This window comes from Youngimonas ophiurae (nom. illeg.) (assembly GCF_049803795.1).
In the GTDB taxonomy this organism is placed as follows: Bacteria; Pseudomonadota; Alphaproteobacteria; order Rhodobacterales; family Rhodobacteraceae; genus Thalassobius.
On the sequence record NZ_JBNAGJ010000002.1, the window covers coordinates 64,656 to 177,233 of the forward strand.

Here is a 112,578-nt window from a genome sequence, read left to right on the forward strand (position 1 = left end):
ATTATGCGTGTACGGATCGCAGCGCGTCCCGATCACATCATGGACCGAGCCTCCGAATGCGTCGATCCCGTACCAGCCCAGCGTGTCCTCGGTGATCGTTGCCATCGGGCGCAAGCTGGGAAAGCTGGACCACATCCGCATCCCCGTGGTCAGATGCGTGCCATGCAGCGCGCGGCTTTTGCCTGAGTAGAAACGCTCGGACAGGTCATCGGCATTCCATAGGTTCAGATCGCCCACCTGCGGGCCTTCGATGCTGGAAATCCGGAAAAAATGCCCCGCCGGAACACGGAAATGGGCTGCATCACGCGGGGGCGCGATCACTTCGTCCACTTTCTGCGCCCCGGCCCGCGCCGCGCGGTACAGATCCAGCGGCGGCTTGGGCAGGGTCTCGTTCGGGTAGCAGATAACCGGGGGCACGGCCCGGCGGGCGGCAGCATCAGGGGGCGTCGTCATAAAAACCTCAGAGCGATGGCGGAGGCGTCTCCGCGTGGCATTGACGCGGCGGATGCCCATCGGCGGTAAAAGCGTGGGCGCCGCAGGTGACACAGGTATAAGCAGCCTGCCCCGGCTGATCCGCGCGCCGGTTGGCCCGCCATCGGCAATGCCGGGTGGCCCGGTTGGAAAACACCATCACCAGAATAAAGACGATAATCAGGCCCAGCAGAAACGGCATGTGCAAGTTGTGATGAGAATGCGCAGGCTTGTCAAATGGCCGCCCTGCGCAAAAGAAAAGCCGCCCCAAGAGCGGCTATTCTACACCGGCCAGCGCGAGATCAGGCCGCGGCGGCGTATTCGTAATACTCGACCGGCTCGGATTTCTGAGCGGCGACATAGGGGGCGGGGGTATAATAGGCATAAGCCTGATTCAGGGCGTCCAATGCGGCCTGAGCGGATGCGATTTGTCCGGCCTGAGCGGATGCGGTTTGGTTCTGGGACATCAGAGTGCCTTTCAGCTGTGTAACGTCCTCCCGTGCTCGTCAATCTATGCAAAATTTCGGCGCTGACATCCCCCAATGCAGAAATGCTGCTATGCAGCATTTGCAGGTTTTCGCAACGTAAACAGCAAAAAGGGCCCGCCACAGGCGAGCCCCTTTGATGATTTCCACCTCAGATCAAACGGTGCGGTTGATCATCATGCGCTTGATTTCCGCGATTGCCTTGGCCGGGTTCAGGCCTTTGGGGCAGGTCTTGGCGCAGTTCATGATGGTGTGGCACCGATACAGTTTGAACGGATCCTCAAGGTTGTTCAGACGCTCACCCGTGGCTTCATCGCGGCTGTCGATGATCCAGCGGTAGGCGTGCAGCAGCGCGGCTGGGCCCAGATACCGATCACCATTCCACCAGTAGCTGGGGCACGAGGTCGAGCACGAGGCGCACATCACACATTCATACAGACCGTCCAGTTTCTTGCGATCCTCAATCGACTGTTTCCACTCTTTCGCGGGGCGGTTCGTCTTGGTTTCCAGCCAGGGCATGATGCTGGCGTGCTGGGCGTAGAAATGGGTCAGATCCGGGATCAGATCCTTGACCACCGGCATGTGGGGCAGCGGGTAGATTTTCACGTCGCCCTTGATTTCATCCATGCCGTAAATACAGGCCAGGGTGTTGATCCCGTCGATGTTCATCGCGCAGGATCCGCAGATGCCTTCGCGGCAGGACCGGCGGAAAGTCAGGGTGGGGTCGATCTCGTTCTTGATCTTGATCAGCGCGTCCAGAACCATCGGGCCGCATTTGTCCATGTCTACGAAATAGGTATCTACACGAGGGTTTTCGTTTTCGTCCGGGCTCCAGCGATAGATCTGGAACTTGCGCAGGTTGGTCGCGCCCTCGGGCTTTGGCCAGGTCTTGCCGGTTTTGATCTTCGAGTTCTTAGGAAGCGTGAATTGAGCCATTGTCCTGTCTCCTTTATTCGCGGCCCGCGGCCAGAGGCGCTGTGCGGGTCTTTTGTGCTGGCCCTTGAGGCAGGGACCGATTGTTGCGGGGCGCATATTGCGCGGTGTTCATTGCGGCCATCATTGCAGGGCCTCGGGGGTCATCGGGCTGCCACCCGCGATTTTCTGCAAAATCGCCGCGTCCTCGGGGAACAGCGATTCGATCCGCGCCAGCAGTTTGGGGTCACGGGCAGAGATTTGCAGGATATGCTGATACAGAGGATCGCCCAGCATCTGCCGCCAGCGCTGATCGGTGGTCAGCTGGGCGCTGTCATCCGTGTCCTTCTGAAACGAAGAGCCCCCCCCAAAGCTGGGAATATCCCCCAGGCTGTTGTCGCGTTGTTCGAGCCCCAGTTTTTGCAGGGTATCGGCGCGGTAATCGGGGTTGGCGGCCCAATCGTCATAGCAAATCGGCTGCGTATCCTGATCCTTGCGTACACAAGACAGCAGGTCTCCGTATAGATCGACACTACGCAGCAGCACCGACATCCGGCGCACGATGCTGAAGGTTTTATTCGTCTCCAGCTTCTTTGTCATCGAAGCCGCCCAATTCAGAAAGCTACGGTAAATCAAGATATTACGCGAAATCAGAGATTGGTTGAAATCTCCGGAAATCGGTTTGCCGGGCAGATTATGCAGCGGCGAGACATCTTCATAAGAGATCAGCAGCAGCGCGCCGTCCCCCAGCTCGCGTCCGATTTTGGGCAGGTTTCCCCGCGCCCGGCGGCGCGAAACCTTCTGACCGTTTGCCTGAACCGAGGCAAAAGCCTCCATCGGGTGCTGGCGGCGGCGGCAATCGTTCAAGAACAGCGCGCGGCCCTGGGGGGCGTTCCGTTGCAGCCAGCCGATGATCGCGTGATTGCCCGAACGGCGCATTCCGAACGCGCGCAGCGTCAGGCCAGGCACGAAGCCCAGCCGCTGCCATTCGGGCACCTGCGCGTTATATGCGGGGCTGGCCAGCATCAGAGAGCCTCCAGCCATTTGGTGTCTTTTTCGTAGCCCAGCGTGATCAGATCCGCGCCAAAGCGTTCGGCATAGGCCTGCGCCACACGCCGGGACATGCGATCCGGCCATTGCCGCGCCGCGCCCGAGCTGACATGCCCCGCCACCACCGCTTTGCGCTGTGCAGGGTCGGCCATGCCGCCGAACAGGCTGTTATCCCAGAAGGCACGCACGCCGGTTTCAACCTGATCGGGCGAAAGACCCAGACGGGTCAGCGCCGCGCGGAACAGGGCACAGTCCGTATCTGCGATCAGATCCTCATAGCGCCATTCGATACTGTTGGGATTCGCATAATCCCAGTCCAGCATCTGTTGCAGAGTTTCGGCGTGTTTGTGCTCCATCTCAAAGAGGATACGCTCTTCGGGGTCGGCAATGCTCAGCAGTTTTTGCTGATAGGTCAGCCCGTCAAAATCGGCGCGCGGCTCGTGCAGCCAGTCCTCTTTTGTGGCGGGGGCCGTTTCGTGATAGCGCGCGCCGGACAGCAGCACATCGCGCGGATCACGGATGATGTGCAGGAACAGAACGTCATCGCGGGCCATCAGATCGGCCGGAAAGGCCGAATCCCAATTCGTGCCCAGCACAAAGCCCTGATCCGGGATGCGTTTCAGCGCCCGTTTCCACATGGAAAACTTCGGCAGGTCCAGCGCTGCGGCCAGCGCCTTGAACACCTGCTGCATCCAGATGGTCCCCGTTTTGTGATGCGTCCCGACGCACAGGATACGCGGAGCCACGGGAACGATCCCCTGCCCTGCCTGGTCCTGTGTCTGCGCAATCGGAGTCATGCCTTGGATACCCTGGGTGAAAACGACAGGGACAGCCCCCGCAGGGGCCATCCCGATTGGTTTAGAACGTCCGCGCTTTGGGCGCGATTTTCTTTAGGCTGATACCGCCTTCTTCTTCGGTGCTCAGCGGGTCTTTGATGACCGGGCGATAGCTCAGATCCACCTTGTTGCCGTCGACGCGGCTGACGGTGTGCACCCGCCAGTTTTCGTCGTCACGCGCGGTGAAATCCTCGTGCGCGTGGGCACCGCGGGATTCCTTGCGCGCCTCGGCGCCAACGATCGTGGCCAGCGCGTTCGGCATCAGGTTGGTCAGCTCCAGCGTCTCCATCAGGTCACTGTTCCACACCAAAGAGGTGTCGGTGACATGCAGATCGTCCAGCTTGGCGGCGATGGCGGTCATTTTCTCGACGCCTTCGGCCATGGTTTTCGAGGTCCGGAACACGGCCGCATCCGCCTGCATGGTACGCTGCATTTCCAGGCGCAGTTCTGCGGTCGGGATGCCACCCTGAGCGTAGCGCAGACCGTCGAAACGATCGAACGCCTTATCCACCGACGCCTGGTTCAGCACCGGGTTGGCAGCGTCCGCGTCCACGACCTTGCCGGCGCGGATGGCGGCGGCGCGGCCAAAGACCACCAGGTCGATCAGCGAGTTCGAGCCCAGACGGTTCGCACCGTGCACCGAGGCACAGCCGGCCTCGCCCACGGCCATCAGGCCCGGCACAACGGCGGTCGGGTCTTCAGCGGTCGGGTTCAGCACTTCGCCCCAATAGTTGGTGGGGATACCGCCCATGTTGTAGTGCACGGTCGGCAGAACCGGGATCGGTTCCTTGGTCACGTCCACACCGGCGAAAATTTTGGCGCTTTCCGAGATGCCGGGCAGGCGTTCGGCCAGCGCTTCGGCGGGCAGGTGGTTCAGGTTCAGGTGGATGTGGTCACCATGTTCGCCCACACCGCGGCCTTCGCGGATTTCCATGGTCATCGAACGAGACACATAGTCACGCGGGGCCAGATCTTTGTACTGGGGCGCGTAACGCTCCATGAAACGCTCGCCTTCCGAGTTGGTCAGGTATCCGCCCTCGCCGCGCGCCCCTTCGGTGATCAGACAGCCCGAGCCATAGATGCCGGTGGGGTGGAACTGCACGAATTCCATGTCTTGCAGCGCCAGACCGGCGCGCGCGACCATACCGCCACCGTCGCCGGTGCAGGTATGCGCCGAAGTGGCCGAGAAATAGGCACGGCCATAGCCGCCCGTGGCCAGAACCACCATTTTGGCGTTGAAGACGTGCATGGTGCCGTCATCCAGCTTCCAGCAGACAACGCCCTGGCATTCACCGTCATCGGACATGATCAGGTCAATCGCGAAATATTCGACAAAGAATTCCGCGTTGTTCTTGACTGACTGACCATAGAGCGTGTGCAGGATCGCGTGGCCGGTCCGGTCGGCGGCGGCACAGGTGCGCTGCACGGCGGGGCCTTCGCCGAATTCAGTGGTGTGGCCACCGAACGGACGCTGGTAGATCTTGCCCTCTTCGGTCCGGCTGAAAGGCACACCGTAGTGTTCCAGCTCGTACACAGCCTTGGGGGCCTCGCGCGCCAGGTATTCCATCGCGTCGGTGTCGCCCAGCCAGTCCGAGCCCTTGACGGTGTCATACATGTGCCACTGCCAGTGGTCGGGGCCCATGTTGGACAGCGAGGCGGCGATGCCACCCTGCGCGGCCACGGTATGCGAACGGGTCGGGAAAACCTTGGTCACACAGGCGGTGCGCAGGCCTTGCTCGGCCATGCCCAGGGTCGCGCGCAGACCAGCGCCACCGGCGCCAACCACAACGACGTCATATTCGTGGGTTTCGTATTCGTAGGTTGCCATTTTTCTTGCTTCCTTACAGCGCGATCTTGGCCAGGGCGAACAGGCCCACGGCGATCAGGACATAGGACAGGCCGATCACGAACATGATGGCCAGCTTGCGGGCGGTCCCTTGCGCGTAGTCTTCGATCATCATCGTCGCGCCCTTGGCAAAGTGGCGCATGGCGACGAACAGGGTCAGGCCAGCGATCACGGCAGGGATAGGACGCGAGAATGTCTCAAGCACCTCGGCATGGCTGCTGCCCAGGGCGCGGCCAAAGACGAACACGAAGAGCGGCACCAGGAAGGCCAGGCCAACGGCGCTGACGGTCATGTACCAGTGATGCTCGGTTCCGGTATGCGAGGCGCCTTTGCCCTCGGCGCGTTTGCGTGCGGTCAGGTAACGCATGTGGGCCTCCTTACACGATCACGATGGTCAGAACGGTCAGGACGACCGAACCGATGATGCAGGCCCAGCCGAGCTTCTCGGCGGTGGGGATGTCCAGCCCCTTGCCCGCGTCGAAATACAGATGACGCAGACCGGCCAGATAGTGATACCACACACCCAGGGCCGAAAGCGTCAGCACGATATCGCCAAACCACGAGGTCAGAACCCCGTTCGCAATGTCGTAATACGCCTCAGACGTTGCAGCCGCCAACAGCCACCACACAACCAGAAGCGCGGAAACGATCAGGGCGTTTCCGGTAATCCGCGTCAGAATGGAGGAGATCGAGGTCAGCTGGGGGCGGTAGATTTGAAGATGCGGCGAAAGAGGGCGCTCGACCCGTTTCACATCGGCCATATCAGATCCTTTCAGGGTTCCCTTGCTTGGAGGCGTTATGGGACTTTTTTTCGCTTTTGTCACGCAGAACGGCGCGCATAGATGCATCAAAATTCACGGAAACGTCAAAAAAGCCGGGCTTTGTGATCACACTTTTCCCGAGCGTGATCACAAATATCTATATGAGTAATTTTGTCGGGATTACAGCCGATTCCGTCACGAATGCTGCATCTGCATCGCAAAGATTTCGCGCCTGGAATACGGTGCCGCGCGGTTTGGCGCCGCCCCGCATATCGGAGGCGGCGCGCAAACTGTCTTTCCAAAGAGGGCGCGATTCAGACGGGCATCAGCGCCCAGTAATCCAGATCCAGCAGGACGTCGGGCAGGTATTTGCCATCCTCGCCCTTCAGCTGGCCCGGCTCGCCCCCCGCCTTGACGGCCACCAGACGCAGGCGGATCGCGCCAACGCCCGGCGCGTCGGTTTCGGCCTTGTCCAGAACCTCGGTCCAGGCTTTGACGGTCAGCCCGCTGAAACAGGGGTTCGCGTGCGCCCCGCCATTCAGCCCCACGATCATCTGCGCGTTGGCCAGCCCGTTGAACGACAGCGCCCGCGCCATGCTGATGACGTGACCGCCATAAATCAGCCGCTGCCCATCGGGGCGGAAAGTGGCGTCGAAATGCACCTTGGCGGTGTTCTGCCACAGGCGGGTGGCCAGCATGTGCTCGGCCTCTTCGATGGTCACGCCGTCCACGTGGTCGATGATCTCGCCGATCTCATAATCGCCCCAGCGATGCGGCTCGCCGGCCTGGACGAAATCGTAATTGGTGAAATCCAGACCCTCGGGGATCACCAGATCCTCGGCCGGGATGACCTTTTTCAGATCGGGGATGACAGTTTCAGGCGCGGGCGCGTCCAGATCGCGTTTGCGCACCATCACCCAGCGGATGTATTCCAGCACCACCTCGCCCAGCTGATTCAGCCCGCGGGTGCGCACGTAAACCACCCCGGATTTCCCGTTCGAGTTCTGCTTGAGCCCGATCACCTCGGAGACCGAGCGCAGCGTGTCCCCGGCAAAAATCGGCTTCAGCCAGCGGCCCTCGGCATAGCCCAGGTTGGCCACCGCATTCAGCGACACATCCGGCACGGTTTTGCCGAACACCACATGAAAGGCCGCCAGATCGTCCAGCGGGCTTTCGGGCAGGCCGCTGTCACGGGCAAATTCATCCGAGGAATACAGCGCATGGCGCGCCGGATACAGGGCATGGTACAGCGCGCGCTCGCCCTCTCCGACGGTGCGGGGGACAGCGTGGCTGATCACGTCGCCAATTTTATAGTCTTCGAAAAAGCGACCCGGATTGGTTTTCGCCATCAGTGTTCTCCAAGCTTCGTATCTGGGGTGTAGGTGCCGTCCACCTGTTTCACGACGGCCTGACCGCAGCGCATGACGCCATTGGCAGCGTCAAAGGCATAGGTCGGCTGACCGTGTAATTCCCAGCCCTTGTTCAGGGCGGCGGTGACTTTGTGGCAAAAGGCCGAGGTATCGTCCTCGGTTAGAAAGCGGTATAGTTTCATGGTCTTATCCGTATGGAGTATAGCCAAGCCCCTTGTGGATCAGGATCATCCCGACAAAGAGCGCAACCGTGCCAAGCACAGCGCGGATTTCGTTTTTCACCGGAGCAGGCGCAGGTTTGGTCCACTCAGTCTGGCGATTGATCACGATGACCTCGGCCACGGCCCAGGCCAGAATGCCACCGAACAGAATAAAGCTGGGCGCATCCCCGTTCACCAGCAGATGCGCAACGGCCCACAGCTTGACCCCGGTCAGCTGAGGATGCCGGACATATTGCGCCAGACGGGTTTTCAGGCCCGACACCGCAAACATATAGACCGCCAGCAGCATCAGCAGGTTGTTGATCCCCACCAACGCGGGTGAACGACCGTAGAAAAACGCGCCCTCGGCCCCGCGATAGCCGATCACCATCAGCACGACCGAGCCCAGCAGCACCAGCGCCACCGGGCCTTTGGCCTTATCCCCCAGCGCGGCACGCGCAGCCGGGGCGATGCGTTTGAAAAGATGCGCGCCCGACCACAACAGCACGCCCAGAATGAGCCAGATCATCGGATACCTCTTCCTTTTGGATTGGGTGTCTAGACCGTATTGTGACCTATCCCGCCAGTTCGGCAATAGCGGCGGCCTTGGCCAGGGTCTTTTTCGCGGTTTCGACGTGCAGGTTTTCCACGATTTTCCCGTCTACGACGGCCACGCCCTGACCGGCTGCCTCGGTTTCCTCGAAGGCGGCGATCTGACGTTTGGCCAGGTCGATCTCGGCCTCGGAGGGGGCGAAGGCTTCGTTCGTGACATCCACCTGAGCGGGGTGAATCAGGGTTTTGCCGTCAAAGCCCATATCCCGGCCCTGATCGCATTCGATTTTCAGCCCGTCGTTATCCTTGAACTGGTTATAGACCCCATCCACCGCGATCACGCCATGGGCGCGGGCGGCCAGCAGCATCATTTGCAGCGACGCCAGCATCGGCAGACGGTCCGCACGGAAACGGCTGTTCAGCTCCTTGGCCAGATCGTTGGTGCCGGCAACAAAGCCGGTCAATTGCGGGTGGGCGGCGATTTCCAGCGCGTTCAGAACGCCCAGCGGGGTTTCGATCATCGCCCAGATCGGCTTGCCGTTGCCCAGCAGATCAGCCAGAGCCTGCACATCCGCGGCCGAGTTCACCTTGGGCAGCAGGAAGGCATCGCAATCGGCGTCTTTCAGAGCCTCGACATCGCCGGCACCCCATTCGGTGTCCAGCGCGTTGATGCGGATGATCTTGGCGCGGGTGCCATAGCCCCCCTCGGCCAGCGCGGTTTTCAGCGTGTCGCGGGCACCGACCTTGGCATCGGGGGACACGGCGTCCTCCAGATCGAAAATGATGGCGTCAACAGGCAGGGTCCGGGCCTTGTCCAGGGCGCGATCCTTGGAGCCGGGGATATACAGAACCGAGCGATACGGGCGGGCAGTCATGTCCATGAGTCTTGTCCTCGTAATAATCTTGCGCGGACAAGGCCAAATTCCGGCGAAAATTTCAAGCAGAATCACGCCGCAGCGCAGAATTGAGTGCAATTCAGGTCAAACCATCCCAGATCAGCTTGGATCCGGTCAGGCTTAGCAGCACATAGGTCAGCGTGAAAAAGGCCCGTTCGGGCACCATATGATGCGCTTTGACCCCCAGCCACGCCCCCAGCAGCGCAAAAGGCGCCAGCAGCAGATCGGCCCACAGAGTCTGCACCGTGAAAATTCCCAAGAACGCGTAAGGCACGAATTTCGCGACATTGATCGCCCAGAAAATCAGAACCGTGCTGGCCTGAAACGGCGTCTTGCCCAAGCCGCGCGACAGCAGGTAAACGGCAGCGGGCGGCCCGCCCGCATGGCTGACGAAACTGGTGAACCCGGCCAAAGCCCCTGCCAGAGCCCCGGCCCAAAGCGGCATTGCACGGGCCGGCGGGCGGATCAGACGCAGCCTTTGCCCCAGTTGCCAGGCAACAAAGGCCAGGGAAATCCCGCCGATCAGCAGCCGGAACACATCCGCCTCCGCGATCTGGTACAGCCACGCCCCGACGGCGACGCCAGGCAGCGCCCCCAGGATCAGCAGCCGCGCGTCGGGCCAGCTCCATTTGCGCCAATAGGGCCGCAAAGTGGCCATATCCACCAGCATCAGCAACGGCAACATGATCCCCAGCGCCTGGCCCGGCTCCAGTACCAGCGCAAGAATCGAGGCCGCGGCAAACGCCGCCCCGGACCCGAAACCGCCCTTGGAAATCCCCGCAAATGTCACTGCGGGTGCCGCAACAGCAAAAAAAGCCCAGTCCATCTGCATACCGTTGTATTCCGTAAAACCCCGTTCAATCACAGCTTTAGACGCGCTTTGCGTCACATCACAGTCATAAATTGCCCCCCGCCGCAGCGCAGCAGACTTGAAACGACGCCCCGAAAGGATTACCCCATGCGCGATTTCAATCCGGACCGGAGATACATTCCATGGCCAGACCCAAGATTGCCCTCATCGGCGCAGGCAACATCGGTGGCACCCTCGCACACCTTGCAGCTCTGAAAGAACTCGGCGACGTCGTTCTGTTCGACATCGCAGAAGGTCTTCCCGAAGGGAAAGCCCTCGACATCGCGGAATCGGGCCCCTCGGAAGGGTTTGACGCTGCCATGTCCGGCACCCAGTCCTACGAGGACATCGCAGGCGCAGACGTCTGCATCGTGACCGCTGGTGTGGCTCGTAAACCGGGCATGTCGCGCGACGACCTGCTGGGCATCAACCTGAAAGTGATGAAGTCGGTCGGCGAAGGCATCGCCAAACACGCGCCCGACGCGTTCGTGATCTGCATCACCAACCCGCTGGACGCGATGGTCTGGGCTTTGCAGAAATTCTCGGGCCTGCCCACCAACAAGGTCTGCGGCATGGCTGGCGTGCTGGATTCGGCGCGTTTCCGTCACTTCCTGGCAGAAGAGTTCAACGTCTCCATGCGTGACGTCACCGCCTTCGTTCTGGGCGGCCACGGCGACACCATGGTGCCGTCGGTGCGCTATTCCACCGTTGCCGGTATCCCCCTGCCCGACCTGATCGAAATGGGCTGGACCACCCAAGAAAAACTGGACGCCATGGTGCAGCGCACCCGTGACGGCGGTGCCGAAATCGTTGGCCTGCTGAAAACCGGCTCGGCTTTCTACGCGCCCGCCACCTCGGCGATCGAAATGGCCGAGGCCTACCTGAAAGACCAGAAGCGCGTTCTGCCCTGCGCCGCCTACTGTGACGGTGAAATCGGCGTCAAAGACATGTATGTGGGCGTTCCCACCGTGATCGGCGCCGGCGGCATCGAGAAAGTCGTGGACATCAAGCTGACCAAAGACGAGCAAGCCATGTTCGACAAATCGGTTGATGCCGTCAAAGGCCTGGTTGCAGCCTGTCAGGAAATCGACCCCTCGCTGGCTTGATCTTTGATCCCAGAGAGTATCGCACTCAGGCGCGAACCATCACACGATGGTTCGCGTTTTTCGTTCCGGGTGATGTCCTGTGCGGCCTTCGCTCGAGGCTTTTCGAGCGGGCCCGTCATGCCCGGCAAACGGACCAAAAGCCGCTGAACGAATCGAAAAAATGCAATTTGTGATCACACCCTCAAAACCTGTGATCACAAATGCCCGGAAAACGGCGAAATTCGGCTGCCGATTAAGAATTTGCTTAGGTTCATCTGCAACTTGTGGGTATAAATCCGCCCAATCGTAGCAAGACGGGACAGTTTTCATGAACATCCATGAATATCAAGCGAAAGCACTTCTTCGCGAATACGGCGCCCCGGTTTCTGAAGGACGTGCCGTCCTGAAGGCCGAAGACGCCAAAACCGCCGCAGGCGAGCTGGACGGCCCCCTGTGGGTTGTCAAAGCGCAGATCCACGCAGGTGGTCGCGGCAAGGGCTCTTTCAAAGAGGCAGAAGCCGGTGAAAAAGGCGGTGTGCGCCTGGCCAAGTCGGTGGAAGAAGCCGCCGAAGAAGCCAAAAAGATGCTGGGCAAGACCCTGGTCACCCACCAGACCGGCCCCGCCGGCAAACAGGTGAACCGCATCTACATCGAAGCGGGCTCGGACATTGACCGCGAACTGTACCTGGCCTTCCTGGTGGATCGTCAGTCCTCGCGCGTGTCGATCGTTGCCTCGACCGAGGGCGGCATGGACATCGAAGAGGTTGCCGCCTCGACCCCCGAAAAGATCCTGTCCTTCGACATCGATCCGGCCACCGGCTACATGCCCTACCACGGCCGCCGCGTTGCCTTCTCGCTGGGTCTGACCGGCGGTCAGGTGAAACAGTGCGTTGCCCTGCTGGCAAACCTGTACCGTGCCTTCATCGAGAAGGACATGGAGATGCTGGAGATCAACCCGCTGATCGTCATGCCCGATGGCAACCTGAAGCTGCTGGACGCCAAGCTGGGCTTTGACGGCAACGCGGTTTACCGTCACCCCGATGTCGCCAACCTGCGCGATGAAACCGAAGAAGACCCCAAAGAGCTGGCAGCGTCGAAATACGACCTGAACTACATCGCTCTGGACGGTGAAATCGGCTGCATGGTGAACGGTGCGGGCCTGGCGATGGCCACCATGGACATCATCAAACTGTACGGCGCTGAACCGGCCAACTTCCTGGACGTTGGCGGCGGCGCCACCAAGGAAAAAGTGACCGAAGCGTTCAAGATCATCACCTCGGACCCGAACGTCAAAGGCATCCTGGTGAACATCTTCGGCGGCATCATGCGTTGTGACGTGATCGCCGAGGGCGTTGTCGCCGCGGTGAAAGAGGTCGGTCTGCAAGTTCCGCTGGTTGTGCGCCTGGAAGGCACCAACGTCGAAGCGGGCAAAGAGATCATCAACACCTCGGGCCTGAACGTCATCGCCGCCGACAACCTGTCGGACGGTGCCGAGAAGATCGTGAAAGCGGTGAAAGGCTAACGGATGCGCCTGGTTCCGGGCCTGCCCCTGATCCTGACCATGCTGGTCGCGGGATGTGTGGAGCCGGATCTGGGACCGGACGCCGCCGAACTGGCGAATATAAGAAAGAGCAACATCGTGCCGAAATCCAGCGCCTCAGCCTTTGTCAAAACCTTTGACAAATTCTGCGTCACCGGGCCCGCAGCCCCGGCGGCGAAAGAGGCGTTGCTGCGCGATGCAGGCTATGTGCCGCTGCGGGCGCCCATCAACGGGGCGCGGGCCTTCGTGTCGGATGATCGCCGCCCGGCGGTCGCCTTCTCGGATCGCTCGTGCATGGTTTATGCCCGGTCCCGCACCGGCCAGACCAACCGGGTGAACCGCTATATGCGCGCCACCTTCCCGCAGGCCGTGGCCCTGGACCCCGCCACCGCTGGCCGCTCGTTCGAGCAGGTCTGGCAGGTGTCGGACAGTCCGGCGGCCCTGGTGGGCAGCTCTCGTCACAATGACGGGGGCAACCGCACGCGCTTCGCTCTGAGTTATTTTCGCCCCGGCAGCCGACCGTAAACGTAAAACCATTCGCCGCCTCCGCGCGGCAACAGCAAGGAGACTCGTCAACATGGCAGTCCTCATCGACGAAAACACCAAAGTCATCTGTCAGGGCTTCACCGGCTCGCAGGGTACTTTCCACTCGGAACAGGCCATCGCATACGGCACCAAAATGGTGGGCGGCGTGACCCCCGGCAAGGGCGGCACCGATCACCTGGGTCTGCCCGTGTTCAACTCGGTCCACGAAGCCAAGCACGTGACCGAAGCCAACGCCACCGTGATCTACGTTCCCCCGCCCTTCGCGGCTGACTCGATCCTCGAAGCGATCGACGCGGAAATGGAGCTGATCGTCTGCATCACCGAAGGCATCCCGGTTCTGGACATGATGAAAGTCAAGCGCGCGCTGATGGACAGCTCGTCCCGTCTGATCGGCCCGAACTGCCCCGGCGTGATCACCCCTGACGCCTGCAAAATCGGCATCATGCCCGGCCACATCCATCAGCGTGGCTCGGTTGGCGTTGTGTCGCGCTCGGGTACTCTGACCTATGAGGCGGTGAAGCAGACCTCGGACATCGGCCTGGGCCAGTCCACCGCCGTCGGCATCGGTGGCGACCCGATCAAAGGCACCGAGCATATCGACGTGCTGGACATGTTCCTGGACGACGACGAAACCACCTCGATCATCATGATCGGTGAAATCGGTGGCTCGGCCGAAGAAGAGGCCGCCGAATTCCTGGCCGAACAGCGCAAGAAAGGCCGCTGGAAACCCACCGCTGGCTTTATCGCTGGCCGCACCGCGCCTCCGGGCCGCCGCATGGGTCACGCCGGTGCCATCGTGGCCGGCGGCAAGGGCGACGCGGAATCCAAGATCGAGGCCATGAAATCGGCCGGTATCGTGGTTGCCGACAGCCCCGCCACCCTGGGCGAGGCCGTTCAGGAAGCGATTGCCAAGGGCTAATCGCCCGACGTTACACGGCAGCTCTGGCTGTCACCGGGCATGGCGTTCTCACAGCGCCATGCCCCCATCCAAATAAACTGTGCCAGCCCTCAGAAGGTGCAAATATGACCGATCAATCCCCCAACGATCTTTTCCATGCGTCCAGCTTCATGCAGGGCCATAACGCGGAATATCTGGAGCAACTGCACGCCCGCTGGGCCAATGACCCGAACGCGGTCGATGCCGCCTGGGCCGAGTTCTTCAGTCAGTTGGGTGATAGCGAGCTGGAGGCCAAGGCCGAGGCCGCCGGCCCGTCCTGGGCGCGCGCCGACTGGCCGCCGGCCCCCAATGACGACCTGACCGCCGCGCTGGACGGTCAATGGCCCGCCGCCCCGGCCGAAGCCAAGGGCGCCGGCAAGAAAATCGCCGCCAAGGCCGCCGAAAAAGGCATCGAGGTCAGCGACGAACAGATCAAACGCGCGGTTCTGGATTCGGTCCGGGCGCTGATGATCATCCGCGCCTATCGGATCCGGGGGCACCTGGTGGCAGACATTGATCCGCTGAACATGCGCGATAAGACTCCGCACCCCGAGCTGGACCCCAAATCCTACGGCTTTACCGAGGCCGACATGGATCGTCCGATCTTTATCGACAATGTGCTGGGGCTTCAGGTTGCCTCGATGCGGCAGATCATCGACATCGTGAAACGCACCTATGCGGGCACTTTTGCGCTGCAATACATGCATATTTCGGATCCCGAACAGGCTGGCTGGCTGAAGGAACGGATCGAAGGTTTCGATAAGGAAATCAAGTTCACCCGCGAGGGCCGCAAGGCCATCCTGAACAAGCTGGTCGAGGCCGAAGGCTTTGAAAAGTTCCTGCATGTCAAGTACATGGGCACCAAGCGTTTCGGCCTGGACGGCGGCGAAAGCCTGATCCCCGCGATGGAGCAGATCATCAAACGCGGCGGCAATCTGGGCGCTCAGGACATTGTGATCGGGATGCCGCACCGCGGCCGCCTGTCCGTGCTGGCCAACGTCATGAGCAAACCCTACCGCGCGATTTTCAACGAATTCCAGGGCGGCTCGTTCAAACCCGAGGAAGTGGATGGTTCGGGCGATGTGAAATATCACCTGGGGGCCTCCTCGGATCGTGAATTCGATGGCAACAAGGTGCACCTGTCGCTGACCGCCAACCCCTCGCACCTGGAGGCGGTGAACCCGGTCGTTCTGGGAAAATGCCGCGCCAAGACCGATCAGTTGAACGACCCAGAGCATCACTCGGTCATTCCGGTGCTGCTGCACGGGGATGCGGCCTTTGCCGGTCAGGGTGTTGTGGCCGAATGTTTCGCCCTGTCGGGCCTGCGCGGGCATAAAACCGGCGGCACGATCCATATCGTTGTGAACAACCAGATCGGCTTTACCACGGCGCCGCATTTCTCGCGCAGCTCGCCCTATCCGACGGATAACGCCCTGGTGGTCGAAGCGCCGATTTTCCACGTCAACGGCGATGACCCCGAGGCTGTGGTCCACGCCGCCAAGGTTGCCACCGAATTCCGGATGAAATTCCACAAGGACGTGGTCATCGACATCTTCTGTTATCGCCGCTTCGGCCATAACGAAGGCGACGAGCCCATGTTCACCAACCCGATCATGTACAAGAACATCAAGAAGCACAAAACCACGCTTCAGCTGTACACAGAACGTCTGGTCAAGGACGGCCTGATCCCCGAGGGCGAGATCGAGGACATGAAAGCCGCCTTCCAGTCTCATCTGAACGAAGAGTTCGAGGCCGGCAAGGAATACAAACCCAACAAGGCCGACTGGCTGGATGGACGCTGGTCCCATCTGGACCGCGAGGACGAGGACGATTATCAGCGCGGCCAGACGGCCATTTCCGAGGACACGCTCAAAGAGGTCGGCACCGCGCTGTCCCGTGTCCCCGATGGCTTTCCGCTGCACAAAACGGTCTCGCGCCTGCTGGATGCCAAATCCAAGATGGTCGAAACCGGCAAGGGCTATGACTGGGCCACAGCCGAGGCGCTGGCCTTTGGCTCGCTGCTGACCGAGGGCTACCCGGTGCGCCTGGCCGGCCAGGACTGTACACGCGGCACGTTCAGCCAGCGCCATTCGGGCCTGATCAACCAGGAAACCGAGGAACGCTACTATCCGCTGAACAACATCCGCGAAGGCCAGTCGCGCTATGAGGTGATCGACAGCGCCCTGTCCGAATACGCGGTTCTGGGATTTGAATACGGCTATTCGCTGGCCGAACCCAACGCGCTGACCATGTGGGAGGCCCAGTTCGGCGATTTCGCCAACGGCGCGCAGATCATGTTCGACCAGTTCATCAGCTCGGGCGAAAGCAAATGGCTGCGGATGTCGGGCCTGACCGTCCTGCTGCCCCACGGCTACGAAGGCCAGGGGCCGGAACACAGCTCGGCCCGTCTGGAACGCTTCCTGACGATGTGCGGCGGGGATAACTGGATCGTGGCGAACTGTACGACGCCCGCGAACTATTTCCACATCCTGCGCCGTCAGCTGCACCGGACCTTCCGCAAGCCGCTGATCCTGATGACGCCGAAATCGCTGCTGCGTCACAAGATGGCCATTTCGGACGCCGAGGATTTCCTGACCGGATCGTCCTTCCACCGCGTGCTGTGGGATGATGCCGAGAAGGGCCATTCGGACACCACGCTGGCCGCCGATGACAAGATCAAGCGCGTCGTGATGTGTTCGGGTAAAGTCTATTATGACCTGCTGGAAGAGCGTGACGCCCGTGGCATCGACGACATCTATCTGATGCGGATCGAACAGTATTATCCGTTCCCGGCCATGACCCTGACCAAGGAACTGGCGCGTTTCAGCAACGCCGAAATGTACTGGTGCCAGGAAGAGCCCAAGAACCAGGGTGCCTGGTCCTTCATCGAACCCAATATCGAATGGGTCCTGACCCGCATCGACGCTAAGCATACTCGCCCGGTCTATGTCGGTCGTGCCGCTTCGGCCTCGCCTGCGACGGGTCTGGCTTCCATGCACAAAGCACAACAACAGGCGCTCGTGGACGAAGCGCTGACCATCGAAGGAAAGTAATCCATGACGACCGAAGTTCGCGTCCCCACCCTTGGCGAATCCGTAACCGAAGCCACGGTCGCCACCTGGTTCAAAAAACCCGGCGAGCCCGTCGCAGCCGATGAAATGCTGTGCGAGCTGGAAACCGACAAAGTCACCGTCGAAGTGCCCGCCCCCGCCGCTGGCGTCCTGGCCGAAATCGTGGCCGCCGAGGGCGACACCGTGGGCGTCGACGCCCTGCTGGCGACGATCAGCGAAAGCGGCGAAGCGGCGGCCCCCGCCCCCGCTGCGGCGGCCGAGGCGCCTGCCGCTGCCCCCGCAGGCGGCGACAGCGTTGACGTGATGGTCCCCGCCCTGGGCGAATCCGTCACCGAGGCCACCGTTTCGACCTGGTTCAAGGCCGTCGGCGACGCCGTCGCCCAAGACGAAATGCTGTGCGAGCTGGAAACCGACAAGGTTTCGGTCGAGGTTCCGGCCCCCGCCGCTGGCGTTCTGGCTGAAATCGTCGCGCCCGAAGGCACCACCGTGGATGCCACCGCCAAACTGGCCGTGATCTCTTCCTCGGGTGCGGTTGTGGCTGCTACCCCGGCTGCTGCTGCCCCTGCCGCCGCGCCCGCCACCGCTGGCAAAGACATCAAGGACGGCCCCGCCGCCGAGAAAGCCATGGCCGAGGCTGGCATCAGCCGCGATCAGGTCACCGGCACCGGCAAAGATGGCCGCGCCACCAAGGCGGATGTTGCCGCTGCCGTGGCCTCGGCCGCAGCGGCCCCTGCCGCAGCCCCCGCCGCTGCGCCGCGCGCCCCGGTTCCCGCCGATGACGCCGCCCGCGAAGAGCGCGTGAAAATGACCCGTCTGCGCCAGACCATCGCGCGTCGCCTGAAGGACGCTCAGAACACCGCCGCGATCCTGACCACCTATAACGAGGTGGACATGACCGAGTGCATGGCCCTGCGTAAGGAATACAAAGACCTGTTCGAGAAGAAACACGGCGTCCGCCTGGGCTTTATGTCCTTCTTCACCAAGGCCTGCTGCCACGCGCTGAAAGAAGTCCCCGAGGTCAACGCTGAAATCGACGGCACCGACATCGTGTACAAAAACTTTGTCCACATGGGCATCGCTGCGGGCACCCCGCAGGGTCTGGTGGTTCCGGTCATCCGTGACGCCGATAAAATGTCCTTTGCCGAAATCGAAGGCGCCATCGCCGAGAAAGGCAAACGCGCGCGTGACGGCAAACTGTCCATGGCGGAAATGCAGGGCGGCACCTTCACCATCTCGAATGGCGGTGTCTATGGCTCGCTCATGTCCTCGCCCATTCTGAACCCGCCGCAGTCGGGCATTCTGGGGATGCACAAGATTCAGGACCGTCCCATGGTCATCAACGGCGAGATTAAGATCCGCCCGATGATGTACCTGGCCCTGTCCTACGATCACCGCATCGTCGATGGCAAAGGCGCCGTGACCTTCCTGGTGCGCGTCAAAGAAGCGCTGGAAGACCCGCGCCGCCTGCTGATGGACCTGTAAGAAACCTCTGGGGATGCGCTGAAACCCGGCGCATCCCTTGCCCCGCCTGCCCGAGGGCCCGATGACGAAACCCGCCGCACAGCCTCAGAAAACCGCGCTCGTCTCTTGCATGAGAAACGAAGGCATTTTCCTGCTGGAATGGGTGGCCTATCATCAAGGGCTGGGATTCGACGCAATCATCGTGGTGACAAACGATTGCACCGACGGGTCGGACGCGCTGGCAGAAACCCTGGCCGATGACGGGCAGATCATCCACATTGACCAGACCGTTCCGCCGGGGGATTCGCCCCAGGATGCGGGGATGGATCTGGCTTTGGACTGGATGCGCCGGCACGATGTCACCTGGGCCCTGCATATCGACAGCGATGAGTTCCTGCTGATCGAGCATGAGCGCGGCCAGATTCAGGATCTTCTGGCCGATCTGGCCCGCGCCGATGTTATCCCCATCGCGTGGCGCAATTTCGGCGATAGCGGTCATGCCAACTGGACGCCCGGCGCGGCCGTGCTGACCGAATTCACCCAGGCCGAGCCCACCGCCGAGCCCGGTATCGCCAAATTCAAATGCCTGTTCCGCGTGGATAGCTTTGCCCGCGCGACGGATCATAACCCGCTAGAGCCGCAGGTTGACGATCCGGTCGTGCTCAGCCCCGATGGCGAAACGCTGTCGAACGGATCGCTTTATCAGGCGAAATCCTCGCGGTTTCGACCGCATGATATTGCCTGCCGCGCCACACGAGCCCGGCTGAATCATTACGCGGTGAAATCCCAGGATCTGTTCTTGATGAAAAACGACCGCGGCGATGGGCAGGGCAAGCGTGATGACCGCAAATATCATCTGGGTTCGAAATGGCACCGCGCCGCCAATCGCAATGATGTGCAGGATCGCGCGATCCTGCGCCATTGGCCCGACACACAGCGCCGCCTGACCGCCCTGCGCGCTGTCCCCGCCATCGCCCTTGCAGAACACGCCTGCCAGGACTGGTTCGCGGCGCGGCGCGACAGTTTCCTGACCCCCGACACCCGCGCGGCCCTGACAAAACGAAAGGCCCGCGCATGACTCAAATCACGCATACAACAAGACCTGACGGAGAAACCCCATGGCACAATATGACGTCATCGTAATCGGCGCTGGCCCCGGCGGCTATGTCGCAGCCATCCGCTGCGCCCAGCTGGGCCTGAAAACCGCCTGTGTGGAAGGCCGCGAAACCCTGGGCGGCACCTGCCTGAACGTGGGCTGCATTCCCTCGAAGGCGCTGCTGCACGCCTCTCACCAGTTGCACGAGGCCGAGCATAACTTTGCCACCATGGGCCTGAAGGGCAAATCGCCCAGCGTCGATTGGAAACAGATGCTGACGTATAAATCCGACGTCATCAAGGGCAACACCACCGGCATCGAATTCCTGTTTAAAAAGAACAAGATCGACTGGCTGAAGGGCTGGGGCTCGATCCCCGAGGCCGGTAAGGTCAAGGTCGGCGATGAGGTCCACGAGGCCAAGAACATCATCATCGCCTCGGGCTCTGAGGCCTCGCCCGTGCCCGGCGCGGACGTGACCGTGGATGAGAAAATCGTCGTCACCTCGACCGGCGCGCTGGAACTGCCGAAGATCCCCAAGAAAATGGTCGTGATCGGCGCGGGCGTCATCGGGCTGGAGCTGGGCTCGGTCTACAAACGTCTGGGCTCTGAGGTGACGGTCATCGAATTCCTGGACAACATCACCCCCGGCATGGACGGCGAAATTCAGAAAAACTTCCTGAAAATGCTGAAAAAACAGGGGCTGGAGTTTGTCCTGGGTGCCGCCGTGCAGAAGGTGGACGCCTCCAAGACCAAGGCCAAAGTCACCTACAAACTGCGCAAGGATGACTCGGAACACACGCTGGACGCCGATGTGGTGCTGTGCGCCACCGGCCGCCGCCCCTTCACCGATGGTCTGGGGCTGGAGGCCTTGGGCGTGGAAATGTCCCCGCGCGGCCAGATCAAGACCAACGCCAAATGGCAGACCAACGTCCCCGGCATCTACGCCATCGGGGATGCGATCGACGGCCCGATGCTGGCGCATAAGGCCGAAGACGAAGGCATGGCCGCCGCCGAAGTCATTGCCGGCAAACATGGCCACGTGAACTATGACGTGATCCCCGGCGTGATCTACACCGCCCCCGAAGTCGCCACCGTCGGAAAGACCGAGGAACAGCTGAAAGAAGAAGGCGTCGCCTACAAGGTCGGCAAATTCCCCTTCATGGGCAACGCCCGCGCCAAGGCCGTGTTCCAAGGCGAAGGGTTCGTGAAAATGCTGGTCGACAAGGCCACGGATCGCATCCTGGGCTGCCACATCATCGGGCCGGGCGCAGGCGACCTGATCCATGAAATCTGTGTGGGCATGGAATTCGGCGCCTCGGCCGAGGACATCGCTCTGACCTGCCACGCGCACCCGACGTTCTCCGAGGCCGTGCGCGAAGCCGCCCTGGCCTGCGGCGACGGCGCAATCCACGCCTGATCATAGCTCAGGGCCATCCGGCATTCGGGTGGCCCTTTTCCTCGGCGCAACCGGGCCCGGCAATCCAGTCACCAACAGAAACACGAGCCCCGGAAACCCGCCAGAAGCCCGGCAGGGCGACAGGCGCGCGCGAGGGCTCGGGCGGGCCTGGGTGGGACGTCCGAGCGCGCGCCTTCCACCCCCTCAACAGATCACAGCTGATCCGCCCGCGCGCCCTGCATTTCCCGAAACCGTTCGAACATCATCACATATTCGGTCGGAATATCGCGATAAGACAGCAGGCCCACAACCTTCTCCCCGTCCATGACCGGCAAATGACGGAACGCATCCCCCAACCGCGCCGCCAGAGTGTCCGAAACCGCATCGTCAATACCCACGGTCACGGGATCGGCTGTCATGACCTCCCGAACCAAAGTGTCATCCGAATGCAGCCCCCGCGCCACAGCCCGGAACACGATATCCCTCTCGGACAATATCCCGACCAACACGCCATCGCGCAACACCGCCAAAGCCCCAACCCGCTCCTCGGCCATGACAGCAGCCGCAGCCCGCAGCGTAATCTCAGGGGAAATCGCATGTAATTTGCGGCCCGCCAGAATGTTCCGAAGTGTCGTGGTGCTCATGATGCCCTCTGCGCAGTTTCAACCACACTAGGCTCCCTCCCATCCCCGCGCTCTGACATGGATCAGATGAGGCGTCGTCCGTCAGGACGACAGAGGCGCGCGAGGGCTCGGGCGGGCCGGGAGGGACGCCCGAGCGCGCCTCTTCTACCACAGCGTCTTCGCCGCCCGCGCCGGCCATTCCGCATCATAGCGCGCGCCGCCCTCTTCCCCGCCAGACGCCTCGGCCAGCAGCTGCCCCACCGTCGGCACCCCTGCGGAATCATCACGGGCCCAAATCCCCGCCCGGATCGAGGCCCGCGCACATTGCGTATAAATCTCGCCAATCCGGATCACGATCACCGTCGCGGGCCGCTTTCCATCCCGCTCAAACCGGCGACACAGGGCCTCATCCGCAGACAGTTTTGCCCGTCCATTCACCCGCACCACCGTGTCCGAGCCCGCCACCACGAACATCAGCGCCACCCGCTCGTCCCGCACAATATTGCGCAAACTGTCCAGCCGGTTGTTCCCCCGCCAGTCAGGCAAGGCCAGCGTCTGCGGGTCCAGCTCGGTCACCACCGGCCCGTCATCCCCGCGTGGGCTGCCATCCGTGCCCTCAGGGCCCACGGTGGACAGCACGCAATAGCGCGACGCCATGATCCAGGTCCGATACAGCGGCGTCAGCTGATGCACCACCTTGCGCACCGAGGCCGCCCCCGGCGTGCCATACAGCGCCTCCAGCGCTTCGATTGTCTCAACCCAGGCCATCCGGATCAAACCCCGCTTCGCGCATCAACGCATCCGAGGCCGTCTCTACCTCTTCGCTCAAGCGCGCCATATATTCCGATTTGCTTAGCCCCTGTGTGATCCGGGGCAGAAACTCGACCACGGCCAGACCGGGCTTGCGATAAATCCCGCCCCGCGGCCAGAAAACCCCCACATTGGTGGCCACCGGCACGCAATCCTGTTTCAGTTGATGATACAGAACCGCCGTGCCCACCTTATAGGGCGCGCGCACATCGGGGGCGACCCGCGTGCCCTGCGGATAGATCACCAGCTGCCCTGGCTGCGCCGCGCCGCGTTCCACATCCGAAACCATTTTCTGGATAGCTTGCCCGCGCTTGCCCCGATCAACCGGCACACAGCCGATCCGATAGGCATATTGGCCAATGACCGGCGTGAACAGCAGCTCGCGCTTCATGATGAACTTGCCCGCCGGGATCGCGTTAAAAATCAGCAGAATATCAAAGAAAGACTGGTGCTTGGCCGCGATCATCACCTCATCCGTCGGGGGGGTGCCCCGCACCTCAGAGCGGATTCCCACCATCCAGCGCGCCATCCAGATCACCACCTTGCAATAGGATTTGCACACCCAGCGCGCGCCCTTCCGACTGGCCAGCGCCAGCGGGAAAAACACCACGCCCATGATCCCCATCACCGCATAGATCGACATCATGAACACGAACGAGCGCACCCAGCGCCAGGCATAGGCCATCACGGCAACTCCCTTAGTGTTTTACGCGCGGCGGCGCGGGTGGCGGCAAAGGCCACGACGGCCGCCAGCAGCGGAATAAACAGCGGCATCAGCCAATGCGCCCCCTGAAAGCCCAGCCCAGTCAGAAACCCGCCCGAACCCTGCGCCGAGGGCAGCAGGAACACCGCCACCATGCCCAGCAGCGTGCCGACCGCCGCCCCGCCAAGCCCGCGCAGGGTGAACCGGCGCACGAAGGCGCGGGCGATATAGCTGTCCGTGGCGCCCACCAGCCGCAGCACCGCGATCACCCGTGCATTCGCCGCCAGGGCTGCATTCGCCGCCAGGGTGATCATCGCGGCCAGGGCGCCTCCGATCAGCAGGATCGACAGCCAGCCCAGCATCCGCAGGCGCGAGGCCGCTCGGATCAGTGGCTTGCGCCAGCGCGTATGGTCATCCAGCACGGCACCGGGCACCTCGGCCTGCAAGCGCAGCCGCAGGCCGGCCGCGTCAAACCCGTCAGCATTCTCTTTGATTTCAATAAGCTGAGGAATCGGCAGCCCCTCAAGGGGTAGATCCGGGCCGAACCAGGGCTCCAGCAGGGCGCGCTGTTCGTCCGTGTCCAACGCCCGCGCCGACGCCACCCCCGGCGTGGTTTGCAGCACGTTCAGGGCGGCCTGGGTCTGGGCCTCGATCTGATCGGTGGGCGCGGAGATCCGCAAGGTCGAGCTGCGGGCCAGCTCTTCGCCCCAGCGATCGGCCAGACGCCCCGCCGCCAGCGATAATGCCAGCGCAAAGACACACAGAAACGCCATGGCCGCCGCGCTGAACAGGGTCAGCTGCACCGTGAATCCGGACGGAGGCACCGCCCGATCCGCCTGTTTATCCCCCACCAGAAAGGCCCCGATCCGCCCCAGCGCGTTCATAGATCCGCCCCCGCCAGTTGCAGCCGCCGGTTCGAGATCCGCAGCACCCGCGCCTGCACCTGATTCTTGGCGGCGCGGATCAGGTTCAGGTCATGGGTGGCCACCATGATCGTCTTGCCCATCCGGTTCAGTTCCAGCAGCAATTGCAGCAGACGCTGAGACATTTCCCAGTCGATATTGCCCGTTGGCTCATCCGCTAGAATGACGTCGGGCGACATGATCACCGCCCGCGCCAGCGCCGCGCGTTGCCGCTCGCCGCCCGACAGTTCGGGGGGCAGCGCCTCGGCCCGGTTGCTGAGCCCCACCCATTTGAGCAGCTCGCGCAGGTTGCTTAGCTCGGCGATGCTGTCCTGCCCCGCCACGGTCAGCGGCAGGGCGACATTTTCGGTGACGCTCAGGTGATCCAGAAACTGGCAATCCTGATGCACCACCCCCACCCGCCGGCGCATCATGGCCACGTCATCGCGGCTCATGTCGCGCACATCGGCGCCAAACAAACGCGTATGCCCCGCCGTAGGCACCAGCGCGCCGTAACACAGTTTCAGAAACGTCGTCTTGCCCGCGCCCGACGGCCCGGTCAGGAAATGGAACGATCCGGGGGACAGCTTGAGCGAGATTTCGCTCAGCAGCTCGCCTCCGCCATAGCTATAGGCCACATTTTCCAGCTCGATCACGGATTGCTTCCCTTGTTGCTGCCCTGTTCTGCAACACGAAGGCCACAGTTGCAATCCGGCAGGCATATGATTGCTTTGCACTTTTCCGCCGACCGCATACACCATATAGTAACGCAGCACCCCAGCGGTGCATCAGGAAATGGCTCTGAGGGGGCGGGATGCGGCTGATTTGCCCAAATTGCGGCGCGCAATACGAGGTACCTGACGGGGTGATCCCCGAGCAGGGCCGTGATGTTCAATGTTCCAGCTGTGCGCATACCTGGTTTCAACCCCATCCCGATCACGATTCCGGTCTGGCCGAGGAATTGGGCCAAGAGCTGCCCTCGGAGCCCGAAACCGTGGCCGAATATGAGGACGCGCTGCCGCCAGAGGACACGTTCGAAGACGCCCCCCCCGCCGAGGATTCCCCCGAAGAAGAGCCCGCCCCCGAAACGCCCTCGCGCCGGGAACTGGACCCTTCGATTGCGGAACTTCTGCGCGAAGAGGCCGAGTTCGAAACCCAGCAGCGCGCGGCGGAATCCGGTGGGTTGGAAACGCAACCCGAACTGGGCTTGCAAGAGCCCGCCCCCGACGAAGCCGCACGCCGCGCGCTGGAGGCCCGCCGCCGGATGGCCAGCCGCAAGGGCGTGGACGAGACCGAACTGGACGCCTCTGCCGACACCGCAGAGCCCGCGGAAGAAGAGATCGCCTCGCGCCGGGATCTGCTGCCCGATATTGAGGAAATCAACTCGTCCCTGAACGCCGACAGCCGCCGCCCCGCGCGGGCGGATGACCATGTTCCGGGGATGGAAACCGGCACGGGGCCGCGCTCGGGCGGGTTCCGGGGCGGGGTCTTGCTGGGGCTGTTGCTGATCGGCCTGCTGTGGGCGCTCTATGCGTTCAGCGATCAGATCGCCGCCCAGGTGCCGCAGCTGGCCAGCCCACTGGAGCAATACAGCCAAACCGTGGACAAGGGCCGCCTGTGGCTAGATGAACAGACCAAAGCCCTGCTGATCAAACTGGATTCGATGGCCGCCGCCAGCGAGCAGTAACGCTCAGAGCGCGGCAAACATCCGGTCCAGCGCCTGCGCGTCCGCCTCGGTGCCCCAGGGGGTATTCAGAATGAACATGCCCGTGCCGATCATCCGGTGCCCCGCCCGAACCGGCGGAAAGGTCAGCTCATGCCGCAGCACTTTGGGCAGGTTCAGCGCCTCCAGCGCTTTCAGCATCGGGCCATGCGCCCCCGAGGTCAGAATCGGATACCACAGCGCAATCACCCCCACGTTCCATTTGCGGTGCAGCTTGGCGATGGTTTTGGGGATCGCGTCGTAATCGGCCTTTACCTCATAGGACGGGTCAATCAGCATCAGCCCGCGGCGCGGATCGGGCGGGCAGATCGCCTGCGCCATCGCGAACCCGTCCCGCCTGATGATATGCGCGCCGGTCCCGGCCATGGCCCGCGTCAGGGCCGCGTTTTCCTGCGGGTGCAGCTCGGCCAGGTGCAGGCGATCCTGCGGGCGCAGGCATGTCGCCGCCAACACCGGAGACCCCGGATAAGCCCGCGCCCCATGTGCCCCGCGCACCCTGGCCAGGGCCTGCGCATAGGGGTGGCCCTGGGGCAGCAGACCGCGCGATTGGATCAGGTCGATCCCGGCGGCGGCCTCGCCGGTTTTGACGGCCTCGGGCGCATCCAGCTGATACAGGCCCCGGCCGGCGTGGGTCTCTAGATAGCTGAGCGGTTTATCCTTGCGCGTCATATAGCCCAGCATCGCGCACAGCAGCGCGTGCTTTTGCACATCGGCCAGATTCCCCGCGTGATAGATATGCTGATACGAAAGCATGGCCCGCCCTTTGACTGATCTGAGGTGGCTGATACAGCCCCCGCCCCTGCCGATGCAATCACCCATCCTTGGCGCGAGGGCCGCAACACTGGCAAATTCGCGCTGATTTGCGCAGGTTCCGGGGGGATCGGGCCTTTTCCATTCCGGCCCCCGCCCCTATAAGCACATATGGTCCCGCCCTCAGAGTCGGGGCCCTAATGGGGATTCGAGCGCGGGATTTCACGCAGTATGGCTTTGTTCGAAAAAATGCCCGGCCTGTTTTCGTCGGATATGGCGATTGACCTGGGCACGGCGAATACGCTGGTTTACGTCAAAGGGCGCGGGATCGTGCTAAGTGAACCGTCGGTGGTGGCCTATCACATCAAGGACGGCATCAAAAAGGTGCTGGCCGTCGGCGAAGACGCCAAGCTGATGCTGGGCCGCACCCCCGGCTCGATCGAGGCCATCCGCCCGATGCGCGACGGCGTGATCGCCGATTTCGATGTGGCCGAGGAAATGATCAAACATTTCATCCGCAAGGTGCACAAACGCTCGACCTTCTCGAAGCCGAAAATCATCGTCTGTGTGCCGCATGGCGCAACGCCTGTTGAAAAACGCGCGATCCGTCAGTCGGTTCTGTCTGCGGGTGCGCGCCGTGCCGGCCTGATTGCGGAACCCATCGCGGCGGCCATTGGCGCGGGGATGCCGATCACCGACCCGACCGGCAACATGGTCGTGGACATCGGTGGCGGCACCACCGAGGTGGCGGTTCTGTCGCTGGGCGACATCGTGTATGCGCGATCCGTCCGCGTCGGCGGGGACCGCATGGACGAGGCGATCATCAACTACCTGCGCCGCCAGCAGAACCTGCTGGTGGGCGAAGCCACCGCCGAACGGATCAAAACCAGCATCGGCACCGCCCGGATGCCCGACGATGGGCGCGGGGCCTCGATGCAGATCCGGGGGCGTGACCTGCTGAACGGCGTGCCCAAGGAAACCGAGATCAGCCAGGCTCAGGTGGCCGAGGCGCTGGCCGAACCCGTCCAGCAAATCTGCGAGGCGGTGATGACCGCGCTAGAGGCAACCCCGCCCGATCTGGCTGCCGATATTGTGGACCGCGGCGTGATGCTGACGGGCGGCGGCGCGCTGCTGGGCGAGCTGGATCTGGCCCTGCGCGAACAGACCGGCCTGGCCGTTTCCATCGCGGACGAAAGCCTGAACTGCGTGGCCCTGGGCACGGGCAAGGCGCTGGAATATGAAAAACAGCTGCGCCACGCGATTGACTACGACAGCTAACATGCCCAACTTTCCCTGAAAGGGGGACGCTTGGCCAAGGACAAGACACAAGACGAGGATTTCATTGCCCCTCTGAAGCGGCTGCTGACAGGGGTTGTGATCCTGTGTCTGATCGGCATCTTCATTCTGTGGCGGATTGACAGCCCCCGCGTGGAACGGTTCCGCGCGCAGGTGATTGATACCGTGGTGCCCAGTTTCGACTGGGCCATGGCGCCGGTTACGGGGGCGGTGAATCTGGTGCGCGATTTTCAGTCCTACCGCCGGATTGTCGAACAAAACCAGGAATTGCGCCGCGAATTGCAGCAGATGAAGGCCTGGAAAGAGGCCGCCCTGCAACTGGAGCAGGAAAACGCTCGCCTGCTGGACCTGAACAACGTCCGTCTGGACCCGCGCCTGACCTATGTCACCGGGGTGGTGATGGCGGACAGCGGGTCTCCGTTCCGGCAATCGGTGCTGCTGAATGTGGGGCATCGCGACGGGATCGTCGATGGCTGGGCCACGATGGACGGGATCGGCCTGGTGGGGCGGATTTCGGGCGTGGGGCGCAATACGGCGCGGGTCATTCTGCTGACCGACACGTCCTCGCGCATTCCGGCGATTATCCCGCGCTCGGGGCAGACGGCGATTGTGATGGGCGACAATACCGCCGCGCCGCTGGTATCCTTTCTGGAAAGCCCTGAAAAAGTGCGGCCGGGGGATCGCGTTGTGTCCTCGGGGGATGGCGGGGTGTTTCCCGCCGGACTGCTGATCGGCCAGGTTGCCCAAGACCCCGGAGGCCGTCTGCGCGTGCGTCTGGCCGCCGATTACGAGCGCCTGGAATACCTGCGCGTGCTGCGCAACCCCGGCACTCAGGCCATCACCGATCATGGTGCGCTGATCGCGCCGGCAGAGGGAGAGACCACGGAGCCGGACCTGCCCCAGGACGCGCTGGAGGCAATCAATGACTGAAAACACCCCTGCCCGGCTTTGGCTGATGCGCGCCGGATATGTGGCGCTGGGGCTGATGGTCATCTTTTTCCAGCTGCTGCCGCTGGAAACCCTGCCGCGCCGGTTCACCGGGCCGGACCTGATGATTGCCTTTACCTTTGCCTGGGCTGTGCGCCGTCCCGATTATGTGCCCGCCCTACTGGTGGCCGGGCTGATGCTGATGACCGACCTGCTGCTTCAGCGCCCGCCCGGCCTGCTGGCGGTGCTGATCGTTCTGACAACCCAGGCGCTGAAACGGCGCGCTCCGGGGCTGCGCGACCAGACCTTTGCGGTAGAGTGGCTGGTGGTCTCGCTGGCGGCGCTGTTTGTGATGCTGGGCAATCGGCTGATCCTGGCGGTGCTGCTGATCCCGCAGGCACCGATGGGGCTGACCTTGATACAGACGGCCATGACGGTGCTGACCTACCCGTTGGTGGCGGCGCTTACGGCCTATGCCTTTGGCGTGCAGAAATTGCAGCCCGGTGACGCCGATGTGATCGGAGGCAAAGCATGAAACGTCCCTCCAAAGACAGTGCCGAAAGCACACGGATCATTTCGCGGCGCGGGCTGGTTGTGGGCGGGCTGCAACTGGGCTTTGCCGCGATGCTGGCCGCACGGATGCGGTATATGCAGGTCGAACAGGCCGATCAGTTCCGCCTGCTGGCCGAAGAAAACCGCATCAACGTGCGCCTGATTCCCCCCGCCCGAGGCGAGATTTTCGACCGTCACGGGATGGCTCTGGCCAAGAACGAGCCCTCGTACCGGCTGACCATGGTGCGCGAGGATGCCGGCGATGTGGATGCGGTGATCGCGCGCCTGTCGCAACTGGTCGAGCTGGATGACGAAGACCTGAACCGCGCCCTGACGGAAATGAAACGCAGCGCGCCCTTTTTGCCCGTCACCATCGCGGATCGGGTCAGCTGGGAGGACATCAGCCGCGTTGCCGTGAATGCCCCCGCCCTGCCCGGCGTCACCCCCGAGGTGGGGCTTTCGCGCGATTATCCTCTGGGTGTCGATTATGCCAATGTGATCGGCTATGTGGGCCCCGTGTCCGATTATGACCTCTCGAAAATCGAGGATCCGGACCAGCTGCTGCGCATCCCCCGGTTCCAGATCGGCAAGGTCGGGCTTGAGGCCAAGATGGAGGACAACCTGCGCGGCAAGGCCGGCACCAAACGGGTTGAGGTAAACGCCGTCGGCCGCGTCATGCGCGAGCTGGACCGAATCGAGGGCCAGCCCGGCGCGAACGTGCAGATGACGATTGACCACCGGCTGCAAAACTACGTTCAGGCCCGGCTGGGCAACGAAAGCGCCGCCGCCGTGATCATGGATTGCGAAAACGGAGATATTCTGGCCATTGGCTCGGCCCCCAGTTTCGATCCAAACCTGTTTGTGCGGGGAATCTCTGTCAGCGACTATAAAAACCTGACCGAGAACAAATACCGCCCGCTGGCCTCGAAATCGGTGCAGGGGCTGTATCCGCCGGGGTCCACGTTCAAAATGGTCACGGCCCTGGCCGCGCTGGAGGAGGGCGTTATCGCCCCCGAGGAAACCGTCTGGTGCCCCGGCTATGTCGAAGTCGCCAACCGCCGGTTCCACTGCTGGAAACGCGCCGGGCACGGGCATGTGGACCTGCGCAGCTCGTTACGCGAAAGCTGCGATGTCTACTATTACGACGTCGCCCTGCGGGTCGGAATCGAGAAGATCAGCGCCATGGCGCACCGTCTGGGGCTGGGCGAGCGCTATGACATCCCGATGTCTGCCGTCGCCCGTGGCCGCGCCCCCACCAAGGAGTGGAAACTGTCGAATTACGGGCAGGACTGGGTGATCGGCGACACGGTGAATGCCTCGATCGGGCAGGGCTATGTGCTGTCCTCGCCGCTGCAACTGGCCGTCATGAGCGCGCGCCTGGCCACTGGCCGCTCCGTCACCCCGCGGCTGCTGAAATCGGTGGACGGGATAGAGCAGCCCTCGGGCCGGGGCGCGGATATGGGGCTGAACGAAAACCACCTGCGCCAGATTCGCCGCGCAATGTTCGAAGTGTCCAATAACCGACGGGGCACGGCCTATCGCAGCCGGATCATCGCCGAGGATCTGCGCATGGCCGGCAAAACCGGCACCAGCCAGGTGCGCAACATCACCGCCGCCGAACGCGCGCGCGGCGTGACCCGAAACGAGGATCTGCCCTGGGAACGGCGCGACCATGCCTTGTTCGTGAATTTCGCCCCCTTCGACAATCCGCGCTATGCGGTGGCCGTGGTGGTGGAACATGGCGGGGGCGGCTCGAAGGCCGCGGCGCCGATTGCGCGCGACATCACCTTGCAGGCGCTTTACGATGGCGATCCCCCGCTTGAGGCCTACCCGGTTGCGGATCGGGACCGGATCAGAGCGCTACAAGACCGCCTGCGCCGCGAACGCCCGGATTTCGGCGCCACCGGGAAGGCGCGCACATGAGCTATCTTGAATATTCCGTCAAATCCGTCCCCACTGGCATACGCAAGCTTCTGTTTCTGAACTGGCCGCTGGCGCTGCTGCTGACCTCGGTCGCCAGTATGGGGTTTTTGATGCTGTATTCGGTGGCCGGGGGATCCTTCCAGCCCTGGGCCGAGCCTCAGATGAAGCGTTTCGCCCTGGGTATGGCCGTCATGGTGGTCGTCGGCATGATTCCGATCTGGTTCTGGCGGAATATTGCGGGCGTGGGGTATCTGGGCTCGTTGGTTTTGCTGCTGGCGGTCGAATTTTTCGGCACCGTGGGCATGGGCGCACAGCGCTGGATTGATCTGGGATTCATGCGGTTGCAGCCCTCAGAGCTGACAAAAATCACCATGGTCATGCTGCTGGCCGCCTATTACGACTGGCTGCCGGTCAAGAAGGTCTCGCATCCGGTGTGGGTGGCGATCCCAGTGGCGCTGATCCTGATCCCGACGGCGCTGGTGCTCAGCCAGCCGGATCTGGGCACCTCTTTGCTGCTGGTCATCGCGGGCGGAGCGATGATGTTCTTTGCCGGGGTGCACTGGGGCTATTTCGCGGCGGTGATTGCCGCAGGCATCGGCCTGATCACGGCCGTGTTCCAATCGCGCGGCACCGGCTGGCAATTGCTGAAGGATTACCAGTACCGCCGGATTGATACGTTTCTGGATCCCTCCAGCGATCCTCTGGGCGCGGGGTATCATATCACCCAGTCGAAAATCGCGCTGGGGTCGGGCGGCTGGGCGGGCCGAGGCTTTATGCAGGGCACCCAGTCGCGCCTGAATTTCCTGCCGGAAAAGCACACGGATTTCATCTTTACCACCCTGGCCGAGGAATTCGGATTTCTGGGCGGGTTTTCCCTGCTGATGCTCTATGCGCTGATCATCATTTTCTGCGTTGCTGCGGCGATGGCGAATAAGGATCGGTTTTCCTCGCTTCTGACGCTGGGGATTGCGACGACCTTCTTTTTGTTCTTTGCGGTGAACATGTCCATGGTGATGGGGCTGGCGCCGGTGGTGGGTGTGCCGCTGCCGCTGGTCAGCTATGGCGGCTCGGCGATGCTGGTGCTGCTGGCCGCCTTTGGACTGGTACAAAGCGCTCATATTCACAGACCCAGGTAAGCCCATGATCAACGTAGTTTTTGCCGCGCATCCGTCACGCTGGCCGCTTTATGAACAGCCCCTGCGCACGGCCTTTGCCAAATTCGGGCTAAAGACGCAGCTGCGCACGGACATCCCCCCCGCCGAGGTGGACTATATCATCTACGCGCCCAATTCGCCCTTGCAGGATTTCACGCCCTACACCCGCTGCAAGGCCGTGCTGAACCTGTGGGCCGGGGTCGAGGCGATCGTGGGAAATCAGACGCTCACCCAGCCTTTGGCGCGGATGGTGGATTTCGGGCTGAAACAGGGCATGACGGAATGGGTGCTGGGGCATGTGCTGCGCCATCATCTGGACATTGATTATTTCCTGGCGCGTCAGTCCGGCGACTGGCTGCCCAAGGTGCCGCCCCTGTCGCGGGATCGTAAGGTGACGGTGCTGGGCCTGGGCGAGCTGGGCGCGGCTGCGACCACGGCGCTGGCCGGGCTGGGGTTTGACGTCACCGGCTGGAGCCGCTCGGCCAAAGCGATCCCCGGCCTGCGCTGCCTGCATGGCGCTGACGGGCTGACTCAGGCCCTGAGCGGGGCCGAAATCGTGGTTCTGCTGCTGCCCAACACGCCCGCGACGCAGAATATCCTGAACGGCGAGACTCTGGCGCTGCTGGGGCGCGGCGCGGCCATTCTGAACCCCGGACGCGGGCCACTGATCGACGACGAGGCCCTGCTAAAGGCGCTGGCCGACGGTCAGGTGGGCCATGCCACGCTGGATGTCTTCCGAACCGAGCCCCTGCCCGCCGATCACCCCTATTGGGCGCATCCGCAGGTGACGGTGACCCCGCATATTGCCTCGGAAACGCGGCCGGAAACCGCATCCGAGGTGATCGCAGAAAACATCCGGCGCGGCGAAAGCGGCCTGCCGCTGCTGTATCTGGTGGACCGTTCGCTGGGCTATTAGGCCCGCAAAGACCGTCCAGAGCTTAGTGCAAAATCGGCGGTTTGTCGGGGTCGGAACCGGGGGCCGGGCGCTGTAGCTCGGCGGCTTCTTCGGGCTGGGGCAGTTCAAAATGCAGGCCCCACTTGGCCAAGGTGCCGGCCATTTCCTCGGACGCCCGGAAAAATCCCACATCCAGCGCGCCGGCCTCAATCCCCGAGAATGTCAGCGCCTCAGAGACGGCCTTGGCCAGCGCGCCCTCGGCGCCGGGAACCGCATCGACAAAGGCCAGCAGATGCGTGCGCACGCCGGTTTCGTACAGAACCCCGACCAGATAGGCGCTATGGGCCAGCCCGGTGGCCGTGGCCAGTTTCGCATCCAGCCCGCTGAGCAGGGATTCGGGCATCCCGACCGGCGGCGTGACCTCTTGGATTTTGGCCTCGGCCTCATCGGGGGCATTGCCCAGCGTCTCGTTCAGCCATTGGATCGCATCGGGCGGGATCAGGATCGAGGACGGCGCGACCTCAAGGTTCAGGCCCAGCCCCATGTTCTGCTGCGCCAAAAGCCCCGCAATGATCCGCCCCGACAGCGCCGCATAGGCCGCGGTTTTGCCAACGAATTCCGCCAGACGCTCTTCGCGGTCGAACACCAAAACAAAGCTCTGACCGTCCAGCTCGAACACCTCGGGCGAGACATTCTCATCCGTTGGTTCCTCGGTCAGCAGCAGGAATAATTCGCTATCGGCCAGACGTTCGTAAAACCTCAGGCGCGCCGCATCATCGGCGTCATTTTCGGCCATGGCGGCATGGGCGATGTCCAGGGGCGTTTGCTCAGTCATTCATAACCCTTTGAATTTGTGTGCGCAGCTGGGGCAGCAGATCGGTTTCAAACCACGGATTGCGGCGCAGCCAAGCGGTATTGCGCCAGGACGGATGAGGCAAGGGGAAAACGCCCGGCGCGTGGTCGCGCCAGGATTTAACCCGCTCGGTCACGGAAACCCGCCCGCCCAGATGAAACTGCTGAGCATGGGCTCCGATCAGAACGGTCAGCCGGATGTTGGTGAAACTGTCCAGAATTCTGCCGTGCCATGTCTGCCCACACAGTTTCGGCGGCGGCAGATCGGCCTTGCGCGCGTCATAGCCGGGGAAACAAAACGCCATCGGCACAAAGCCCACGCGGGATTTGTCATAGAAGGCGTCCTTGTCCAGACCCAGCCAATCGCGCAGCCGATCCCCCGAGGCATCGTTGAACGGCATCCCGGTTTCATGCACCCGCAACCCCGGAGCCTGCCCCGCAATCAGCACCCGCGCCTGGGGGCGGAACCACACCACCGGATTCGGCGCGTGCCGTGTGTGGGTCGCGGCGAAACGATCCCGGCACAGGCGGCAGCGCTGAATTTCCTCGGTCAGATCGGACATGCACAGCGGTATAGAGACCTGCCGCCGCTCTGTAACCCCGCCGCGCCAGGGAATTCAGTCACAATTACGCGGAAATCGGTATTTTCCGTCCACATTTTCCGGCTTTCGGTTGCTGACATGGGCCAAATATCCTAGGTCTCGCCTCGATCCGAATAACGAAGACGACAGGGCCCCCGAATGTATCGCGTTTGGAACTTTATCACGAACTACTCGCTGCTTTTGATCTTTGGTGCGCTGATCGCACTGGTCTGGGCAAACACAAACCCCGAAAGCTATCACCATTTCGTCGAGTTCCCCATCTGGGATCACGCCCCCATCGGGCATCTGCATGATGGGCACCGCACGCTGACGCTGCATTATCTGGTGAACGATGTGCTGATGGCGTTTTTCTTTGCCATCGCCGCCAAAGAAGTCTGGGAGGCCGTGATCCTGAAAAACGGCTCGCTGCGCGGGAAAAAGGCGGCCACGCCGCTGATCGCGACGGCCGGCGGCATGTTCGGCCCCATCGCGGTTTATCTGGGTCTGGCGCTGTTTTTGGGCTCGGATACCTATGAGGCGGTGAAAAACGGCTGGGCCATCCCCACGGCCACCGACATTGCCTTTTCCTATCTGGTGGGCCGTCTGGTGTTCGGCGCAGGGCACCCCGCCGTGCGTTTCCTGCTGCTGCTGGCCATCGCGGATGATGCGGCGGGCCTGATCATTCTGGCGATCTTCTACCCCTCGGGCGAGCTGGCGCCGGAATGGCTGCTGGTCTCTCTGGCGGCGGCTGTGGCCGTGTTTGCGCTGTTCAACTGGCTGCCCCGGCATCTGGATCGCGGCAACCAGGATCGTCCGAATTCGACCTGGGTGCGTCAGAAAATCAGCTTCTGGCCCTATCTGATTGCGGGCTGCATCAGCTGGTATGGCTTTATGCGCGCGGGGATTCACCCTGCCCTTGGCCTGCTGCCGATCGTTCCCACGATTCCCCACGCCGACCGTGCCTTTGGGATCTTCAGCGAGGCCGAGCAATACCTGACCGACCTTCTGAACTATATCGAGCACGCGCTGAAACACCCCGTCGAGATTGTGCTGTTCTTCTTCGGCCTTCTGAACGCGGGCGTGGAATTCTCGGCCATTTCCGAGCCGACCTGGCTGGTGCTGGCCGGTCTGCTGATCGGCAAGCCCATCGGCGTTCTGATCATGGGGATCATCGGCGCGCACATCCTGCGCTTTGGCCTGCCCGAGGGGATGCGCACAATTGACCTGTTCGTGATCGGCTGCGTTGCCGCGATCGGCTTTACCGTGTCGCTGTTTGTGGCCTCGGTTGCCTTCCCGGGTGGCCCGGTTCAGGACGCCGCCAAGATGGGCGCACTGTTCAGCTTTGGTGCGGCCGGGGTCTCGATCCTGGCGGGAATGCTGTGCCGCGTGCAGAAACGACAGCTCTGATTCCCTGACAAACCTTCAACTTTTTGCGAAACCGGCTTCGAATTGGGGCCGGTTTCCGCTTTACTGAGCCTTAATTTTGCCTAGAAAAATTGTAATATGTGTCTCTGTTCCAACATCGGCCATGAATAAGGTTAATCTCGTCGTAAGACACACCCGGTATTGAGAACGGCAGAGCAGCACCGGAGCCAGTCATGCTGGAGTTCGAAAATGTCAGCAAGTCCTTCTGGACGGGAACGCAGCGCAAGGTCATCCTTGAGCGTGTGTCTTTCCGTGTGGAAATCGGCGAGTCGATGGGCATTCTGGCGCCCAACGGCACGGGCAAGACGACTCTAATCAACATGATGGCCGGGCTGGAAAAACCCGACGAGGGCGTCATCCGACGCACCTGTAATGTCAGCTTTCCGCTGGGGTTCATGGGCGGCGTCGTCGGCAAGCATTCCGCCATGGAAAACAGCCGCTATATCGCGCGCCTTTACGGCCTGGACCCCGATTATATCGAGGCGTTCTGCCGCTGGCTGTGCGGTCTGGGCGAATATTTCGACCAGCCTCTGGGCACCTACAGTTCCGGAATGCGCGCGCGTTTTTCCTTTGCCCTTATGCTGGCGCTGGATTTCGATATATATCTGATTGACGAAGGTATGCCCAGTTCGACAGATGTCGAATTCAATAAGAAAGCCGGGGATATTCTGCGCGAACGGCTGCGGACGACGACGGTGATCATTGTCTCGCACCAGCCCAAAACGCTGGAAAAATTCGCGCGTTCTGCCGGCGTTCTGATGAACGGTAAGCTGCATATGTTCGACACCTTGGAAGAGGCGAAAAGGCTGTATGACTACGAAACCCAAGGCTAAGAAATTCCGCGTCCGCCGCAGTCAGCCGCTCGCCATGGGCGGCCATCCCAGTGCGGCCTCCGAAGCGCTGGCCACGCCGTTCCCGGCAGCTGAGCCCGCACCAGAGCCCGTGCAAGAGCCCCCCGCCGCAGGCAACAGCGTGCGCAGCCATCTAAGTGCCGTTCGGAACGAAGCAAACGCCGCGCGCGCGCAAGAAACGGCGCAGCCGCCCGCCTTGGAAACCGCCCCCGAAACGGCGAAAAACCCGACAGACATCGCTTCACCCCAGCAAACAAAGGCCGAAAATTCCATCGACGGGATTCGCCGCGAAGGGCTGACCGGGCGCCAATTGCGCATGGCGCGGCGGGTGGCGCAGAAACACGGGCTGGCGCCGACCTCGGATTTCGATGCCGTGCGCCTGCTGCGCGCCAAGGGGATTGATCCGTTCCAGCGCTCGAACATGCTGGAGCTGGTCGCGCCACAAGAACAATCGCCCGCCACCGTCGCGCAGCCACAGATTCAGCTACCGCAGACCGTGCCTGTGGAAAAGCCGCAGTTGCCCTCGACCGAGCTGAGCCCCGCCGAACGGCGCGTGCAGGAAATCAGTGACATTCAGCGCGATATTGCCCGCCGACGCCGGCGCAAATCCATGCTGCTGCTATCGCGCCTGGCGTTCTTTGTGTTGCTGCCGACCCTATTGATGGGCTGGTATTTCTTTCGCGTTGCGACGCCCATGTATGCCACCAAATCCGAGTTTCTGATCCTTGAGGCGGACGCTGTGGGTGGCTCGGCCCTGGGCGGGCTGCTCAGCGGCACACAATTCGCCACCAACCAGGACGCGATCGCCGTCCAGAGCTATCTGCAATCGCGCGACGCCATGCTGAGACTAGAGCAAGACATTGGTTTCAAAGCGCATTTTTCACAAGACTGGATTGACCCGATCCAGCGGCTTGAACCCGGTGCCTCGGATGAGGCGGCCTACTCGATCTTCAAAAACAACGTGAAAATCGGCTATGATCCAACCGAAGGCGTCATCCGCATGGAAGTCGCCGCCGCCGACCCCGCAGTCAGCACAGAGTTTTCCGAACATCTGATTTCCTATGCCGAGGAACGGGTGGACGACCTGTCGCGGCGCAAGCGCGAGGACCAGATGAAAGAGGCCCGCGCCAGCCTGGACGAGGCCAAACGCGAACGACGCGAGGCGCAGATCCGGCTTGTGAAACTGCAAGAGGGCACTTTGCTGGATCCAGAAGGCGAGATCGCCAGCATTCGGGCCCTGATGAATAATGTCGAACTGCAATTGCAGGAAAAAGAGCTGCAACTCCAGACGCTGCTGAACAATGCGCGCCCCTCGAAACCCCGTGTTGACGCGCTGCGAACCGAAATCCGGCTGCTCAAGGACGAACTGGCCAAGCAAAGCGCGCGCCTGACACAGGCCTCCGCTGGCGAATCCTCTCTGGCGGCCAAAGCCGCGCAAATCCAGATCGCTCAGGCGGATCTGGCAACCGCCGATCTGTTCCTGCAATCCGCCCTGCAAAATGAAAAGCAGACCGCGCAAGAGGCCAACCGCCAGGTCCGTTACCTGACCACCAGCGTGCGCCCCGTTGCGCCGGATGATCCGACCTATCCGCGCGCGTTCGAGAACACGCTGCTGGCGTTTCTGATCTTCTCGGGGATCTATCTGATGGTGTCGCTGACCGCGTCAATCCTGCGCGAGCAAGTCTCGACCTGACAGGAGTGCTCGGTTTTTCGCCAAAGGCCCAAAAACCGCGCAGTTCCGCATTGCAGGAATGTTGTAATTCCCCTTTATGGGGGGCATACCGGACTCCAGTTCAACAAATTTTCAGATTTCAAAAAGTGAGATCAAAGTGACCAAACCAATTTATGACGTCACCCCGAATACGTGGGAATTCCTGAAATCTCCGATGATCAAGCCCACAGGGTTTCGCGAATATGACGCGCGCTGGAAATTCCCCGATGAGATCAACCTGCCCGGCATGACCGCCCTGGGCCTGGGGATCGGCACGCAGATGCGCAAACATGGGCTGGAGCCCGTGATCGCCGTCGGCAACGATTATCGCGACTATTCGCTGGCGATAAAAAATGCGCTGGTGATCGGCCTGATGCAGGCCGGCATTCAGGCCAAGGACATCGGCCCCTGCATCACGCCCATGGCCTATTTCAGCCAGTTCCACCTGGATGCGCCCGCCGTGGCCATGGTCACCGCCAGCCACAACCCGAACGGCTGGACCGGCGTGAAAATGGGCTTCCAGCGCCCGCTGACCCACGGCCCCGATGAAATGGCCGAACTGAAAGACATCGTGCTGAACGGCAAAGGCGAACCGGCCCCCGGCGGCAAGTACGAATTCGTCGATGGCGTCTGGGATGCCTATATGGATGACCTGGTGGGCGACTTCAAAATGTCCCGCAAGCTCAAGGTCGTCTGCGCCACCGGCAACGGCACCGCCGCCGCCTTTGGCCCCGCCCTGTTCGAACGCCTGGGCGTCGAGATGGTGGATAGCCACAACACGCTGGACTACACTTTCCCGAATTACAACCCGAACCCAGAAGCCATGGAAATGCTGCATGACATGGCCGACAGCGTAAAGGCATCGGGCGCCGATTTCGCCCTGGGTTTCGACGGTGACGGCGACCGCTGCGGCGTTGTCGATGATGAGGGCGAAGAGATTTTCGCCGATAAGGTCGGCGTCATCATGGCCCGCGATCTGGCCAAGCTCTACCCCGGCTCGACCTTCGTCGCGGATGTGAAATCCACCGGCCTGTTTGCCTCGGATCCTGAACTGCAAAAACACGATATCAAGGCCGACTACTGGAAAACCGGCCACAGCCATATGAAACGCCGCGTGCACGCGCTTGGCGCTCTGGCGGGCTTTGAAAAATCCGGGCACTACTTCTTGGCCGAACCGATTGGCCGCGGCTACGATGACGGGATGCGCGTCGCTGTTGAGATCTGCAAACTGATGGATCGCAACCCCGACATGTCCATGTCCGACCTGCGCAAAGCCCTGCCCAAAACCTGGTCCACGCCAACCATGTCCCCCTATGCCGCGGACGAGGAAAAATACGACATCCTTGACCGTATCGTACAAAAACTGGTGGCCAAGGCAGATGCAGGCGAAACCTTCGCCGGCCAGCCCATCAAAGAGGTCGTCACCGTAAATGGCGCCCGCGTGATCCTGGAAAACGGCTCCTGGGGCCTGGTCCGCGCCTCCTCGAACACCCCCAATCTGGTGGTGGTCTGCGAAAGCAGCACCAGCGAAGACGAAATGCGCGCCATCTTCGCCGAACTCGACACGGTGATCCAGACAGAACCCGGCGTCGGCGAATACGACCAGAAAATCTAAAAACAAAGGCCCGGCACTCCCCGCCGGGCCTCTTTCTTTGCTCTCGAAAATACTCTGGGGGTGAATGGCCGCAGGCCAGAGGGGGCAACGCCCCCTAAACAGCCAGCCCCCGCCCCGTCAGCAAAGCCTCAACCCCCGGCATCCGCCCCCGAAACGCGGTATACAGCGCCTCTGCATCCACCGATCCCCCCCGCGACAGGATATGCGCCTCCAATGCCTGGGCGGTCGCCGTGTCAAACGCATCTCCCGCATCTTCAAACGCTGCAAAAGCATCGGCATCCATGACCTCGGACCACATGTAACTGTAGTACCCCGAACTATACCCATCCCCCGCAAACACATGCGCGAAATGCGGCGTCGCGTGGCGCATGGCGATCTGCCTGGGCATTTCCAACGCATCCAGCACCTGCGCCTGCCTAGCCATCACATCCGCCGGGGCCGCGCCGCGATGGAACGCCAGATCCACCAGCGCCGAGGCCACATATTCCACCGTTGCGAAGCCCTGGTCGAAATTCGCCGCGCCCAGCACCTTCTCCAGCATTTCGGCGGGCATCGGCGCGCCTGTGTCTGCATGGGTTGCGAACTCGGCCAGAACCTCGGGCACTTCCAGCCAGTGTTCGTAAAGCTGGCTGGGCAACTCTACAAAGTCCCGCGCCACCGACGTCCCCGAGACACTCTCATAGGTCACATCCGACAGCATCTGGTGCAGCGCATGACCGAATTCATGGAACAACGTGCGCGCGTCGTCATAGGACAGCAGCGCCGGATCGCCTTTGGCAAAGTTGCACACGTTGATCACCACGGGCGTCTGCACCTTGGGAAACTTCGCCTGCGCGCGCATGGCCGAACACCACGCCCCCGACCGTTTCGAGCCGCGCGCAAAATAATCCCCGATGAATACGGCCACATGCTTGCCGTTCCGGGTCACCTCCCATGCGCGGCAATCGGGGTGGTACAAAGGCACATCCAGAGGCGAAAACTCTAGCCCAAACAACCTGTTAGCGCAGGCAAAGGATGCCTCAATCATCCGGTCCAATTGCAGGTATGGCTTCAGCGCGGCCTCGTCCAGGTCGTGTTCGGCCTTGCGGCGGCGCGCAGCGTAATAGTGCCAGTCCCAGGGCTCAAGATCGCCATTGATGCCATCGGCGTGCATCATCTCTTGCAACACTTTGGCGTCCGCTTCGGCGCGCGCCTTGGCCGGTTCCCACACGGCCAGCAGCAATTCCTCGACACGCGCGGGCGTCTTGGCCATTTCGGTTTCCAGCTTGTAATCGGCGAAACTGTCATAGCCCAGCAGCGCGGCGCGTTCTTCGCGCAGCGACAGGATTTCAGCGGCGATCTGGCGGTTGTCCGTCTTACCGCCATTGGCCCCGCGCGCCACAAAGGCGGCATAGGCGCGCTGCCGCAGATCGCGGCGCGGCGAGAATTGCAAAAACGGAGTAATAATCGAGCGCGACAACGTCACCACCGGCCCATCCGTGCCCTTTTCCCGCCCAGCGGCCCGCATCGCATTGATAACGAAACCGGGCAGGCCCTCCAGATCGGTCTCGGTCAGTTCCATGAACCAGCCTCGTTCATCCGCCAGCAGATTCTGCGTAAAGGCCGTGCCCAGACTGGCCAGCTTGCCCTTGATCTGAGCCATGCGAGTGTCCTCGGCGCCGTTCAGCGCCGCGCCTGCGCGAACAAAGCCGCGATGCGTCAGCATCAGCACCCGCTGCTGCTCGTCAGTCAGGTTCAAATCCTCATGACGCGCCCACAGATCCGCGATCCGCGCGAACAACGCCTTATTGGACGAAATCGCCGCAAAATGCGCCGCCAGTTTGGGCGAGAAAGCGACTTGCAGTTCCTCACGCTCGGGGTTGCTGTCGGCCCCTGCGACGGTGAAAAACACCGAAAGAACCTTATCCAGATCCGAGCCCGCGGCCTCCATTGCTTCGATTGTGTTGGCGAATGTCGGCGCTTCGGGAGTCTCCGCAATGGCGGCAATCTCGGCCTGATGGGTTTCCAAAGCCTGAGCAAAAGCCGGGGCAAAATCCGCGTCCCCGATGGCATTGAACGGGGCAATTTCAAACGGGGTTTCCCAGGCGGACAAAAGCGGGTTGGTCATACACGGTCTCCTTTGGGATCACAGGTAATCATGCGCGGGCCACGCGTCCATATCGCCTAACCCGTTTCGCCACAAACCGGGCAATCGGTGCGTTTTTTAAGGGTAATTTTACGGGTTTCGCCCCACAGCGCATCATAGATCAGCATCTCTCCGCGCAAAAGCGCCCCCGCGCCGGTGATCAGCTTCACGGCTTCGACCGCCATCATGGTCCCGATGACCCCCGGCAAGGGCCCGATCACGCCCGCCTCGGCACAAGAAGGTGCCAGTCCGGGCGCTGGTGCCTGAGGAAAAACGCATTGATAGCAGGGGCCAGCCTGCGCCGGATCGAACACGCTCAGCTGTCCCTCCCATTGCGACAAAGCACCGGATATCAAGGGCTTACCTGCGTGCACCGCGGCCTCATTCGCCAAATATCGGGTCGCAAAATTATCCGTCCCGTCAAGGATCAGGTCATATTCGGCAAACAGATCGCGCGCCAATTCCGCCGTCAGACGACGATGATAAGGCCGCACCTGAACAAAGGGATTTTGCGCCTCCATCGCCTTCTGCGCCGAGAACACCTTAGGCATTCCGATCGCCGCATCGGGGTGAATCACCTGCCGTTGCAGATTGGAATTATCGACCTCATCATCGTCAATCACCCCGATCACCCCCACCCCGGCCGCCGCCAGATACAGCAACACGGGCGAGCCCAGCCCTCCCGCTCCGATCACCAGAACCTTGGCGTTTTTCAGGCGTTTCTGCCCCTTTCCGCCGATCTCACGCAGCACGATATGACGGGCATAACGGTTCAATTCCGTCTCGGAAAACGCGCCTCGCTCTTTGGGGTGACGGCACTGAGCCCCCCCCATCCGGGCGGCCCGGCCCCGCAGCCACCTAAGCCCCGCACGGTACAGCAGAACCAACCCGCTCACCCCGCCGAAAATCAGCCAGGGTGCCGCCTGCCCCCCCGTCGCCAGACGCAGCGCATGTCCGTCCGGAAACACCAGATGCAAGGCAACAACAGCCGCCCATAGCACCGCCAGCATGACCATGCGCACCCGTATAGGCGCCCCCATCACCACACCGATCCCCCAAAGGACCGCGGCCAGTGTCAGAACCAGCGCCATCAGCCGCGCCCGGTCGAGCCAAACCCGCCCGCGCCGCGCACCGTCCGCGACAAATCCCCCACCATCTCAAAGCGCGCCTGCACCACGGGGGCCACAATCATCTGCGCAATCCGGTCCCCGTGCTGCACCTGAAACGCGGCCTCTCCAGCATTCATCACAATCACCCCCAAAGGCCCCCGATAATCGCTGTCAATCGTACCGGGACTATTGGGCAGCGTAATCCCATGCTTCAGCGCCAACCCAGACCGAGGCCGCAACTGCACCTCATACCCCCCCGGAATCTCAAGCCGCAGCCCCGTCGGAATCAATGCCCGCGCCCCCGGTGCCAGAAACACGCCCACATCCCGCAAATCCAAACCGAAATTCGCCCGCAAATCGGCCCCCGCCGCCCCCGCGCTCTCATAACTGGGCAGCGCCAGCGTCCTGTCTGCCTCGTCCGTCCAGGTCAGTGCAACGGTTACCATTTGGGCCCATCCCCTTCTTTGCTCTGCAAATACTCAATCCAAGGCATCGGCAATCCGCGCCGCCAGCCGTTGTGCCACCGCCTCTTTGGCCATTCTCGGCCAATCCTCAACGCCTGTTTCGCTGATAATATGCACCGTGTTCTGCGCCCCGCCAAAAGTGCCGGTGCCGGGCGCGACATCGTTGGCCACAATCCAGTCGCAGCCCTTGCGCGCCCGCTTGGCGGTCGCGTTTTCGATCACGTCATCGGTCTCGGCGGCGAATCCCACAACCAGACCGGGCCTGCCCTGCGTCATCTGGCTGATCGTCGCCAGAATATCGGGGTTTTCAGCAAAGCTCAGCGTTGGGATTTCCCCATTTTGCTTTTTCATTTTCGAGTTGGCCGCGTCCACCACCCGCCAATCGGCCACAGCGGCAGCAAAGATGGCCACATCCGCAGGCAAGGCCGCCTGAACGGCCTCCAGCATCTGCCGGGCGGTCTCGATCCGCACCACCTGCACGCCCTCTGGCGCAGGCACATCGGCGGGGCCGGTCACGAACACCACCTCGGCGCCCATGGCAGCCAGCGCGCGGGCAATCGCCGTGCCCTGCGCCCCCGACGAACGGTTCGAGATATACCGCACCGGGTCAATCGGCTCCTGCGTCGGCCCCGAGGTCACGATAACCCGTTTGCCCTTCAACGGCCCATCCGACAGGGCGGCCTCGGCGGCGGCAACAATTTCCAGCGGCTCGGACATGCGTCCGGGGCCATATTCGCCGCAGGCCATATCCCCCTTATCCGGGCCGATCAGGCCGATACCATCAGCCTGCAAAAGCGCCAGATTGCGCTGGGTCGCGGGGTGCTTCCACATACGCACATTCATCGCCGGAGCAATCATCACAGGCGTATCCGTCGCCATCAGCAGGGTCGAGCCCATGTCATCCGCGTGCCCCCCCGCCATTTTGGCCATCAGATCGGCCGTGGCAGGCGCGACCACGATCAGATCGGCACTACGAGACAGCTGGATATGACCCATTTCAGCCTCATCCGTCAGATCGAACAGATCGTCATGGACTTTCTCTCCGGCCACGGCAGACAGGCTGAGCGGGGTCACGAACTGTTTGGCCGCGCGGGTCAGAACGGGCGTCACGGCCGCCCCGCGCTCACGCAGGCGCCGGATCAGCTCGGGCGTTTTATAGGCTGCGATTCCGCCCCCGATGATCAACAAAATCCGCTTGTTTGCCAGCATTTCTGCCCCCTTGGATAGACCCGGCAGACACTAGGGCGCAGCGGCTGGGCTGACAAGAGCACGAAAGGGCGCTAACGGAATGCTTTGCAGGGATCTTCGCGCGGAACTGTCTGCGAAGACAGGGTCAGGTCGTAATTGGGATCGGGGTGGGTGTCTTCTTCGGTCTGGCCAATCACAAAGACCGGCGTCTGCGGGGACACATGGCGCAGAAAGGCGGGGACGCCCCAATCCTTGCGCGCGTGGCCATTGCCCAGAATGACGGCAACCGGCCCGCCCGTTTCCCGCAGCGCACGCAGCGTTGCGCGCGCCAGATTGGCATCGCGCAGGCGTTGCAGCCCCACCATTGCGGGCAGCAGACTGTCGGGCAGAGCGTTACAATGCGCCTCCATCTGCAAGGTTTCGCGGGTCTGCTGCTGGTCTGCGGGCAGCGGATCGGCCAGCCCGAAACGCGGCGCGTCGGGGCCGAACCAACTGGCGATCCCCTCTTTCATCGCACTGCGCGCGGCGTCACGCGGAACCGCCCCGCCATAGATCGCCCCCCCCGAGGCCGCGATAATCGGGTGATACATGGCAAAATCCGGCCAGCCGGACTGCGCCCAGTTCAACGCCTCGGCCAGCCCCTGACGATCATGGCGATTCTCATCGGTGATCAGCCCGGCCTGCGCAGAGGTCAGCATTTCAAACACGACGGCACGCGGGGACAGCCGCGCCACATAGGCCGCTTGCCGCGCATGGTGGTGCGGGTTATCGTGGATCTCGCCCAGCAGCACGATTTGCGCCTGCAGAGCCGCCTCCGGAACGGGCCCATCCTGCGCGCACAAAGGCCCCGCCCCCAACAGCGCGGCGATCAGTAGTAGATGTTTCATGACAGCAGGTCATGCACCTCTTGGGATTTCTCTTCAAGCTGTTTGCGCATTTTGGCAAAGGCTGCGGCCTCTAGCTGGCGCACGCGTTCCTTGGACAGGTTCAGTTCTTTGCCCAGCGATTCCAGCGTCCGCCCCGGTTCGCGCAATTTGCGTTCGCGGATGATGAACTGTTCGCGCTCGTTCAACGCCGAGATCGCCTCGATCAACCATTCACGCAGGGCCTCGCGATCGTGTTCCGCTTCGACAATTTCCGAGGATTGCGCTCCGTCATCTTCCAGCGTGTCGATCCATTCGCGGCCCTCGTCCTCGGTGGATTGCGTCGCATTCAGCGAGAAATCCGAGCCCGACAGGCGGCCCTCCATCATCTCGACATCGCGCAGCGGCACCCCGATTTCCGAGGACACCTTCTGCCGCAACTGGTGCCGGTCCAGCTCTTCGCCACTGGCCTGGGCTTCGCGCTCCAGCCGGGCCTGCACGCGGCGCAGGTTGAAGAACAGAGATTTCTGCGACGAGGTAGAGCCCGTCCGCACCATCGACCAGTTGCGCATCACATAGTCCTGGATGCTAGCCTTGATCCACCAGACAGCATAGGTGGAAAACCGCACGCCGCGATCCGGGTCAAACTTGTCTGCGGCCTTCATCAGGCCCAGGCCCGCCTCTTGGATCAGGTCATTGCGGGAGGCGCCGTAGCGTTTGTATTTCGATGCCATCGAGATGGCCAAACGCATGTAGGCCGTGATCAGACGATGCAGCGCGGCCTCGTCTCGTTCGTCCCGCCAGGCATAGGCAAGCTTCAGTTCGGTTTCCGCGTCCAGCAGCTCTGCCTTCATGGCAACGCGGGACAGGGACATTTCATTTGGTAGATCAAGTGCCATGGTAACCACCCCAGACTTGGAACGAAAGTCAGACCCCTTTCTCATTAGGGACTGGAATGTTACGCACAGCAAGGCGGATTGGTTCACAAAAAGGTGTAGAGAAAATGCTTGATAAGCTGACCCTCGTGTTGGGCGGGACCGGGTCGGGCAAGTCCCTATGGGCCGAAACGCTGGTGCGACAGGCCGCGCAAGACCGGGTTTATCTTGCGACGGCAAGGGTTTGGGACGATGAAATGCGCCTGAAAGTAGACAGGCACATTGCCCAGCGCGGCCCCGGCTGGACCACGATCGAAGCACCGATGCACATCGGACCTGCGCTGATGCAGGCCCGCCCCGATCAGGTGGTACTGCTGGATTGTGCAACGATGTGGCTGTCCAATCACCTGCTGGAAAACTCGGACCTGGCCACCGAAGAAGCGCAGTTTCTGGCCGCACTTGAGGCGTGCCAAGCGCCGGTCGTCGTTGTCTCGAACGAGGTGGGCATGTCGGTTGTCCCAGAAAACGCGCTGGCCCGCCGGTTTCGCGATGCGCAGGGCGCGCTGAACCAGAAACTGGCCGCCCAGGCTGGGCTGGTCGTCACCGTCATGGCAGGATTGCCCCTGCCCCTGAAAGGAACCCTGCCATGAGCCGTTTTTTCTGGGTCCGCCATGGCCCAACCCACGCGCAGGCCATGGTCGGCTGGACGGATTTGCCCGCCGATCTGTCCGACACGGCCCAAATCGCGCGGCTGGATGCCCATCTGCCGCAGCAGGCTGTGCTGGTGTCCTCGGATCTGTCGCGCGCCGCAGACACCGCCAGCGCCATTGCCGGACAGCGCCAGCGTTTGCCGCATGACCCTGCCCTGCGCGAGATTAACTTTGGCGCCTGGGAAATGCAGCGTTTCACCGAAATCGAGGACCAGGCCCTGGCCCGCGCCTACTGGGAAACGCCAGGGGATACCCGACCGCCGGAGGGCGAAAGCTGGAATGACATTTCAGCCCGCGTTCACCGGGCCGTGGATCGGCTGACCGCAGCGCATCCCGGCCGCGATATCATCGTCGTCGCGCATTTCGGTGTGATCCTGACACAGGTCCAGCGCGCCCTGGGCATCTCAGCGTATGAGACATTCTCGCACAAGATCGACAACCTGTCCGTCACCGAGATTCACAAACACGAAGGGCACTGGACGGCCAAAACAATTAATCACAATCCGTGATGAATTCACCAACAATATTTCACTACTCCTGATGAAACGCTCTGGTCTATCCTGCCCCCAATCATAGGCGAAAGGGACATAGATGAGCTACGATTTATTTCTTGGGGACAGAACTTTTTCCAGCTGGTCGCTGCGAGGCTGGCTGATGTTTGAAAAATTCGGCATTCCGGTGAATTCCCATATGGTCGGCCTGTATGACGGCACCCTGGCCGAAGATCTATCCGAGCTGGCCCCCGCCCGTCTGGTCCCTGCGATGCGAACCCCCGATGGCATCGTCATCGGAGAGACCCTGGCCATGGCCGAAACCCTGGCCGAGCGTCACCCTGAAGCGCAGATGTGGCCTGCGGATCCGGCGGCCCGCGCCTTGGCGCGCTGGCTGGCCGCAGAAATGCACGCAGGATTCAGTGCGCTGCGCAATGAATGCCCGATGCAACTGCTGCACCAATATGACATGTCGCCCAGCGATGCGGTGAAAAAAGACCTGTCCCGCCTGGCCGAGCTGTGGGCTCTGGCGCGCACGAAATACGGCAATACCGGGCCCTGGCTGTTCGGCAAATACTCGTTGGCGGATGCGTTCTATGCCCCCGTTGCGGCCCGGATCGCGGGGTACGGCCTGCCCGTCCGCCCTTTGATGCAGCAATATGTCGAAACCACCCTGTCCGATCCGGCCTTTCGCCGCTGGCGCGCCATGGGGCTGACGAAAACCTATGATCCGGTGCCCTACGCGATGGACCTGCCCACACGCGCCTGGCCCGGCCCGCAGGGACTGCCTGCACAGCCCGTGGAAACGGGCACGCCCGAGAATGCCTCCTGCCCCTATTCCGGTGGCGCGATCACGCATATGGCAGATTTCGGCGGGCGTATCTTTGGCTTCTGCAATGCGTTCTGCCGAGACAAAACGGTGAACGATCCCATGGCCTGGCCAAAATTCGCAGCGCTTCTCTGAGCGGTTAACCATTCTTCAATCTTCCCCGCGCTACGCTTTGTTAACCTTGGTGGAGAGGGAAGATCATGGTTTCTCGGGCCTATACCGTCGCGTTCGAGGGCGTCAGCGCCCGCCCTGTCGAGGTGCAATGCGCCGTCACCCCCGGTATGCCCGCCTTTTCCATCGTGGGCCTGCCGGACAAAGCCGTATCCGAGGCGCGCGACCGCGTGCGCACCGCTTTGGCGGCGCTGGCGATCGCGCTGCCCTCGAAGCGGATCACGATCAACCTGTCCCCGGCCGATTTACCCAAAGAGGGCAGCCATTTCGATCTGCCGATCGCCATAGCCCTGCTGGCGGCGCTGGACATCATCCCCAACGATGCCGCCGAGGGCACAACCGCGCTGGGGGAACTTTCGCTTGACGGCTCTCTGGTGCCGGTCATTGGCGCCCTGCCCGCCGCCATGTCCGCCGCCGAGGATGAGCGCCAATTGCTGTGCCCCAAAGGCTCGGGGGCCGAGGCCGCCTGGGTCGGAGCCTGTCAGGTCATCGCCGCCCCCGGCCTGGCCGATGTGGTACGCCATTACACCGGCCAATCCCCCCTGCCCCCCGCCCAACCCGGAGAGATTTTCGAAGACCCCCAAGGCCGCTGCCTGCGCGATGTCAAAGGCCAGGAACGGGCCAAACGCGCGCTGGAAATTGCCGCCGCCGGGCGACATCACCTGATGATGATCGGCACGCCCGGATCGGGGAAATCCATGCTGGCCGCGCGCCTGCCCAGCATCATGCCGCCGCTGACCGCCGGCGAGGCGCTGGAAACCTCGATGATCCATTCGCTGGCCGGGCTTCTGGACGAGGGCGGTATTTCCCGCACCCGCCCATTCCGCGAGCCGCACCACACGGCCTCGATGGCGGCAATTGTCGGCGGCGGGCGCGGGGCCAAACCCGGCGAAGTCAGTCTGGCCCATAATGGCGTGCTGTTCATGGACGAATTCCCCGAATTCCCCCGCGCCGTTCTGGAAACCCTGCGCCAACCGATTGAAACCGGGCAGATCATGGTCTCGCGCGCCAATGCCCATGTGAAATACCCGTGCAAATTCATGCTGGTGGCTGCGGCAAACCCCTGTAAATGCGGATTTTTATCCGATCCCGCTCGCGCCTGTTCGCGCGCGCCCATCTGCGGCGAGGACTACCTGAGCAGAATCAGCGGCCCCTTGATGGATCGGTTCGATTTGCGGGTGGATGTGCCGCCTGTCTCTTTTGCGGATCTGGATTTGCCGCCCAGCGGGGACAGTTCAGCCACCATCGCCGCCCGCGTCCAAGAGGCACGCGCCCGACAGGCAGAGCGCTATGAAAATAAAGGCTCTACGCAGTTGAACTCCGATATCGAAGGGGAAACGCTGGAACATGTCGCAACGCCAGATGCCGCTGGCAAAGAGCTGCTGAACAAAGCCGCCCAGCACTTTGGCCTGTCCGCGCGCGGCTATCATCGGATTTTGCGGGTCGCGCGGACGATTGCCGATCTGGATGGCGCCGACTGCGTCCAGCGCGATCACGTGGCCGAGGCAGTCTCTTACCGCCTCAGCGCCCCGCGCGGAGGTTAGGCCCGTTTCGCCTCGATCGCGTCCCAAATCAGAGCGGCCGTGTTCGTTCCGTCGAACCGTTCCAGTTCCTGAATGCCAGTGGGCGAGGTCACGTTAATTTCAGTCAGATAATCGCCGATTACGTCGATTCCGACGAAAACCTGACCTTTTTCTTTCAGGCGCGGGCCAATCGTGGCGCAGATTTCCAGATCGCGCTCGGTCAGGCCAATTTTTTCAGGCCGCCCGCCCACATGCATGTTCGACCGGGTTTCCCCCGCCTGCGGTACGCGATTGATGGCCCCTACCGGCGCGCCGTCCACCAGGATGACACGTTTGTCCCCATTCGCAACGGCGGGCAGATATTTCTGCACGATCAGCGGCTCACGCGAGAACCCGGTGAACAGTTCATGCAAAGAGCTGAGGTTTCTATCGCTTTCGGTCAACCGGAACACGCCAGCCCCGCCATTGCCGTAAAGTGGCTTTAGAATCACATCGCCGTGTTTGTCCTTGAACGCCCGAATCGTCGCAAGATCCCGTGCGATCGTGGTCGGAGGCATCAACTGCGGGAAATCCAGTATCATCAGCTTTTCCGGATAGTTCCGCACCCAGAAAGGATCATTCACAACCAGTGTGTCAGGGTGGATTCGCTCCAACAGATGGGTCGTCGTGATATAGAACATGTCAAAGGGCGGATCCTGCCGCAGCCAGACAACATCAACCTCCGACAGATCAACACTCTGTTCCGCGCCCAGGGAGTAGTGATCCCCAACGATTCTCTGCACAGTCAGAGGCCAGCCGCGTGCAGTCACGCGCCCTTCTTCATAGGCCAGCTTGTCCGGCGTGTAATAGAACAGCTCGTGCCCCCGCGCCTGCGCCTCCAGCGCAATGCGGAACGTGCTGTCGGCGTTAATGTCAATCGGCCCGATCGGGTCCATCTGAAAGGCGATTTTCATGGCCATCCCCGTTGTTGCTCGTCCATTACATGGCGCAAGCACACAACAGAGGCAAATCAGAAATGCCCAAACGCGTTTTCAACAATCTGCACGGTCCCGTGACGATCATAAAGCGCAACATCAAACCGAACTTCGGTCAGTTGGCCCAAAGGCTCGTTCGCAAGATACAGCTCAGCCGCGTTGTAGATCCGGCGCATCTGCGCCTGCTGCAACCGGGCAATCGCCTGATCATGTGTCCGGGCCGCCTTCACTTCGGTAAAAACCAGGGTCTCTCCATCGCGCAGGATCAGGTCTACCTCGGCCCCTGCCCCACGCCAACGCCGTGCAACAACGGGCACGCCCAGAACCGCATATTGTGCAACAACCCGGTCTTCTGCGACCGATCCGGACAAATAGGCCTGTTTGCCGCGCGCGCGGCGTTGCAAGGCAACCGTCATTCTTCACGTTCCATTTTCAAGGCCAGTTGATACACCTTTCTGCGCGGCAAGCCGGTGTGCGCAGTCACCTCATCCACGGCGTCGCGCAGGCTGCTTTGGGCCATTGCCGCCGATAGCAGGGACTCTAGGTCAAAGTCCTTAATGTTTGGTTCACCCGGACGGTCGATCAAGACGACGATTTCGCCTTTCGGGGGTTTTTCAGCACAGATTTCGGCCAGTTCGGCCAGCGGGGCGCGGATGATCTCTTGGAATTTTTTGGTCAGTTCCCGGCAAACCGCGGCCTGGCGCGTGGGCCCCAGAACGGTTGCGGCATCGCGCAGCATGGCGGCCACGCGCTTGGGCGATTCGTAGAACACCAGGGTGCCGGGCACGTCTCTGAGCCCCAAAAGAGCGGTTTTCCGCTGGCCGGAACTGTTCGGCAGAAACCCGTTAAAGAAAAACCGATCCATCGGCAGCCCCCCCAGTGTCAGGGCCGTGATCACCGCCGAGGGGCCAGGGGCCGAGACCACATCATGCCCCTCTTCGATGGTGGCGCGCGCCAGATCGAACCCCGGATCGGCCACCATCGGGGTTCCGGCCTCGGATCCGTAGGCCACGGATTTACCCTCGGCCAGCAAGGCCATGATCCGTGGCCGCATCTTGCCGCCGTTGTGATCGTGATAGCTGAGCATCGGCCGATCCCCCGGCGCGATCCCGTGTATGTCCATCAGGCGGCGCAACGAACGCGTGTCCTCGGCCACCAGCACATCCGCCGAGGCCAGAATGTCCAGCGCGCGCAGCGTAATATCGCGCGCGGTTCCGATCGGTGTGGCAATCAGATACAGGCCCGGAGCCAATGAAGCGATTTGCGGATTCAACACTGGACCCCTTCTGCACGGTGTCTATTATTGGGCGCAACAAACCCCGGGCCGCAAAGCGCCCATCCCCAGGGAGTAGATCCGTTTATGTTCGCTGTTTTTTCCACCCCCCGCAAGCTGATTGCCCGCCTCTTTGCTCTGCTGAGCCTGATTGTGCTGGCCGCGTGTGAGCCGATCTCTGTTGGGGGCGGCGGGCCGCTGATCAACACGCAGGCGCCTGTGCCTGTTGCTCTGCTGGTGCCGCGCGGCAGCGGCAATGCCGGAGATGACATTCTGGCGCAAAGTCTTGAAAACTCGGCCAAACTGGCGATTGCCGATCTGGAGGGCGTCAAGGTTGATCTGCGTGTCTATGCCACGGCGGGCGATCCCGGCACCGCACAATCGCAGGCAATCAAGGCGGTGAATGACGGGGCCAAGATCATCCTGGGCCCGGTCTACAGCGCCGAGGCCAATGCCGTTGCCGTGGGCGTTGCGCCCAAGGGCGTGAACGTGCTGTCCTTCTCGAATAACTCGACGATTGCGGGTGGGAACCTGTTCATCCTGGGCCCGACATTCGAAAACACCGCCAATCGTCTGGTGCGTTTTGCCGCGACGCAAGGCAAGGGCAACATCGTTGTCGCGCATGACACCAACCTGGCCGGGCAGCTGGGCAAAAACGCCATTCAGACGGCTGTAGGCCGGACGGGCGGGGCCGCGATGACGGCTGCGGTGGGCTATGAATTCTCGCAGCAGGGGGTCGTTGCGGCCATTCCGCAGATCAGACAGGCCGTCCAGAGCGGCGCGGCAAACACTCTGTTCCTGACCGCGAATACCGATGGGGCCTTGCCTCTGGTGACGCAACTGCTGACCGAAGCCGGCGTCAGCCCGCAGAATGTCCAGTATATCGGCCTGACCCGCTGGGATGTCCCTCCCCAGACGCTGGAACTGCCCGGTGTGCAGGGGGCCTGGTTCGCCATGCCTGACCCGACCATGACACAGCGCTTCAGCAGCCGCTATGCCCAGGCGTTTGGCGGGCAGCCGCACTCGATCGGGGGGCTGGCCTATGACGGGATTGCCGCGATCGGTGCGCTGGTGCAGGCGGGGAATCGGGATGCTCTGACCGGAGCGGCCCTGACCCAGGGTGCCGGGTTCCAAGGCGTCAACGGTATCTTCCGCCTGCGCGGCGACGGAACCAATGAACGCGGGCTGGCCGTGGCCCAGATCCAAAACAAGAAAGTCGTCATCATTGACCAGGCACCACGCGCCTTTGCGGGCGGGGGCTCCTGAATAAAAAGAACGAAGAATGAAAGACATGCCTGACGCGCCGGACAGCCTGATCTGTCCGGCAGAGCGTATTTTCAACACGCCCGAAATCGAGGCCAAACTGGCCGCCGCAACCAAAGGGAAAACCGATCAGGCAGACCTGCGGGCCGCTGTGGTTCCGGTTCTGATGCAAGCGCGCAAAGACGGCATGGAGGCCATCGCCCAGGCCTTTGCCGAAGATCCCTTCTCGGCCCGTCCGACAACCCGCGCCTATACCTGGCTGACGGATTGTATCGTGGTCGCTGCGATGGATATTTCGGTGCGGCTGATGAACCCGACGCAGGACAAATCGGAACGGCTGGCCCTGATCGCCGTGGGCGGGTACGGACGCGGGGAAATGGCGACGTTCTCGGATGTGGACCTGCTGTTCCTGACGCAGCAGACAATCACCCCCTGGGCCGAGGCCGTGATCGAATCCATGCTGTATATCCTGTGGGATCTGCGGCTGAAGGTGGGTCATGCCTCGCGGACGGTGCGCGATTGTGTGAAGCTGGGCAAAGAGGATTTCACGATCCGCACCAGCCTGCTGGAATTGCGCGTTCTGGCTGGCGACCGGGCCCTGGCCACCGAGCTGAGCGCCAAACTGCGCAGCGATCTGTTCAACGGCACCGCCCGCGAATTCATCGAGGCCAAGCTGGCCGAGCGCGATGCGCGTCACACCCGTCAGGGCGGGCAGCGCTATGTGGTCGAACCCAATGTGAAAGAAGGCAAAGGCGGGCTGCGCGATCTGCAATCTCTGTTCTGGATCGCCAAATACGTTCACCAGGTGCAGGACACCGCCGATCTGGTTGCGCTGGGGGTCTTTGGGGCGGAAGAGTACAAAACCTTCACCCGCGCCGAGGATTTCCTGTGGGCGGTGCGCTGCCATCTGCATCTTGTCACCCGGCGGGCCTCGGATCAGCTGACCTTCGACTTGCAGGTCGAAGTGGCCGAGCGCATGGGCTATCAGGACAAGGGCGGACGCCGCGCGGTCGAACATTTCATGCAGGACTATTTCCGCCATGCCACGGCCACCGGCGATCTGACCCGGATCTTCCTGACCAAGCTGGAGGCCATGCATGTCAAAAGCGAGCCCCTGCTGGAACGTATTTTCCGCCGCAAGCCCAAGGTCAAACCCGGTTACAAGGTCATTCACAACCGGCTGGGTATCGACAATGAAAAGAAGTTCCTGGCCAATAAGCTGAATCTCTTGCGCCTGTTCGAAGAGGGGCTGCGCACCGGGATGCTGATCCACCCGGACGCAATGCGCCTGGTCACGGCCAATCTGCATCTGATTGACGATACGTTCCGCAATGACCGCGAGGCGCAGCGCCTGTTTCTGGATCTGCTGCTGAAACACGGCAATCCCGAGCGCGCCCTGCGCCGGATGAACGAGCTGGGCGTTCTGGCCGCCTTTCTTCCTGAATTTCAGCCCATCGTGGCGATGATGCAGTTCAACATGTACCACCATTACACGGTGGACGAACACACGATCCAATGTATCAAGGTGCTGAGCGAGATCGAGCACGGCGACCTGATCGAGGAACTGCCCGTGGCCAGCGGCATCCTGAAACGCGGCGTGAACCGGCGTGTGCTGTATGTGGCGCTGCTGCTGCATGACATCGGCAAGGGCCGGGACGAGGATCACTCGGTCCTGGGCGCGCAGATCGCGCGCAAAGTCGCCCCGCGTCTGGGGCTGAACAAATCCGAATGCGAAACGGTGGAATGGCTGGTGCGCTATCACCTGCTGATGTCCGACATGGCCCAGAAACGAGACCTGTCGGACCCGCGCACCCTGCGTGATTTCGCCAAGGCCGTGAAAACCCGCAAACGTCTGGACCTGCTGGCGGTTCTGACCGTCTGCGACATCCGCGGCGTCGGTCCCGGCACCTGGAACAACTGGAAAGCCATGCTGCTGCGCCAGTTGCACAAGGAAACCTCGCAGGCGCTGGAACACGGGCTTGAGGATCTGAACCGCGAAAATCGCGGGGCCGAGGCCCGGCGGCAGCTGCGCGAATCCCTGGATGGCTGGGATCCGGCCCTGCTGCGGCAGGAAACCTCGCGGCATTATCCGCCCTATTGGCAGGGGCTGGATCTGAAAACCCATGTGATCTTTGCCAATCAGCTGCGTGACATCCCCGATGACGAGGTTCGCATCGACCTGCACCTGGACGAGGACCGCGACGCCACCCGCGCCTGTTTCGCAATGATTGACCATCCGGGCATTTTCTCGCGTCTGTCGGGGGCGCTGGCGCTGGTCGGGGCCAATGTCGTGGACGCGCGCACCTATACTTCGAAGGACGGCTATGCCACGGCGGTATTCTGGATTCAGGACGCCGATGGCCACCCCTATGAACAGGCCCGCCTGCCGCGTCTGCGCCAGATGATTCAGAAAACCCTGAAGGGCGAGGTCATCGCCACCGAGGCAATGAAATCGCGCGACAAGATCAAGAAACGCGAACGCGCCTTCCGTGTGCCCACCTCGATCACCTTCGATAATGAGGGCTCGGAAATCTACACGATCATCGAGGTCGATACCCGCGATCGCCCCGGCCTGCTGTTCGATCTGACCCGCACCCTGGCAAACAATAACGTCTACATCGCCAGCGCCGTTATCGCGACCTATGGCGAGCAAGTCGTCGATACCTTCTATGTGAAGGACATGTTCGGGCTGAAATTCCACTCGGCCGCCAAACAGAAATCGCTGGAACGCAAACTGCGCGAGGCAATCGACAAGGGCGTCGAAAGGGCCATTTCGTGAGGCCGATCCGCCTTATATCCGGGTTCCTGACGGTCGGCGTGTGGACGCTGGCCAGCCGGATTTTGGGCTTTGTGCGCGATGCGATCATTCTGGCCTACTTGGGCACCGGCCCCGCATACGAGGCCTATGTCGTGGCCTTTCGCCTGCCCAACATGTTCCGCCGCTTCTTTGCCGAGGGCGCGTTCAACATGGCGTTCATCCCCATCTTCTCAAAGAAGCTGGAGGCCGGTGAGGATGCCGAGGGATTTGCCGCGCAGGCCTTTGGCGGGTTGGCCTCGATCCTGATTGCGCTGACGCTGATCGCGCAGCTGGCGATGCCCTGGCTGATCTACGGGCTGGCCTCGGGCTTTGCGGGGCAGGAACAGTTCGATCTGTCGGTGGAATTCGGCCGAATTGCCTTTCCCTATATCCTGTTCATCTCGCTTGCGGCGCTGCTGTCGGGGGTTCTGAACGCGATGGGCCGGTTTGCCGCCGCCGCCGCCGCGCCGGTGCTGCTGAATGTGATGCTGGTGTCTGTTCTGGTGACAACCGCCCTGATCGGAGGTGACATCGCTCGCGCCCTGATCTGGACCATTCCGCTGGCCGGGCTGGCGCAACTGGCGCTGGTCTGGATCGCCGCGAAACGCGCCGGGTTCCATGTGCTTTTGCGCCGTCCCCGCCTGACGCCAGACATGCGCCGCCTGATCCGCATCGCCATCCCCGCCGCCCTGGCCGGAGGCGTGGTGCAGGTGAACCTGCTGGTCGGGCAGCAGGTGGCCAGCTATTTCGATCGCGCGGTCGGATGGCTCTATGCGGCGGATCGGCTGTATCAGTTGCCGCTGGGTGTGGTGGGGATTGCCATCGGCGTGGTGCTGTTGCCGGATCTGTCCCGCCGCCTGAAGGCCGATGACCACGACGGGGCCCGCAACGCGCTGTCCCGCGCAGCCGAGGTGTCCCTGGCGCTGACGATCCCCGCCGCCGTGGCGCTGGTGGTGATCCCGCTACCGCTGGTCTCGGTCCTGTTTGAACGCGGTGCCACCACCAGCGATGACAGCGCGGCAATTGCGCTGGCCGTGGCGATCTATGGGCTGGGGCTGCCGGCCTTTGTGGTGCAGAAAATCCTGCAACCGCTGTTTTTCGCGCGCGAGGATACCCGGCGGCCCTTCAACTATGCGGTGGTTGCGATGGTAATCAACGCCGGTGTGGCGATCGGGCTGGCGCCGGTGCTTGGCTGGATTTCCTGCGCGATCGCGACCACGCTGGCGGGCTGGGCGATGGTGGCCCTGCTGGCCATTGGAACGCGCCCCATGGGCCAGGTCGCCCGGTTCGACGCACGGTTTCATGGGCGCATCTGGCGGATCATCGCCGCCTCGGCGGTCATGGGGATATGCCTGTGGGCTGCGATGGCGGTGCTGATGCCGTTTCTGGGCACGCCGGGGCTGCGTTATCCGGCGCTGGCCCTGCTGATCGTGCTGGGCATGGTCAGCTATTTCGGTACGGGCCAGCTGATCGGAGCCTTCCGCCTGTCCGAGTTCAAATCCGCCCTGAAACGCGGCGGCTGATCAGCGATGGCGCATCCGGTCACGGATGCGTCTCCAACCGCCGGGCACCAGCAGGAAAGACACCGCAAACCCCGCCGCAAACCCCGCAATATCCGCGATCCAGTCGGGCTGGCTGCCGAACAGCAGGCCAAAGACCAGCTGAATACCCAGCAGAACGCCGATCAGACGAAAGGCGCTCAGCTTGTTGCCGCCGACCAGCCCCTGATGCGTCCACAGCAGGAAACTATAGGCACCGATCAGGGCGTAGACGCCCGGAAAGGCACCGATCAGCGCATATTGGCTGGCGCTGACCAGCCCGAACACCACAGCGCCCGCGACCGTGCCCACCAGAAACACCAGCAGCGTCGCAACCTGCGAGAACACCCGCCCGACCATGTTCCCCAGCGCCAAAATCATCACCCCGGCAAATACCGCCTGCGTAAAGCTGCCATGCACGAAAGCATATGAGACCAGACGCAGCATATGCTCGGCCGGGTAGCGGCCCAGCTCGATCATTTTCTGAAACACCGGAGCCGAAAACCCGTAGCTCTGGACCGCATCCAGACGCCAGCCCACGGCTGCGGGGCCTCCGGCCAGGCCGCGCGCCCCCATCTGAAACGCGATCTCGATTCCCATCATCACCAGGAACAAAGCCACCACAACCGGCGGCAGCGTGTTGAATGGGGCGTTATTTTCGGTGTTCATCCGGCTCTCCTTGACGGGGGAATGGGGCATGGGTAAGCCACCTGCACCAATAAATCCAGACGGAGAAACACCATGTCGGATGCGGTCCAAACGCAATCCACCCCGAACGCCGGGTTCACCCCGCGCGTGTTTTCGGGAATTCAGCCCTCGGGGGGGCTGACCCTTGGCAACTATTTGGGCGCGCTAAAGCGCTTTGTCGATAAGCAGGCGGATGGGATCGAAACCATCTATTGCGTCGTCGATCTGCACGCCATCACCGTCTGGCAAGACCCCGAGGCGCTGCGCAACCAAACGCGCGAGCTGGCCGCCGGGTTCATTGCCTCGGGCATCGACCCGGAAAAATCCACCCTGTTCAACCAGTCTCAGGTTCCTGAACACGCACAGCTGGCCTGGATCTTCAACACCGTGGCGCGCATGGGCTGGATGCAGCGCATGACCCAGTGGAAGGATAAGGCCGGCAAGAACGCGCAAAACGCCTCGCTTGGGTTGTTTGCCTATCCGGCGCTGATGGCCGCCGACATCCTGCTGTATCACGCCACCGAGGTTCCGGTGGGCGAGGATCAGAAACAGCACGTGGAACTGACCCGCGACATCGCGACCAAGTTCAACCACGATTACAAAACCGATTTCTTCCCCATCCCCGACCCCGTGATCGAGGGCGCGGCCACCCGTGTGATGTCTCTGCGCGACGGGACAAAGAAGATGTCGAAATCCGATCCTTCGGATGCCAGCCGGATCAACATGACCGATGACGCCGACGCGATCGCGAAAAAGATCCGTAAGGCCAAGACCGACCCCGAGGCCCTGCCCTCCGAGGCCAAAGGCCTGGAGGACCGCCCCGACGCGCGCAACCTGGTGAACATCTACGCCGCCCTGGCCGATCAGAGCGTCGATCAGGTGTTGGCCGATGTGGGGGGCAAGCAGTTCTCGGAATTCAAGCCGATGCTGGCTGAGCTGGCGGTTGATAAACTGGCTCCGATCTCGGGCGAAATGCAGCGCCTGATGCAGGATCCGGCCGAGATTGACCGCATCCTGGGACGCGGGGCCGAGCGCGCCCGCCAGATCGCCGCCCCGATCCTGGCGCAGACCTATGACATCGTTGGCATGATCCGCAGCTAAACAATTGCGCCCCGCGTTCGTGGAATGCGGGGCGCCCTCTGGTGCCTAGTCAGCATAGGTGCCGTACCATTCACGGCTCTCCCTGATCGACCAGCAGCGGGCGCGTGTGATACACCGTGGTGCCGCCCGTCCCCGGACACGCAGACGGACAGCAGCAAAACAAATCGCCGTATGAAAACTCTCTTTGGTCTAAGTAGGGCTTGGCATTCGCGATGGCATTCCTTGGGTCAAGAACCCCGTCAAACTACGGTATCGACCCTGGCCAGCCCCGCCCGTAGCCTGCGCCCAAAGGAGCACGACAATGGCACTCAGCAATAACATCCGCACCTATTTCAAAGGCACCTGGCATCAGGGCGATCTGCCGGTGATGAACGCCGCCGATCATGGGGCATGGCTGGGCAGCAACGTGTTTGACGGCGCGCGGTTCTTTGACGGGCTGACCCCGGATCTGGAGGCCCATTGCGCCCGTGTGAACCGCTCGGCCGAGGCGCTGATGATGACCCCGACGGTTACAACCGAAGACATGGTTGCAATGGTGCATGACGGCCTGCGCGGCTTTACCAAGGGCGAGGCCGTCTATATTCGTCCGATGTACTGGGCGATCGAGGGCGATGCCTCGGCCATTGCGCCCAAACCGGACGCCACCGGCTTTGCCATCTCGCTCGAAGCAATCCCCATGGCCGCCCCCGAGGCCAGCACCACCCTGACCCGCACCCGGTTCCGCCGCCCGGTGATGGAGGACGCGGTGTGCAATGCCAAGGCCGGCTGCCTTTACCCCAATAACGCCCGCATGGTGGCCGAAGCGCGGGCCAAGGGCTTTGGCAATGCGCTGGTCGCGGATGCGATGGGCAATGTCGCCGAAAGCGCCACCGCGAATGCCTTTATGGTCAAGGATGGCGAGGTCTTTACCCCCATCGCCAACGGCACTTTCCTGGCCGGGATCACCCGCGCGCGGCACATCAAAAACCTGCGGGCGGATGGGATCGCCGTCCACGAATGCGTGCTAAGCTTTGATGATTTTCACAGTGCGGACGAGGTGTTCCTGTCCGGCAACATGAACAAGGTAACCCCGGTGACTGCCTTCGACGAAACCACATACGCGCTCGGCCCCATCACCAAACGGGCGCGCGCGCTATACTGGGACTGGGCGCATTCCGGCCAGCCCTAAAGCTGCGCCAGCATCCCGCGCGCGGCCTCTTCGATCAGGTCCAGAACCCCATCGAAATCACGCGTGTAATAGGGGTCGGGCACCGCGCGCAGACCCTGGCCCTCAGCGTATTTTGCAAACAGATGGACTGGCGTGCCATTCCCCGCCGGGCGCAGAGCCTCGATATTGGCCCGATTGTCCTCATCCATCGCCATGATCAGATCGAAATCCAGAAAGTCCTGCGCCCGGAGCTGACGCGCCCGCAGCCCGGACAGATCATAGCCACGCGCGCTGGCAGCCCCCTGCATCGGGCCATAAGGGGGCTCGCCGCTGTGCCAATCGGACGTGCCGGCACTGTCCAGCACCAATTCAGGCGCCATCGCCCGCACCACCCCCTCGGCTGCGGGTGACCGGCAGATATTTCCAAGGCAAACAAACAGGATACGGGTGGTCATCTGGCTCTCCTTCTGGGCAAACTGTTACCGCAAGGAGGCACCATGGAAAAGATTGTTATCCTGACCGGCGCAGGGATCTCTGCCGAAAGCGGGCTGGGCACCTTCCGCGACGAGGACGGCCTGTGGGCGCAGCACCGCATCGAGGACGTCGCCACCCCCGAGGGCTTTGCCCGCAACCCCACCCTGGTTCACGACTTCTATAACGCGCGCAGAACGCAGGCCGCCCAGGCCGTGCCCAACGCGGCCCACCACGCCCTGGCCCGGCTGGAACGCGATTTCGCCGGCGAAGTCCTGATCGTCACCCAGAACGTGGATGCCCTGCACGAGGCCGCAGGCTCTCGAAATGTCCTGCATATGCACGGCACGCTGGACGGGGCGCTCTGTGCCGGATGCGGCCACCGCTGGAACGCGCCGCCACATATGACCACAAAAACCCCCTGCCCGTCGTGCAATGCCCCCACCGCACGGCCCGATGTCGTCTGGTTCGGCGAAATGCCCTACTTCATGGATCGGATCTGGGATCACCTGCGCCAGGCCGATCTGTTTGCCGCCATCGGAACCTCGGGCAATGTCTACCCGGCGGCGGCCTTCGTGCAGGATGCGGACCGCCACGGCGCCCACACGGTCGAGCTGAACCTCGAACCCTCCGCCGTCGTCTCGGACTTCGCCGAGACCCACTTCGGAGCAGCCAGCCAGATTGTCCCGGCCTGGGTCGCCGCCCAGCTCACCCCCTGAAAAATGCGCAAAGCCGACCCGCAGGGCCGGCTTTGACGTCTCGACGAAAGCGGGCCTGCCCGCCTGAGAAGAGGCGTTCGCCGCCCCCTCAGTTCGACATTTTCTGCCCCTGCATCATTCCCCCATGGTTCATCTTCCCATGCGCGGGCTTGCGCTTCAGATCCACGGGCACATCCACCTCAACGGCGCCCGCTTTTTCAAACTCCAGCGTCACATGCACCATATCCCCGTCCTGCAAAGGCTCTTTCAGCCCCAGGAACATCACATGATGCCCGCCGCGGGCCATCATGATCTTGCCGTCCTTGGGCAGTACAAACCCCTCTTCGACGTGGATCATGCGCATCACGCCGTTTGAATCTTCCTTATGCGTATGCAGCTCAACCTTGTCGGCCACATCCGAAGAAGCGCCGATCAGATGGTCCTCCTGCCCCGAGTGATTCTCGATCACCATAAAGGCCGCGCCCGAACTGGACATTCTCGCGGACACCCGCGCATAGGGGTCTTGCACCATGATCCCCCCGGCTACGGCGGGCAAGGCAATGGAAACAGCAGCCGCAGCCGCCAGCAAAGTGGTCTTGAATGACATATGTCTGTCCTCTTTTTCAGTCTGATAAAGTCTTGGAAATCAAACGAAAGAGGGCGGCCCCCGAGCCTTTGCAACAATCCCCCGGCGGACGGTTTCATGGCTGCCACGCTCGATCCGCAGGGCGGTCACCTGACCCACGGGACGCAAAACTTGTGGGGGTTCCTCGCCCAAGGCGGCAAAGACAGACAGCGCACAGTCCGGGCAGATATGCGGCTTACCGACAGGTTGGCCGTTTGCATCCACCAGCACCGAAATTGGACCCGTTCCGGTACACAGGATGATTTCACCCGAGGCCGAAGGTGTCCCGCGCGCAATCGCCATCGACTGACCGGTCAGGGTCAGCATCAAGGCCAGGGCAATGCCCAGATATGCGCGCCAGAATGTTTTCATGCCCGCCAGATATAGGCCCGCCAGCCACGATGTGAAAGCGTCAAAACGCCTCGTGCCCCAGTCAGCAGGCAAACGAAAACAGCCCCGCCGGGAACCGGAAGGGCTGTTTGCATCAGTCCGAGACGGAGCCTTAGGCGGTTGCCTGGGCTTTCGCGATCTCTTTTTTGACTTTCAGAGCATTTGCCGACAGCTCTTCGTCCTTGGCCTTGGCCAGGAAGGCGTCCAGGCCACCGCGGTGGTCCACCGAACGCAGAGCAGCCGCCGAGATGCGCAGCTTCACGCCACGACCCAGGGTCTCTGATTGCAGGGTAACGTCGTTCAGGTTCGGAAGGAACCGGCGACGAGTTCTGTTTTTGGCGTGGCTGACATTGTTGCCAGTCATCGGGCCTTTACCGGTCAGTTCGCAGCGGCGCGCCATGTGTTTATCCTCGTTTCGATCAGGGGAACTAGTGGCCCCTACAACATAAACGGACGCCGCAAAGGCAGCGCCCTGAATTCCGTCCGGCGTCATTAGGCGGAATCACCTGGCGCGTCAAGGGGGGCCGTGGGAATTCGCGCGCGGTTTCGCCTCAGCCCTGCTGCATCAGCGCCAGAATCTCGGCCGCCGCCCCCGAAGGCGTGGCCTGCCCCTGCGCCACCTGCGCGCCCAGCTGGGCCATCATCCCCTTCAGGGGTTCGCGCTCCAGCCGGGCCAGCAGGCCCTGGCGCACCTCTTCTGCGAACCAGTATTCGGACTGGGCCGCACGACGGCCGGCAAAATGCCCCGCCTCATGGCGCCAATCGGTCAGGGTGGTCATTTCTTCCCAGGCCTTGGCCAGCCCGTCCTCTTCCAGCGCCGAAACCGTCATTGCCTTGGGGAAACCATCGGGATCCTGCGGACGTTTGCGCAACAGACGCAGAGCCCCGGCATAATCGGCACAGGTCCGCATGGCGGCCGGTTTCAGATCGCCATCGGCCTTGTTGACCAGAATAATATCGGCCATTTCCATGATGCCGCGTTTGACGCCCTGCAATTCGTCCCCGCCGGCCGGAGCCAGCAGCAGGATGAACAGATCCGACATTTCGGCCACAACGGTTTCGGACTGGCCCACGCCCACGGTTTCGATCAGCACCACGTCAAAGCCCGCCGCCTCGCAGATCGCCACGGCCTCGCGGGTGCGGCGCGCAACGCCGCCCAGATGCGACTGGCTGGGCGAGGGCCGGATAAAGGCATTGGGATCGCGGCTTAGCCGCTCCATCCGGGTCTTATCCCCCAGGATCGAGCCCCCAGACCGCGCCGAGGACGGATCCACCGCCAGCACCGCAACCTTCAGCCCCTGCCCCGTCAGCATCATCCCGAAGCTTTCGATAAAAGTGGATTTGCCCACACCCGGCGTGCCGGACAGGCCGATACGAACCGCCTGTTTGTCGGATTTCCGCGCCAAGGTCTCGATCAGGGCAGCCGCTTGAGTGCGATGGTCGGGGCGGCTGCTTTCGACCAGGGTGATGGCCCGCGCAAGGGCGCGCCGCTCGCCTGCAATGATCTTGTCGCTCAGCTGTTCAATATCCATGGCACCGTCCCGATTGTTCGGGCGAGTACATGCCTTGATCAAGGCCTTATTGTCCAGCCGTTTTGTCCGCCGCGTTGTCCACTGGGCCTGAACGGTGCGCGCCCTCTTGCCGTGCGCGCGCCCATTGCCGATAAGCGGGGGATGAAGACACAGCTGCCCATCCATGACGCATTGGACCCGCTGATCTCGGCGCTTGAACGCCGGGGCCGCGCTGTATTGCAGGCCCCGCCCGGCGCGGGCAAGACAACCGTGGTGCCGCTGGCGATGCTTGAGTCCGGGCTGACGGATGGCAAAATCCTGATGCTGGAGCCCCGCCGCCTGGCCGCCCGCGCAGCCGCCGAGCGCATGGCCGAAACCCTGGGCGAACGCCCCGGCCAGACCGTGGGCTACCGCGTCCGCGGTGAGGCCAAGGTTTCGGCCCGCACCCGGATCGAAGTGGTCACCGAGGGCATCCTGACCCGCATGTTGCAATCAGACCCGGAACTGACGGGCATCGGCGCGGTGATCTTTGACGAATTTCACGAACGCTCTCTGAATGCCGATCTGGGCCTGGCCCTGTGCCTTGAGGTTGCGGAGGCACTGCGCGACGATCTGACCCTGCTGGCGATGTCGGCCACGCTGGATGCCGCGCCGGTGGCCGCCCTGATGGGCGATGTGCCGATCATTACCTCCGAAGGGCGTAGTTTTCCCGTGGATCTGGTGCATCTGGAGCGCCCGCTGGACAAACGCGCCCGGCTCGAACCCTCGGTGGTGGATCTGATCGCCCGCGCGGTATCCGAAACCCAGGGCTCCGAAACCCAGGGCGGCGTGTTGGTCTTCCTCCCCGGCGAGGGGGAAATTCGCCGGGTTCAGGCCGGGCTGAAGGGGCGTTTGCCCGCCGATTGCAGCGTCTTTCCTCTGTTCGGCGCCATGGAGTTCGCCGCCCAACGCGCCGCAATCCGGCCCGCGCAGACCGGGCGCAAAGTGGTGCTGGCCACCTCGATCGCGGAAACCTCGCTGACCATTCAGGACGTGCGGGTCGTGGTGGATGCCGGCCGGGCGCGGCGCGCGCGGTTCGATCCGGGCAGCGGCATGTCGCGGCTGGTCACCGAACGCGTCACCCGCGCCGAGGCCACCCAGCGCGCGGGCCGGGCGGGCCGCGTGGCCAAGGGCACCTGCTATCGGCTATGGACAAAGGGCGAAGAGGGCGGGCTGCTGCCCTTCCCTCCGGCGGAAATCGAGGCTGCCGATCTGGCCGGTCTGGCGCTGGAACTGGCCCTGTGGGGGGCCACCCCCGATGAGCTGCCCCTGCTGACACCGCCCAATCCCGGCACCTATGCCGAGGCCACCGCCCTGCTGAAAATGCTGGGGGCGCTGGACGGGGCGGGGCGGATCACCCCTCATGGGAAGGCCCTGGCCAAGCTGCCCTTACATCCGCGTCTGGCCCATATGCTGACGATTGCCGGCCCCGGCGCGGCGGATCTGGCGGCCCTGCTGGCAGAGCGTGATCCCCTGCCCTTTTCCGCGCCTGTGGACCTGGCCTTGCGGCTCGAAGCGCTGCGCGATCCGCGCCGCTTCGCCGACACCCGCCCCTATGCCCCAAATCGCGGCGTCATCGAACGTATCCGCGCCGAGGCCAAACGCCTGCGTGGACAGATCAAGGGGCAGCAGACCACCCGGCTCGGCCCCGCCGAAACCGCCGCCCTGGCCTATCCCGACCGTATCGGCCTGCGCCGCAAAGGTGACGTGCCGCGCTATATTCTGTCGGGCGGCAAGGGCGCGGTGCTGGATGATCATGACCCGCTGGCCTCGGCCCGGCTGATTGTCGTGACAGACACCGACGGCAACCCGCGCGAGGCCAAGATCCGGCAGGCGATCCAGATTTCCGAGGCAGAAATCCGCAGCCAGTTCGCCGATCAGATCACCTGGCAGGACAGTTGCGCCTGGTCCAAACGCGACCGGCGCGTCGTGGCCCGACAGCGCGAAATGCTGGGCGCGATCGCCCTGGATGACCGTATTTGGAAAGACGCCCCGCCCGAGGCCATCGCCCAGGCCATGCTGGAGGGCGTCCGCGATCTGGGGATGATCCTCAGCGATGCCGCGCAACGGTTTGTTGCTCGGGTGCAGCTGATCCGCGCCGCCGGGCACGATCTGCCCGACATGTCGCCTCGGGCCTTGCTAGAGAGCATAGAAACCTGGCTGCTTCCGCATCTGACCGGGGTGAAAAACGCCGCCGACTGGAAAAAGTTCGATCTGCTGCCGGCCCTGCGCGCGATGCTGGATTGGAACCAGATGCAGGCGCTGGATCAGGCCGCCCCGGCGCATTTCACCACGCCTTTGGGGCGCAAAATCCCCATCGACTATGGCGGCGAGGCCCCGCAAATCAGCCTGCGTCTTCAGGAAATGTTCGGCCAGACCAGCCACCCGATGGTGGGGCGGCAGCCTCTGCGGGTGACGCTGCTGTCTCCGGCTGGGCGGCCCGTGCAGACGACCATGGACATCCCCGGCTTCTGGGCCAGCTCTTATGCCGATGTACGCAAGGACATGCGCGGGCGTTACCCCAAACACCCCTGGCCCGAAGACCCCACCCAGGCCGACCCGACCCTGCGGGCCAAAAGACGCGGCAATTAGCAGGCCATGCTTTAAGGGTTTTGCATTTCTGTTACAAAACGTATATACATTGCCCATACAACAGGCGAACGAGCGAGCAGGACGACAGATGAATGATGGCCTCAAGAAGGCATGGGTGGATATGGTCCAACCTTTGATTTCGCGCCCCCGATTGTTGCAGGTTGCTGCGCTGTGCCTGCGTGGAAAAGGCGATGACCTGCGCGTTCTGATGATCACCTCGCGCGGGACCGGGCGCTGGATTATCCCCAAAGGCTGGCCCATCGACGGCATCAGCGCCCATGAGGCCGCAATGACCGAAGCCTGGGAAGAGGCCGGCGTCAAAAAGGGCGATGTGGACCCCACCCCCATTGGCAGCTTTACCTATGATAAAGTCATGGACAGCGGCGCTCCGGCCCCGGTCGAGGCACAGGTCTATGTTGTCCGCGTGGAAAAGATCGTCGATGCCTACCCCGAGGTTGACGAACGCAAACGCAAATGGATGAAGCCGCACAAGGCCGCCCAGCTGGTGGCAGAACCGGGCCTGAAGGCGATCCTGCTGGATTTGTAACAGTTTTACGAAAATTTTATGACAATTTTCTTGCCTCAGGCGAGCGCCCTGTCTAGGGCCGTTTGCGATAGCCTGAGGGGGATAACATGTCATCCAACAAAAAAGAGTGGACCACTCTGGATAAGGATCTGGGCCGGATTTCCCAGATCGAATACGCCACATCCTATGTTTCGCGGCCATTGGTGGCACCTGGGATCGCGCTGGCCTTTATTGTGGTGGCCGGTCTGGCTGCGGCGGTGCTGTTCGGGCAATTCCCGGTAAATCTGGTGGTCGTCGCGGCTGCGGTTTTTGGGGCCTATATGGCTCTGAACATTGGCGCGAATGACGTGGCCAACAACATGGGCCCCGCCGTGGGCGCCAACGCGCTGACCATGGGCGGTGCGATCGTGATCGCCGCCCTATGCGAAAGCGCGGGCGCCCTGCTGGCCGGAGGCGACGTGGTTTCGACCATCTCAAAGGGGATCATTGACCCGGCGGGCATGGCCGATAGCACAGTCTTTATCTGGGCGATGATGGCGGCGCTGATCAGCTCGGCCCTGTGGGTGAACCTGGCCACCTGGGTGGGCGCGCCCGTGTCCACCACGCATTCCGTCGTCGGAGGCGTCATGGGCGCCGGGATCGCCGCGGCGGGCTTTGCCGCCGTGAACTGGCCCACGATGGGTAAAATCGCGGCCAGCTGGGTGATTTCTCCGGTTTTGGGCGGGGTGATTGCGGCCGCATTCCTGGCGTTCATCAAGGCCAAGATCATCTATCAGGACGACAAAATCGCCGCCGCGCGCCGCTGGGTGCCGGTTCTGGTGGGAATCATGGCCGGAGCCTTTGCCAGCTATCTGGCGCTGAAGGGGCTGAAGCGGATCGTCAAAATCGACCTGCAAACCGCGCTGCTGATCGGGCTGATCGCCGGAGCGCTGACCTATGCGATCTCCGCCCCTCTGATCCGCAAGCAATCCGAAGGGCTGGAGAACCGCAACAAATCCCTGAAAATCCTGTTCGGGATGCCGCTGGTGCTGTCCGCCGCGTTGCTCAGCTTTGCGCACGGGGCCAATGACGTGGCCAACGCGGTCGGGCCGCTGGCGGCCATCGTTCATGCCTCAAAATCCCATGCCTTCGAAGCCAAGGTTCTGATCCCGACCTGGGTCATGGTGATCGGCGCTTTCGGGATTTCGTTCGGGCTGTTCCTGTTTGGCCCCAAGCTGATCCGCATGGTCGGCAGTCAGATCACCAAGCTGAACCCGATGCGCGCCTATTGCGTGGCGCTGTCGGCGGCGATCACCGTGATCGTGGCCAGTTGGCTGGGCCTGCCCGTCAGTTCGACCCATATCGCGGTGGGCGGGGTGTTCGGTGTGGGCTTCTTCCGCGAATGGCACGCCGAGCGACGGCTGCGCAACTCGGCCGCCGGCCGGCCCGCAGCCAAGCGCATCGCCCCCGAGGAACGCCGCCGCCGCAAACTGGTGCGCCGGTCGCATTTCATGACCATCGTCGCGGCCTGGGTGATCACCGTGCCCGCCGCTGCCCTGATGTCGGCCGTGATTTTCCTGATCCTGAACGGCGTGATCGCCCTTTGATCCGCACAAATCAGCCCGCGTAAAACAAAAAGGGGCCTGCGGGCCCCTTTTGCATTCGGAATGCGCGGCCCTTAGCGGCGGCGGTCACGGCGGTTGGACATCGGCTGGAACGCCACGCCGACATGGGCCTCGCAATAGGGTTTGCCCTGTTGCACGGGCAGGCCGCAGAACCAGAAATCATCGGTGGCCGGGTCGCCCACGGGCCATTTGCAGGTCCGCTCGGTCAGTTCCAGCAGGCCCAGCTTCTTGGCCTTCTTTTCCACCTCATTGACCTTGGCCAGCGCCTCGGGGCTGATTTCATTCGCCGAGGGCTGCGGCGGCAGAGGCTGCCCGGCCGGGATGATCGCCTTACGGATCGGAGTCACATTGGCGGGGCGGGCTGCGGCGGGCTCGGTGGCGGCCGGTTCGGCTGCGGGTTTTGGCGCAGGCTTGGGGGCGGGTTTGGGCTTGGCCTCGGCGGCGGGTTTGGGCGCGGGCTTGGCCTTGGCCTCGGCTTTGGCGCCTCCACCGCCCGAGCGGTTCGACAGGCCCAGACGATGCACCTTGCCGATGACCGCGTTGCGGGTCACACCGCCCAGTTCCTTGGCAATCTGGCTGGCCGACTGGCCCTCGCCCCACATTTTCTTCAGAAGTTCGACGCGTTCATCGGTCCAGGACATTCGGTTTCCTTACCATAAAAAGCGGCCTCGCTTACGCGCGCCGCCCCTGTACTTTTTTGATTGCCCCCTATTTTAGTGATCCACGCCTGAGTTACAAGGCGTCGAATCCGCCGCTATCGCAAAGGAACAAAGCATGGAGCCGCAAATGCAGATGGGAACGCGCCGTTTCGGGCGGGTGAATTGGCTGGGCCTATGGACGCTGATCCAACGCGAGGTCATGCGGTTCGTGGTGGTGTGGACGCAGACTCTGCTGGCGCCGCTGGCCACGGCGGCGCTGTTTTTGATGATTTTCACCATCGCGATCGGGCAGCAGCGCGGCGACGTGATGGGCGTGCCCTTCACCCATTTCATCGCGCCGGGGATTTTGATGATGACGGTGATTCAGAATGCCTTTGCGAATACCTCGTCCTCGCTGGTGATTTCCAAGGTGCAGGGGAATATCGTGGACACGCTGATGCCGCCTCTGTCCCCGCTAGAGCTGGTTCTGGGCTATATCCTGGGCGGCGTGGCGCGCGGGCTGTGTGTGGCGCTGGCCATTGCCGCGGGGCTGTATCTGGTGCTGGGCATTCAGATCGCGCATCCTGTGTGGGCGCTGATCTTTGTCATTCTGGGCGCCGGGATGCTGGGCGCAATCGGAGTCGTCGCCGGTGTTTTTGCCAATAAATTCGATCAGATGGCCGCGATCACCAACTTCATTGTCACGCCTCTGGCATTCCTGTCGGGGACGTTTTATTCGGTTCAGGCGCTGCCAGCGGGCATTCAGCTGCTGACCCATTTCAACCCGATTTTCTATCTGATCGACGGGGTGCGCTATGGGGTGCTGGGGGTGTCTGACAGCTCGCCCTGGCTGGGCCTGTCCGTGGCCGGAGGCTTTACCTGCGTGGTTGCCCTGATGGCCTGGCTTATGTTCCGGACGGGGTATCGCCTGAAGGCCTGACCTGCCTGGCCCAGACCGCGCGCAGCGCCAGCTCGTGCCTTTGCATCTGTGCGGCCTGCCAGAAAAACCTTTGCATTTCTCTGCTGCTCGGGTATCTGGCCTGCATGATCAAACGCGCAGATATCGTCTCGATTCGACGCCGACGTACCCACGTCTGACGTCCCGCAGCCTTTGATCCGCCGCCAATTGCGGCCCACCCCCCTAAAATCGTTGACACCCGATCCTGTGAATGCAACCTCAGGATTTCTCTTTGGAACAAGGATGATCCACCTATGATCCCGTCTGTCCTGCCGACTTATAACCGTGCGCCGCTTCAGTTCGTGAAGGGCGAAGGCTCGTGGCTGATCGAGGCAGACGGCCGACGTTTTCTGGATCTGGGCGCGGGCATTGCCGTGAACGCCCTGGGCCACGCGCACCCCGCGCTGGTGCAGGCGCTGACCGATCAGGCCCAGACCCTGTGGCATGTGTCTAATCTCTATGAGATCCCTCAGCAGCAGCAACTGGCCGATCAACTGGTGGACAACAGCTTTGCCGATACCGTGTTCTTTACCAACTCGGGCACGGAATCGTGCGAGCTGGCGGTGAAAATGGCCCGTAAATACTGGTACGACAAAGGCCAGCCCGAGAAAGTTGAGATCATCACCTTCGACGGGGCATTCCATGGGCGGTCCTCGGCTGGGATCGCGGCGGCGGGCACCGAAAAGATGACCAAGGGGTTCGGCCCGCTGCTGCCGGGCTTTGTCCACCTGACCTTTGGCGACATGGACGGGCTGACCGATGCCATCACCGATAAAACCGCCGCCATCCTGATCGAGCCCGTGCAGGGCGAGGGCGGCATCCGCCCCGTTCCCGATGCGGAAATGAAGGCCCTGCGCCAGATCTGCGACGATGCGGGCATTCTGCTGATCCTGGACGAGGTGCAATGCGGCGTCGGCCGGACCGGCAAGTTGTTCGCGCATGAATGGGCGGGCATCACGCCGGACATCATGATGGTGGCCAAGGGCATCGGCGGCGGCTTCCCTCTGGGCGCGGTGCTGGCCACCGAAGAGGCCGCCAGCGGCATGACCGCCGGCACGCACGGCTCCACCTACGGCGGCAACCCGCTGGCCTGCGCCGTGGGCAGCGCCGTCATGGCCCAGGTCTGCACGCCTGAATTTCTGCAAACCGTCAATGCCCGCGCAGGCCAGATGCGCCAGGCGCTGGAAGGGCTGGTGGCCGCGCATCCCGATGTGTTCGACAGCGTGCGCGGCACCGGCCTGATGCTGGGGATCAAGTGCAAAGCCCCCAATATCGACGTGGTGAATGCAGGCTATGACAACCAGGTCATCACCGTCCCCGCCGCGGATAACGTGATCCGCCTGCTGCCGCCTCTGAACATCTCGGAAGACGAGATAAGCGAGGCGATCGCCCGGCTGAACGCGGCGGCCTCGCAACTGGAAACCTGACCCAAACACCCCGGCCGATCGTGCATAGCCCTGCCTCGGCCTGACACCGAAAAGACGTATATTATGAAACACTTCCTTGATATTCACACCACTGACCCCGCCGAGCTGCGGGGCATGATCGACGCTGCCAAATCCATGAAAGACGCGCGCAAAGGCCAGCCCAAGGGCGCACTGGATGCCGAGCAGCCGCTCAAGGATCACATGGTCGCGCTGATCTTTGAAAAGCCTTCCACCCGGACCCGCGTTTCCTTTGACGTGGGCGTGCGCCAGATGGGCGGGCAGACGATGGTGCTGTCGGGCACCGACATGCAGCTGGGCCATGGCGAGACCATCGCCGATACCGCCCGTGTGCTGTCGCGCTATGTGGACCTGATCATGATCCGGACGTTCGAGGAACAGACCCTGCACGAAATGGCCGAATACGCCAGCGTCCCCGTGATCAACGGGCTGACCAACCGCACGCACCCGTGCCAGATCATGGCCGATATCCTGACCTATGAGGAACATCGCGGCCCCATCGCGGGTAAGAAAGTGGTCTGGTGCGGCGACGGGAACAACGTGTTCGCCAGCTTTGCCCATGCCGCCGGGCAATTCGGGTTTGACCTGACCTTTACCGGCCCCGAGCCGCTGGACCCGGAAATGGGATTCATTGAACAGGCCCGCGCCAAGGGCTCGGCGGTGGAAATCATCCGCGATCCTGTCGAGGCGGTCTCGGGGGCGGATCTGGTGGTCACCGACACCTGGGTCAGTATGCACGATCCGCAATCGGCCCGCGAGCGGCGTCACAACCAGTTGCGCCCCTATCAGGTAAATGACGCGCTGATGCGCCATGCCAAGGACGACGCGCTGTTCATGCATTGCCTGCCCGCGCACCGCGACGAAGAGGCAACCAGCGCAATCATGGACGGGCCGCATTCGGTGATTTTCGATGAGGCTGAAAACCGCCTACATGCGCAAAAGGCCGTGATGCGCTGGTGTCTGGGGGTATAGTTTTTTGGGGGATATAGTTCTGGGGGTATAGTGGGGGCGCTGCCCCCGCCCTTTCGGGCTCCCCCGGAGTATTTTTGTCAAAAAGAAGCCAGATGGGCGAAAGAGGTTCGATGCAACGGCGTGTGTTCATGGTTTCGGGGGTGGCTCTGATTTTGACGGGCTGTGGGGGGCGGCGACGTGAAAAGCAGCGCGCCCGTCCGCAGCCGGAGCTTTATCCCAATGAGACGCCGGAAGTGCGGCGTTTGATCAACGAATATGCCGATCACTATCGGGTGCCACGGTCCCTGGTGCATCGGGTGGTGCAACGCGAGAGCAGCTATCGTCCACAGGCGCGCAATGGGCCTTATTACGGGTTGATGCAGATTCTGCCGCAGACCGCCCGGACCATGGGCTATCGCGGTGAGGATGCGGGGCTGCTGGATGCCGGGACGAACCTGAAATACGCGGTGAAATATCTGCGCGGGGCCTGGCTGCTGTCAGATGGCAGCGAAGAGCGCGCGGTGCAATGGTATGCGCGCGGCTATTATTACGAGGCCAAGCGGCGCGGGATGTTGAAGGAAACCGGCTTGCGCAGCTGATCATTCCAGCAGTTTGCGCAGCTTTTTTCTGGCCTCGTCTTCGAGCTTGCGTTTGATCGCGTCTTCGACGCTTTCTTCGGGGTTGTCATCGACGCCCAGTTTTTCCTTAACCTTGTCCTCCAGTTCTTTGCGGGCTTTTTCCTTTTCTTCCTTGAAGTTCAGGTCAATGGCTTTTTCCATGTCCGGCCAGATGCGTGGATTGGCCCAGGGGCCGCGAATATGCACCGGGATGGCCAGGCCTTTGCCGGCGTTGATCGTGTCCACTTTGGGCGTGAACAGATAGTCGATGTCGCGCGTGCCCAGCCCGATCCGCCCCGCGCCCGAGGCCGACACGGCGGGCAGTTTCAGCAGCAGGTCATTGTTTTGAGCGTTGCCCTTGTCCATGGTGAAGCTGGCGGTCAGGCTGTCGAACACCGTGGTACCGCCCGTGGTAAGGCCCTGGCGCATCAGCTTATCCAGATCGATGCCCTGAATCGTGCCGCGCCCCATGGACAGGCTGCCCGAGCCGGACAGCGATTGCATGATACTGTGCACCGATTGCCCGACGCCCAGAAAATTCATCTGCGCCTGTGCCTGTCCGGTAAAGCGGGTGATCCCGGCCAGATCGCTTAGCAGAGGCTGCATCTGCACCCCTGTGGCGGTCACATCGCCGCCCACCGACAGGCCCGAGCGGTTATTTGCGACAACCTGACCGCTGAATTGCCCGCCATAGCCGGACAGCGATTGCAGCTGCACCACGGCCCGCGACCGGGTGATCGTGGTCAGGGTTTTTGCCGCGCCAAAGGTCAGCCCGCCCGCGTTCAGCCCCTCGGCGGTCAGCAGGATCTCTGCATCCAAGAGCCCCAGGGCCGAGGCGTCGATGGTGTCTTTGGGCCAGCCCTCAGCCCCGCCGCCGCCCTCTGCCCCCGAGGAAAGCCCCGACAGATCCACCTGACCGGCCGACAGACGGGCCGTCAGATAGGGCGTTTCGGCGGCCAGGTTCAGATCGGCCGCCCCGCGCAAAGCGTTCTGGTCCAGCGTCACGGTCAAATCGCGCAAGGACAGCATCCCGGCGGTGGTAAAGGTCAGATCGGTGCTCAGCTGTGCCGCCTGCCCCAGCCCCCGCGGGATCGAGACCGGCCCGAGCCCGAACGCGGCCAGAAACGTCGCTGTTTTGGGCAGATCGGCCCGTAATTGCCCCTGTGCCTGCGGCTGGCTGCCCACGCGCCCGTCAAATTGCAGCGATCCGCCCGCCCCGCTGACCCGAGCGGACAGCCCGGTGATCTCGCCCTCGATCAGCCCGGCCAGATCGGCCACCTTTCCGGAAATCTCAAGCGGACGAGCGCCATAGGTCAGCGCCCCCGAAAAATCCGCCTGCCCGCGATATTCGGGCCATTGCAGATCCAGGCTGACATCTGTGATGCGCAGATCGGTGCCCGCCCCATGATCCACATAACGCAGGGTTCCGCCCGAAATCAGCGCCCTGTCCAGCGATAGCGCCAGCGCATTCGCGCTGCCCTGAGGCTGCCCCGAAGGGGCCACGCCCGCCACGCCCAGTTCCCAGTTCACGCGGCCATCCCCGGCCCGTTCCAGCAGGATACTGGGGGCCACGGCCTCAAGCCCGGTGATCTTGATCGCGCCGGACAGAAGCGACATGAAATCCACGCCTACCTTCAGGCTGTCCGCCCGCAGCATCGGCCCCGCATTGGACCAGTCCGCATTGGCAATCGTGACCTTGCCGGTGGACACCCCCAGCACCGGGTAATAGCTGACCGTGGTGTCCCCCTCCAGCCGCACCTCGCGCCCGGTTTGTGCGCGCAACTGATCGGCCGCGACCTGCGCGATCCGATCCCCCGGCAGCAGCAGCACCCCCACCACCGCGATCACCACCATCACGATCACCGCACCGATCAGCTTGAACAGAAGCCGCATTTTGCCCACCTCAGCATTTTCGTTAAGCGCAGCTTACGGCAGGCCGGGCGCTGTGCCAATGACAGCGGCACGGGGAGCCGCCAGAGAGCAGGGTTTCGCTGGCTCTTTGCGAGTTTGGAACAACGGGGCAGTGCAACGCTCTTTCCCAAAGCCTGTGCATTCTGTATGAGGCCCCATGACCCAGAATCCGCCAAATCTTCGCCCAGACCTCGCGCCGCGTGCGCGTCTCCAGGATACACCGCGCGCCGGACAGCCGACCATTGGTATGGTCTCGCTTGGCTGCCCCAAGGCTTTGGTGGATTCCGAACGGATTCTGACCCGCCTGCGCGCCGAGGGCTACGGCATCAGCCCCGATTATTCCGGCGCGGACGCGGTGATTGTGAACACCTGCGGGTTTCTGGACTCCGCCAAGGCCGAAAGCCTGGAGGCCATCGGCGAGGCGCTGAACGAAAACGGCAAGGTCATCGTCACCGGCTGCTTGGGCGCCGAGCCCGAATACATCACCGGCGTGCACCCCAAGGTTCTGGCCGTCACCGGCCCGCATCAATACGAACAGGTGCTGGATGCCGTCCACGGCGCCGTGCCGCCCGATCCGGACCCGTTCATCGACCTGCTGCCTGCATCGGGCGTGAAACTGACCCCGCGCCATTATAGCTATCTGAAGATTTCCGAGGGCTGCAATCACAGCTGCAAGTTCTGCATCATCCCCGACATGCGCGGCAAACTGGCCAGCCGCCCGATGAAGGCCGTGTTGCGCGAGGCCGAAAAGCTGGTCGAAAGCGGCGTGAAGGAACTGCTGGTCATCAGCCAGGACACCAGCGCCTATGGCACCGACTGGAAAGACCGCCAGGCCAAATTCCCATTTCTGGAACTGGCCCAAGAGCTGGGCCAACTGAACGTCTGGACCCGCCTGCATTACGTCTATCCCTACCCGCATGTGCGTGACGCGATTCCCCTGATGGCCGAGGGTAAGATCCTGCCCTATCTGGACATCCCGTTCCAACACGCGCATCCCGACACGCTGAAACGCATGGCGCGCCCCGCTGCCGCAGAAAAGACGCTGGACAGGATCGCCGAATGGCGCGACATCTGCCCCGACATCACCCTGCGATCTACCTTTATCGTGGGCTATCCCGGTGAAACCGAAGAGGAATTCCAGACCCTTCTGGACTGGATGGACCAGGCCCAGCTGGATCGGGTTGGCTGTTTTCAATATGAAAACGTGGATGGCGCGCGCTCGAACGCGCTGCCCGATCACGTCCCCGATGAGATCAAACAAGACCGCTGGGACCGTTTCATGCAGAAGGCTCAGGCGATTTCCGAGGCCAGGCTGGCCGCCAAGGTGGGCCAGATCATGGACGTGATCGTGGATGACATCGACGCAGACGGCATCGCCACCTGCCGCACCAAGTCCGACGCACCGGAAATCGACGGCAACCTGTTCATCGACGAAGGCACCGACGGTCTGTCGGTCGGGGATATTGTCACGGTCGAGGTAGACGAGGCCGGGGAATATGACCTGTGGGGGCAGCTGGCAATATCACCTTAGTGTTATTCCAGAGCAGCAATCGCATCCTCATATTCTCTCAACTTCTTTTGATAGTAATCAATTTTGTCCTGCCTATTGAGGGAGCTTGGATCGTATTCGAAGCGAACCAGTAAATTAGGAGCAGTTTCTTTAGTATCGCCATCCAAAATTGCAGCAAGATGAGCGGCAACAGAGAGATTTTTTCCATCGCCTCCTTTTCCAGCCAATCTGAAAGTCCAAACCGACGTTCCCCCGACACTATAAACTGTTGAGTTGCCACGATACTGTCTGGAAAAGGAATGTAACTCCGTCCAAAGCTTACTACTGGCCGGCACATTCGCCAAATTGACAACAAGATCCCCATTGTCTCCCCAAACATCTCGAAAGGCCAGTGCCAGTTCATTCGTCCGCGCCTCTAGGCCACTTGCCAAAATAGCTCTCGTTTTCTCACTGTATGTATCGATCTTTGTGTTCAGAGACTTGAACTCATATTCATTTGCCTTTGCAGCGACATGAACCTCACCAATGATCCGGTTAGCTTCGCTTCGAAAGTCCGATTGCACACCATACCAGCCAAACCCGCCAAAGCTAGCGAGTAGTGCTGCAAAAGTAACGTAATCTCCAAAGCTAAGATTCATTTCACACCTTTGAATTTAACTGCGCAGACCTCAGGAATGCAGTCTCTGAAAACACAAGAACGTCTAACACAGTGCGGATAGTAGATATGGGACTTACGACGAGACTTTCTACCACAAAAGCCGGTAAAGTCTAGTTTCTGCCACTTTTTCTCTTTCTCAAAAATAAACGCAAAAACCTGCGACGGAACCTGCAAGGGGCTGCGTATTAGCCATGTCTCCACTCGCGGGGTGTGGATCGAAGAGGCCTGGCAGTGCGCCCGGGTTAGTGCGACCTCTTCGGTCCGCCCCCGCGAGGGAGACACCCTGTTCCAAGCCAAAGGTGCCCCATGTCCACGCTTCGCAAATACGCCACCCCCCTGACCATCGGTAGCTTTCTGATCATGGCCGTAACGGGGCTTTTGATGTTTTTCCACGCCGATACGCAATTCAACAAACTGGCGCATGAATGGCTGGGCTGGTTGATGATCGGTGCCGTCGCGCTGCATGTGGTGCTGAACTGGCGCGCGTTCATGCTTTATTTCAAGCGGCCGCTGGCCAAGGGCGTGATGGGGGTTTGCGCGCTATTGCTGGCGGCGTCCTTTATTCCCGCTTCCCAGCAGCAACAGGCCCGGCCGGATTTTGCGATCATCGACATGGTCGTGAATGCGCCGCTCAACGAGATCGCGCCCCTACTGGACACCGATGTTCCGACGCTGCTGCAACGCCTGAACGATGCCGGCCACGCGGCAACCCCGGATCAGACCCTATCCGAGCTGACCTTCGGGGATACCCGGCAGGCGGCCTTTTTGGCCGCGTCCTTGCAGACCGGAGCCTGAAACGGCGCAAACCCGCAGGGTTATTCGCCGGCCAGGCGCTCCAGCAGGTCTTTGTTGCGGCAATAATCGGGGGCGTGCGCGGCCTGCGGGTGTTTGGCCATCCAGCTTTTGCACGCGCCATCATGCGTGCAATGCACACAGCGCATCACCGCCTCGCGGTATGTGCTGGCCATCGCCGGATTTCGCGCCACCTGCTCAGCGAAGTCTACGCCCACGGTTTCGGCCATTTTACCCATCACCGAGGCCCGACGGCCGAATTTGTCAAAAATACCCATGGGGCGTCTCCTTTGAGGTTAATGTTTCAGCCCATTCAGAATGGCGGCATTCGCGCATCCTTCGGGGGCCTGAGAGATTTCCGAGGTCGAATGGGCCAGCCAGCTCTCGCATTGCGAGACAAGGGGGCATTTGCGGCACTGCGTGACCATCTGCGCATAGCCCTGCGCGGACAGGCGGCCTTCGCTCATGGCTTCGGACAGGTTAACGCCCATTATCCGCGCCACCGAACGCGTCAGCCAGAAATGCCGGGCCGGATCGCCCAACGAGAATAAAATGCCCATTTCAAACCCTCTTGTCAGTGTCGGCTTGCAGATCCGTGAAACGCCCGCAATTGACACAGGTCGAGGGAACATCCGTCGCCGTCGGCGTTTTCCGTAACCAGCGCGCGCAGCCCTCGGCCCAGTCGCATCCGCGGCATTTGTGGACCATCTGTGCCCATTCCTCTTGCCCAAGTTCGCCCGCCTGATACGCCGCCACCAGATCGGCACCCGTTGTTTTGGCCATGCGTTTGGCCAGCCAGTAGTGCTTTTTATGATCGCCAAGCGGTTTCAAGCGGGGCTCCTTCGGGGTGTGAACAGGGCCGAAACTACAACACGCGCTGCGGGGCGCGCCTTGATACGGATCAATCGGCAAAGGCCCTAGGCGCCCTTCAGCCGATGAGCAAAAGCCAGGGGGCGAGGCGGCGGGCGGCCTTGGTTCAGGTCAATCCAGCGCGTCCAGATAGGCCCGAACGCAGGTTTGCACATGGCGAAAGCGATCCCCGCCTAAATGTTTGCCACCATACCAGCGTGTCACCACAACGATATGATCGGTCAGCCCCTCGCGTTCCAGCATTCGCAAAATCACCATGCCGGCACCGGATTCGCCATCGTCGTTCTTGGCCTGAGCCCCGCCTGAATACAGCACCGCCCAGGTGTTATGCGTGGCCTTGGCATAGCGCTTGCCGCGTTTAAGCTGTTTCAGAAACGCCGCCACATCCGCAGCCGAGCCCACAGCCCCACCCGACACCGCATAGCGCGACCCGCGGTCGCTGACGACATTTTCCAATTGCAGCAAGACTTATCCCCTGGCGGCGGTTTTGATCACCTCGATCCGCTGGGCATTCGGCGGATGAGTACCCAGAAAACGGTTGCCCGGATCGGGCACGCGGACAAAATACTCGGCCCCGCGCACCGGATCATAGCCTGCACGTTTGGTGATCACTGTGCCCAGCTTATCGGCCTGAAGCTCAAATTCTTTGGAATAGGCCCGGCCACCGATATCTGCGCCCAGCCCGGTTGCATCCACCCCCGCTGCGGCCCCGATCAGCCCGAACAGGATGGCTCCGGCCAGCGCATTACCCTGTTTCTGCTCCAGATGGCCATGAATGTGATGCGCGGCCTCGTGGCCCATGATCAGGGCCAGTTCGTCATTGTTGCGCACGTTCATCAGCAGCGGAATCGTAAAGGCCAGAATCGGACGGCCCTGGCTGTTCTCGGTCTGAAAGGCGTTTTCATAGGGGCTCTGGTCATCGACGACGATCTGGTAGTCGCAATTCACACCCGTGGTGCGGCGCTTGCATTCGGCCTCGGCCACGGGCTCGATCCGATTGATCACCGATTGGAACCGGGTCGCGGCGGATTTGGCCCGCGCGTCCAGCTCCGCCTGTTCCCGCGCCGTCACCTGAGGGCGCTGCTCTGGCACGGTTTGCATACAGCCGGCCAGGGCCATGGCCAGTACCAAGACCAACTTCTTCATATCCGACACCCTTTTGCCTTTTGTCCTGCCGGACAAACTGCCACCATGGCACGCAGGGGACAAGCCCACCACCCAACCGAAAAGGCGAACAAAGACCATGTTTTCAATCGAACACGACTTTGACGCGACGGTCATCACGCTGATCGACGAAGGCACGCCGAACCTGCAAGAGGACGTGACGATCAATGCCTTCGAAGACTGTATCGTGATTGAACAGCTGGACCCGCGCACCGAGCTGGTCGAGCGGATCACCCTGTCGATTGCGCAGCTCAAGGATCTATCGGCCGCGCTGGACCTGCCCGAGGGTGTCTATCAGCGCGTACGCGAGAAAAAGGACTAATCCAGCCGGAATATCTTGTCCCGGCTGCTGGCGCCCCGGATCAGGGTCAGCCGCGTTTTGGCCACGCCCAAGGCCTTGGCCAGAAGTTTCTGAACGGCGGCATTCGCCTTGCCGCCCTCGGGCACAGTGGTCACGTAAATACGGATCTGGCCCTCTTTTATCAGCACCGCATTGCGCGCGGCCCTGGGGGTCACCCGCACTGCGATTTCAGCGCCCGAAGCGGCCAGATGTGTCAGGGTCTGCATCCCGATTTTCCCGTAGTTCTCCGCATTTACATCCGATAGCGGGCAGGAAATAGTTACCCCTGAACAAAAGCGGAGACCAGCATGGCAACCGGGTTTTATTGGGATGAGAAATGTTTCTGGCACGCGGGCGGCAACTATGCGCTGACATTGCCGCTGGGCGATTTCGTGCAGCCTCTGGCGGCGGGCGGATTGCCGGAAAACCCCGAAACAAAGCGGCGGCTGAAAAACCTGATCGAGGTCTCGGGGCTGATCGGCGACATGCAGATGCGCCACGCCCCCGCCGCCACATGGGAGGATCTGGCCCGCGTTCATCCCGAAACCTATCTGACGGCCTTCAGGGAACTGTCCGATGCCGGCGGGGGCGAGCTGGGCCTGCGGACACCTTTTGCCAGGGGCGGGTTCGAAATCGCGGCCCTGTCGGCCGGGCTGGCAAAGGGCGCTCTGGCCGATGTGCTGACCGGTGATCTGAAGAATGCCTATGCGCTGTCGCGCCCGCCGGGGCATCATTGCCTGCCCGATTGGCCCAACGGGTTCTGCCTGCTCAATAACATCGGCATCGCAATCGAAGCCGCCCGCGCCGCCGGCCTGGCCCGGCGCTTTGCCGTCATCGACTGGGACGTGCACCATGGCAACGGCACCGAGGCCGTGTTCTATGATCGCAGCGACGTGCTGACGATCAGCCTGCATCAGGAATGGAACTATCCGCTGGACACCGGCGCCTTGCAGGATCGCGGATCGGGCGCGGGGGAAGGGTATAATATCAACGTGCCGCTGCCCTCGGGGGTGGGGCATGTCGGCTATCTGGAGGCAATGGAGCGCATCACCCTACCCGCTCTGCACCAGTTCCGCCCCGATGTGATTATCATCGCCTGCGGCTTTGACGCCGGGATTTTCGATCCGATCGCCCGGCAGCTGTGTACAGCGGAAACCTTCCGGCTGATGACACGGCAGGTGATGGCCGCTGCACAGGCTCTGTGCGGCAGCAAGCTTGTGATGGTGCACGAAGGCGGCTATTCCGAGGCCTACGTTCCCTTCTGCGGCCATGCCGTACTGGAGGAAATGTCAGGCAGCGATAAAACGGCCCCCGATCCGATGGCCGACACCGTTGCCAAACGCCAGCCCAGCGACCGTATGAATGCGGTCTTCAGCCAGTTGATAACAGAAATGGCGCTGGAATTGGGGCTGTGACGGGTTGAACCCGCGCTGCCAAACCCCGAAATAAGGCGCAACGCATAGGAACAAGGACATTATGGAAAAGAATACAGCAGCCCTGGAGTTTCTGCTGACGCGGCGCTCGCGTCCCCAGAAAACCCTGATCGCCCCCGTGCCCACCCGCGATCAGCTGACGCCGATCCTGACCGCCGCCGCGCGCACCCCCGATCATGGCAAGCTGGAGCCCTGGCGCTTTATCGTGCTGGAAAAGGGCGCGCTGCGCCGGCTGGGCGATCTGGCCCGCACCCGCGCCGCCGCGCTGGACCTGCCCGAGGACAAGGTGCTGAAAGGCCCCATGCAGTTCGACACCAGCGATCTGGCCATTGCCGTGATCGAGGTGCAAAAAAACAGCGATAAAGTCCCCCCGCTTGAGCTGACCTACTCGGCCGGGGCGGCCTGTCTGGCGCTGCTGAATGCGGCGCTGGCCTCGGGGTGGGGGGCGAACTGGCTAAGCGGCTGGCCTAGCCATGACCGCACCTTCATGGCCCAGGGTCTGGGCCTGTCCGAAAACGAACGTGTCGCGGGTTTCATCCATATCGGCACCGAAAAAATGGCCCCGCCCGAACGCCCCCGTCCCGATCTGGAAAGCATCGTCACATGGCAATCGGAATGATCCTTGGCGCTTTTGCGCGCACCCTTGGCCAAATCGGAGACCGCCGCTTCCGCAAGGTGCTGTTTCTGGGGGTCGGCCTGACCTTTGCCCTGCTGATCGCCGTCTACGCCGCGTTCCTGTGGTTCTTGCAATGGTCCACCGGGGACACCGCCACGCTGCCTATTATCGGAGAGGTCACCTGGCTGGATGATCTGCTGGGCTGGTCCAGCCTGTTTTTGATGCTGATCCTGTCGGTGTTTCTGATGGTGCCCGTGGCTTCGGCCATTACCTCGATGTTTCTGGACGAGGTTGCCCAGGCCGTCGAGGACAGGCACTACCCCCATCTGCCCCCCGCCACCAAAGTCCCCTTTGGCGAAGCATTGAAGGACACGGTGAATTTTCTGGGCCTTCTGATCGCGGCCAACACGATTGCGCTGATCCTCTATATCATCCCGGTGTTTACGCCGTTTTCGCTGTTCATTTTCTGGGGGCTGAACGGGTTCCTGCTGGGGATGGAGTATTTCACCCTGGCCGCCATTCGCCGCGTGGGCCGTCAGGGCGCCAAAGACCTGCGCAAACAGCACCGAGGCACAATCTGGCTGGCCGGCACGCTGATGGCGATGCCGCTGTCCTTGCCTTTGCTGAATCTGGTCATCCCGATTTTAGGAGCAGCCACGTTTACCCATATTTTCCACGCAGTCACGGGCAGCCAGCGTCAGACATTCCGGTAATGCCCGGACAGATCCGGCCAGGCGGATCCCACAGAACAGAAAACCCCCGCCACAGGAACACACAGTGGCGGGGGCAGAAAATACGCCGCTCTGGCGCGTATCAGGCCGGGTTCATCCGGTTGAACCAATCCAGATCCCGCACAGTGATCCAGCCCGACAGGATGATCGCCGTGATGATGCACCACAGGACGGCGGCGACAATCGTGGTGATGATCGCCTTCTTCTTCAGCTGATGATGCTCGGGGGCACCGGCATGAGTGCCCGGCACGACCTTGCCAACGTCCCCTTGCGTCTGCAGACGGATCGGGATCGCGATGAGAAAGCTCATGAACCAGATCACCGCATACAGAACGATGGCCGAGGTGATGGACATCAGACTTGCTCCAGCTCGGTCAGGGTGCCGTTCATATCTTTGGGGTGCAGGAACAGCACGGGCTTACCGTGGGCGCCGATCTTGGGCTCGCCGTTGCCCAGAACGCGCAGTCCGGCGGCCTTCAGCTGGTCACGCGCGGCAAGGATGTCATCGACCTCATAGCAGACATGGTGGATGCCGCCCGAGGGGTTCTTTTCCAAAAACCCGGTGATAGGCGAGTTTTCCCCCAGCGGGTACAGCAGCTCGATCTTGGTGTTGGGCAGTTCGATAAAGACCACGGTCACACCATGATCGGGTTCGTCCTGAGGCGGGTTCACCTTGGCACCCAGCGCGGTGCGGTATTGTTCGGATGCTGCCTCGAGGTCGGGAACAGCGATTGCAACGTGATTCAGGCGGCCAATCATGGGGGTCTCCTCTGGAATAAAGCTGCGCGCAGTTATGGCGGGCCGGAACCCATAGCGCAAGCGGCGGGGGGTCGCATCCGCCGGGCGCGTTAACGCAGGATTCACCAACCCTGCGCCATGGTGAGTCGCATGACCCACAAGAGGATGCCAGAATGGACGACCGTGAGCTATTCCAAATCAACCGTTTCCCGACGCCCGCCCGGCCCTTGCTGGGGGTAACGATTCTGGTGGTCGAGGATAGCCGCTTTGCCTGCGAGGCGATGCGCCTGCTCTGCGTGCGCTCTGGGGCGCGGATCCGGCGGGCGGACAGCCTGTCCGCTGCGCAGCGCCATTTGCAAGTCTACCGCCCCACCGTGCTGATCGTGGATCTGGGCCTGCCGGACGGGGACGGCACGCAGCTGATCGAGGCCGCGCATCAGATGCGCCCGCGCATCCCCGTCATTCTGGGCACCAGCGGCGATGACCTGGCCCATGATCTGTGCACGCAGGCCGGGGCGGATGGGTTTCTGCCCAAACCCGCCCATTCGCTATCGCAATTCCAAGAACTGATCCTGTCTCATCTGCCCGAAGATCAACGCCCCATGGGCCCGCGCGTCGTGAACGAGGAATTGGTCTCGCCCGATACGCTGGCCTATCGCGATGATCTGGCCCACGCGGCCGAGCTGCTGTGCGACGGATCGGACGAAAAAGTGCTGGATTACGTGGCGCAGTTCATCACCGGCATTGCCCGCAGCGCGGCGGATGCGCCATTGGTAACAGCCGGAGAGGCGCTGACGATCGCGCGGATGCAGGGCCGCTCGTGCCGCTCAGACGTGGCCCGTCTGGCCGGTCTGGTACAAGAGCGTCTGTCCGCCGCCGTCCCCGTTTAGGGGGCCAGCGCAGGGTCCGGTGCCACGCCGGCCAGTTTCGTCAAATCCGAAAGCCGCTCTTTCTGGGTGCCCTCTGCGGTGAAATTCGCAGGGGACAGCCAGACCCGAAACGCCTCGGACAGCGCGGGCCATTCCTTGTCGATGGCCGCGTACCAGGCCGTATCGCGATTGCGCCCCTTGACCACAGTCGCCTGACGGAACACGCCCTCATAGCTTAGCCCCAACCGCTGCGCCGCCCACCGGGACGGCAAGTTCAGCGCATCGCATTTCCATTCGAACCGGCGGTATCCGGCCTCAAACGCCCATTTCATGGTCAGATAGAACATCTCGGTCGAGGCCCGCGTGCGTTGCAGGCATGGCGCAAATGTCAGCCCGCCCAGCTCGATCGCGCCTGCCTCGGGGGTGATCCGCATGAAGCTGCCGACACCGCCATATCGGCGCGTTTGCTTGTCATATATGGCAAAGAAATACGGATCGTGCCCCTCGGCGGCCTCGCGGGTCCAGCGGTGATATTGCGCGGCCGAACTGAACGGCCCCCAGGGCAGGTAATCCCAGATCCAGTCGTGCCGCTCATAGGCGCGGAACAGCAACGCCGCGTGTTTGTCCGCGTCCAGACGCTCCAGCCGGACATATGTGCCCTCCAGTTCGGTCATCGCCGGGCGCTCTGGCGGCGTCCAGCCAGGAAGAAGCGGGCCCAGAGGGCGCGGATCGGACATTTCGAAGGCTCCATACGTTGTCGCAGGGGCGACAGTAGATCAGCCTTTCGTCTGGCAAAAGCCCTAAAGAATCAGGCGCGGGGACGCGCCCAGCTCCATCCCCGGAAAGACGGTGTTTTCAAGCGTGCCCGTGTCCAGCCCGAACAGCCCGCGCATCATCCAGCCGGCATAGGCGCGCACATCGCGGGTCGGCATCAGATCGCGCCCGTTGTACAGATCCTCGTGCCGCAGGCCGGGCCAGTCGCCATAGACACGCCCGCCGCGAATGGCCCCGCCCGCCAGCAGCATCGCGCCGCCGGTGCCGTGATCCGTGCCGCGGGTGCCGTTTTCACGGACGGTGCGGCCGAATTCCGTCATCGCCACCACGGCGGTTTTTCCCCAGGTATCCCCCAAGGCGCCGCGCAGCACCAGCAACGCGTCGGAAAGCTGTCTTAGCGCCCGAGGCAGGGCCGCCCCCTGCCCCCGATGCGTATCCCACCCCCCGACCGAGAACGCGGCAATCCGGCTGTCGCCCCGCAGCTTTTCCCCGGCAAAGGCGGCGACTTTGCGAATGCCCAGCGTGCCGTTTCGGGCCAGCCCGTCCATGTCCATCCCCGCGTCACCGGGGATGGCCTGCATCCCGCCATCGCCGCTGTCCAGCAACATCGCCGCCTCGGCAAAAGCGTCGGCAAAGGCCGGATCGTCATGCAGGACCAGCTCAGCCAGGCGACGCCCCTGCGGAGACAGGCTCAGCCGCACATCCGGTGACCAGTTGGCCACAGGCGCGGCCCCGTCCAGCAGCAGCATATTCTCGTGTCCGATGGCATAGGCCAGATCGGCCCGCATCCCCGGAACGGTCTGCAACATCCGGTTCAGCCAGCCATCCCGCCCCGTGGCGGCCCCCAGTTGCGGGGTTCCGGCCTCCAGCAGATCCTGACCGTCGAAATGGCTGCGCTTATCGCGATAAGGGGTCGAAACCGCGTGCACAAAGCCCAGCTCCGAGGCCTTCCACAGGGGCATCAAAGGGGCCAGAGCGGGGTGCAGCGCGTAAAACCCGTCCAGATCCAGCGCGCCGGCTTTCTCTCCGGTTTGTAAGGTCGCGCGTGCGGCTGCCAGGGCCGGATCGCCATAGGGCTGCACCACGTCCAGCCCGTCCATCGCGCCGCGCAGGATAATCACCACCAGCCGGTTATCCCACGGAGCCGAGGCCAGCGTGACCGGCGTAATCAGCGGGCTGGCCGCCGCCGAGCATCCCAAAGCCAGCGAGCGGGTCAGCAGTTTTCGGCGTGTCCAGTCTGTCATCGGAAAGTCCTCTATCGGCGCTGAAAAGCCGGAGAGATCAGCACAAGCGCGATCCCCTCGGCCCGGTTTTCGGCGGCTTGGGCGGCGAAACGGACGGGTTCAGGGGCTTCTGCGCCCAGGGCCGCCTGCACGAACTGCCGTGGGTCCGGCAGGGTCTTTTGCAGCCGGGGCGGGGCAAAAAGCGCCCATTCCAGCCGCGTCGCCAGCCCCTGCGGCGTCACCCATGTTTCATCCTCTTCGGGCCAGCCATCGGGCCCCTGAGGCCGCTCCCATGGCTGCCCCATCCGGCGCAGAGGCTGCAAGAAGAATTTCTTGACGCGCTGCTCGACATCATTCGCGGCCCCGCGAAACGGATCGGGACGCACCGCCAGCGCGCGCATTACCGATGACATGAAATCGAAGGGCAGTTTCACATTCACCCGCTCGGGCTGCCAGGCGCTGGGGTGGTGCAGCATGGCGCGATACACCGGCAGCAGTTGCCCGCCGCTGTCGATCCATGTGGCCTTCATCGCGCGGATCACCCCCGGATCGGGGGCATCGCCCAGAAAATGCACGGCCAGCTTAGAGCAGATATGCTGCGCCGTCGCCGGATGCGCCGCCAGATCCTGCAAGGCCGCGTGGATGTCGGCCAGCGCGGCCGTTTCTCCGCCATAGGTCTGGCCCAGAACGGTTTCAGATCCGGGCTCGGCCCATTTGGGCCGGAATGTCATGCCGCCATCCGCGTCGATCCCCAGACCCGTCAGCAGCTCGGCCAGCTGGCGGACGTCTTTTTGGCCATAGGGGCCGCCCACCCCCAGCGTGTGCAGTTCCAGAATTTCGCGTGCCAGATTTTCGTTCAGCCCACGATTTTTAGGCATCTTGGCCCGCGCCGGCGCGTTCGGCCCGACCGAGTATTGCTGATCCAGATAATTCACCATGCCCGGATTGGTCACCGCCGCCACCAGCAGATCCGAAAACCGCCCCGCCAGATGCGGCCGCAGGAATGTCTCGGCCACGGGCATGGCGACGCGTTTCATCACCCCGCCCTTGCCGATTACGGTGAAATGATCGGCCCAAAACGCCGCCAGCCTTTCGCGAAACCCGTCCTGGGTATGGCTGCGCCGCGCCAGCGTCTGCATCAGCCAATTGGCCTGTTGCTGACGTGCCGCCTGTTTCACCTTGTTGAAGGTCTTGCGCAGTTCCTCGGCGTTCGGAGCGTTTTTGTTGCGGCGATAGGCCTTTCCCGTGCGCTGCGCCTCTACCATGCGCAGACGGAATGTATCGAAGCTTTCGATCGGAAACTCTGCTGCGGCCCGGTCAGGCCCCTGCACCCAGGACAGCATCTGCGATACCGACTGCGGCGCGGGTACGAGCGGCGACAGGCCGGTTCCGAAGCGGATTTCAGCAAGGGTCGGATCAAAGAGCATGGCATCCTCGGGCTGTGTGCTATCGAAGATAGCGCGCTTGCGACGGTTTTTCAGGGGGAGAACGCCAACAAACGGTGCGCTTTGCGAAAGCTTGCCGACGATTTAACGCAAAAACGCCCGAGGTTCCCCTCGGGCGCCTTAAAAACAGTGTCAGGCCAGGTCACTCTTGCGGAATCACCCGCAAAGACAGCTCCATCAGCTGATCCGAGCTGGGCTCGGACGGGGCCTGCATCATCAGATCCTCGGCGCGTTGGTTCATCGGGAACATGATGACCTCGCGGATGTTGGCCGTATCCGCCAGCAGCATCACGATCCGGTCGATCCCGGCGGCGCAACCCCCGTGCGGCGGGGCACCGTATTGGAACGCCTGATAGAGCGCGCCAAAGCGGCTTTTGACCTCGGTTTCGTCATAGCCCGCGATTTCAAACGCCTTCAGCATCACGTCCGGTTTGTGGTTCCGGATCGCGCCGGACACCAGTTCATAGCCGTTACAGGCCAGGTCATACTGATAGCCCAGAACGTCCAGCGGATTGCCGTTCAGCGCGTCCAGCCCGCCCTGCGGCATCGAGAACGGGTTGTGTTCGAAATCGATCGCGCCCGACTCTTCGTCTTGTTCATAGATCGGGAAGTCCACGATCCAGGCAAAGGCAAAGCGGTCCTTGTCAGTCAGGCCCAGTTCCTCGCCGATCACGTCGCGCGCCTTGCCGGCGACCTTTTCGAACGCCTTGGGCTTACCGCCCAGGAAGAACGCCGCGTCGCCGATGTTCAGGCCCAGCTGTTGGCGGATCGCCTCGGTGCGCTCAGGGCCGATGTTCTTGGCCAGCGGACCGGCGGCTTCCATGCCGCCCTCGACCTCGCCGGATTTCAGCTTGGCCTGGGCTTCTTTCACGGTGATCCCCAGCTCCTGCGCGACCGCATCGGCGGTTTTCTCGCGCCAGAAGATATAGCCCATGCCGGGCAGCCCTTCGCCCTGGGCGAATTTGTTCATCCGGTCACAGAATTTACGGCCGCCGCCAGTGGGGGCGGGGATGGCGCGCACCTCGGTGCCTTCGTTTTCCAGCAGGTTGGCAAAGATCGCAAAGCCCGAGCCGCGGAAATGTTCAGAGACATCCTGCATCTTGATCGGGTTGCGCAGGTCGGGTTTGTCCGTGCCGTACCATTTGGCCGCGTCCTTATAAGAGATTTGCGGCCAGTCCTGATCGACCTTCCGGCCACCACCGAATTCTTCAAAGATGCCGGTCAGCACGGGCTGAATGGTGTCGAACACGTCCTGCTGTTCCACGAACGACATCTCCAGGTCCAGCTGGTAGAAATCGGTGGGCGAGCGGTCGGCGCGCGGGTCTTCGTCGCGGAAACAGGGCGCGATCTGGAAATACTTGTCATAGCCCGACATCATGATCAGCTGTTTGAACTGCTGCGGAGCCTGGGGCAGAGCATAGAATTTACCCGGATGCAGACGCGAGGGCACCAGGAAGTCGCGCGCGCCTTCGGGCGAGGACGCGGTGATGATCGGCGTCTGGTATTCGCGGAAATTCTGATCCCACATCCGCCGCCGCATCGAGGCCACAACGTCCGAGCGCAGGGTCATGTTGTTCTGCATCACCTCGCGGCGCAGATCCAGATAGCGGTATTTCAGGCGGGTTTCCTCGGGGTATTCCTGATCGCCGAACACCATCAGCGGCAGTTCCTGCGCGGCGCCCAGAACCTCGATGTCGCGCACGAACACCTCGACCTCGCCGGTGGGCAGCTTGGGGTTCACCAGCTCGGGGTCACGCGCTTTGACGTTGCCATCAATGCGGATACACCATTCGCTGCGCACCTTTTCCACCTCGGCGAACACCGGGCTGTCGGGATCGCACAGAACCTGCGTTACGCCGTAATGGTCGCGCAGGTCGATGAAAAGGATACCGCCGTGATCGCGGACCCGATGGACCCAGCCCGACAGGCGGACGGCATCGCCCACGTTGGATTTGTTCAGCTCGGCGCAGGTATGGCTGCGATATGCGTGCATTTTGTGACCTTTCATCAGGCATCGGCGGCGCAATGATGTGCGCTCAATTCGTCCGGGCCGATACACAAGGTTGCGGCGCTCTTGTCAAGCAATGCGGGTGAATTGAGCGCATTGAGGCGCCCAAACGGCCCGCATCTGGCCGCGCAGGGAATTCATCAGGGTGATCGTGCGGGCGGCGCGCAGGTCGTTCAGGGTCAGGACGGCCTCTTGGATGGTGCCGCTTTGCAGCAGGCTTTGCCGATAGACACCAGCCAGACAGCCCGAGGCCAGCGGCGGCGTCAGACGCGCGCCATCGGGGGTGGTGACGCTGATATTGGTGATCGTGCCCTCGCAGACCTCATCGCGTTCGTTCAGCAGTATGGCCTCCTCCACCCCCTTCGGCAGCGCGGCGCGGGCCTGATCATAGGTATCGCGTTGCGTGGTCTTGTGGCGCAGCAGCGGGTTGGCGGACTCCAGCCGTTGCTCGGCGATGACAAACCGTATTTCGGCCACCGGCGCGGGCATTGCGGCGGTCTCAAGTTGCAGGCTGCCGTCCTGCGCCAGCGTCACCCGACAGCGCAGCGGCTCTGGTCCCGTGATCCGCTCGAAAACGGCCAAAACCGCGGATTGATCATGCGCAAAGCCCAAAGCCCGCGCCGATTGCATCAGCCGCGCCAAATGCAAATCCCGCCGCGCGATCCCCTGGCCGAAATTATGTCCGGAATTGTGGCCGGAATTTGGGCCGGGCACATAGCCAAAAGTTTCGATCAGGCGGGTTCCGGCTGGAACATCGCATAGCGGGCTTTCCATAGGGCCTCCTCGTATTCCGCGTCGGCGGTGCTGTCCCAGACCAGTCCGCCGCCCACATTCAGCGTGGCGCGCGCGCCCTCCAGCATCACCGTGCGGATCGCTACGTTGAACTCGGCGCGTCCGTCGGGGGCGGCCCAGCCGATGGTGCCGCAATAGGCCTCGCGCGGCCAGGGTTCCAATTCGCGGATGATCTGCATCGCGCGCAGTTTCGGCGCCCCGGTGATCGAGCCACAAGGATAAAGCGCCCGCAGAATATCCGACAGCCCGGTGCCCGGCAGCAACTGGCCTTCGACGGTCGAGACCATCTGATGCACCGTCGCATAGGTTTCCACCGTGAACAGATCGGGTACCCGGACCGAGCCGATCTGACAAATCCGGCTAATATCGTTGCGCAGCAGATCCACGATCATCAGGTTCTCGGCCTGGTTCTTTTCATCCGCCGCCAGGGCCGCGCGTTGGGCGGCATCCTGCGCGGGATCGTCCAGACGGGGCAAGGTGCCCTTCATCGGGCGGGTCTGGATACGGCCCGCAGCGTCCGTGCGGAAAAACAGCTCGGGCGAGCGCGACAGCAACGCGGGGCCGCCCTGCTGTTCCACAAGCACCCCATGCCCCACGGATTGCCGCGCGGCCAAAGCGGCATAAAGCCCGCTCGCCGTTCCCTGGGCCTGTGCCTCAATTGGAAAGGTCAGGTTCGCCTGATAGATATCCCCCGCACCGATATAGTCGTGCACAGCCTGAAATGCCTGCGCATAGCGGCCCGCATCCCAGCGCGGTTGCAGCCCGCGCAACGCGCCATCTGGCTGTACTGGTGCTGAGGTGCCGGACCCTGCGTAACATCCGAACCGCAGCAGGGGCAATCTGCGCCCCTGGGGCATCAAGGGCAGCAGGCGCGGCTCTAGCGCATAGCCCAGCTCGTAACTGGCATATCCGGCCAGCCACAGCCCATCGGCGCGCGCCTTGTCCAAACGGGCCAGCGCCGCTGGCACGTCGGCCGCATCCCAGGCCACGATCTGATCCAGCGGATCGGCGAATTCAGCGGGCAAACCGGCCGGGCCGGTGTCAAATCTCAGTCGCAAGGCCTTTCACCACACGTGATGTGCCCTCCCCATGGACAGCTATAGCGCATCGGCGCGCGGCGTACAGTCCAGAGCCGACAGATCAAAGATGTTTTCCGATCCCTCTTGCGCCTTGCCATTCCTTAGCTATAACCCACGACAATTTGCGCGGGGGTGAGTCTCATCCCCGTGCCCTGCTGCCCAACCGCCAGAGCTTAGAGGTCCGCCATGCCCAAAAGAACAGACATCTCCTCGATCATGATCATTGGTGCGGGGCCGATTGTGATCGGTCAGGCGTGTGAATTCGACTATTCGGGTGCCCAGGCCTGTAAGGCGCTGCGCGAAGAGGGCTACCGCGTGATCCTGGTGAACTCGAACCCGGCCACCATCATGACCGATCCGGGCCTGGCGGATGCCACCTATATCGAGCCGATCACCCCCGAGGTCGTCGCCAAGATCATCGAAAAAGAGCGCCCCGACGCGCTGCTGCCCACGATGGGCGGCCAGACCGGGCTGAACACCAGCCTGGCGCTGGAGGAAATGGGCGTGCTGGAAAAATTCGGCGTGGAAATGATCGGCGCGAAACGCGACGCCATCGAAATGGCCGAGGACCGCAAACTGTTCCGCGAGGCGATGGACCGCATCGGCCTGGAAAACCCCAAGGCGACCATCGTCACCGCTCCGAAAAAGGATAATGGCGACGCCGATCTGGAAGCCGGCGTTCAGATGGCCTTGGACGAGCTGGAGGAAATCGGCCTGCCCGCGATCATCCGCCCCGCCTTTACCCTGGGCGGCACCGGCGGCGGCGTGGCCTATAACCGCGAGGATTACATCCATTTCTGCCGCACCGGCATGGATGCCAGCCCGGTGAACCAGATCCTGGTGGATGAATCGCTGCTGGGCTGGAAAGAATACGAAATGGAGGTCGTCCGCGACCGCGCCGACAACGCGATTATCGTCTGTTCGATTGAAAACGTCGATCCGATGGGCGTGCACACCGGCGATTCCATCACCGTGGCCCCCGCGCTGACGCTGACGGATAAGGAATATCAGATGATGCGGACGGCCTCGATCGCCGTTCTGCGTGAAATCGGCGTGGAAACCGGCGGCTCGAACGTGCAATGGGCCGTGAACCCGGCCGATGGCCGTATGGTTGTGATCGAAATGAACCCGCGCGTGTCGCGCTCGTCCGCGCTGGCGTCCAAGGCCACCGGTTTCCCGATTGCGAAAATCGCCGCGAAACTGGCCGTGGGCTATACCCTGGACGAGCTGGACAACGACATCACCAAGGTCACCCCGGCCAGCTTTGAGCCGACCATCGACTATGTCGTCACCAAGATCCCGAAATTCGCGTTTGAAAAATTCCCCGGCTCGGAACCCTACCTGACCACCGCGATGAAATCGGTGGGCGAGGCCATGGCCATCGGCCGCACCATCCACGAATCGCTGCAAAAGGCGCTGGCCTCGATGGAATCGGGCCTGACCGGCTTTGACGAGGTGGACATCGAAGGCGCCCCCGACAAGGCCGCCGTGATCAAGGCGATCTCCAAGCAGACGCCCGACCGGATGCGCACCATTGCCCAGGCCATGCGCCACGGGCTGACCGACGCTGAAATCCACGCCACCACCATGTTCGACCCGTGGTTCCTGGCCCGTATCCGCGAGATCATCGAGGCCGAGGACGAGGTTCGCAAAGACGGCCTGCCCGTCACCGAAGAGGGCCTGCGCAAGCTGAAGATGATGGGCTTTACTGACGCCCGTCTGGCCACCCTGACCGGCCGGACCGAGGCCAACGTGCGCCGCGCCCGTCAGAATCTGGGCGTGAAGGCCGTGTTCAAACGCATCGACACCTGCGCGGCCGAGTTCGAGGCGCAGACGCCCTATATGTACTCCACCTACGAAGCCCCGATGATGGGCGAAGTGGAATGCGAGGCCCGTCCCTCGGATCGTAAAAAAGTTGTCATTCTGGGCGGCGGCCCGAACCGGATCGGCCAGGGGATCGAGTTCGATTATTGCTGCTGCCACGCCTGTTTCGCGCTGACGGATGCGGGCTATGAGACCATCATGGTCAACTGTAACCCCGAAACCGTGTCCACCGACTATGACACTTCGGACCGTCTGTATTTCGAGCCGCTGACCTTTGAAAACGTGATGGAAATCCTGCGGGTCGAGCAGGAAAACGGCACGCTGCACGGCGTGATCGTGCAATTCGGCGGTCAGACCCCGCTGAAACTGGCCAACGCCCTGTTCGAAGAGGGCATCCCGATCCTGGGCACCAGCCCCGACGCGATTGACCTGGCCGAGGACCGCGAGCGGTTCCAGCAGCTGGTCAACAAGCTGGAGCTGAAACAGCCCAAGAACGGCATCGCCAGCACGGACGCGCAAGCCCTGGCCATCGCCGAGGAAATCGGCTTTCCGCTGGTGATCCGCCCGTCCTACGTGCTGGGTGGCCGCGCGATGGAGATCGTCCGCGACATGGCCCAGCTGGAACGCTATATCGCCGAGGCTGTGGTGGTATCGGGCGACAGCCCCGTCCTGCTGGACAGCTATCTGTCGGGCGCCATCGAATGTGACGTGGACGCGTTGTCGGACGGCAAAACCGTGCATGTGACCGGCATCATGCAGCACATCGAAGAGGCCGGCGTGCACTCGGGCGATAGCGCCTGTTCGCTGCCCCCCTACAGCCTGCCCGCCGACATCATCGCCGAAATCAAACGCCAGACCGTCGAGCTGGCCCTGGCCCTGAACGTGGTTGGCCTGATGAACGTGCAGTTCGCGGTGAAAGACGGCGAGATTTACCTGATCGAGGTAAACCCCCGTGCCAGCCGGACCGTGCCCTTCGTCGCCAAAGCGACCGACAGCGCCATTGCCTCGATCGCGGCGCGCCTGATGGCGGGCGAACCGATGGAGAATTTCCCCTTCCGCGGCGCATACCCAAAGGGCGCGACCCCCGGCAGCCTGCCGATGGCCGATCCGATGACCCTGGCCGATCCCGACATGCCCTGGTTCAGCGTCAAAGAGGCCGTGCTGCCCTTTGCCCGCTTCCCCGGTGTGGATACGATCCTGGGGCCGGAAATGCGCTCCACCGGCGAGGTCATGGGCTGGGATACCTCCTTCCCGCTGGCCTTCCTGAAGGCGCAGCTGGGCGCGGGCACCGATCTGCCGACCTCGGGCAAGGTGTTCATCTCGATCAAGGATGAGGACAAAACCGAGCTGATGGCGGATGCCGCGAAAACCCTGCTGGATCTGGGCTTTGGCCTGGTTGCCACGCGCGGCACTGCGGGTTGGCTGAAGGAAAACGGGGCTGACTGCGCCGTCGTGAACAAGGTCTACGAAGGCCGCCCGAACATCGTAGACATGCTGAAGGACGGCGAAATCACGCTGGTTCTGAACACCACCGAGGGCGCGCAATCGGTGTCTGACAGCCGCGAAATCCGCTCGGTCGCGCTGTATGACAAGATCCCCTATTTCACCACCGCCGCGGGGGCCAGCGCCGCCGCACAGGCGATGAAGGCCCGCGCCGAAGGCGATTTCGGAGTGAAGGCGCTTCAGGGCTAATCCACACGGCCCCGCCCGTATCCAGACCGAAGAACATCAAAACCGAGGCAGCCCGCTGTCTCGGTTTCTTTTTGGGAATGTGAAAGCAGACTCAGCGAATCATTTGGTGCAATTGCGGAAAGTTTGCGTAAGGATGCTGACTAAGTGATTCTACTTATCTTTCCCCTATAGGTATTTTGGGAATACAGTACTTGCCCGTATAGGTTTCTAAACTGCCGGTGCAAATTCTGAATTGCCTGATTTTTCTGCACCGCAGCAAGGCGCAAAAACCAGAGCGGCCAGAAAGTTTTCTTAAAAATTACAAATACTTAACCCCGTACCCCAGCCACGTAGACCCCAGACTGTAAGAATTTGCAGGGCGAAATCGTCAATACGTCACTGTTTTGTCACGACAAATAGGGCATAAGCACCCTATACTTTAGGGTATGAGCCTGGGTGGAACGCCACCCCCAACTGGCGGACAACCGGCTCATTTGTTTGAAAAATCTACCCTCGTGTCCCGTATTCGAGGGTGGGGAATTTCATAAAACCTTTTGATAGGTTCGGGTCTTCCAGGCAACTGGAAGACCCTTATTCTTTCTGGCCCCGCGTCCGAATGCCCGTGTCGTCCATTTCCACCAGAATATCGAGGCTACCCACCGTGAATTGCGGATCGGGCAGCAGGCCGGTGCACATTGCCAGGGCTGCGATCTCGGCCCGGTTGCCCAGATCGGCCTTCACCATGAGGCTATGCATCCGCTGCCGCAACGCCGAAACCGAGATACCCAGATCGGCCGCAATCTGTTTATCCTGAAGCCCCTGTCCCACCATTTTCAGCAGCTCACGTTGCTTGGCGGTGATCTCGTTCCGGTCAAAGAACTCATTGGAAAAATGCAGCATATACCGCTGATGGGCGGCCATTGCCGCAACGTGCAGCGTCCAGCCATGCCGCGCCAGCAGGTCAATCATCGCCTCTTTCGTATGGTCCCCGGAAAAGCTGATCAAAGCCGCCTGAGGCGGCGCGTGAATCCGCAACGGAATCGAGAAACCGGCCCGGATGCCACGCGCGGCCGCCATTTCCAGCACTTGCAGACGTTTGGGCGCGACCTGATCATAATCCTGCGCGAACTCCAGCCCCATCATGATCGGCGTCAGATGGTGCATCGCATGGCAGCGAAACGTAGACCATTTCTGCACCTCGGGGTCTTTGTTCACCTCACTCAGCCAGCTGGAATCATAAGAGGTGCGGATGAACAGCGTCCGGCGCCATTCGGCATAGCTGCTGGCGGCGATGAAATCTATGAAAGGCAACCCGACGGATTTGCCCAGGGACACCAGCAATTGCCAGACTTGCAGCGATTGGGTTGTGGTCTCCAGATCCGACAGGAATTGATAGAGCAGCGGCGGCGTGAATCGCTCGGCCTCCTGAAGCGTCCGGAGAGACGGTTCAGAGGCCATGGGTCAGGTGGCCTCTTCTTCCAGGTGCAATTTCATGTCGATCAGCACCTGTTGCAACGCCAGGGTTTCCTTCAACAGGCGCTTGGCCTCGTTGATGGTGATGATTCCGTCCTCGATGGATTGGTTATATTCCGCCATCAGCATCGCGAACCGCTGGCTCAGGGCAATGACATCCGAGTTGATCCCGCCCTTGTCATCGTCATTTTTCCGACTTTCGTTATAGGAGAGCGAGATCCCCTTCAGATCGGCCAGCGCGCTGGTGACATGCGGAAAGGACGCGGCATTTTCCAACGCGGCAACGGCGTCAATCGGCATGAAGCGATCGGTATGTTCGGGATTGTCGGAATAATACCGGCCCAGGGTGGCCTTGGATTTGCCCGTCAGGGCACAGGCGGCCTCGATCCCGACGTCCTTGACCAGGGCTTCGGTGTGTTTCTTCAGGTATCCGGAAACTACGGTCATGGTCGGCCTTTATTTTGAGATCCGCTAACGGGGAAAACGTGCGCTCGTTTCCCATTAATCATTTTGACCGTCTATGTCATTGATAAACAAGACCCCAATTGCTTTCCAGGGCGTCAACGTGGTGTGAAAGTAACAAGTTTCCGGCAAATTGAGCCGGATGGACGAGGTTCCAAGCCTATGTGTGCGGGTTTGGAACGGGCCGGGAAACCGGCCACATAGGCGAGCCTGCGGTGGGAAAGCTGGTGCCGACCATCCCCAGGGCCTAGGCCCGTCAGTGCTTCTCGTACTGCGGGCTCGCCGTTCGATCCAAAGATCAAATCCGGGCTTGAAACGGCCACGAAATGGCGGGAAAACCCGCGTATGGCCAAGCTCTATTTCAACTACTCAACCATGAATGCCGGCAAATCGACGGTGCTCTTGCAAGCCTCGCATAACTATCGTGAACGCGGGATGCAGACCTATCTGTTGACCGCCCGGTTCGACAATCGGGCCGGGGCGGGCCAGATTTCCTCGCGGATCGGGATCGGGGCCCAGGCCGACACGTTTTCCGCTGGCGAGGATCTGTTTCAAAAACTGGAAAACCGGCTGAATCAGGGCCCTGTTGCCTGCGTGTTCGTGGACGAAGCGCAGTTTCTGGAGCAACGGCAAGTCTGGCAACTGGCCCGCGCGGTGGATGATCTGGGCGTGCCGGTGATGTGCTACGGGCTGCGGGTGGATTTTCAGGGCGCGCTGTTCCCTGGCTCGGCCGCGTTGCTGGCGCTGGCCGATGAAATGCGCGAGGTCCGCACCATCTGCCATTGCGGGAAAAAGGCCACGATGGTTGTACGCATGGGCCCGGACGGGCGGGCGCTGACGGATGGCGATCAGGTACAGATCGGCGGGAATGAGACCTATGTCAGCCTCTGCCGCCGCCACTGGCGCGAGGCCGTCGGCGACCGCCCCGCTGACTGATTTGGGGCGGGTTTCAGGCGCGCTCGACCAGAACCGAGCCCACCGAATACCCTGCGCCAAAGGAACAGATCACGCCCTTGTCCCCCGGCTGCATGTCATCCGAATATTTGGCAAAGGCGATGATTGACCCCGCCGAGGACGTGTTCGCGTAATCCTGTAGAATGTTGGGCTGTTCGCCCTCGGCTGGCTCGCGGCCCAGCACTTTGCGGCCAACGAAATCATTCATGGATTTATTCGCCTGATGCAGCCACAGACGGCGCAGCGTGTCGGGGGCTGTGTGCTCGTCCTCCAGATGGGTCAGGATGTGTTTGGCCACCATCGGAACGACCTCTTTGAACACTTTGCGGCCGTTTTGCATGAACTGCATATCGCGCCGGTCCGTGACGCCATCGGGGCGGTTACGGCGCAGGAACCCATTGTTATTGCGGATATTATTCGAGAATTTAGTGGCGCAGCGCGTCGAATGAACGATGAAGTGATCACCCTTTGCGTCCTCGGCCCGTTCCAGCACGGTGGCGGTGGCCACGTCGCCGAAAATAAAGTGGCAGTCCCGGTCGCGCCATTCCAGATGGCCGCTGGTGATTTCAGGGTTCACGACAATCGCGCACCGCACCGAGCCCGACCGGATCATATCCGCCGCCGCCTGAATCCCAAAGGTGGCCGAGCTACAGGCCACGTTCATATCAAAGGCAAACCCCTGCGCGCCCAGGGCGTTCTGGATTTCGATCGCGACGGCGGGATAGGCGCGCTCCATGTTCGAGGCAGCGCAGATCACCAGGTCCACCTCCTCGGGGTCGCGGCCCGCCTGTTCCAGCGCCTTGGCGCAGGCATCCAGCGCGATTTCCGTCATGATGCCCTGTTCGTCATCGCTGCGCTGACGGAACCGGGGATACATGCGCGCCGGGTCCAGCACGCCCTCTTTGTCCAGAACGTAGCGCTGTTCGATCCCCGAGGCCTTGAAGATGAAATCGGACGAGGAATGTTCCAGTGCCGTGGCCTGCCCCGCCGCAATCTCATCCGCGTGTTCGGCGTTAAACTTATCGACATAGGCGTTGAAGGATTCAACCAGCTCATCATTGGTGATGACATTGGCCGGAGTGAACACCCCGGTCCCGGTAATGGCCACTTTGTGCATCGGCACCCCCTAGCAAATTTGACCGCCAGATCACCCAAAGGCCACGGGCAGGTCAAGCCCCGCTGCCGTATGGTCACCCCTGCTCAGACCAGGTTCGGCGGCGTGCGCCCCTCGAAAAAGGCCTGTAGGTTGTCCAGCACCATCATCCCCATATCGGTGCGTACGTTCAAGGCTGCGGTGCCCAGATGCGGCAGCAGGGTGACGTTATTCATGTCCCGCAGGGCCTCAGGCACCTCGGGCTCGAACTCGTAGACATCCAGCCCGGCCCCGGCGATCTGGCCCGATTGCAGCGCCTGGATCAGCGCGGCCTCGTCCACGATATTGCCGCGTGCGATGTTGATCAGATGCGCGTGCGGCGGCATCGCAGTGAAAACACCCGCGTCAATCATGTGATGAGTCTCGGCCCCGCCGGGCAGCGCGATCACCAGAATATCCACCTGCGCCGCCAGATCCGCCAGGCTGCCCACCTGTCTGGCCGGGAACTCCATTTCCCTGGCCGAGCGATTGTGGAACAGCACCTCCATCCCAAAGCCAAAGTGACAGCGCCGTGCAATCGCCTGCCCGATCCGGCCCATACCCACGATCCCGACGGTGCGGCCGGTCACGTGCATCCCCAGCATCTGGGTCGGATGCCAGCCCTGCCACTGACCCGCGCGGACCAGCCGCTCGCCCTCGGCGGCGCGGCGGGCGCTCATCAGGATCAGGGTCATCGCGATATCGGCGGTGGCATCGGTGACAGCCCCCGGCGTGTTCGTCACCTTCACCCCGTGATCCCTGGCCGCCTGCACGTCGATGTGATTATACCCCACGCCGAAATTGGCCAGAATCCGGCAGCGCGGACGCCCGAAATCGGCGAACACCCGGCCCGAGAACATGTCCCCCAGCGTCGGCATCACCCCATCGTACAGCGCCAGAGCCGACCGCATCTCGGCCTCGGACATGGGCTGTGTGTTGTCGCGCAGCTCTAGCTCGAACAGATCCTGCGCGCGGGCGATCACCGCATCGGGCAAGGGCCGGCTGATCAGCACTCGCGGCGTTTTCGAACGCGCCATCAATGCATCCTTCCGCCCAGGGGCACATCCTGATCGGGGCTTAGCAGCACCACCTGACCTGCGGCATCGGGGACGCCCAGAACCAGCACCTCGGACATGAATTTACCGATCTGACGCGGAGGAAAATTCACCACGGCCATGACATTTTTGCCGATCAGATCCTCGGCAGAATAATGCTGCGTCACCTGCGCGCTGGTTTTGCGCTCGCCGATCTCGGGGCCGAAATCAATCCACATCTTGATCGCCGGTTTGCGCGCCTCGGGGTAGGGTTCGGCGCGCAGCACGCGGCCCACGCGGATGTCCACCTTCAGGAAATCGTCAAAACTGATGTCAGCCATTGGCCAGCTCCTTGGATCGGTCGGTTGCGGCCTGCACGGTTGCGGCCATCAGCGGCGGCAGGCCGGTCTGGGCATCCATCAGCACCTCCAGCCCCGCCTGAGTGGTCCCGTTGGGCGAGGTCACGTTCACCCGCAATTGCGCCGGATCCTCTGCGGCCTGCTCGGCCAGGGCCCCGGCGCCGGCCACGGTTGCCCTGGCCAGCTGCATCGCCAACTCGGGCGGCAGCCCCTGCGCGGTGCCCGCCGCCGCCAGCGTTTCGATCATATGGAACACATAGGCCGGCCCCGAGCCCGACACCCCCGTCACCGCATCCATCTGCCCTTCGTTTTGCAGACGGACGACCTGCCCGACGGCCTCTAGCAGGGCCTGCGCCAGATCCAGTTGCGCCGCCGACACGCCGCCATTGCCGATGATCGCGGTGATCCCGCGCCCGACGGCGGCGGGGGTGTTCGGCATCGCGCGGATGATCGGGGTTTCAGCGCCCAGAATCTGTTCGTAGGTGGCAATACTAACCCCCGCCGCAACCGAAACAAACAGCGTCTGCCCATTGCCCATCGCGGCCAGGGTCGGCAGCGCCTGAGCCATCATCTGCGGCTTCACGGCAATCAGCACAATCGCGGGGGATTTGGGCAATTCAGCGTTCAGATGCACACCGCTGGCGGCCAGCCAGTCCGAAGGAAACGGATCATTCACCCAGACCGACGTCGCGGGCAATCCGGTGTTCAGCCAGCCTTCGAGCATGGCCGAGCCCATCTTACCGCAGCCCAGCAGCACCAGCCCGGCACGGGCCACATGATCCATATCCATGGGAAAATCCCCCTCGCCAAATTTTAGGTTCGGGGGGAAGTGTTACGCGCGCCCGTAGGCCTCTGCAATGGCGACTTGCAAGGCCTGTGCGGGCTCTTGCTCGCCCCAGACGACCAGCTGCACGGCCGGGTAATACCGCTCGCAGCTTAGCACGGCGGCGCGGATCAGCGTGTCCACCTGATCGGGGCTGGCAATCTGACCGCCAGCCAACACCAGACCGTAGCGGTAAACCATCAGTTGCTGCTCTTCCCAGAAGGTGAAGGCCCCGGCCCAGCATTTGTCATTCACCGCGTTCAGCGTTTTGTACAACGCGGGCAGACGTTCCTGCGGCGGCTCCATTTCAAAGCTGCAAATCAGACGCAGAGTTTCATCGTAATCAGACCAGGCCAGCGTGATCGAATAGGTACGCCACTGCCCTTCGACGGCCATCGCGATCTGGTCGTCTGCGATACGGTCGAATTCCCATTCGTGATGCTCGGCGATGTGCTCAACCAAGTCGATGGGGTGAAGATCTTCTTGCAAGAACTGCTCGGACAATGCCATGGCGCCACCTCTTTTTTGCTGTGTAGCGATCGGGGCTTGGCAGCGCCCCAGCGCTAGGTGCCTGCTCTAAGGAAAGGGGCTATTCCCGCCTCCCTTACCAGATATGGTGCCTGCGCAAAGGTTCATATGTAAAGCTAAATTTTGGGGATAACCGCAATAAGTTGTGGACGAATTGATCTGTGCCACTAATTTCGAAGGCGAGACCTTAGAAAAACCCGGCACGACCATACGGAGGCGCCGGGTCTGGGGATTTTGGCAAATCGCCCGCATCGCCCGCCCAAAACGATCTGGACAGCATGATCGGGGCGGGCTGCGGGATTACTTCTTGGATTTCCAGCTGTCCAGCCATTTGCCGAAACGGCTGCGCTTTTCCGACAGAGAATCCACGCCGGCATCCCAACTGTCCTCGATCTCCTCGATCACCGGGGTGATCCGTTTGTCGCGGAACCGTTTCCACCGCACCCAGACCGCCCAGACAAACGCAAAAAACACCGTCAGGATGATGATGTTCAGCCACGGGATAATCGTGACATCCGGGCCTGCAACGGGCTTGACCCCCACCGCATTGGGGAAAATCGTCATGAATTCATTGCGCCAGCCATAATGTTTGATAGCCACCCATTGCGGATTGTCGGCGCTGGATTTCAGATCTGCGGCCTCGGCTTGCAGGTTCGAAGTGTCGAATTTGAAATAGGGCGGCCAGCCCCAGCCGGTATCCTCGTTCCGGTAGACCATGACCTGATCGTTGGCCATGCGCGTCTGGATAAAGAACACATCGCGGTTCGCCGCAGTCGTATCCGTGCCGACATCCGGGCCCGCCCAGAAAATCGAGTTTTCGCCGAAATCAATCCGCTTTTCATAGGTATCCGTCACCCGCACGATATCGTGTTGCGGCAGCGTATAGTGAAAGAACGCCGCGACGATCACCCAGACGGCGATCCAGAATGCCCATTTGACATAAGCCATCCCTGGCCCTCCTTAATAGAAATTCATCATGTAGATGATCACGGCGATCAGCACCACCGGAACGATATACACCAGTAAGATCAGTTTCCGGCGGAAGGAGTCGTCGTAATTCTCCAGCCCGTCGCGAATAAAGGCCTCGCGGTCGCCCTGGCGGATTTCCTGGTCCCATTCGCGGGCCAGTTTGCGCCGGCGCACCATGCGCGACCAGACCGAGACCACCGCGTAAATGACCGTCAGAACCACAAAGCCGACAACGATCAGACGCCCCAGCTGCAACATGTCATCCTCCTATCCGCCCCAGGGGCCTTTGATCTTTTTCTTGCGCGATTTGCGCACCGCAGCCCAGGGCCCGACCCGATCCAGAATATCGGGTTTGGCCGGCGCGGGCGGCTCTGCCAGAGGCGCATCATGCCCGAACAGAGCCTCACGCGCACCGGCCTTATCCGCAAGATACTCGCGTTCCAGAAAATCCGCGACAAAGGACTTCTTGGTTTCGGACCAGCCCGCATATAGCCGATAGAACAGCTCTTTGTGGCAAATGAACAGCTGGCGCACGTCCTTGGGGGACAGTTCGGCCAGCAACATGTTCACCAGATCGGCATCCGCATGGCGTGCCGCCCGCAGCGAATAGAAATACGCCGGGTGATCGCTGGAGATTTTCGGCCAGCGCCCTTCGTCCTCGGCCCAGCGCACCAGTGCCTGCAATCCGTGGAATTCCGCCGGCAGAGCATCCGCATGGGCCCGCGCCAGCGCCCGAATATCGCGCCGCGTGGCCCCCGTCAGATCAATCCCGCGATCCTGCGCAACGTCCACAACGATGAAATCCATCTTCTGCCGCAAGATCGCCCCCGCGTCGATGCCGCGTGCTTTCACGATCGGTTCGACCAGCCCGTTCAGCTCCAGGAATTTGGCGATCTGGTTGCGATCCTCGAAATCGAACACGTGCTTCATCGAGACATCCCGCAGCGCGGTCTTATCCTGCGCGATGATTGCCGGATGCGGCACGCCGCGAAACAGATAAGCCCCCCCGAAATGCGCCGTCCAGAAGTTATCCTGCGCAAATTCCATCTGCTTCAGCCGCACCGGATTGCGCGTCACATCCCCGGTTTTCTGCGCCAGCCCGATCATGTCGGCGATCAGTACGTCATCGAACCAGGCGTCCTCTTCGCCCATGAAACGGTCTACCATCTGGCCCAGGTTTTCCGCATCCCGCACGGTGCCGGCGGTGGTGTCGGCCTCGATTCCGATTTTGCGAATGTCCAGCAGACGCGCCGGATCCGCCACGGAATAGACCGAGTTCAGCAGCTCTCCGGCTACGGCATCGCGGGTGGTCAGCGCGAACAGCTGCGCCTCGTTCTCGGTGATGAACTGGCGCAGGATGCTGCGGCTCATCGAGAATTTCGCATTCAGCAAAGGCGCCGTTTTCTGCGCGGTGCTGAGCAGAATGAACTGCCGGTTACAGCCCCCCTGGTTCAGGTATTGCATATCCCCCAGCTCGTCCCCGACCTCGGGGGAATAGCCGCTGATGTCGATGTGAAAATCCGTCAGGCTGGTCTGCTTGCGGGTCAGATGCGTCAAAGCGCGATTATACCGCTCCACCAACGCGGGCGAGGACACATGGATCAGATTGCCAAACATCAGGCCTTTTTCGATGAGGCGTTTCATTGGGTGACCTCCTCATATTGCACAAAGCGAAGCGCCCGACCCGAGGGTGGGTGCGGAACGCGCCCGCCCTGTGGGGCGGGTCGGGCGCGTAGCGGCTTCGCCGCAGGTCTACACTCCATCGACATCACAACTTCTTCCCCAGCAACTCATGAATCGGCTCGAACGCCCGATATACCGCTTTCCGTGAACCTCGGCTTTCATCAAATGTGTCCATGAGTTTGTCCTTCAGGTTGAGCTGAATCTCAAAATACTCATCTCGTTTTTTCCATTGCTCTTCTGAATCCAAGCCTGAAAGCTCCTGCCTCCCATCCAGATCAGCCAATTTCATTTCGATCCGGCGCAGCTCACCTATGAGCCGAAAAAGAACCTGATCATGCTCCAAGACGCTCTCATACGCCTTGGTTGCTTTGCCTTTCCATCTCAGGTCAGCTTCTGCCAAACAAGCGTTTACCTCATCCAATTTTCGCCGTGATTGCGACCATCTTTGATGCAGAATTTTCGAAGTGACTTCGAGAGGCTCCAGTTCGAATTGGTCAGTCTCATCCTGTGTTGGCCATGGATGCAGAATTTGCAGAAGTGCCAACCTGTGACTGTAGACCACTGCGGCTAGACGTTTCGCACAGTCGGAATCTCTTTCTCGCCTCCACGAGTCCAGCCCGAACCCTGCAACAAGCACACCAGCACATGCCGCCCCACCTGCCAGAAGCGTTCCAAGCGCCGTTACCACGTCAGGAGCCACCCAGACTTCCCACACTACCCCTTCCCCTCCAGATACCGGCGTTTGGCCTCTTCTGTGCGGGCGAAGTCGCGGACCATATTGTCGATGGCGACGTCGTCGGATTTGTCGGCATAGCGGAATTCGCTGTCGGCGTAGCGGTTGATCTCCTGGATCACCATGTCCACCGTGATGGGCTTGCGCAGGTCCTCGATCATCGCTGATTTGCGCTCGTAGGGTTGGAAGAGGAACAGGTCGGGCTGCTCCATCCATTCATCCGGCAGTTCGAAATCCATCGCGCGGACCTTCACGGCATCGGTGATATTCTTGATCGCGCGGCCGGTGAAGCGCGGATCGGCCTGCTGGATCGCCTTTAGATAGGTGCCCAGTTTCGCGATGGTATCCAGCGCGCCAACCTGGCCCTGCACACGGTCGAACACCTTGAGCAAACCAGCCTCTTGCGGGCGCTCATGTGCCTCGAACGAACGGGCGACGGCGCGTTTGATTTCCTGCGCGGCATAGAGGTCATGATCGCCCAGCGGGATGTCATGCTTTTTACCCATCAAAAGCGCCAGAATGTCGATGTAGTCCTCTTGCGTTTGCGGCCCATCCACCAGAAAGCGCGCCCCGGCCCGCTGGCGCAGGGCGTCGTCCACGTTCTCGGGGAAATTGCTGAACATGCCAAAGGTACAGTTGCCCCGCACCACGGTATTGGCCCCGGCAAAGGCCTCCATGAAAACGGCTGTCACCTCTTGCTGGCCGGCGCTGGACTGCCGATCCCCGCGTTTCCCGGCGATCTGATCAATATCGTCAATGGTGCCGAACCCGATCACGCCCGGATCCAGCACATTATTGATAAAAGCCTTGGCATTCTGGCCCGATTTACCCTGATAACTGTCGATATTGTCGATGCCGAAATTCTGGTAACGAAACGGATAACCCGCAATCTGGCAATACTCGTGCACCATCCCGGCCATCATCTGGATCAGCGTCGTCTTGCCCGTGCCCGGCGCCCCATCCCCCATAAAGGTAAAGATAAACCCGCCCAGCTCGGCAAATGGGTTCAGCTTGCGATCGAAATCATAGGCCATCAGCATCTTGGCCAGCCGCATCGCCTGATATTTGGCGATATGATTGCCCACCACCTGATGAGGCTTCTTGAACTGCATGGTCAAGGCAGACCCGGCAGCCTTACGCGCGGGGCTGAAACCCTGAATGGTCAAATCATCCGCCTCAACCCGCCAAGAGCCATTCTGAAACGATTCCAGACGCGGAGCCTCCTGCCCCCGCAGGGCCACACGCTCCATCAGCTGTTCGGCAAAGGCGGCAATGGTGGCAATCAGATGCGGCTCATCCCCCGCATGGGCTGAAATATCCTGGTCCAGCTCCCACAAAACCCCGTGCAGCCCCAACTGAGCATTATCCGTCAGCACCTCTTCCGGCGGTCCGACTTCAACCGTGATTTCCCCCTGATGCGGAGCCAGCAAATACGCCGTCGCATTGGCAAACACATGCATCACCACCAGCGCTTCGGCCGCCAGCAACTCAGCGAAATCCTGTTTTTGCCCAGCCGCCAGAGACCCCTGCAAATTGGCCCGCTTCAGCCCGTCCAAACCCGTTCGCTCGGCAAAGCCCTGCCCCATGGCCAGCGCAATCGCCACACTGCGGCGCAGACTGTTCATCACCGTCGCCTGCAAAGGCGAAATCAACACATCCCCCCCGTCAGCCGCCTCAATCCGCTCCAGCAGGCGCACCCCTTCGGGCCGCTGCGTGCTCCGCGTCACCATCCCCGGCGTCGTGGACCGAAACCGCCGCGCCCGCACAATTCCGGACGACCGCGCCGGCAGGTCCGCACCCTGCCGCGCCTGCCCAATCCGAGGCGTATGATCGAACCCTTCCAAAAGAGCCAGCGCCGCAGCGTAATGCGCCTGAATGTCCTCTTCGCGCAGCTCCATCAAATCACTTGTCAGGCTCATCCCTATCTCTCCTCAACGGCAGCCAAAACAGCCACCATACCCATTCTTTGCTCTAAAAATACTCTCGCCGAAGGCGTCTTCAAAAACTCAGAACCCGGCCCGTGTCACTCACAACATATTTCCGCACGCTGGCAAAACCCGGCGGGTTCTTCTCTGCCAGCACCTGATAGGGACGTTCGGGCATGATGATACTGCGCTCGGTCCGTGTTGCGCCCGTATCCACACCGCGCCCGCCGAACGGGTCCAGCGCAAACACCTCGCGCTCGGCCGAGCTGAACCAGCCAACGCGCTCTTCCGTGACGCGCTCGCTTTCCAGCTCTTCCATGGTCCAGGCCAGCGCCCAGTCCTGCCCTTCGGGACTGCCCGCCTCGGCCAGAACCTCGCGCAGCGGACCCGATTGCCGGGTATAGGAATGCGAATACATCGGCCCCAGATGAATGCGCCGCAGCCGTTTGGGGTGCAGATCGTTGAACTGCTCGTCAAAGCCCCTGGCGATGGTCAGCAGTTTCAGACCGCCCAGGGATTGCCCCATCAGATGCGCCTGCATCTCGGGCCATCGGCGTTCGTCCTTGGGCAAAGCTTCGCGGCCCGTGTCCTCAAACTCCATCACGTAAATCACCGGCAGATTCAGCTGACTGTCATAGACCGCCCAATGCGCCAGATAGCGCCGCCGCTTACCCATGCCCGACAGCCAGATCAGCCGCGGATCGTTCCGTGCCCAGAACAGGTGCCCCTTGGCCAGTTCCTCGTAATACAACCGCTGAGACAGCGCGAATTGCAGCTTCGTGGGGATCTCACGCGCGCCCACGATCTTCTGAACCATCTGCTTTTTCAGCGCATCCGCAGGCGGCATTCCGTCCAGATGCCGGCTGGCCTGCATGGCGTCATTGGCCATCACCAGCAATTCGTTGAACGTGGGGAAACCGCTGTCCACTGTGTCAATCGACAACGAGCCAAAGAACTGCCCCGTATCGCGCCCGACCAGCAGGTATTTCATGCTAAGCGCCCGGAAACTATAGCCGATTTCCACCAGATACCGAGCCAGTATATCGGCCTCATCCGCGCTCATTTTTCCCTGAGCGTGCATCTGCGCGATCACCCCGCTGACGTGCTGTGTGATCGCGCCGAACTTGGCGAAATACCGGCGGCTGGCGCGGGTGTCCATCAATGCCGAATGATCGGCCTGAATTTCGACCTTGTCTGACATTTACTGACCGTAGAGGTTCTTGTCGTGTTTTTCGACAATCGCCTGGAACCGGCGGGCAAAGCGTTCGTCAGCCTTGGCCTTGGCCTCCAGCACCTCGCGGGCAAAGACCATATGTTCCTCGTGTTTTTCCATCATGTCGGCCATGCGCTGGTTCGTCGCCGTACCGATCGCGGCCATGGCGGCCTGTGCCTCTTTGTCGGTCTGCACGCCGATTTCATTGATCCGGTGCGCCACGTCCTGTTGCTGCGCGGTTTTCAGCGATTTCGTCAGCGCGTCATACAGCACGACCCGCTGCTTGGTGTCTGTTTGCAGCTTGTTGATCAGCACCATCTGCGTGGCTGCCTGATTTTGCAGCGAATCCACCCAGGTTTTGCCCTTCTCGATATAGCGCTCCAGCGTCTGAGACTTGGCCAGCTTGACCTGTTCATCCTGCACCAGCGCGTTATAGGCCTTGTTCAGATCGGCCAGTTCAGTTTCCAGTTTGGTGCGTTCGGCAGCATCTGTGGTGACGGCGATCTTGCCTTCCAGTTCGATAATTTTGGGATCCATCGACAGGATTTCAGCGCGCACATTTTCCAGAGCCTGAACCGTGAATTCGCGCTCGTCCAGCGTTTCGGTCAGGTTGATTTCCACCTTGGCCTTCTGATCGTTCAGCGTGGTTAGCTGCGCCTCAAGCAGATTCGTAATCACATCGGATTTGCCGATCAGGTCCTGCAATTTATCGTCAATATTGGCAGTGCGCAGACGCTCCTGACGCATGGATTCGGATTTGCCACGGCTAAAAATGCCAACAAAGCTTTCCCAGCCGGTTTTCGTCCGCATTTCATCAAAATCCTTGGAGAACGCGGCGGTGACGTCATCCAGCCCCATGATCAGTTCGGCGATATTGGCGTTCATCACCTCGGTATGGGCGTGGACGTCGTCCAGCGTGGCGTTTTCGATGTCGATCATGGCGTCGTCGCCCGATTTGATCTTCTGGCGGGCGCTGTCGATGCGGCCGGTCAGCTCGGCTATTTTTGCCTGCGCTTCGGCGACCTGCTTTTGCGATTCCAAGACCTGGGCTTCGAAATTGGCCATCCTATTCTCCCTGAACAAAGCTGATATCTATATGGGGATGTAAACTGTATTTACATCCCCCCGTGAAAATGAAACTTGGCCAGAGCTTCGCAAATGATGGCGGCAAAAGGAAGGGGGAACAGACGCGCAGGCATCCCCCGCAGGGTCATGAAAGCCTTACTTGAAATCCCATGACGCCGGGGCAAATCTGCACGCATTCACATGACCCGAGGATTTTGACGTGAAACGCTTTGCCACTGCCTTAACCGCCCTGAGCCTGCTGATGCCTATGCCTGCTCTGGCCGATGAGATTTCCGACACGCTGGAAACGGCCCTGCAAGCCTATGCCGACGGCGATATTCAATATGCCATCGACGAGCTGGACTATGCCCGCAACAAACTGCTGGCGCTGAAAACCGACGCGCTGTCCGCCTATCTGCCCGAGCCCCCCGATGGCTGGAGCCGCACGATCAATTCGGACATGAACGCCGGGATGTCGATGATGGGCGGCGGTGTCGGGGCCGAGGCGCGCTATGTCTCGGCCGATGAAAGCCAGGAATTCACGCTGACGATGATGGCCGATAACCCGATGGTGGCCAGCCTGGGCAGCGTTGTGCAAAACGCCGCGCTGATGGGGCTTAGGGTTGAACGAATCGGCCGTCAGAAATTCGTGCAGCAGGACGGAGATCTGACCGGGCTGATCAACAACCGCATCCTGGTACAAGCGACCGGAGCCGACGTGGACACCATGATTGCCGTGCTGAAAACCGTGGATTTCAAGGCGCTGGCCGCGTTCTGACCCCGGCATTCGGGGCGCCCGCAGGCGCCCCCGCCACTATCCCACCACGTTGAATTCTGGCCCATACGGATAGCCGGTGATGTTTTCGTTGCCATCCTCGGTGATGATCAGGATGTCATGCTCGCGATACCCGCCGGCACCTGGCTGACCGT

The 112,578-nt window shown here is 61.9% G+C and carries 115 protein-coding genes (2 of these 115 running past the window's edge); 46 read left to right on the forward strand and 69 right to left on the reverse strand.

Features of this window, described 5'->3' with window-relative positions; translation table 11 throughout:
- The 14 genes from ACP15O_RS04735 to ACP15O_RS04800 all read right to left on the reverse strand — a co-directional run.
- Positions 1–453, reverse strand: the 5' portion of a protein-coding gene (locus ACP15O_RS04735; protein WP_425094892.1) for an urea carboxylase-associated family protein. The gene continues 390 nt to the left of window position 1, outside the view; the window shows 453 of its 843 coding nt (coding positions 1–453); it begins with the start codon at positions 451–453; the stop codon falls past the left edge of the window.
- Between the two features lie 7 nt (positions 454–460).
- Positions 461–673 (reverse strand): hypothetical protein, encoded by a 213-nt coding sequence (locus ACP15O_RS04740; RefSeq protein ID WP_425094893.1) that lies wholly within the window; start codon positions 671–673, stop codon positions 461–463.
- A 100-nt stretch (positions 674–773) separates the two neighbouring features.
- On the reverse strand, positions 774–938 hold the full coding sequence (locus ACP15O_RS04745; protein WP_425094894.1) for a hypothetical protein: 165 nt from the start codon (positions 936–938) through the stop codon (positions 774–776).
- A 174-nt stretch (positions 939–1,112) separates the two neighbouring features.
- Positions 1,113–1,892 (reverse strand): succinate dehydrogenase iron-sulfur subunit, encoded by a 780-nt coding sequence (locus tag ACP15O_RS04750; protein ID WP_425094895.1) that lies wholly within the window; start codon positions 1,890–1,892, stop codon positions 1,113–1,115.
- Positions 1,893–2,012: 120 nt separating this feature from the next.
- Positions 2,013–2,912, reverse strand: coding sequence for a hypothetical protein (locus ACP15O_RS04755; protein WP_425094896.1), 900 nt, complete (start codon positions 2,910–2,912; stop codon positions 2,013–2,015).
- Positions 2,894–3,715, reverse strand: coding sequence for a hypothetical protein (locus ACP15O_RS04760; RefSeq protein WP_425094897.1), 822 nt, complete (start codon positions 3,713–3,715; stop codon positions 2,894–2,896). Before ACP15O_RS04760 ends, ACP15O_RS04755 begins: the two co-directional genes overlap by 19 nt.
- A gap of 61 nt (positions 3,716–3,776) precedes the next feature.
- Positions 3,777–5,582 (reverse strand): succinate dehydrogenase flavoprotein subunit, encoded by a 1,806-nt coding sequence (gene sdhA, locus ACP15O_RS04765; RefSeq protein ID WP_425094898.1) that lies wholly within the window; start codon positions 5,580–5,582, stop codon positions 3,777–3,779.
- A gap of 13 nt (positions 5,583–5,595) precedes the next feature.
- A complete protein-coding gene (locus ACP15O_RS04770; RefSeq protein ID WP_425094899.1) occupies positions 5,596–5,967 on the reverse strand; it encodes a succinate dehydrogenase, hydrophobic membrane anchor protein in 372 nt (123 codons plus the stop codon).
- 10 nt (positions 5,968–5,977) lie between these two features.
- Entirely contained in the window at positions 5,978–6,361 is a 384-nt protein-coding gene (gene sdhC, locus ACP15O_RS04775; protein WP_425094900.1) for a succinate dehydrogenase, cytochrome b556 subunit, read from the reverse strand.
- A 314-nt stretch (positions 6,362–6,675) separates the two neighbouring features.
- A complete protein-coding gene (locus ACP15O_RS04780) occupies positions 6,676–7,710 on the reverse strand; it encodes a MaoC family dehydratase (protein ID WP_425094901.1) in 1,035 nt (344 codons plus the stop codon).
- Positions 7,710–7,913, reverse strand: a complete 204-nt coding sequence (locus ACP15O_RS04785) for a DUF1737 domain-containing protein (protein WP_425094902.1) — start codon at positions 7,911–7,913, stop codon at positions 7,710–7,712. The genes ACP15O_RS04780 and ACP15O_RS04785 overlap by 1 nt, the downstream gene beginning before the upstream one ends.
- Before the next feature lie 4 nt (positions 7,914–7,917).
- Positions 7,918–8,460, reverse strand: coding sequence for an NnrU family protein (locus ACP15O_RS04790; RefSeq protein ID WP_425094903.1), 543 nt, complete (start codon positions 8,458–8,460; stop codon positions 7,918–7,920).
- Positions 8,461–8,506: 46 nt separating this feature from the next.
- Positions 8,507–9,364 carry an HpcH/HpaI aldolase/citrate lyase family protein gene (locus tag ACP15O_RS04795; RefSeq protein ID WP_425094904.1) on the reverse strand — a complete coding sequence of 286 codons (858 nt, stop codon included), beginning with the start codon at positions 9,362–9,364 and terminating at the stop codon, positions 8,507–8,509.
- 94 nt (positions 9,365–9,458) lie between these two features.
- Positions 9,459–10,211, reverse strand: a complete 753-nt coding sequence (locus ACP15O_RS04800) for a sulfite exporter TauE/SafE family protein (protein ID WP_425094905.1) — start codon at positions 10,209–10,211, stop codon at positions 9,459–9,461.
- Positions 10,212–10,372: 161 nt separating this feature from the next.
- On the opposite strand from ACP15O_RS04800, the gene mdh reads away from it, so the two are divergent.
- From mdh to lpdA, 8 genes are all read left to right on the forward strand, one after another.
- Positions 10,373–11,335 carry a malate dehydrogenase gene (gene mdh, locus ACP15O_RS04805; RefSeq protein ID WP_425094906.1) on the forward strand — a complete coding sequence of 321 codons (963 nt, stop codon included), beginning with the start codon at positions 10,373–10,375 and terminating at the stop codon, positions 11,333–11,335.
- Between the two features lie 307 nt (positions 11,336–11,642).
- Complete coding sequence (gene sucC, locus ACP15O_RS04810) at positions 11,643–12,836, forward strand: ADP-forming succinate--CoA ligase subunit beta (RefSeq protein ID WP_425094907.1); 1,194 nt, start codon at positions 11,643–11,645, stop codon at positions 12,834–12,836.
- Between the two features lie 3 nt (positions 12,837–12,839).
- Complete coding sequence (locus ACP15O_RS04815; protein ID WP_425094908.1) at positions 12,840–13,379, forward strand: hypothetical protein; 540 nt, start codon at positions 12,840–12,842, stop codon at positions 13,377–13,379.
- Between the two features lie 52 nt (positions 13,380–13,431).
- Complete coding sequence (gene sucD / locus ACP15O_RS04820) at positions 13,432–14,319, forward strand: succinate--CoA ligase subunit alpha (protein WP_425094909.1); 888 nt, start codon at positions 13,432–13,434, stop codon at positions 14,317–14,319.
- 104 nt (positions 14,320–14,423) lie between these two features.
- Complete coding sequence (locus ACP15O_RS04825) at positions 14,424–17,390, forward strand: 2-oxoglutarate dehydrogenase E1 component (RefSeq protein WP_425094910.1); 2,967 nt, start codon at positions 14,424–14,426, stop codon at positions 17,388–17,390.
- 3 nt (positions 17,391–17,393) lie between these two features.
- Positions 17,394–18,890: a 2-oxoglutarate dehydrogenase complex dihydrolipoyllysine-residue succinyltransferase gene (gene odhB, locus ACP15O_RS04830; protein ID WP_425094911.1), complete on the forward strand. Its 1,497-nt coding sequence runs from the start codon at positions 17,394–17,396 to the stop codon at positions 18,888–18,890.
- A gap of 61 nt (positions 18,891–18,951) precedes the next feature.
- On the forward strand, positions 18,952–19,947 hold the full coding sequence (locus ACP15O_RS04835) for a glycosyltransferase family 2 protein (RefSeq protein ID WP_425094912.1): 996 nt from the start codon (positions 18,952–18,954) through the stop codon (positions 19,945–19,947).
- A gap of 40 nt (positions 19,948–19,987) precedes the next feature.
- Positions 19,988–21,382 (forward strand): dihydrolipoyl dehydrogenase, encoded by a 1,395-nt coding sequence (gene lpdA / locus ACP15O_RS04840; protein ID WP_425094913.1) that lies wholly within the window; start codon positions 19,988–19,990, stop codon positions 21,380–21,382.
- 191 nt (positions 21,383–21,573) lie between these two features.
- On the opposite strand, the gene ACP15O_RS04845 is transcribed toward lpdA, so the two are convergent.
- The 5 genes from ACP15O_RS04845 to ACP15O_RS04865 all read right to left on the reverse strand — a co-directional run bounded on the left by ACP15O_RS04845 (position 21,574) and on the right by ACP15O_RS04865 (position 25,055).
- Entirely contained in the window at positions 21,574–22,005 is a 432-nt protein-coding gene (locus ACP15O_RS04845; protein WP_425094914.1) for a CBS domain-containing protein, read from the reverse strand.
- A gap of 144 nt (positions 22,006–22,149) precedes the next feature.
- Positions 22,150–22,752 (reverse strand): pyridoxamine 5'-phosphate oxidase family protein, encoded by a 603-nt coding sequence (locus ACP15O_RS04850; RefSeq protein WP_425094915.1) that lies wholly within the window; start codon positions 22,750–22,752, stop codon positions 22,150–22,152.
- The gene (locus ACP15O_RS04855; RefSeq protein WP_425094916.1) at positions 22,739–23,479 is read right to left on the reverse strand and encodes a lysophospholipid acyltransferase family protein; all 741 of its coding nucleotides are present in this window, start codon (positions 23,477–23,479) and stop codon (positions 22,739–22,741) included. Before ACP15O_RS04855 ends, ACP15O_RS04850 begins: the two co-directional genes overlap by 14 nt.
- Positions 23,479–24,381, reverse strand: coding sequence for a cell division protein FtsX (locus ACP15O_RS04860; protein WP_425094917.1), 903 nt, complete (start codon positions 24,379–24,381; stop codon positions 23,479–23,481). Before ACP15O_RS04860 ends, ACP15O_RS04855 begins: the two co-directional genes overlap by 1 nt.
- Positions 24,378–25,055, reverse strand: coding sequence for a cell division ATP-binding protein FtsE (locus tag ACP15O_RS04865; protein ID WP_425094918.1), 678 nt, complete (start codon positions 25,053–25,055; stop codon positions 24,378–24,380). The genes ACP15O_RS04860 and ACP15O_RS04865 overlap by 4 nt, the downstream gene beginning before the upstream one ends.
- A gap of 158 nt (positions 25,056–25,213) precedes the next feature.
- On the opposite strand from ACP15O_RS04865, the gene ACP15O_RS04870 reads away from it, so the two are divergent.
- Positions 25,214–26,086 (forward strand): zinc-ribbon domain-containing protein, encoded by an 873-nt coding sequence (locus tag ACP15O_RS04870; RefSeq protein ID WP_425094919.1) that lies wholly within the window; start codon positions 25,214–25,216, stop codon positions 26,084–26,086.
- A gap of 3 nt (positions 26,087–26,089) precedes the next feature.
- Here ACP15O_RS04870 and ACP15O_RS04875 read toward each other — a convergent pair whose 3' ends face one another.
- The gene (locus tag ACP15O_RS04875) at positions 26,090–26,875 is read right to left on the reverse strand and encodes a 23S rRNA (adenine(2030)-N(6))-methyltransferase RlmJ (RefSeq protein WP_425094920.1); all 786 of its coding nucleotides are present in this window, start codon (positions 26,873–26,875) and stop codon (positions 26,090–26,092) included.
- Positions 26,876–27,103: 228 nt separating this feature from the next.
- Here ACP15O_RS04875 and ACP15O_RS04880 point away from each other — a divergent pair, with 228 nt between their 5' ends.
- Genes ACP15O_RS04880 through ACP15O_RS04905 form a run of 6 tightly spaced genes read left to right on the forward strand, consistent with a single transcriptional unit; the run spans position 27,104 to position 33,640 of the window.
- Complete coding sequence (locus ACP15O_RS04880; protein ID WP_425094921.1) at positions 27,104–28,150, forward strand: rod shape-determining protein; 1,047 nt, start codon at positions 27,104–27,106, stop codon at positions 28,148–28,150.
- A gap of 30 nt (positions 28,151–28,180) precedes the next feature.
- On the forward strand, positions 28,181–29,098 hold the full coding sequence (gene mreC, locus ACP15O_RS04885; RefSeq protein WP_425094922.1) for a rod shape-determining protein MreC: 918 nt from the start codon (positions 28,181–28,183) through the stop codon (positions 29,096–29,098).
- Positions 29,091–29,630, forward strand: coding sequence for a rod shape-determining protein MreD (locus tag ACP15O_RS04890; RefSeq protein ID WP_425094923.1), 540 nt, complete (start codon positions 29,091–29,093; stop codon positions 29,628–29,630). The genes mreC and ACP15O_RS04890 overlap by 8 nt, the downstream gene beginning before the upstream one ends.
- The gene (gene mrdA / locus ACP15O_RS04895; protein ID WP_425094924.1) at positions 29,627–31,570 is read left to right on the forward strand and encodes a penicillin-binding protein 2; all 1,944 of its coding nucleotides are present in this window, start codon (positions 29,627–29,629) and stop codon (positions 31,568–31,570) included. Before ACP15O_RS04890 ends, mrdA begins: the two co-directional genes overlap by 4 nt.
- Positions 31,567–32,706 carry a rod shape-determining protein RodA gene (rodA, locus tag ACP15O_RS04900; protein WP_425094925.1) on the forward strand — a complete coding sequence of 380 codons (1,140 nt, stop codon included), beginning with the start codon at positions 31,567–31,569 and terminating at the stop codon, positions 32,704–32,706. The genes mrdA and rodA overlap by 4 nt, the downstream gene beginning before the upstream one ends.
- A gap of 4 nt (positions 32,707–32,710) precedes the next feature.
- Complete coding sequence (locus ACP15O_RS04905) at positions 32,711–33,640, forward strand: 2-hydroxyacid dehydrogenase (protein ID WP_425094926.1); 930 nt, start codon at positions 32,711–32,713, stop codon at positions 33,638–33,640.
- Between the two features lie 22 nt (positions 33,641–33,662).
- Here the strand turns inward: ACP15O_RS04905 and ACP15O_RS04910 are convergent, their stop codons facing one another.
- Both ACP15O_RS04910 and ACP15O_RS04915 read right to left on the reverse strand, forming a co-directional pair.
- Entirely contained in the window at positions 33,663–34,454 is a 792-nt protein-coding gene (locus tag ACP15O_RS04910) for an SseB family protein (RefSeq protein ID WP_425094927.1), read from the reverse strand.
- Positions 34,447–35,034, reverse strand: a complete 588-nt coding sequence (locus ACP15O_RS04915; RefSeq protein ID WP_425094928.1) for a uracil-DNA glycosylase family protein — start codon at positions 35,032–35,034, stop codon at positions 34,447–34,449. The genes ACP15O_RS04910 and ACP15O_RS04915 overlap by 8 nt, the downstream gene beginning before the upstream one ends.
- A gap of 177 nt (positions 35,035–35,211) precedes the next feature.
- Between ACP15O_RS04915 and ACP15O_RS04920 the strand changes: the two genes are divergently transcribed.
- From ACP15O_RS04920 to ACP15O_RS04935, 4 genes are all read left to right on the forward strand, one after another.
- Positions 35,212–36,459 (forward strand): Na+/H+ antiporter NhaA, encoded by a 1,248-nt coding sequence (locus ACP15O_RS04920; RefSeq protein ID WP_425094929.1) that lies wholly within the window; start codon positions 35,212–35,214, stop codon positions 36,457–36,459.
- Positions 36,460–36,650: 191 nt separating this feature from the next.
- The gene (locus ACP15O_RS04925; protein WP_425094930.1) at positions 36,651–37,310 is read left to right on the forward strand and encodes an ABC transporter ATP-binding protein; all 660 of its coding nucleotides are present in this window, start codon (positions 36,651–36,653) and stop codon (positions 37,308–37,310) included.
- Positions 37,288–39,021: a KpsE/RkpR family capsule polysaccharide export protein gene (locus tag ACP15O_RS04930; RefSeq protein WP_425094931.1), complete on the forward strand. Its 1,734-nt coding sequence runs from the start codon at positions 37,288–37,290 to the stop codon at positions 39,019–39,021. The genes ACP15O_RS04925 and ACP15O_RS04930 overlap by 23 nt, the downstream gene beginning before the upstream one ends.
- Positions 39,022–39,157: 136 nt before the next feature.
- A complete protein-coding gene (locus ACP15O_RS04935; protein WP_425094932.1) occupies positions 39,158–40,654 on the forward strand; it encodes a phosphomannomutase/phosphoglucomutase in 1,497 nt (498 codons plus the stop codon).
- Between the two features lie 94 nt (positions 40,655–40,748).
- Here ACP15O_RS04935 and ACP15O_RS04940 read toward each other — a convergent pair whose 3' ends face one another.
- From ACP15O_RS04940 to ACP15O_RS04965, 6 genes are all read right to left on the reverse strand, one after another.
- Positions 40,749–42,761 (reverse strand): M3 family metallopeptidase, encoded by a 2,013-nt coding sequence (locus tag ACP15O_RS04940; RefSeq protein ID WP_425094933.1) that lies wholly within the window; start codon positions 42,759–42,761, stop codon positions 40,749–40,751.
- Positions 42,762–42,817: 56 nt separating this feature from the next.
- Positions 42,818–43,870 carry a HesA/MoeB/ThiF family protein gene (locus ACP15O_RS04945; protein WP_425094934.1) on the reverse strand — a complete coding sequence of 351 codons (1,053 nt, stop codon included), beginning with the start codon at positions 43,868–43,870 and terminating at the stop codon, positions 42,818–42,820.
- Positions 43,870–44,334: a dUTP diphosphatase gene (dut, locus tag ACP15O_RS04950; protein ID WP_425094935.1), complete on the reverse strand. Its 465-nt coding sequence runs from the start codon at positions 44,332–44,334 to the stop codon at positions 43,870–43,872. Before dut ends, ACP15O_RS04945 begins: the two co-directional genes overlap by 1 nt.
- Positions 44,335–44,367: 33 nt before the next feature.
- Positions 44,368–45,561, reverse strand: coding sequence for a bifunctional phosphopantothenoylcysteine decarboxylase/phosphopantothenate--cysteine ligase CoaBC (coaBC, locus tag ACP15O_RS04955; protein ID WP_425094936.1), 1,194 nt, complete (start codon positions 45,559–45,561; stop codon positions 44,368–44,370).
- A 71-nt stretch (positions 45,562–45,632) separates the two neighbouring features.
- The gene (locus tag ACP15O_RS04960; protein ID WP_425094937.1) at positions 45,633–46,427 is read right to left on the reverse strand and encodes a ChaN family lipoprotein; all 795 of its coding nucleotides are present in this window, start codon (positions 46,425–46,427) and stop codon (positions 45,633–45,635) included.
- A complete protein-coding gene (locus ACP15O_RS04965) occupies positions 46,424–47,302 on the reverse strand; it encodes an RNA polymerase factor sigma-32 (protein WP_425094938.1) in 879 nt (292 codons plus the stop codon). Before ACP15O_RS04965 ends, ACP15O_RS04960 begins: the two co-directional genes overlap by 4 nt.
- A 104-nt stretch (positions 47,303–47,406) precedes the next feature.
- Here ACP15O_RS04965 and cobU point away from each other — a divergent pair, with 104 nt between their 5' ends.
- The 4 genes from cobU (at position 47,407) to ACP15O_RS04985 (ending at position 51,023) form a co-directional block, all read left to right on the forward strand.
- Entirely contained in the window at positions 47,407–47,928 is a 522-nt protein-coding gene (cobU, locus tag ACP15O_RS04970) for a bifunctional adenosylcobinamide kinase/adenosylcobinamide-phosphate guanylyltransferase (RefSeq protein WP_425094939.1), read from the forward strand.
- Positions 47,925–48,497, forward strand: a complete 573-nt coding sequence (locus tag ACP15O_RS04975; RefSeq protein ID WP_425094940.1) for a histidine phosphatase family protein — start codon at positions 47,925–47,927, stop codon at positions 48,495–48,497. The genes cobU and ACP15O_RS04975 overlap by 4 nt, the downstream gene beginning before the upstream one ends.
- A gap of 82 nt (positions 48,498–48,579) precedes the next feature.
- On the forward strand, positions 48,580–49,443 hold the full coding sequence (locus tag ACP15O_RS04980) for a glutathione S-transferase (RefSeq protein WP_425094941.1): 864 nt from the start codon (positions 48,580–48,582) through the stop codon (positions 49,441–49,443).
- Between the two features lie 65 nt (positions 49,444–49,508).
- Positions 49,509–51,023 (forward strand): YifB family Mg chelatase-like AAA ATPase, encoded by a 1,515-nt coding sequence (locus ACP15O_RS04985; RefSeq protein WP_425094942.1) that lies wholly within the window; start codon positions 49,509–49,511, stop codon positions 51,021–51,023.
- Here ACP15O_RS04985 and gshB read toward each other — a convergent pair.
- From gshB to rsmI, 3 genes are read right to left on the reverse strand one after another with little or no spacing between them, the layout of a single operon-like run.
- Positions 51,020–51,955, reverse strand: coding sequence for a glutathione synthase (gene gshB, locus ACP15O_RS04990; protein ID WP_425094943.1), 936 nt, complete (start codon positions 51,953–51,955; stop codon positions 51,020–51,022). The two genes, ACP15O_RS04985 and gshB, sit on opposite strands and share 4 nt — an antisense overlap.
- Before the next feature lie 56 nt (positions 51,956–52,011).
- Complete coding sequence (locus ACP15O_RS04995; RefSeq protein ID WP_425094944.1) at positions 52,012–52,392, reverse strand: YraN family protein; 381 nt, start codon at positions 52,390–52,392, stop codon at positions 52,012–52,014.
- A complete protein-coding gene (rsmI, locus tag ACP15O_RS05000) occupies positions 52,389–53,249 on the reverse strand; it encodes a 16S rRNA (cytidine(1402)-2'-O)-methyltransferase (protein ID WP_425094945.1) in 861 nt (286 codons plus the stop codon). Before rsmI ends, ACP15O_RS04995 begins: the two co-directional genes overlap by 4 nt.
- Before the next feature lie 87 nt (positions 53,250–53,336).
- Between rsmI and ACP15O_RS05005 the strand changes: the two genes are divergently transcribed.
- Genes ACP15O_RS05005 through murJ form a run of 3 tightly spaced genes read left to right on the forward strand, consistent with a single transcriptional unit; the run spans position 53,337 to position 58,832 of the window.
- A complete protein-coding gene (locus ACP15O_RS05005; protein WP_425094946.1) occupies positions 53,337–54,515 on the forward strand; it encodes a penicillin-binding protein activator in 1,179 nt (392 codons plus the stop codon).
- Between the two features lie 16 nt (positions 54,516–54,531).
- The gene (locus ACP15O_RS05010) at positions 54,532–57,291 is read left to right on the forward strand and encodes a [protein-PII] uridylyltransferase (protein ID WP_425094947.1); all 2,760 of its coding nucleotides are present in this window, start codon (positions 54,532–54,534) and stop codon (positions 57,289–57,291) included.
- Positions 57,288–58,832: a murein biosynthesis integral membrane protein MurJ gene (gene murJ / locus ACP15O_RS05015; RefSeq protein WP_425094948.1), complete on the forward strand. Its 1,545-nt coding sequence runs from the start codon at positions 57,288–57,290 to the stop codon at positions 58,830–58,832. Before ACP15O_RS05010 ends, murJ begins: the two co-directional genes overlap by 4 nt.
- On the opposite strand, the gene ACP15O_RS05020 is transcribed toward murJ, so the two are convergent.
- Complete coding sequence (locus ACP15O_RS05020; RefSeq protein ID WP_425094949.1) at positions 58,833–59,516, reverse strand: rhomboid family intramembrane serine protease; 684 nt, start codon at positions 59,514–59,516, stop codon at positions 58,833–58,835. It abuts the gene before it with no gap.
- A 72-nt stretch (positions 59,517–59,588) separates the two neighbouring features.
- On the opposite strand from ACP15O_RS05020, the gene trpS reads away from it, so the two are divergent.
- Together trpS and ACP15O_RS05030 are read left to right on the forward strand one after the other, a co-directional pair.
- Positions 59,589–60,635: a tryptophan--tRNA ligase gene (trpS, locus tag ACP15O_RS05025; RefSeq protein WP_425094950.1), complete on the forward strand. Its 1,047-nt coding sequence runs from the start codon at positions 59,589–59,591 to the stop codon at positions 60,633–60,635.
- A 301-nt stretch (positions 60,636–60,936) separates the two neighbouring features.
- Entirely contained in the window at positions 60,937–61,803 is an 867-nt protein-coding gene (locus ACP15O_RS05030) for a branched-chain amino acid aminotransferase (RefSeq protein ID WP_425094951.1), read from the forward strand.
- On the opposite strand, the gene ACP15O_RS05035 is transcribed toward ACP15O_RS05030, so the two are convergent.
- On the reverse strand, positions 61,800–62,237 hold the full coding sequence (locus tag ACP15O_RS05035; protein WP_425094952.1) for a low molecular weight protein-tyrosine-phosphatase: 438 nt from the start codon (positions 62,235–62,237) through the stop codon (positions 61,800–61,802). The two genes, ACP15O_RS05030 and ACP15O_RS05035, sit on opposite strands and share 4 nt — an antisense overlap.
- A gap of 42 nt (positions 62,238–62,279) precedes the next feature.
- On the opposite strand from ACP15O_RS05035, the gene ACP15O_RS05040 reads away from it, so the two are divergent.
- Complete coding sequence (locus ACP15O_RS05040) at positions 62,280–62,972, forward strand: NAD-dependent deacylase (RefSeq protein WP_425094953.1); 693 nt, start codon at positions 62,280–62,282, stop codon at positions 62,970–62,972.
- 88 nt (positions 62,973–63,060) lie between these two features.
- Here the strand turns inward: ACP15O_RS05040 and ACP15O_RS05045 are convergent, their stop codons facing one another.
- The 4 genes from ACP15O_RS05045 to meaB all read right to left on the reverse strand — a co-directional run bounded on the left by ACP15O_RS05045 (position 63,061) and on the right by meaB (position 65,498).
- The gene (locus ACP15O_RS05045) at positions 63,061–63,558 is read right to left on the reverse strand and encodes a copper chaperone PCu(A)C (protein WP_425094954.1); all 498 of its coding nucleotides are present in this window, start codon (positions 63,556–63,558) and stop codon (positions 63,061–63,063) included.
- 39 nt (positions 63,559–63,597) lie between these two features.
- A complete protein-coding gene (locus tag ACP15O_RS05050) occupies positions 63,598–63,948 on the reverse strand; it encodes a hypothetical protein (protein ID WP_425094955.1) in 351 nt (116 codons plus the stop codon).
- 130 nt (positions 63,949–64,078) lie between these two features.
- Positions 64,079–64,366 (reverse strand): 50S ribosomal protein L28, encoded by a 288-nt coding sequence (gene rpmB / locus ACP15O_RS05055; protein ID WP_425094956.1) that lies wholly within the window; start codon positions 64,364–64,366, stop codon positions 64,079–64,081.
- A gap of 151 nt (positions 64,367–64,517) precedes the next feature.
- Positions 64,518–65,498 carry a methylmalonyl Co-A mutase-associated GTPase MeaB gene (meaB, locus tag ACP15O_RS05060; protein WP_425094957.1) on the reverse strand — a complete coding sequence of 327 codons (981 nt, stop codon included), beginning with the start codon at positions 65,496–65,498 and terminating at the stop codon, positions 64,518–64,520.
- A gap of 141 nt (positions 65,499–65,639) precedes the next feature.
- Here meaB and hrpB point away from each other — a divergent pair, with 141 nt between their 5' ends.
- From hrpB to ACP15O_RS05075, 3 genes are all read left to right on the forward strand, one after another.
- Entirely contained in the window at positions 65,640–68,108 is a 2,469-nt protein-coding gene (gene hrpB / locus ACP15O_RS05065) for an ATP-dependent helicase HrpB (protein WP_425094958.1), read from the forward strand.
- An 88-nt stretch (positions 68,109–68,196) separates the two neighbouring features.
- Complete coding sequence (locus ACP15O_RS05070; RefSeq protein WP_425094959.1) at positions 68,197–68,655, forward strand: NUDIX hydrolase; 459 nt, start codon at positions 68,197–68,199, stop codon at positions 68,653–68,655.
- An 86-nt stretch (positions 68,656–68,741) separates the two neighbouring features.
- Positions 68,742–70,220, forward strand: a complete 1,479-nt coding sequence (locus tag ACP15O_RS05075) for an inorganic phosphate transporter (RefSeq protein WP_425094960.1) — start codon at positions 68,742–68,744, stop codon at positions 70,218–70,220.
- Positions 70,221–70,291: 71 nt separating this feature from the next.
- Here ACP15O_RS05075 and ACP15O_RS05080 read toward each other — a convergent pair whose 3' ends face one another.
- Positions 70,292–70,879: a GcrA family cell cycle regulator gene (locus tag ACP15O_RS05080; RefSeq protein ID WP_425094961.1), complete on the reverse strand. Its 588-nt coding sequence runs from the start codon at positions 70,877–70,879 to the stop codon at positions 70,292–70,294.
- Between the two features lie 133 nt (positions 70,880–71,012).
- Between ACP15O_RS05080 and ACP15O_RS05085 the strand changes: the two genes are divergently transcribed.
- The 4 genes from ACP15O_RS05085 to ACP15O_RS05100 all read left to right on the forward strand — a co-directional run bounded on the left by ACP15O_RS05085 (position 71,013) and on the right by ACP15O_RS05100 (position 74,829).
- Complete coding sequence (locus ACP15O_RS05085) at positions 71,013–71,816, forward strand: ABC transporter permease (RefSeq protein WP_425094962.1); 804 nt, start codon at positions 71,013–71,015, stop codon at positions 71,814–71,816.
- 272 nt (positions 71,817–72,088) lie between these two features.
- Positions 72,089–73,261, forward strand: a complete 1,173-nt coding sequence (locus ACP15O_RS05090; protein ID WP_425094963.1) for an aspartate aminotransferase family protein — start codon at positions 72,089–72,091, stop codon at positions 73,259–73,261.
- 63 nt (positions 73,262–73,324) lie between these two features.
- A complete protein-coding gene (gene argF / locus ACP15O_RS05095; RefSeq protein WP_425094964.1) occupies positions 73,325–74,251 on the forward strand; it encodes an ornithine carbamoyltransferase in 927 nt (308 codons plus the stop codon).
- Positions 74,252–74,361: 110 nt separating this feature from the next.
- Positions 74,362–74,829, forward strand: a complete 468-nt coding sequence (locus tag ACP15O_RS05100; protein WP_425094965.1) for a transglycosylase SLT domain-containing protein — start codon at positions 74,362–74,364, stop codon at positions 74,827–74,829.
- Here ACP15O_RS05100 and ACP15O_RS05105 read toward each other — a convergent pair whose 3' ends face one another.
- The gene (locus tag ACP15O_RS05105) at positions 74,830–76,740 is read right to left on the reverse strand and encodes an AsmA family protein (protein WP_425094966.1); all 1,911 of its coding nucleotides are present in this window, start codon (positions 76,738–76,740) and stop codon (positions 74,830–74,832) included. It abuts the gene before it with no gap.
- A 175-nt stretch (positions 76,741–76,915) separates the two neighbouring features.
- Here ACP15O_RS05105 and rimO point away from each other — a divergent pair, with 175 nt between their 5' ends.
- Positions 76,916–78,289, forward strand: coding sequence for a 30S ribosomal protein S12 methylthiotransferase RimO (gene rimO, locus ACP15O_RS05110; RefSeq protein ID WP_425094967.1), 1,374 nt, complete (start codon positions 76,916–76,918; stop codon positions 78,287–78,289).
- Between the two features lie 2 nt (positions 78,290–78,291).
- Here the strand turns inward: rimO and ACP15O_RS05115 are convergent, their stop codons facing one another.
- Positions 78,292–78,906: a hypothetical protein gene (locus ACP15O_RS05115; protein ID WP_425094968.1), complete on the reverse strand. Its 615-nt coding sequence runs from the start codon at positions 78,904–78,906 to the stop codon at positions 78,292–78,294.
- A 326-nt stretch (positions 78,907–79,232) separates the two neighbouring features.
- Here ACP15O_RS05115 and ACP15O_RS05120 point away from each other — a divergent pair, with 326 nt between their 5' ends.
- Positions 79,233–79,721, forward strand: a complete 489-nt coding sequence (locus tag ACP15O_RS05120) for a DUF4405 domain-containing protein (RefSeq protein ID WP_425094969.1) — start codon at positions 79,233–79,235, stop codon at positions 79,719–79,721.
- 20 nt (positions 79,722–79,741) lie between these two features.
- On the opposite strand, the gene ACP15O_RS05125 is transcribed toward ACP15O_RS05120, so the two are convergent.
- From ACP15O_RS05125 to ACP15O_RS05145, 5 genes are all read right to left on the reverse strand, one after another.
- Positions 79,742–79,996, reverse strand: a complete 255-nt coding sequence (locus ACP15O_RS05125; protein ID WP_425094970.1) for a DUF6455 family protein — start codon at positions 79,994–79,996, stop codon at positions 79,742–79,744.
- A gap of 18 nt (positions 79,997–80,014) precedes the next feature.
- Complete coding sequence (locus ACP15O_RS05130) at positions 80,015–80,278, reverse strand: DUF6455 family protein (protein ID WP_425094971.1); 264 nt, start codon at positions 80,276–80,278, stop codon at positions 80,015–80,017.
- Between the two features lies 1 nt (position 80,279).
- On the reverse strand, positions 80,280–80,549 hold the full coding sequence (locus ACP15O_RS05135; RefSeq protein ID WP_425094972.1) for a DUF6455 family protein: 270 nt from the start codon (positions 80,547–80,549) through the stop codon (positions 80,280–80,282).
- A gap of 150 nt (positions 80,550–80,699) precedes the next feature.
- Positions 80,700–81,053, reverse strand: coding sequence for a YigZ family protein (locus ACP15O_RS05140; RefSeq protein ID WP_425094973.1), 354 nt, complete (start codon positions 81,051–81,053; stop codon positions 80,700–80,702).
- 3 nt (positions 81,054–81,056) lie between these two features.
- On the reverse strand, positions 81,057–81,734 hold the full coding sequence (locus ACP15O_RS05145) for a M48 family metalloprotease (RefSeq protein WP_425094974.1): 678 nt from the start codon (positions 81,732–81,734) through the stop codon (positions 81,057–81,059).
- A 97-nt stretch (positions 81,735–81,831) separates the two neighbouring features.
- Here ACP15O_RS05145 and ACP15O_RS05150 point away from each other — a divergent pair, with 97 nt between their 5' ends.
- Positions 81,832–82,074 carry a hypothetical protein gene (locus ACP15O_RS05150; protein ID WP_425094975.1) on the forward strand — a complete coding sequence of 81 codons (243 nt, stop codon included), beginning with the start codon at positions 81,832–81,834 and terminating at the stop codon, positions 82,072–82,074.
- Here ACP15O_RS05150 and ACP15O_RS05155 read toward each other — a convergent pair.
- The gene (locus ACP15O_RS05155; protein ID WP_425094976.1) at positions 82,071–82,319 is read right to left on the reverse strand and encodes a DUF167 domain-containing protein; all 249 of its coding nucleotides are present in this window, start codon (positions 82,317–82,319) and stop codon (positions 82,071–82,073) included. The two genes, ACP15O_RS05150 and ACP15O_RS05155, sit on opposite strands and share 4 nt — an antisense overlap.
- Before the next feature lie 81 nt (positions 82,320–82,400).
- On the opposite strand from ACP15O_RS05155, the gene ACP15O_RS05160 reads away from it, so the two are divergent.
- From ACP15O_RS05160 to ACP15O_RS05170, 3 genes are all read left to right on the forward strand, one after another.
- A complete protein-coding gene (locus tag ACP15O_RS05160) occupies positions 82,401–83,507 on the forward strand; it encodes a class II histone deacetylase (protein WP_425094977.1) in 1,107 nt (368 codons plus the stop codon).
- A 61-nt stretch (positions 83,508–83,568) separates the two neighbouring features.
- A complete protein-coding gene (locus tag ACP15O_RS05165) occupies positions 83,569–84,144 on the forward strand; it encodes a nitroreductase family protein (protein WP_425094978.1) in 576 nt (191 codons plus the stop codon).
- On the forward strand, positions 84,141–84,854 hold the full coding sequence (locus tag ACP15O_RS05170) for an EI24 domain-containing protein (protein WP_425095474.1): 714 nt from the start codon (positions 84,141–84,143) through the stop codon (positions 84,852–84,854). The genes ACP15O_RS05165 and ACP15O_RS05170 overlap by 4 nt, the downstream gene beginning before the upstream one ends.
- Before the next feature lie 100 nt (positions 84,855–84,954).
- Here the strand turns inward: ACP15O_RS05170 and ACP15O_RS05175 are convergent, their stop codons facing one another.
- Entirely contained in the window at positions 84,955–85,227 is a 273-nt protein-coding gene (locus tag ACP15O_RS05175) for a DUF1467 family protein (RefSeq protein WP_425094979.1), read from the reverse strand.
- Complete coding sequence (gene mce / locus ACP15O_RS05180) at positions 85,227–85,631, reverse strand: methylmalonyl-CoA epimerase (RefSeq protein WP_425094980.1); 405 nt, start codon at positions 85,629–85,631, stop codon at positions 85,227–85,229. Before mce ends, ACP15O_RS05175 begins: the two co-directional genes overlap by 1 nt.
- 152 nt (positions 85,632–85,783) lie before the next feature.
- Here mce and ACP15O_RS05185 point away from each other — a divergent pair, with 152 nt between their 5' ends.
- Positions 85,784–86,500: a response regulator gene (locus tag ACP15O_RS05185; protein WP_425094981.1), complete on the forward strand. Its 717-nt coding sequence runs from the start codon at positions 85,784–85,786 to the stop codon at positions 86,498–86,500.
- On the opposite strand, the gene ACP15O_RS05190 is transcribed toward ACP15O_RS05185, so the two are convergent.
- From ACP15O_RS05190 to ACP15O_RS05215, 6 genes are all read right to left on the reverse strand, one after another.
- The gene (locus ACP15O_RS05190) at positions 86,497–87,216 is read right to left on the reverse strand and encodes a GNAT family N-acetyltransferase (protein WP_425094982.1); all 720 of its coding nucleotides are present in this window, start codon (positions 87,214–87,216) and stop codon (positions 86,497–86,499) included. The two genes, ACP15O_RS05185 and ACP15O_RS05190, sit on opposite strands and share 4 nt — an antisense overlap.
- A gap of 63 nt (positions 87,217–87,279) precedes the next feature.
- Complete coding sequence (locus ACP15O_RS05195; RefSeq protein WP_425094983.1) at positions 87,280–88,497, reverse strand: DUF1501 domain-containing protein; 1,218 nt, start codon at positions 88,495–88,497, stop codon at positions 87,280–87,282.
- Between the two features lie 11 nt (positions 88,498–88,508).
- Positions 88,509–89,903: a DUF1800 domain-containing protein gene (locus ACP15O_RS05200; protein ID WP_425094984.1), complete on the reverse strand. Its 1,395-nt coding sequence runs from the start codon at positions 89,901–89,903 to the stop codon at positions 88,509–88,511.
- 160 nt (positions 89,904–90,063) lie between these two features.
- Positions 90,064–91,914, reverse strand: coding sequence for an aspartate--tRNA ligase (aspS, locus tag ACP15O_RS05205; RefSeq protein WP_425094985.1), 1,851 nt, complete (start codon positions 91,912–91,914; stop codon positions 90,064–90,066).
- An 84-nt stretch (positions 91,915–91,998) separates the two neighbouring features.
- Positions 91,999–92,703 (reverse strand): aminotransferase class IV family protein, encoded by a 705-nt coding sequence (locus ACP15O_RS05210; RefSeq protein ID WP_425094986.1) that lies wholly within the window; start codon positions 92,701–92,703, stop codon positions 91,999–92,001.
- Positions 92,661–93,779 carry an aminodeoxychorismate synthase component I gene (locus tag ACP15O_RS05215; RefSeq protein ID WP_425094987.1) on the reverse strand — a complete coding sequence of 373 codons (1,119 nt, stop codon included), beginning with the start codon at positions 93,777–93,779 and terminating at the stop codon, positions 92,661–92,663. Before ACP15O_RS05215 ends, ACP15O_RS05210 begins: the two co-directional genes overlap by 43 nt.
- Before the next feature lie 207 nt (positions 93,780–93,986).
- Here ACP15O_RS05215 and carB point away from each other — a divergent pair, with 207 nt between their 5' ends.
- A complete protein-coding gene (gene carB / locus ACP15O_RS05220) occupies positions 93,987–97,316 on the forward strand; it encodes a carbamoyl-phosphate synthase large subunit (protein ID WP_425094988.1) in 3,330 nt (1,109 codons plus the stop codon).
- A gap of 570 nt (positions 97,317–97,886) precedes the next feature.
- On the opposite strand, the gene ACP15O_RS05225 is transcribed toward carB, so the two are convergent.
- The gene (locus ACP15O_RS05225) at positions 97,887–98,753 is read right to left on the reverse strand and encodes a helix-turn-helix transcriptional regulator (protein WP_425094989.1); all 867 of its coding nucleotides are present in this window, start codon (positions 98,751–98,753) and stop codon (positions 97,887–97,889) included.
- Positions 98,754–98,756: 3 nt separating this feature from the next.
- On the reverse strand, positions 98,757–99,215 hold the full coding sequence (locus ACP15O_RS05230) for a hypothetical protein (RefSeq protein ID WP_425094990.1): 459 nt from the start codon (positions 99,213–99,215) through the stop codon (positions 98,757–98,759).
- A gap of 360 nt (positions 99,216–99,575) precedes the next feature.
- Between ACP15O_RS05230 and ACP15O_RS05235 the strand changes: the two genes are divergently transcribed.
- On the forward strand, positions 99,576–100,166 hold the full coding sequence (locus tag ACP15O_RS05235; protein WP_425094992.1) for a thymidine kinase: 591 nt from the start codon (positions 99,576–99,578) through the stop codon (positions 100,164–100,166).
- 13 nt (positions 100,167–100,179) lie between these two features.
- Here the strand turns inward: ACP15O_RS05235 and ACP15O_RS05240 are convergent, their stop codons facing one another.
- The 12 genes from ACP15O_RS05240 to ACP15O_RS05295 form a co-directional block, all read right to left on the reverse strand.
- A complete protein-coding gene (locus tag ACP15O_RS05240; protein ID WP_425094993.1) occupies positions 100,180–101,301 on the reverse strand; it encodes a beta-ketoacyl-ACP synthase III in 1,122 nt (373 codons plus the stop codon).
- A gap of 83 nt (positions 101,302–101,384) precedes the next feature.
- On the reverse strand, positions 101,385–102,353 hold the full coding sequence (locus tag ACP15O_RS05245) for a 2-hydroxyacid dehydrogenase (protein ID WP_425094994.1): 969 nt from the start codon (positions 102,351–102,353) through the stop codon (positions 101,385–101,387).
- The gene (locus tag ACP15O_RS05250; protein ID WP_425094995.1) at positions 102,353–102,691 is read right to left on the reverse strand and encodes a tRNA-binding protein; all 339 of its coding nucleotides are present in this window, start codon (positions 102,689–102,691) and stop codon (positions 102,353–102,355) included. Before ACP15O_RS05250 ends, ACP15O_RS05245 begins: the two co-directional genes overlap by 1 nt.
- A complete protein-coding gene (proC, locus tag ACP15O_RS05255; RefSeq protein WP_425094996.1) occupies positions 102,684–103,499 on the reverse strand; it encodes a pyrroline-5-carboxylate reductase in 816 nt (271 codons plus the stop codon). Before proC ends, ACP15O_RS05250 begins: the two co-directional genes overlap by 8 nt.
- 42 nt (positions 103,500–103,541) lie before the next feature.
- Entirely contained in the window at positions 103,542–104,042 is a 501-nt protein-coding gene (locus ACP15O_RS05260; protein WP_425094997.1) for a type III secretion system chaperone family protein, read from the reverse strand.
- 318 nt (positions 104,043–104,360) lie between these two features.
- Positions 104,361–105,008 carry a DUF1523 family protein gene (locus ACP15O_RS05265; protein ID WP_425094998.1) on the reverse strand — a complete coding sequence of 216 codons (648 nt, stop codon included), beginning with the start codon at positions 105,006–105,008 and terminating at the stop codon, positions 104,361–104,363.
- A gap of 12 nt (positions 105,009–105,020) precedes the next feature.
- Positions 105,021–105,287, reverse strand: coding sequence for a hypothetical protein (locus ACP15O_RS05270; protein ID WP_425094999.1), 267 nt, complete (start codon positions 105,285–105,287; stop codon positions 105,021–105,023).
- 9 nt (positions 105,288–105,296) lie between these two features.
- Positions 105,297–106,673: a DUF6638 family protein gene (locus ACP15O_RS05275; protein WP_425095000.1), complete on the reverse strand. Its 1,377-nt coding sequence runs from the start codon at positions 106,671–106,673 to the stop codon at positions 105,297–105,299.
- Between the two features lie 124 nt (positions 106,674–106,797).
- The gene (locus tag ACP15O_RS05280; RefSeq protein WP_425095001.1) at positions 106,798–107,412 is read right to left on the reverse strand and encodes a hypothetical protein; all 615 of its coding nucleotides are present in this window, start codon (positions 107,410–107,412) and stop codon (positions 106,798–106,800) included.
- Between the two features lie 14 nt (positions 107,413–107,426).
- Positions 107,427–109,364, reverse strand: coding sequence for an AAA family ATPase (locus ACP15O_RS05285; protein WP_425095002.1), 1,938 nt, complete (start codon positions 109,362–109,364; stop codon positions 107,427–107,429).
- A 79-nt stretch (positions 109,365–109,443) separates the two neighbouring features.
- Complete coding sequence (locus ACP15O_RS05290; RefSeq protein ID WP_425095003.1) at positions 109,444–110,571, reverse strand: hypothetical protein; 1,128 nt, start codon at positions 110,569–110,571, stop codon at positions 109,444–109,446.
- The gene (locus tag ACP15O_RS05295; RefSeq protein ID WP_425095004.1) at positions 110,572–111,648 is read right to left on the reverse strand and encodes a hypothetical protein; all 1,077 of its coding nucleotides are present in this window, start codon (positions 111,646–111,648) and stop codon (positions 110,572–110,574) included. It abuts the gene before it with no gap.
- Positions 111,649–111,868: 220 nt separating this feature from the next.
- Here ACP15O_RS05295 and ACP15O_RS05300 point away from each other — a divergent pair, with 220 nt between their 5' ends.
- Positions 111,869–112,426: a hypothetical protein gene (locus ACP15O_RS05300; protein WP_425095005.1), complete on the forward strand. Its 558-nt coding sequence runs from the start codon at positions 111,869–111,871 to the stop codon at positions 112,424–112,426.
- Positions 112,427–112,462: 36 nt separating this feature from the next.
- Here the strand turns inward: ACP15O_RS05300 and ACP15O_RS05305 are convergent, their stop codons facing one another.
- Positions 112,463–112,578, reverse strand: partial view of an aminopeptidase P family protein gene (locus ACP15O_RS05305; protein ID WP_425095006.1) — the 3' end only. The gene runs 1,093 nt beyond the window's last position; only the last 116 of its 1,209 coding nucleotides appear in the window; its start codon lies off the right edge, out of view; the stop codon is at positions 112,463–112,465.

Coding starts and splice junctions, on each gene's coding strand:
- ACP15O_RS04960 (WP_425094937.1), bottom strand. CDS start 46,427: ATGAAACATCTACTACTGATCGCCGCGCTGTTGGGGGCGGGGCCTTTG.
- ACP15O_RS04825 (WP_425094910.1), top strand. CDS start 14,424: ATGACCGATCAATCCCCCAACGATCTTTTCCATGCGTCCAGCTTCATG.
- ACP15O_RS05070 (WP_425094959.1), top strand. CDS start 68,197: ATGAATGATGGCCTCAAGAAGGCATGGGTGGATATGGTCCAACCTTTG.
- lpdA (WP_425094913.1), top strand. CDS start 19,988: ATGGCACAATATGACGTCATCGTAATCGGCGCTGGCCCCGGCGGCTAT.
- ACP15O_RS05160 (WP_425094977.1), top strand. CDS start 82,401: ATGGCAACCGGGTTTTATTGGGATGAGAAATGTTTCTGGCACGCGGGC.
- odhB (WP_425094911.1), top strand. CDS start 17,394: ATGACGACCGAAGTTCGCGTCCCCACCCTTGGCGAATCCGTAACCGAA.
- ACP15O_RS04985 (WP_425094942.1), top strand. CDS start 49,509: ATGGTTTCTCGGGCCTATACCGTCGCGTTCGAGGGCGTCAGCGCCCGC.
- ACP15O_RS05045 (WP_425094954.1), bottom strand. CDS start 63,558: ATGTCATTCAAGACCACTTTGCTGGCGGCTGCGGCTGCTGTTTCCATT.
- ACP15O_RS04795 (WP_425094904.1), bottom strand. CDS start 9,364: ATGGACATGACTGCCCGCCCGTATCGCTCGGTTCTGTATATCCCCGGC.
- sucD (WP_425094909.1), top strand. CDS start 13,432: ATGGCAGTCCTCATCGACGAAAACACCAAAGTCATCTGTCAGGGCTTC.
- ACP15O_RS05150 (WP_425094975.1), top strand. CDS start 81,832: ATGTTTTCAATCGAACACGACTTTGACGCGACGGTCATCACGCTGATC.
- ACP15O_RS05235 (WP_425094992.1), top strand. CDS start 99,576: ATGGCCAAGCTCTATTTCAACTACTCAACCATGAATGCCGGCAAATCG.
- ACP15O_RS05105 (WP_425094966.1), bottom strand. CDS start 76,740: ATGCGGCTTCTGTTCAAGCTGATCGGTGCGGTGATCGTGATGGTGGTG.
- ACP15O_RS05245 (WP_425094994.1), bottom strand. CDS start 102,353: ATGGCGCGTTCGAAAACGCCGCGAGTGCTGATCAGCCGGCCCTTGCCC.
- ACP15O_RS05250 (WP_425094995.1), bottom strand. CDS start 102,691: ATGGCTGACATCAGTTTTGACGATTTCCTGAAGGTGGACATCCGCGTG.
- ACP15O_RS04760 (WP_425094897.1), bottom strand. CDS start 3,715: ATGACTCCGATTGCGCAGACACAGGACCAGGCAGGGCAGGGGATCGTT.
- ACP15O_RS05085 (WP_425094962.1), top strand. CDS start 71,013: ATGGAGCCGCAAATGCAGATGGGAACGCGCCGTTTCGGGCGGGTGAAT.
- rodA (WP_425094925.1), top strand. CDS start 31,567: ATGAGCTATCTTGAATATTCCGTCAAATCCGTCCCCACTGGCATACGC.
- ACP15O_RS05075 (WP_425094960.1), top strand. CDS start 68,742: ATGTCATCCAACAAAAAAGAGTGGACCACTCTGGATAAGGATCTGGGC.
- ACP15O_RS05090 (WP_425094963.1), top strand. CDS start 72,089: ATGATCCCGTCTGTCCTGCCGACTTATAACCGTGCGCCGCTTCAGTTC.
- proC (WP_425094996.1), bottom strand. CDS start 103,499: ATGGATATGGATCATGTGGCCCGTGCCGGGCTGGTGCTGCTGGGCTGC.
- ACP15O_RS04860 (WP_425094917.1), bottom strand. CDS start 24,381: ATGAACGCGCTGGGGCGGATCGGGGCCTTTCTGGTGGGGGATAAACAG.
- ACP15O_RS04800 (WP_425094905.1), bottom strand. CDS start 10,211: ATGCAGATGGACTGGGCTTTTTTTGCTGTTGCGGCACCCGCAGTGACA.
- ACP15O_RS05190 (WP_425094982.1), bottom strand. CDS start 87,216: ATGTCCGATCCGCGCCCTCTGGGCCCGCTTCTTCCTGGCTGGACGCCG.
- ACP15O_RS04920 (WP_425094929.1), top strand. CDS start 35,212: ATGTATCGCGTTTGGAACTTTATCACGAACTACTCGCTGCTTTTGATC.
- ACP15O_RS04745 (WP_425094894.1), bottom strand. CDS start 938: ATGTCCCAGAACCAAACCGCATCCGCTCAGGCCGGACAAATCGCATCC.
- cobU (WP_425094939.1), top strand. CDS start 47,407: ATGCTTGATAAGCTGACCCTCGTGTTGGGCGGGACCGGGTCGGGCAAG.
- ACP15O_RS05020 (WP_425094949.1), bottom strand. CDS start 59,516: ATGAACACCGAAAATAACGCCCCATTCAACACGCTGCCGCCGGTTGTG.
- ACP15O_RS05275 (WP_425095000.1), bottom strand. CDS start 106,673: ATGAAACGCCTCATCGAAAAAGGCCTGATGTTTGGCAATCTGATCCAT.
- ACP15O_RS04790 (WP_425094903.1), bottom strand. CDS start 8,460: ATGATCTGGCTCATTCTGGGCGTGCTGTTGTGGTCGGGCGCGCATCTT.
- ACP15O_RS04750 (WP_425094895.1), bottom strand. CDS start 1,892: ATGGCTCAATTCACGCTTCCTAAGAACTCGAAGATCAAAACCGGCAAG.
- ACP15O_RS04880 (WP_425094921.1), top strand. CDS start 27,104: ATGGCTTTGTTCGAAAAAATGCCCGGCCTGTTTTCGTCGGATATGGCG.
- ACP15O_RS04835 (WP_425094912.1), top strand. CDS start 18,952: ATGACGAAACCCGCCGCACAGCCTCAGAAAACCGCGCTCGTCTCTTGC.
- ACP15O_RS04785 (WP_425094902.1), bottom strand. CDS start 7,913: ATGAAACTATACCGCTTTCTAACCGAGGACGATACCTCGGCCTTTTGC.
- ACP15O_RS05120 (WP_425094969.1), top strand. CDS start 79,233: ATGTCCACGCTTCGCAAATACGCCACCCCCCTGACCATCGGTAGCTTT.
- ACP15O_RS05225 (WP_425094989.1), bottom strand. CDS start 98,753: ATGGCCTCTGAACCGTCTCTCCGGACGCTTCAGGAGGCCGAGCGATTC.
- ACP15O_RS05290 (WP_425095003.1), bottom strand. CDS start 110,571: ATGTCAGACAAGGTCGAAATTCAGGCCGATCATTCGGCATTGATGGAC.
- mdh (WP_425094906.1), top strand. CDS start 10,373: ATGGCCAGACCCAAGATTGCCCTCATCGGCGCAGGCAACATCGGTGGC.
- ACP15O_RS05265 (WP_425094998.1), bottom strand. CDS start 105,008: ATGGCTTATGTCAAATGGGCATTCTGGATCGCCGTCTGGGTGATCGTC.
- ACP15O_RS05260 (WP_425094997.1), bottom strand. CDS start 104,042: ATGGCATTGTCCGAGCAGTTCTTGCAAGAAGATCTTCACCCCATCGAC.
- ACP15O_RS05240 (WP_425094993.1), bottom strand. CDS start 101,301: ATGCACAAAGTGGCCATTACCGGGACCGGGGTGTTCACTCCGGCCAAT.
- sdhA (WP_425094898.1), bottom strand. CDS start 5,582: ATGGCAACCTACGAATACGAAACCCACGAATATGACGTCGTTGTGGTT.
- sucC (WP_425094907.1), top strand. CDS start 11,643: ATGAACATCCATGAATATCAAGCGAAAGCACTTCTTCGCGAATACGGC.
- ACP15O_RS05230 (WP_425094990.1), bottom strand. CDS start 99,215: ATGACCGTAGTTTCCGGATACCTGAAGAAACACACCGAAGCCCTGGTC.
- ACP15O_RS05175 (WP_425094979.1), bottom strand. CDS start 85,227: ATGTCCATCACCTCGGCCATCGTTCTGTATGCGGTGATCTGGTTCATG.
- ACP15O_RS04930 (WP_425094931.1), top strand. CDS start 37,288: ATGACTACGAAACCCAAGGCTAAGAAATTCCGCGTCCGCCGCAGTCAG.
- ACP15O_RS04740 (WP_425094893.1), bottom strand. CDS start 673: ATGCCGTTTCTGCTGGGCCTGATTATCGTCTTTATTCTGGTGATGGTG.
- ACP15O_RS05080 (WP_425094961.1), bottom strand. CDS start 70,879: ATGTCCTGGACCGATGAACGCGTCGAACTTCTGAAGAAAATGTGGGGC.
- ACP15O_RS05270 (WP_425094999.1), bottom strand. CDS start 105,287: ATGTTGCAGCTGGGGCGTCTGATCGTTGTCGGCTTTGTGGTTCTGACG.
- ACP15O_RS04770 (WP_425094899.1), bottom strand. CDS start 5,967: ATGCGTTACCTGACCGCACGCAAACGCGCCGAGGGCAAAGGCGCCTCG.
- hrpB (WP_425094958.1), top strand. CDS start 65,640: ATGAAGACACAGCTGCCCATCCATGACGCATTGGACCCGCTGATCTCG.
- ACP15O_RS05030 (WP_425094951.1), top strand. CDS start 60,937: ATGGCACTCAGCAATAACATCCGCACCTATTTCAAAGGCACCTGGCAT.
- ACP15O_RS04815 (WP_425094908.1), top strand. CDS start 12,840: ATGCGCCTGGTTCCGGGCCTGCCCCTGATCCTGACCATGCTGGTCGCG.
- ACP15O_RS04925 (WP_425094930.1), top strand. CDS start 36,651: ATGCTGGAGTTCGAAAATGTCAGCAAGTCCTTCTGGACGGGAACGCAG.
- carB (WP_425094988.1), top strand. CDS start 93,987: ATGCCCAAAAGAACAGACATCTCCTCGATCATGATCATTGGTGCGGGG.
- rpmB (WP_425094956.1), bottom strand. CDS start 64,366: ATGGCGCGCCGCTGCGAACTGACCGGTAAAGGCCCGATGACTGGCAAC.
- ACP15O_RS05005 (WP_425094946.1), top strand. CDS start 53,337: ATGTTCGCTGTTTTTTCCACCCCCCGCAAGCTGATTGCCCGCCTCTTT.
- ACP15O_RS05210 (WP_425094986.1), bottom strand. CDS start 92,703: ATGGAAAGCCCGCTATGCGATGTTCCAGCCGGAACCCGCCTGATCGAA.
- aspS (WP_425094985.1), bottom strand. CDS start 91,914: ATGCACGCATATCGCAGCCATACCTGCGCCGAGCTGAACAAATCCAAC.
- ACP15O_RS05040 (WP_425094953.1), top strand. CDS start 62,280: ATGGAAAAGATTGTTATCCTGACCGGCGCAGGGATCTCTGCCGAAAGC.
- trpS (WP_425094950.1), top strand. CDS start 59,589: ATGTCGGATGCGGTCCAAACGCAATCCACCCCGAACGCCGGGTTCACC.
- ACP15O_RS04915 (WP_425094928.1), bottom strand. CDS start 35,034: ATGTCCGATCTGACCGAGGAAATTCAGCGCTGCCGCCTGTGCCGGGAT.
- ACP15O_RS05200 (WP_425094984.1), bottom strand. CDS start 89,903: ATGCTCTTTGATCCGACCCTTGCTGAAATCCGCTTCGGAACCGGCCTG.
- ACP15O_RS04995 (WP_425094944.1), bottom strand. CDS start 52,392: ATGACGGTTGCCTTGCAACGCCGCGCGCGCGGCAAACAGGCCTATTTG.
- ACP15O_RS04945 (WP_425094934.1), bottom strand. CDS start 43,870: ATGGCGCTGGTTCTGACACTGGCCGCGGTCCTTTGGGGGATCGGTGTG.
- ACP15O_RS04965 (WP_425094938.1), bottom strand. CDS start 47,302: ATGGCACTTGATCTACCAAATGAAATGTCCCTGTCCCGCGTTGCCATG.
- sdhC (WP_425094900.1), bottom strand. CDS start 6,361: ATGGCCGATGTGAAACGGGTCGAGCGCCCTCTTTCGCCGCATCTTCAA.
- ACP15O_RS04875 (WP_425094920.1), bottom strand. CDS start 26,875: ATGCTTTCGTATCAGCATATCTATCACGCGGGGAATCTGGCCGATGTG.
- ACP15O_RS04780 (WP_425094901.1), bottom strand. CDS start 7,710: ATGGCGAAAACCAATCCGGGTCGCTTTTTCGAAGACTATAAAATTGGC.
- ACP15O_RS05050 (WP_425094955.1), bottom strand. CDS start 63,948: ATGAAAACATTCTGGCGCGCATATCTGGGCATTGCCCTGGCCTTGATG.
- ACP15O_RS04755 (WP_425094896.1), bottom strand. CDS start 2,912: ATGGCTGGAGGCTCTCTGATGCTGGCCAGCCCCGCATATAACGCGCAG.
- ACP15O_RS04940 (WP_425094933.1), bottom strand. CDS start 42,761: ATGACCAACCCGCTTTTGTCCGCCTGGGAAACCCCGTTTGAAATTGCC.
- rimO (WP_425094967.1), top strand. CDS start 76,916: ATGACCCAGAATCCGCCAAATCTTCGCCCAGACCTCGCGCCGCGTGCG.
- ACP15O_RS04850 (WP_425094915.1), bottom strand. CDS start 22,752: ATGGCCTGGGTTGAGACAATCGAAGCGCTGGAGGCGCTGTATGGCACG.
- ACP15O_RS04845 (WP_425094914.1), bottom strand. CDS start 22,005: ATGAGCACCACGACACTTCGGAACATTCTGGCGGGCCGCAAATTACAT.
- ACP15O_RS04890 (WP_425094923.1), top strand. CDS start 29,091: ATGACTGAAAACACCCCTGCCCGGCTTTGGCTGATGCGCGCCGGATAT.
- ACP15O_RS05185 (WP_425094981.1), top strand. CDS start 85,784: ATGGACGACCGTGAGCTATTCCAAATCAACCGTTTCCCGACGCCCGCC.
- argF (WP_425094964.1), top strand. CDS start 73,325: ATGAAACACTTCCTTGATATTCACACCACTGACCCCGCCGAGCTGCGG.
- ACP15O_RS05145 (WP_425094974.1), bottom strand. CDS start 81,734: ATGAAGAAGTTGGTCTTGGTACTGGCCATGGCCCTGGCCGGCTGTATG.
- ACP15O_RS05155 (WP_425094976.1), bottom strand. CDS start 82,319: ATGCAGACCCTGACACATCTGGCCGCTTCGGGCGCTGAAATCGCAGTG.
- ACP15O_RS04910 (WP_425094927.1), bottom strand. CDS start 34,454: ATGACTGAGCAAACGCCCCTGGACATCGCCCATGCCGCCATGGCCGAA.
- meaB (WP_425094957.1), bottom strand. CDS start 65,498: ATGGATATTGAACAGCTGAGCGACAAGATCATTGCAGGCGAGCGGCGC.
- ACP15O_RS04980 (WP_425094941.1), top strand. CDS start 48,580: ATGAGCTACGATTTATTTCTTGGGGACAGAACTTTTTCCAGCTGGTCG.
- ACP15O_RS05035 (WP_425094952.1), bottom strand. CDS start 62,237: ATGACCACCCGTATCCTGTTTGTTTGCCTTGGAAATATCTGCCGGTCA.
- mce (WP_425094980.1), bottom strand. CDS start 85,631: ATGATTGGCCGCCTGAATCACGTTGCAATCGCTGTTCCCGACCTCGAG.
- ACP15O_RS05195 (WP_425094983.1), bottom strand. CDS start 88,497: ATGACAGACTGGACACGCCGAAAACTGCTGACCCGCTCGCTGGCTTTG.
- coaBC (WP_425094936.1), bottom strand. CDS start 45,561: ATGCTGGCAAACAAGCGGATTTTGTTGATCATCGGGGGCGGAATCGCA.
- ACP15O_RS05125 (WP_425094970.1), bottom strand. CDS start 79,996: ATGGGTATTTTTGACAAATTCGGCCGTCGGGCCTCGGTGATGGGTAAA.
- ACP15O_RS05130 (WP_425094971.1), bottom strand. CDS start 80,278: ATGGGCATTTTATTCTCGTTGGGCGATCCGGCCCGGCATTTCTGGCTG.
- dut (WP_425094935.1), bottom strand. CDS start 44,334: ATGGTAACCGTTGCACTGACCTGGACGGACGAGGCAGACAGGACGCTG.
- ACP15O_RS05100 (WP_425094965.1), top strand. CDS start 74,362: ATGCAACGGCGTGTGTTCATGGTTTCGGGGGTGGCTCTGATTTTGACG.
- mrdA (WP_425094924.1), top strand. CDS start 29,627: ATGAAACGTCCCTCCAAAGACAGTGCCGAAAGCACACGGATCATTTCG.
- ACP15O_RS04870 (WP_425094919.1), top strand. CDS start 25,214: ATGCGGCTGATTTGCCCAAATTGCGGCGCGCAATACGAGGTACCTGAC.
- ACP15O_RS04975 (WP_425094940.1), top strand. CDS start 47,925: ATGAGCCGTTTTTTCTGGGTCCGCCATGGCCCAACCCACGCGCAGGCC.
- ACP15O_RS04905 (WP_425094926.1), top strand. CDS start 32,711: ATGATCAACGTAGTTTTTGCCGCGCATCCGTCACGCTGGCCGCTTTAT.
- ACP15O_RS05285 (WP_425095002.1), bottom strand. CDS start 109,364: ATGAGCCTGACAAGTGATTTGATGGAGCTGCGCGAAGAGGACATTCAG.
- ACP15O_RS05170 (WP_425095474.1), top strand. CDS start 84,141: ATGATCCTTGGCGCTTTTGCGCGCACCCTTGGCCAAATCGGAGACCGC.
- ACP15O_RS05295 (WP_425095004.1), bottom strand. CDS start 111,648: ATGGCCAATTTCGAAGCCCAGGTCTTGGAATCGCAAAAGCAGGTCGCC.
- gshB (WP_425094943.1), bottom strand. CDS start 51,955: ATGAAAATCGCCTTTCAGATGGACCCGATCGGGCCGATTGACATTAAC.
- ACP15O_RS04855 (WP_425094916.1), bottom strand. CDS start 23,479: ATGGCCTATGCCTGGCGCTGGGTGCGCTCGTTCGTGTTCATGATGTCG.
- ACP15O_RS05115 (WP_425094968.1), bottom strand. CDS start 78,906: ATGAATCTTAGCTTTGGAGATTACGTTACTTTTGCAGCACTACTCGCT.
- ACP15O_RS05165 (WP_425094978.1), top strand. CDS start 83,569: ATGGAAAAGAATACAGCAGCCCTGGAGTTTCTGCTGACGCGGCGCTCG.
- ACP15O_RS05010 (WP_425094947.1), top strand. CDS start 54,532: ATGAAAGACATGCCTGACGCGCCGGACAGCCTGATCTGTCCGGCAGAG.